Raw genomic sequence first — 105,676 nt, forward strand, 5'->3', positions numbered from 1 at the left:
TTTCCTATAGGAGAAGGCCAAACAATATCTCAACCCTATACGGTAGCATTTCAAAGTGAGAAGTTAGAAATTCGACCTCAAGATAAAATACTGGAAATTGGTACAGGAAGTGGCTATCAGGCCTGCGTATTAGTGGAAATGGGCGCTACCGTTTATACCATTGAATATAATAAAGTCCTATACGAAAGAACCCGTAAGTTTCTTCCAAAGATGGGCTACAAACCCAAATTTTTCTGTGGTGATGGCTCCAAGGGATTACCCAGATATGCCCCTTATGATAAGATAATTGTAACTGCCGGAGCGCCATCAGTACCTTCCAGCCTGATCAAACAATTAGCCGTGGGAGGAATTCTGATTATCCCCGTAGGTGATAATGAAAAACAAAAGATGCTCAAAATCACCAAAGTAGAAGATAAAAAATTAAAGAAAGAGGAGTTCGATTATTTTAGCTTTGTACCTTTGCTAGGTGATGAGGGCTGGGGCAAATAGGCTATCTATTGTACCCAAGCAAAACATCAGATTTAGATTTTATTCAAAGAATGTCAAAAAAACAAAAGAAGTTTGTTCGTGAGTCCTATGTGACCATGACAGAACTGGTTCTTCCTAATGATACCAATACCCTGAATAACCTCATGGGTGGAAGACTCATGCACTGGATGGATATTGTGTCTGCAATAGCAGCTCAAAAACACTCCAACAGAATTGTAGTTACAGCATCTGTTGATAATGTTTCTTTCGGAAAACCAATTCAGCTTGGTAATGTAGTCACTCTCAAAGCGAAAGTAACCAGAGCATTTAACTCTTCTATGGAGGTGCACATTCAGGTAGAAGCCGAAGATATTCCTAGCGGCAAAAAATTCGCCAGTAACAGCGCATTTTTCACCTTTGTAGCCGTAGATCAATCAGGTAGACCTATTGACATACCCGAAGCCATCCCAGAAACCGATGAGGAAAGAGACCTTTATGATGGTGCATTAAGAAGACGCCAGTTAAGATTGGTTTTAGCAGGTAGAATGGATCCTGATGAAGCCGTAGAGTTAAAGTCAATATTTAATTTAAACAAGGAATAATGTCTGATAACGCTTTCTTGAAATTTTTCATTACTGAACCTGTCTATAAAATAGCAGGTGAAGAGATCATTACTAATACACCGAGCCAAGAGCCCAAGGAAGATATAATTCCTGAACCACAAGCTGCGGAGAAAACCGAAAAACCTCAAGAAAAGCAGGAACAGCCCATTTCAATAAAAGGCACTAATTCTCTGGGGGTATTTGTTATCGTTAACGAACCCTCAGCTGAATTTATAACTGATCAGGATGAAGCCTTCTTAGGCAAAATCCTGAAAGCAGTAAAGCTAGATATCAGCGAGGCAGGAATTATCAATGCTCATAATAATCCAGGGCTTAACCAGCACACATCAATGGATCTTCAAGCTACAAAATTCCTACTTTTTGGTGTAGATGCTGCCAGTATTTTCAAAAGCGACTTTCCTCATTACCAAATTATAGAAGCAGATAATAAGGTATTTCTTAATAATCACTCCCTTTCTGAAATTGCAAAGGATTCAGAATTGAAAAAATTACTGTGGAGTGCCCTTCAAAAAATGTTTTTATAGACTATAAGTATCTTTTTTTTCATTTCATTATAAGGTTTGTTATTTTATATTTGTTAAGGCGACAAGGCAGCAAAAACTACCATAATTGCCTGTACACGCAAATTCACTAAACCTACTTTGCAATGAATAAGATCCTCTATCTTGTTCCACTTCTAGGATTGTTGGGACTCATCATCATGGCATTTAAATCTTCCTGGGTAAAAAAACAGCCAGCAGGAACGGATAAAATGCAAACACTGGCTAATCACATACGCGAAGGAGCACTTGCATTTTTAAATGCCGAATATAAGGTGCTCGCAATTTTTGTAGTTATAGCAGGCATTCTATTATCAATTATAGCATCACTAGTAGAAACCACTCATTGGTTTATTATCATTTCATTTGTAATAGGGGCATTTTTCTCAGCCGTAGCAGGCAACATAGGCATGAGAATAGCCACTGCAGCTAATGTAAGAACAACTGAAGCCGCCCGAACCAGCTTACCTCAGGCTTTAAAAATATCTTTCACGGGAGGCACAGTAATGGGACTCGGGGTTGCCGGCCTGGCCGTATTTGGACTAAGCCTGCTTTTCTCTCTCCTATTTATTTGGTTCATGGATGGACAATGGACTACAAACGGCGTTCATGACATGACAATGGTATTAGAAGCACTAGCTGGCTTCTCCTTAGGCGCAGAATCAATAGCCCTATTCGCTAGAGTAGGTGGCGGCATCTATACTAAAGCAGCCGATGTGGGTGCAGATCTGGTGGGTAAAGTAGAAGCAGGAATACCTGAAGATGACCCAAGAAACCCCGCCACCATAGCCGATAACGTAGGTGATAATGTAGGCGACGTAGCAGGCATGGGTGCTGACCTATTTGGCTCATACGTAGCCACCGTACTCGCTTCTATGGTATTAGGCAACTATGTAATCAGAGACATGGGCGGCTCTATTAATGATGAATTTAATGGTATCGGGCCTATTCTTTTACCACTAGTAATAGCAGGATTAGGAATCATATTCTCCATTATAGGAACCTTCTTCATTAAAATAAAGGACAATACAGCAAAAGAGAACCAAGTACAAAGTGCCCTTAACCTAGGAAACTGGAGCTCCATTATTCTTACCGCTGTAGCTTCTCTTTTTCTCATCCCCTGGATGCTTCCTGAAACTATGCAAATGAACTTCTTTGGCATCGGGCTTAAAGATGTAAGTTCTATGAATGTTTTCTACGCTGTGTTAGTAGGGCTTGCCGTAGGGGGACTCATATCCTTTTTCACAGAATATTACACAGGGCTAGGTAAAAAACCCGTACTAGACATCGTTCAAAAATCCGCTACAGGAGCTGCCACCAATATTATCGCCGGGCTCGCTACGGGTATGATTTCCACTTTTGCTCCAGTACTCCTTTTTGCTGGTGCTATTTGGGGTGCTTATGCGTTGGCAGGATTCTATGGAGTGGCCATTGCCGCCTCAGCCATGATGGCCACTACTGCTATGCAGCTGGCTATCGATGCCTTTGGCCCTATTGCTGATAACGCCGGGGGAATTGCTGAAATGAGTGAACTTCCCGATGAAGTAAGGGAAAGAACAGATATTTTGGATTCAGTTGGAAATACCACCGCTGCCATCGGTAAAGGATTTGCTATCGCCTCTGCCGCACTCACTGCCTTAGCACTGTTCGCTGCCTATGTCACGTTTACAGGCATAGATGGTATTAATATTTTTAAAGCAGAAGTACTTGCTGCACTTTTTATTGGAGGAATGATTCCGGTAGTATTTTCAGCATTAGCGATGAACTCGGTAGGTAAGGCCGCTATGGAAATGGTGAAAGAAGTAAGAAGGCAGTTTAAAGAAATACCCGGCATTATGGAAGGCACAAGCAAGCCGGAATATGGTAAGTGCGTTGATATTTCAACCAAAGCAGCCATCAGAGAAATGATGCTCCCTGGAGCTATTACCATAATTTCCCCTGTTATTATAGGTTTTGTTATGGGACCAGAATGCCTGGGTAGCTATATGGCAGGCGTAGCTGTTTCAGGGGTACTATGGGCTATATTTCAAAACAACGCAGGTGGAGCATGGGATAACGCCAAAAAATCTTTCGAAGCTGGAGTAGAAATAGACGGCCAAATGACTTTCAAAGGCTCTGAAGCTCATAAAGCAGCCGTTACTGGTGACACCGTAGGAGACCCATTCAAAGACACCTCTGGCCCCTCTATGAATATCCTCATTAAACTCACTTGTCTGGTAGGCTTAGTAATCGCTCCAATTTTAGGTAAAATATATCAAAACGATTCATCCCATCAACCACATCTTAACAAAGCAAAAACAGAAATAAACCTTGAAACAAAACACATAGGATATTCAATTACTACAATAAAAAAATAGTTTTAACATTAAAAGACAAGAAAGAGCCATTTTACATAGCTCTTTTTTGTTTTTATTCTTCTAATAAAACTAATTCGTTTAGATTTACATTTGTGACTACAGTTTAAGGACCGAAGCCCTTTATAATCAACTTATCAAGTTGTTAATATTTATTTTGTAATATCCTTTAGCAAATATTACTATGATCAAAAAAATCTTGCTATTATTACTTAGCATAGCTCCTTTCCTGTGCCAGAGCCAGGATATTTTAGGTAAATGGAAAACAATAGATTCAGACTCAGGAGAGGCTCAATCCATTGTGGAACTATATAAAAGAGATGGTAAAGTCTACGGTAAAATAGTAAAGCTATTCAGAAAAGAAGGTCAGGACCCTGACCCTATTTGTGATGACTGCCCAAAAGACGATCCTCGCTATGGCAAAAAAATCATAGGTATGGAAATCATAAAGGATTTAGAAAAAGATGGCTCTGAGTACGTTGATGGCACAGTATTAAAACCTGATGAAGGAAGAATTTATAAGTGTAAAATATGGCTTGATAATGGTAAACTAAACATTCGAGGATACTGGGGGTTTCTATATAAAACCCAGGAGTGGACCAGAGCCGAATAAAGAAATATATAGTAAACTAACCTCATTTTATGTACTTGATAGAATTTTTTTATAATAGTCTCATAAAGCAAAGGTTACCAGAGTATATTTATATGTATAAAACAGCAGAGCTCAAATGAAGGACAACGAGGTTTTCGAACGGATATGCCGTGGTGACGAGACTGCCTTGGAGTATCTTTACAAAAAGTATTACCGGATGATGACCAAATTGGTTATCTCCAATAGTGGATCAGAACAAGAAGCAAAAGATATTTACCAAGATGCTCTTGTTGTTTTTTGGCAAAAGGCTACCAGTGGTAATTTGGTCCTTACGTCAAAAATAAGCACCTATCTCTATAGTATTTGCCAAAACCTATGGAGAAAGGAATTAGATAGAAAACGACGCCTCTCTCATGAAGAGAAAGATGGAGAGGAGTACATTGATATCGATACAAAAGAAAGATCTAAGATCATTACAGACTGTATTGGACAACTTGGTGAGACATGTAAAAAAGTGCTAATGTTTTACTATTTTGACGGGTTATCCATGCAAGACATAGCTGATAAGCTAGGCTTTGCTAATACTAACACCGCCAAAACGAAAAAATACAAATGTAAAAAGAAATTAGATGAACTAGTCAAATCTCAGTACTCTGAGAGCGACTTCCTTGATTAATTAAATATGAGCGAAGTAGAAAAAATCGATGCTTATTTCGGGAACGAAATGACAGAAGCAGAACAGATAGACTTTGAAAACTCAGTTCAAAATGACCCTACTCTAAAAAAGGAATTTGAGTTTCAAAATGATATCGTTAATGCTTTACGAGAAACCCGAAAAGCTGAACTAAAAGCAATGCTCAACAAAGTTCCTGTATCAGGATCTATGTCGACCAGCAGCTCATTTAGTGTAGGAAAAATTGCTTCATTAATAGTGGGTGCCGCTATAATGGGTGTAAGCGTATATTTCCTTACTAATTCAGATGCCGCCGGAAGTTTAGCCACTGAAAGCACAACCGAAACCCAACCTGTAAAACCTGAAACCTTACTTGAGTCTGCAGTTCCCTCTGAAAAATCAAATTCTCAACAAGATTTGATCGCAACAGAGAGCACTCAATTATCAAGTTCAGAAAGTAATGACGCGACAGTGCAGAGTTTCTCTGGTGTAGAATCTTCACCTAAGAATTCTGAAAACAAAATGAATACTACGACCTCTTCTACTGTTGAGAGTGAAGAGCAAAAAGTAGTTGTTAGCAAACCTGAGATAAACAAACCTGTTATTTCTAATTTTAACGATGCTACAAACAACACTGATAGCCTTGAGGCTCCTGGTGGTAGCCTTGTAAACAAAACTTACAAGGAACAGCGTAGCATGGAAGTAGAAATAGAAGAAGGAAGTAAAAAGCACAACTTCCATTATCACTTTGTAAATGGTAAGCTTTTCTTACTTGGTGACTTTGATAAGAATCTATATGAAATCTTGGAAATTAACACCACAACTGACAAAGCTATATTCCTATATTATAAAGGTCTATACTACAACTTAGATAAGAATCAGGAAAAAATATCAGCTCTTACTCCTATCAAGGATAATAGCTTAGTAGAAAAGCTTGAAAGAATTCGTTCTGAAGAGTAAACATCTGAAAAGATTTAAACAAAGAAGCCTCGGATTATGTCTGAGGCTTTTTTATTTGATATACTTGGCTTTATTTTGCCACAGGTTTAATAACTTGGCTAACAATTATTAAATTTGAAACAATCAAATCAACTGCGTGGAAAAAGATCAAAGAAGCAAAAAGAAGAAAAAACTAGGTAGCTATCCATATACCAGTGTGATATTTAGTATAACGCTGGCACTTTTTGTAATCGGTTTATTTGGACTTCTTCTTCTGCACACGAATAGACTTACCGAACTTATTAAGGACAACATAGAGCTTCAGGTTTACCTTGATAAAGATGTTACCGATAATCAGCGTATTCAGATACAAAAGACGCTTTCCTCTAAAGATTATGCTGCAGAAAAAGATGATGAAGTACAAATCAGTTTTGTTTCTAAAGAAGATGCTGCTGAAGAGTTTATCAAAGAAACAGGAGAAGACTTCAGTAGCTTCCTTGGAGAAAACCCTCTTAGAGATGCATATGTATTAAAAATAGCATCAGAGTTTCAAAAAACGGAAAAATTAGATTCTATTAAACAAGATATAGAAGGAGTAAGTGGCGTATTTGAGGTTGAGTATGAAAAAAACATGGTAGAATCCATAAATGAGAACCTTGCCACCATAAGTCTCTTGCTAATTGGTTTTTCACTTATTCTTCTTATTGCAGTGGTTATATTGATTAACAACACGATTAAACTAGCTCTTTTCTCTCAAAGATTTTTGATTAGAAGCATGCAGCTGGTAGGTGCAAAATCTTCGTTTATTCAAAAACCTTTTCTATGGAGAGCTACTCTGCATGGAATCATTAGTGGTGTATTTGCCAGTGCACTGCTATATTTATTAATAAATTTCGCTTATAGCAAAATCAATAATTTACAAAAACTTTATGAGCCGGATAAGCTCTTGATATTATTTTTAGCCTTGTTTATTTTGGGTGCCCTCATAGGTTTTATGAGCACCTACAGAGCTATCAAAAAGTATCTTAAAATGTCACTAGACGAATTATATTAAAACATGGAGAATAAAAGCAAGCTTCCTTTCGGTAAAAAAAATTACACCTTAATGCTAATAGGGTTGGCTGTTCTAGTTGTAGGTTTTGTCATTATGAGCATAGACTCAGAGCCTTTTGGTTTTGGCTTCATGGGATTAACCCTTGGACCGTTAGTAGTAATGGCTGGCTTTTTAATTGAAATTGTAGCAATCCTTCACAATCCTAAAGAGCAAAATGAGTCTAATTGAAGCTATCATCCTTGGTATAATTCAAGGGTTAACAGAATTTTTACCTGTCAGCAGTAGTGGTCATATAGAATTAGGAGCCTATTTACTGAATATCCATACTAGTGACAACCTTCTATTTACGATTATAGTGCATGCAGCTACTGCGCTGAGCACCATAGTCATTTTCAGAAAAGACATTCTGGAGATAATAAAAGACTTATTTAAGTTCCAATGGAATGAGTCTACTCAATTTGCAGCCAAAATAGCGCTCAGCATGATTCCTGTTGGAGTTATAGGTGTGCTCTTCGAAGATAAAATTGAAGCGTTATTTGCTGGCAATGTCACTTTCGTGGCTTTTATGCTTTTGATTACAGGTTTTTTGCTTACGGTTACTTATTATACCAGCGATGGCACTAAGAAAGTAACTTTTGGTCGAGCCATAATAATCGGTCTGGCACAGTCGATAGCCATTTTACCTGGTATTTCAAGATCTGGAACCACTATAGCTACCTCTTTATATTTAGGTGTGGAAAAATCAAGAGCGACCCGTTTTTCATTCTTGATGGTACTACCTCCTATTTTGGGCGCTGCCCTATTGAAAACTATTGATTTCATTAAAGCACCAGAAGTAGCAGCAGACAGCATCTCAGGCATTACATTATTAGCAGGCTTTATTGCCGCCTTTGTTTCAGGCTTACTTGCTTGCCAATGGATGATTAAAATTGTAAGACAAGGAAAACTAATTTACTTCGCCGTATACTGTATTATAGTAGCGATAGTTGTATTATCAGTAGTATATTTCTAATGAATAACACACCTCCAGAAGGCTCAGTACTGCTTATAGACAAGCCCTATCAATGGACTTCTTTTGATGTAGTAAAAAAGCTACGCTATGCCCTCAAAGTAAAAAAAATTGGTCATGCTGGTACATTGGATCCTCTTGCTACGGGTCTGCTAATATTGTGTACTGGTAAAATGACCAAGCAGATAGAAACATTTCAAGCTCAGGAAAAGGAGTACACAGGCAAATTTTACCTGGGAAAAACCACTCCTTCTTACGACTTAGAAACGGAAGTGGATAGTGAAACCTCTATTGATCATTTGCATGAGCAGGAAATACATGAAGCCACTATCCCTTTTACTGGTATTATAGAACAAACTCCTCCCATTTTTTCAGCCATTAAGGTAAATGGGAAAAGGGCATATGAAGGAGCCAGAAAAGGAGAAGATGTAAAATTAAAGTCTCGAAAAGTAGAAATAAAAGCCTTTGAAATTACTTCTATTGATTTGCCAGAAGTAAGCTTTAGAATTGTTTGTTCTAAAGGTACTTATATAAGAAGCATTGCGCATGATTTTGGTCAGGCGCTTGGCGTAGGAGCTCATTTATCAGAGCTACGACGAACCCGAATAGGCGATTTTTCCGTTGATGATGCTAAAACAATAGAAGAAGCTATCAGCTAATGAAAATCTACCATGGCATAGATGATTTTAAAAAGCTCGATTTTGCAGTAGTTACCAGCGGTACGTTTGATGGTGTACATATTGGGCATCAAAAAATACTTGAAAGGCTTAATGAAATAGCCAAGAAATGTAACGGAGAAACTGTTTTAATCACTTTTTGGCCTCACCCCAGGCTGGTCTTATATCCAGATGACAGCAATTTGAAACTACTCAATACTTTCGAAGAAAAGGCTGAGTTACTTAAAAATCAAGGCATTGACCATCTTATTAGAATACCATTTACCAAAGAATTTTCTAACCTTACTTCGGAAGAATTTATAAGGCAAATATTAGTAGATACTATAGGTACAAAAAAGCTGGTTATAGGTTACGATCATCGTTTTGGAAAGAACAGAGAAGGTGGTTTTGAATATCTCAAGGCTCACTCAGCAGAATATGGTTTTGAAGTGGAAGAAATTTCCAGGCAAGATATCGACAACGTAGGTGTTAGTTCCACCAAAATAAGAAAAGCCTTACTAGAAGGTGATGCGACTACTGCCACGGAACTCTTAGGCAGACCCTATAGTATTAATGGCAGAGTAGTAAAAGGTGAAAAACTAGGTCGAATTATAGGTTTTCCTACTGCTAACATAGAACTTGACTTTCGTCATAAACTCATTCCCGCTGACGGTTCTTATGCTGTTAAAGTTATGTGTAATCATAATTTTTACAACGGAATGCTAAACATTGGCTATCGTCCTACGGTTTCAGGTACAAGACGGACCATAGAAGTAAATATTTTTGACTTTAACCAAGATATTTATGGAGAAAACGTTTTAATTAACTTTATTGGCCGCATAAGAGATGAAATAAAATTTGAGGACATTGAAGCCCTAAAGGCTCAGCTCAAAGAAGATAAATTAACAGCCCAAAAAATATTGTACAAGTGATATAAATTGAGTTATTATGAATCCGCAGGACACCCCAAAGCAACTATGGTCACCCAGTAATGATTTCATTAACCAGACCAACCTGTCGGATTATCTCAAATGGCTAAAGTCCTACAAAGAACTATCCTTCAGCAATTATCACGAACTCTGGAAATGGTCTACTGATCATATAGATCAATTTTGGGAAACCGTGTGGCAATATTTTAACATACAAGGAGGTGAGTACTCTTCCGTAGTATCTGGAGCAAAAATGCCTAGCTATAAATGGTTTGAGGGGGCCCAAGTTAATTATGCTGAGCATATTTTCCTATCCTATTCGGAGGATATACCGGCGATCATATCAAAAAAGGAAGGCCAGCCAGCCGAAGAAACTTCTTGGAGCGAATTAAAAATAAAAGTAACTCAAGTACAACAGCTACTCAAACAGTGGGGAGTGCAGGCAGGAGACAGAGTAGTGGCCTATGTACCCAACTGCTTAGAAGCTACTGTAGCTTTTCTGGCCGTGAACAGCTTAGGGGCTATCTGGTCTAGCTGCTCTCCTGACTTTGGACTTAGCTCTATTATAGATCGATTTGAACAAGTAAAACCAAAAGTACTGATAGGAGTAGATGGCTATAGTTATGGAGGAAAAAAATTTGATAAGACTTCTATCATCACCTCTATACAAAAAGCCCTCCCCTCTTTGGAGCATACTTTACTTATACCATATATCAACGCTGACATTTCTTCTTTAGATAACTATTATTCATGGAACGATCTTCCCTCAGCCGACAATAAAACGCTTGATTTCCATAGAGTTCCTTTCAATGACTCTATCTGGATTTTATATTCTTCGGGCACTACAGGAGCGCCTAAAGCCATCACACATAGCCAGGGAGGCATATTACTTGAGCATTATAAATATGTAAGCTTTCATCAGAATGTAAGACCAGGAGACCGATGCTTTTGGTACACTACTACAGGTTGGATGATGTGGAACTATATACAGAGTGCCTTATTATGCCGAGGAACCATAGTGCTTTATGATGGTAGCCCTGCTTGGCCTACAGTAGATGCCCTATGGCAAATGGCCGATGAGTTAAGAATAAATCATTTCGGCACCAGTGCCGGCTATATAGTTGCAAATATGAAAGAAGGGAAAAAGCCAGGAATAGAGCATAACCTTTCATCATTGATATCTATAGGATCTACTGGCTCTCCCCTACCTCCTGAGGGCTTTGACTATGTCTATGAACATATAAAACACGACGTGTGGCTAACTTCTATGAGCGGAGGCACAGATGTATGCAGTGCCTTTGTTGGAGGTGTACCTACTTTGCCTGTTTATGAAGGTGAGATTCAAGCCAGAGCACTAGGCTGTCATTTATTAGCCTATAATGAAAATGGTGAGCCTGTCACTAATGAAGAGGGGGAGATGGTTATAACCCAGCCTATGCCCTCAATGCCTATTTTTTTCTGGAATGATGAGCAGCATGAACGGTACAAAGCCAGTTATTTTGAAATGTATTCAGATGTTTGGAGGCACGGCGATTGGATTAAGATCACCCCTAGACATGGAATTATTATATATGGTAGGTCTGATGCTACCCTCAATAGAGGCGGTGTCAGAATCGGGACAAGCGAAATTTACAGGGCCGTAGACCAAATTACTGAAATACAGGATAGCCTGGTAGTTTGTATTGAAACCAAGTCCGGGGACTTTTACATGCCACTTTTTGTAAAGATGCAAAAAGATCAACCACTTACCCCTGAGCTTATATCTAAAGTAAAAAAGACAATTAGAGAGAGTTACTCCCCAAGACACGTGCCTGATGAGGTCATCGCCATAAATGAGATCCCTTACACCATCAGCGGAAAAAAGACAGAGACCCCTGTGAAAAAAGTACTTATGGGTAAGGATATTAAGCAAGCTATGAACAAAGATGCCTTGAAAAACCCAGATGCTATGAACTTTTTTATTAATCTCGCCAAAGAATTAGAGGTTGGTTAACCAAATCAATATACCTTTGCCTGTTCAAAAAAGAATGAGATAATGAGGAAATCAGAAATTAATTTCACTGTAGAATTAGATAAAGATAATATACCTGAAAAAATCAGTTGGGATGCCACTGAAAAGCCCGAAGGTGAACTTTCAGAAACGAAAAGCATTAGTGTATCTCTTTGGGATGATATTCAAAAGAACACTATGCGTATAGACTTGTGGACTAAAGACATGCCTGTAGACGAGATGAAAAGGTTTTATGTAGACTGCCTAGGGGGCATAGCACAAACGCTTCTTAACAGCACAGGAGATGAATTTATGGCATCGGAGATCAACAATCTGTGCGAGAAACTAGCTGAACATATTAGAAAAGAGACTGAGGGTTAATCTTGGGCTTCTATAAATCTTCGTAAACGATTCCGAAAAACTGATTAATACACTTAATTTTTAGAAGAATTTCTTGTACATTGAGTTAAAGACTGCCTTGCGCATGCTTGGCAACATTCTCATGATAACTTATTCGTTAACTCAATGACTATGAAAAAAACCTTTTATCAGGGAGTACTTCTTATTTTATTTTTCGTTGGAAGTATTCACTTAAGCCTAGCTCAAACCACACTATCCGGTACTGTAAAAGATGCTGAGACAGGCGGCCCTTTGGCAGGCGTAAACATAATAGTTAAAGGAAAAGTAATAGGTACCATCTCAGCACCAGATGGCACCTATTCCTTAACAGTACAAGAGGCCCCTCCTTTCACCTTAGTATTCTCCTTCATTGGCTACACCCCTCAGGAGAAGGAAGTTACAGGTGGTATTTCAAAGATTGACGTTTCTTTAGCCGCTGAAACCATGCTAGGCCAGGAAGTTGTAGTATCTGCTTCACGTGTAGAAGAAAACATCCTCCAATCTCCCGTTTCCATTGAAAAGATGGACATCAGGGCCATACAAGAAACCGCCTCCCCTAGTTTCTATGATGCTATTGCTAATCTGAAAGGAATAGATGTAAGTGCCCAAAGTATGACTTTCAAGTCTATCAATCCCAGAGGTTTTGGCGCTAATGGAAACAACCGAATAGTTCAGCTTATTGATGGCATTGATAATCAGGCCCCTGGTCTTAATTTCCCTGTAGGAAATATTGTAGGTATCAGTGACCTGGACCTGGAGAGCGTAGAAATATTGCCTGGAGCCGCATCTGCATTATATGGCCCTAACGCTATTCAAGGTATAATTCTCATGAATAGTAAAAGTCCTTTCGAATATCAAGGACTAAGTGCCTCAGTAAAGGTGGGTGTTAACCATGTAGATGAAGAAGATGATGACATGTCTGCCTATACTGACTATTCCATTCGCTATGCAAAAGCTTTTAACAACAAATTTGCTTTTAAAGTAACCGCTTCTTATCTCAAAGCGAATGACTTCAGAGGTGTTGACTATAGAGATCAAAGTAATCTGGTGGAAACGAGCCCAGAATATGACCCTAAACAGCCTGGGTATAGGGATAGCAATAGGACTTATGACGGTGTGAATGTTTATGGAGAACCATTAGTTAATCTAGGACAAATTGCCGATGGTGTTATTGAAGGTGGTGGAGCCTCTGGTGCTCAGATTGCAGCCATCAGACCTCTTATTCCGAATGGAGAAGCTGGCAATTTCACTCCCCTTGGTTTCTCCGAAAGAGAATTTGTAGATAACACTACAGAAAGCTTAAAAATGGGTACTGCACTACACTACAGAATTACTGATGAATTAGAGCTTATAGGTCAGTACAATCTGGGTTTTGGTAGCACTGTTTACACTGCTAATGACAGGTTTGTGCTAGATGACTTTTCCATCTGGACAGGAAAACTAGAACTCAAAGGATCTAACTTTTTCATAAGAGCATATACTACTCAGGAGGATGCTGGTGATAGCTATGCCGCTAATACCCTGGCTTCTCTTATGAATGCGAATTCATATATACCTGCCTATTTTCAAAACTGGGTGGGAGCTAGAACTAGTGGCCAGTCAGTAGAGGCCGCTCATCAATTTGCCAGAGACAACACTTCTCGCTTAGAAGTTGGATCTGCTGAATATAACGCATCATTTGATGAATTAAGAAGTACCCCTATTTCTGAAGGAGGAGCAAAGTTTTTAGATGAAACCAGTCTTTATCATGTAGAGGGTATGTATAACCTTTCAGAACATATCAATTTTGCAGAGGTCATTGTAGGAGCGAATTTTAGAAGGTATAATCTAAGCTCAGGCGGAACCCTATTTGCCTTGGAAAACATAGATACAGGCGATGAGTTCGATATCGATGAGTTTGGAGGCTACCTGGAAGTGAAAAAATCTGTAGCTGATGAAAAACTGGATTTAACTGGTTCCATCCGTTATGACAAAAATGAATACTTCAAAGGACAATTTTCTCCAAGACTATCTGCCGTATATTCTATGGGCGAAAACAAAATGCATAACATCAGGGCGTCTTACCAAAGAGGCTTCCGAATACCTACCACTCAGGATCAGTTTATCAATTTAGATGTAGTAAGCAGAAGGTTAGTAGGTAGTAATGAAGCGCTGGTTGATCAATTTAATTTCAGAACCAATGCGGTATACAATTTAACAGACCTGCAAGCAGTAAGAAATGGCGAAATGTCTATTGACGACCTTAAGCCATGGACAGATTTTGAGTTCGAAACAGAAAAAGTAAGCACTTATGAAATTGGCTATAAAAGTGTAATTAGTAACAAGCTAATGATTGACGCTTACTACTACTATAGCAGTTACACTGATTTTATTTCTGAAGTAGATTTAATACAAACGGCAACAGGCAACAACAACGCAGGACCTACTCCTCTTTACGCAGGTCCTGCAGCATCTAAGCAAGAGCTCGTGAACGGTACTGTTGATGTGGCGAGGTACGGATTTGATATTAACTCAGATGAAACTGTTAACGCCCACGGATTTGCGGTAGGTGTTGATTACACACTCCCTAAAGGCTTTCAGGTGGGTGGTAATGTGGCTTACAATGAGCTGATCAATGAAGATGATCTGAAAGAAAAAGGCTTCAATTCATTCTTCAATACTCCAAAATGGAGATATAACCTGAAGTTTTCTAACCGAAAACTGACTGATCATCTGGGGTTTTCCATTAATTACAGATGGCAGGATGCGTTCTTCTGGGAATCATCATTTGGAGAAGGAGTAATACCTGCTTTCGGCACAGTAGATGCGCAAGTAAGCTACAAGTTACCTAGCTTAAAATCCACACTCAAATTAGGAGGATCAAACATTTTAAACGAAAGGTATACCACCTCATTCGGCAACCCAAGAATTGGTGCTATCTATTACTTAAGCCTCACGTTTGATCAATTTTTCAACTAATAATATTTAGAAAATGAAAAACCTTAAAAATATTACTTTTCTAATGATCATCTCAGGAGCCATATTTAGCTGCGACACAGAAGATGAACTTATAGAAGAACGCATAAAGGACAACACTACAGAAATACCTTATACCCAGGGAGAAGCAGATTTCAGCAATTATGTAGCTATTGGCAACTCACTAACCGCAGGCCTTATGGATGCTGCACTTTATACCGATGGACAAAATAGTGCATTTCCAAACCTGATTGGAAAGCAATTAGTGGAAGCGGGCTTCACCTCATCATTTAACCAGCCAGATATTAACGCTGTCAATGGGTATAATATAAGCCTCAATAGTAATCCGGCTGAGGCCACCTATGGCAAGTACATTTTGGACACCTCCATCCCCGGGCCTGTACCAACTACTCCCGGAGATGTGATTACGCCCTATAGCGGTGACAAATCTGAACTTAACAATTTTGGCGTACCTGGCTTGAAAATAGCAGAAATAAACACGCCTGCCCTAGCTAACAATGGCTTTTACGCTCGCTTCGCTTCTAACCCAGGTACTTCTACCCTTATTGCCGACATACTAAGCTCTGACCCTACTTTCTTTACTTTATGGTTAGGTAATAATGAAATATTAAATTATGCTAATGCTGGAGGAACAGGAGATGATCCTCTCACCACCTATAGCCAAGCTCAGTTTACTACTGACTATTCTACTGTACTTGGTCAGCTGACAAAAAAAGAAGCTAAGGGAGTAGTGCTCAATATACCGCCAGTATTATTAGTACCATATTTTAGAGCTGTACCTTACAACCCTGTACCGTTAGATGCCACTTCTGCGGCTCAGCTTAACGCTGGTTACTCAACCTATAATAATGGCCTACAAGCAGCTCTGATGAATAATTTAATAGATAAAGAAGAGGCTGATCGTAGAACTATCAAATTCTCTGAAGGTCAAAATGCTTTTGTAATGGTAGATGAATACCTTACAGACCTAAGTGCATTTGGCCTTCCTAATTACAGACAAACAGAAGCTACTGACCTTATTCCTTTACCTACTTCCAATGCGCTTAGCACTGGCGTAGGCACCTCCTCTGCTGCAGAAGACAAATATGTACTCTCTCTGGAAGAACAAACTGCTGTTATCACTGCACAGGCTACTTATAATGCGGTGATCAGTGGTATTGCTACAGCTACTCCTGGAGTAGATATGTTTGATGTACAACCATTATTTGCTGACTTAGCTGGGCTTACTCCGGAACAGGCTAAAATGTTAGCACTCACAGATAAAGCTCAGGAAGCAGCTGACGGAGAAAAAGGATTAACTTATGAAAGTGTGAATATTGCCCCGGATTTTAGCCCTTCCGGATTATTTTCCACTGACGGAATACACCCGAATCCTAGAGGACATGCCATTATTGCTAATGAACTCATAAATTTTATTAATGACAAGTACAATGCTAACATACCTTTGCTAAACACGACTACTTATAGAACTGTATTATTGAAAAATTAGAATTTCTTGCTCTTAACAAGGCTCTCTTTGCTTAAAGAGAGCTTTTTTTTCGCCCTACCTAAAGCAAACGCCTTCATAGAGCGTCAATATATGTCAATTTACTTATTTAATTGATTTATTTAAGGTTAAATATTACATAACTAACTATCTAAACCTTCAATTCTATATATTAACAGTAATGTCTGAGCGAACAAAAATACCCTCCTCTACTTCAAATTTTGAAGAAATTGTTGAATCGCTAGAGGATATGATCTATGAGTTGGATAACCATGGCTGTTTTAAATATGCTAACGCCAGCCTGGTAAAATATTCAGGTTACTCTAAAGAAGAGCTTCAGCAGATACCTTATTTTAAAATAGTTAAACCAGAACAGAGAGATGAGCTTGTCAATTTTTATAAAAACCAGCGAGACAAAAAACAAGCAGATACTTACTTCGAATTTATTTTAGTCGCTAAAAATGGCGATGAAATATGGGTTGGTCAAAATGTGCATATGTCCTTTCAGGATGAAATAGTGACTTCCATAAGAGCGGTAGCAAGAAACATCAATCATTTAAAAGCTTCAACAGAGATCATTCTCAACAATGAATCGCAACTCAATGAATTAATTGCACATATAGACCTGTTTAACCAAATGACCCTTTCACTACACTTAAGTGAACAGGAGCAGATACACCAGGCCATTGAAATCCTCTCTACTTACTTTGAACTGCCAGTGGGCATTATCTGTAAAATTGAAAATGATCATTTCCATATAATAGATTTCTATACGAGTGATTCAGGGGTGAAATTAAACGCAGAGATAGGTCTTAAAAACACCTACTGTGCTCTTCCATATGAAGAAAAGAAAATTATTTCAATTGAAAACACATCCCATTCTACCTATGAAAAACGCGAGAGCATAGCCAACTTCAACGTAAAAACATTTATCGGTGTACCTATTTGGGTTAATGGAAAATGCTATGGCTCGTTTAATCTGTTATCCCCCACTCCAAAAGCGAGTTCTTTCAGCAAAAGGGAAATTGAGTTCATTTGGCTAGTATGTAATTGGTTAAGCAATGTAATAGAAAAAAGAGACTATGAACTGCTGCTTAAGCGACAGTCTCAGCTACTCAAAGACACCCAAAACATGGCTAACATTGGGCATTGGGAAGTAGACCTATTACAACAGAGCATCTTTTGGTCAGACATTACAAAAAGAATTCATGAAGTGGAGCCGGATTTCGTTCCTACAATGGAGGCCGCGTTTCAGTTTTATGATGAAAGTTCAAAGCCAGTAATAAGTGAGTTAATTAATCATGCTGTAACTAATGGAGAAGGATGGGAATGCAAACTGGGCATTATTTCTGCAAAAGGAAACCATAAATGGGTACGAACTATCGGCAGTGTAGAATGGCAAAATGAAAAAGTGAGCAAGCTGATAGGAGTATTTCAGGATTTCACTCATGAAAAAAAGCAAGAGGAAGAGCTTATAAGGGCCAAAGAAGAAGCTGAAAATGCATCTCAGGCTAAAGCTGATTTTTTATCGGTAATGAGTCATGAAATACGCACACCTCTTAATGCTGTGATTGGGCTTGCCCATATCTTGTTAGAAGAAAAGCCTCAAGATCATCAGCTTGAAAACCTAAACACATTAAAATTTTCTGCCGAAAATCTACTTTCACTTATTAATGACATCTTAGATTTTAATAAACTAGAAGCGGGAAGAGTGGATATAGAGGCCATTGATTTTAACCTTTTAGATACCATCAAAGGCATAAAACAATCTTTGGTACTACGGGCAAAAAAGCAACCTATAGATATTCAAACGAGAATAGACATTAAAGTACCCGAATACGTCAAGGGGGATTCCACACGACTAAGTCAAATACTTAATAACCTAACCGGAAACGCGCTAAAATTCACCAGCGAGGGTCATATCATTATATCTGCCCATGTTACTGAGGAAACCCAAGATACTATATCCATACAGTTCTCTGTAAAAGATAGTGGAATAGGTATAGCGAATGACAAACATGAACAGATATTCAACAAGTTTAGCCAAGCCGAAATAGAGACCACCCGAAAATTTGGAGGTACCGGCCTGGGCCTTGCTATAACCAAAAAGCTGATCAATATTATGGGCGGAGAAATTCGCGTGGAAAGCATTTTGGGAGAAGGGGCTAACTTTTTCTTCACTCTTACCTTTGAAAAAAGTAATAAAAAGGCCGTTGAAGAAACTAAATCTAACATTTCAGATATTAGTAATGAAAGCCTCAAAGGAGTATCGATTCTTTTGGTAGAAGATAATATAGTAAATCAGATGGTTGCTACAAAATTCCTTGACATGTGGGAGATTCAGGTAGACACGGCTGAAAACGGACTTGAAGCACTCTCAAAAGTCTCTGAAGGCACATATGACCTTATTTTGATGGATTTGCAAATGCCTGAAATGGATGGATATACTGCCAGTAGAGAAATAAGAGCTATGGGTGGTGATTTTAATAAGATACCCATTATAGCACTTACTGCATCCGCTCTGTCTGATATAAGATCTAATGTACTAGAAGCAGGCATGAATGATTTTGTATCTAAGCCGTTCAACCCTAAAGATCTATTTGAAAAAATAAGTCAAAACCTCAATAAAGAGCTATCTAAGACCAATTCTGCCTCTCCAAAACCAAAACCAAAGCCTCAGTTTATTAACCTTGCTAAGCTAGAGGCACTGGCAGATAAGAATATCCCGCTTATGATTAAGCTACTACAAACCTTTACACAGGAGATGATGAAATTTAAAGACAGGTATATTGAAGCTATGAAGCAAAAAGATATAGATGCTCTTAAATCAGCGCATCACAAAATTTCACCAACCTTGAAAATGCTGGAAATCCGTCTCTTAGAAACACAAATAGCAAAAGGTGAAGACTTGCTAAGCACTGAAGATTATGACCAAAGAGCAATGACTAATAATGTAATGAACGTAAAACAGCTCACAAATACCATCATTGATCTTTGTCATAAAAAACTAAATACGCTCTAGTTCAAGATTTTCTTCAGTATAGCAGAAGTAATCAAATAAGTGGGCTTCACTCCTTCCAGCCCCAGACTACCTGATGCCAGCGTACTGCCTGTAACCAGAGGGTTATCTGAAGCATAATAAGCATACCTTACTTTAATATCTTCTTTGATACTTTTCCTTATTTTAGCTGCTGATTGAATTGCTTTTTGATAATGAGCCCCTTCCATTTCCAGACCTACAGCATTCCAGGTGGAAGTAAGGAAGTGATTGAGTACGTCTCTGTTTTGCAATGAAGTCCCCATAACGGTAATCATAGTTCCTTCATAAGTAGATATTTTACCTTTAAACTCAGCCGGATCAAGGTCATTATCAATAGGGTAATTGTCTGCAGTACCTTCAAAAACATGTGCAGTAGGTAGCATAATATCACTCTTATTCCCTGTAAGAATTCCTGCTTTACCCATAATTGAAACCGATTGAATATTCATATCAAAAATATTCTTACTCGCCTCATAAGGCTTTAGCAGCTCATCCATACACTCAAAAGCTTGCTCTCCAAAGGCATAGTCCATAACTATGAGCACCGGTGGCTCCAATTTCTGAGCAGGTTTGAACTCCTCTGGTAAGCTATTAAAATCCACATGCGCCAAATCAAAAATCTGAACGGATAAATTGGTACCCGACTGATCTTGAATTTCATGCAGCCCATGCTCTAGCGCATACTCTTTAATTTGATTGCGCATTTCACTATTCTCTTCTTTATTAGTTAAAGAAGCCAGTTCTTCCAGAGAAGAGAACTTTTCGCCCTTTAAAGCTACTGAGCCATATATAGCATTAAGAAAACTATGTAAGTTAGCACTTATGATATGAATAGGCCGCTGATGCAATTCCTTTCCATAAATGTATGATTTTATCTTTCGAGCCCATTTCTCACCATATATGTGATGGCCAATTATCTCTCTCAATTTAGATGAAAAAGTAATTTCTCTATCTGTTGCTTCCAGCGCTTCATTAATGGCAGTTTGCCCCAGCCAATACACCAAATGATAGAGACTGTTACTATTTTTTCCTATGCGGAATTTCTCTATGGCCACCTGCGTCTCCTTAATCGTTCTACCCAAGAAGTTACTTAAATAAACCGCTGCTTTTTTCTCATCAAAACTCTTTCCTTCTTCTTCGAGCTTCACAATCTCTTCCAGCCTATACCAATCGTCGATGATTCTCCCTTTTTGATCCAAGCAGTGATTTTTAATTTTTTCGCCTTCTATGAACAGAAAAGTGAGGTGAGTAAGAATATCATAAATATCACTTCTACCACGAGTCATCTCTATGTACATACGGTCCTCATCTATCCGGTAGCAATTTCTTCTTCTCTTCACTGGTACCATGGCTACATGCCCCGCTTCTTCATAACCTTCCCTAGCTACTAATTTTATGAATCGACACTCTTCTATACCTAAGGGTAGTCTCTCTATTACATATAAAAGTCCGTCTAACTCCACCTTGCTAGGATCAGCTACCGTACCGTAAATTTCGGGCTTAAGGGTAAGCAATGCCTCTATCAATGATTTACCAGACACCCCTAAAGGCTTATAACTACCTCTAATGAATAAGTGTCTCATAGTTATGTACAAGCGCTCAATAGCAGCCCTTGATTCTCTCGTTCTCTCTTTCGATCCTGTCATTGTTATTTATAATATTCTGTAACTAAACTACTGAAATTTTTATCTTTAAAAGAACGAAAATTCCCGTATAGCCTACAAAGCTAGCAAGCTCAATAATTTTTGGCATTATTTTTCCAATTATTAATGATATGGAAACAATAATAACACACCCTTCAAGCACTAAAAATGATTTTGAACATATTGAAAAAATCTCAAATCTACTAGATAGTAAATTCACAATTCCAGGCACCAAGATCAGGTTCGGATTAGATCCTATCTTCAGCCTGATCCCAGTACTGGGAGACGCTGCTACATTTTTCATCAGTAGCCTATTGGTTTGGCATATGTCTAATCATGGCGCAAGCCAAAAAGTAGTTGTAAAAATGATGGGAAACGTAGCTATAGACACTCTCATCGGTTCTATTCCTCTAATAGGGACTGTATTTGATGTGTTTTTCAGATGCAATAATCGAAATGTAAAGCTCTTAAAAGAACACTATCAGGAAGGCAAACATCAAGGTTCTGGTAAAGGCATTATTGTCTGCTGGATGATTATTGGCGGTGCAATCATTCTAATTTTGTGTTATGCTATATTAAAATTATTGGTAGAATTTTTTCAATGGCTATTTTAGAATCTAGCTACACCAAAGCTTTATTTTTCAAGTGCTGAATAGCGTCGAATGAATGATTCATCACTAAAAAATCTGCAGATACCTTCTGCCCCATAGCACTAATTTCTTTTAGACGGGCCTCGTCTCTAACATGCCGAATGTAAATGGCCTTGACTTGATTAGGGTATTTTTCACACAGACTTGTGTAAATTTCGGGATCTTTCTGACCACTGTCTCCAATAAGAATAAACTCTAATTCTGGGTACATCTGAAAAATCTCTTCTACGTAGGATTTTTTATATTTATCAGTATTCTGCTTAAACCACTTGTCATTTTCTAAACCCAAATTTCTAAGTAAAAAAGGCGCTTTAGGTATGTTATGGTGCTTACAAAATTTAATAAGTAAGTCATAAAGGTTAAAAGAACTTCCGGATACGAAAAACAGCGGATTTTTGTTTTTATTCACTAGCAAATGATATAGCTCCTCCACCCCTTCAAAAGGAGTTCTGCTTTCCGAATTTTGAGTAAGCAGTGTATAAAGCTTTTTCACAGGGTTTGTGGCAAAACTCTGAATAATAGTATCATCAACATCAGATATAACCCCAAAATCAGCAGACTGATCACATACTAAAATTTCTCCCTCTGCATATGAAATACACTCCACATCATAAGGAATAGATTCAATTTCGATGGCTACTTTGTGCCAACCATTACTTAACTCTCCGGGTTGGTGGTAAAACTCAAATTCAAAATATCCCTCCTCATTGGCATACGCATTTACCTTCTTACCCGCCAAGGTAGCACTGAGTTGCACAAAAGGAATTTCATCACTTTCATATCTCTTGAATACTTTCTTAATATTTGCCCAAATAGTACTACCATTATTGCCAGAAGTATGCACCTCAGCTTCCTGCTCTAGTATTCTACCTGATATTACACTTCTAATACTATTACTATACCCTAAAAAAGGATATATGATCACTGTATCAAAAAGATTCAACTTCTCCTTGAGCTTTAATTTGAGATGATCTAAAGACGCCTCAACCCGACTTGCTTTTTCTTTTTGACTCATATTAGAAAAACACTATAGCACATAAGATGTTTTTAAATTCACCTATGTAAAAAAAGGGAACAATAAGTAAAAAAAGAGAAGTAAGAATTTTTATTTCATGGAATTCCCATAAAGAGAGTAAAAATAATATAAACTAAAATAATTAAAATACTTTCTAATAAAGTCTCACTCGTGCGCAATAAAACATAAACAATTGAATTACAGCAATATAGATTAATAAAAGAAATACCTTATAGGTAAAAACCCCTATTTAATTAGGGGTTTTTGCCTACTAAATATCTGCCCACCTTATTGAAATAATAACTAAATTGCTATTAGATAAGGAAAAAGTGCTCTATGTATGGTCCATATAAATCAATTAAATTTCTTGAAGACGAAAAAGAGTCTCCTCGATCCAACTGTATGCAAACAAACATTGTTACGGATAAAGTCATTTACATTTTAGAGAATACACTTCAAAGAGAAGCTTACAAAAGGCTAAAAACTCAGGAGAAGAGATTGCTTTTTTTTAAAGATCATTTCATTATTCGTGATCATGAATCCAGGAACCTATTGAGTTACCTTAATTGCGACAATGTGGAGGATTTCGAAGAAAAAATCAATTATCTGATCACTAAGATTGAACATCAAACTGCTTAGCCACAATTTGGGGAAAGTAGATATTTAAAGGCACAAAAAAACCACTTCAGTTTGATAGCATAATTATGCTAAGCTCTAAAGTGGTTAATTAAAATGTGTAATTATTTCTATTTTATGATATGAGTACCATCACTGATGTTCACATCATAAAAGTCAAGATCAATATCAAATTTAGCTTTATACTGAGATGCCAACTCTTCCTTAAAGGTAGGGATATACTCATTCTTCACCAGATTGATAGTACAACCTCCGAAACCTCCTCCCATCATTCTAGCACCTTTTACTTCCTCTTTTGAGTTAGCAAAATCTGCCATAAAATCAATTTCAGGGCAAGTAATCTCATACTCATTTTTCATGGCATCCTGAGCACTTGCTAGAATGGAAGAAACCTCATCAAAGTCGTGTCTTTTTAAAGCATCACAAAAACGTTCTACTCTTTCATTTTCTTCCACTACATATTTACATCTTAAATAAACCACAGCATCAAACTCATCTTTGTGAGTTTGCAACATTTCCATGGTTACATCTCTTAATGATTCTACCTGAGGATAATGAGACTTAAGCAATGCTACACCTTCTTCACACTGAGTTCTTCTCACATTGTACTCAGAGCTGGCTAGGTTATGACTTACATGACTATTGCATAACAACAAGCTATATTCCTTAAGCTCCAATGGAAAATAATTATACTCTAAAGATCTACAATCAAGTAAAATAACTTGATCTTCTTTACCCATAACACTGGCAAACTGATCCATAATACCGCACATTACACCCACATAATTATGCTCAGCTTTTTGAGAGGCTTTTATTATCTGCTCTTTTTCCAGACCCAAGCCAAAAAGTTCGTTAAGACCAAGTGCAGTACCGCACTCTAAAGCAGCTGATGATGACATACCTGCTCCTTGTGGTACATCTCCACTAAATACTACATTAAATCCGTCAAGCTCTTTTCCTATGCTTAACAGCTCACAAGCTGCTCCTAACACATAATTATACCATTTTTGTTCTACCTTAAAAGTAGGTTGGCTAATATCAAAAGAGAAATCCTCATCTTGATCTACAGATACTAATCTGGATTTTTTACTTCCGCTTTTACCTAAGGCCATATATATGCTCTTATCTACAGCAGCGGGCAGTACAAAGCCTAAATTGTAATCTGTATGCTCTCCTATCAAATTTATCCTTCCCGGAGATCTAACAATAATTTCTGGAGCACCACCAAACTCCTCCGAATAAGTAGATTTTATCTTTTCTAATATGGTTGTATTCATGAGTTTTACTTTAGAATGCAAATATATTCAATATTAACATTTTTAGAGTTAAATACAATTATTTTAAACGTATGTTATACGTTTATTTCTAAAAATCCGTTTACAATTGTAGTTTAAAGAATAATCAAAATTTACTAATATGTATAAAGCTGACCAGATGTGGGTAGCAATCGACTGCCTTGTATTTGGATATGATGTTCAGGAAGAAAAGCTAAAGGTTCTTTTATTTAAAAGGAAAGTTGATCCATTCTCAGGGCAGTGGTCTCTGATAGGAGGTTTGGTGAATTACAATGAAGATATATATGCCTCTGCAGAGCGTGTTTTAAAAGAGTTTACAGGTTTAGAAGGCGTGTTTCTGGAACAGCTACATACCTACGGCAAGGCAGATAGAGACCCTGGTGGACGTGTCATTTCCATACTTTTCTGGAGTCTCATCAAATTAGACCAGCTTTTTAAAGACACCGCCAACGCGCACGGTGCGAAGTGGTTTGACATAGACGAATTACCTCAAATGGTGCTAGATCATTGTCAGATGATAGAGAATGGCAAGGAAAAATTACGTTTCCAGGCTAAAAATGCACCTTTAGGATTTGAGCTTTTGCCTGAAAACTTTACCATGCCTCAGCTCCTTAGATTATACCAAGCCATTTATGATCAGCAATTGGATGACAGAAATTTTAGAAAAAAAATACTATCTACCAAGCTACTTGTAAAGCAAGATTTTAAAGATAAGTCCTCCTCGAAGAAAGGCGCTTATTTTTACCAGTTTGATAAAGAAAAATACCAGGAGTTAAAGAAAAAAGGCTACCATATAGAGTTTGTGCTAAAATAAGTAAACTTACTTTAGCACTTTTTCATCATAATCTATCTTGCTTAAAGCAATGGCATATGCACCTAAGGCTATGGCTTGGCTAGTGCCCAGTCTGGATAAACCCATGGGCAATCGCTTATCTGCTATGTAAGACACCTTTCTATCAGAAAATGGTACAGCTACCTCCTTAATATCATGGTTAAGAAAGTTCTGCATATCTTTTTCATCATCTATATTGTAAACCTTCGAAGCTAAACGAGGCAATTTTTCACCCTCAAAGTTTTCTATAGTTCCGTTTAGATGTTCGATAATTTTTGAAGCAATTAAACTATAGGCTCCTGCTATGCCTCCACCAATTACTATCACACCATCAAGCAGTGTGGCGGCATTAGCTAAAGACTCAGCTATGCCCAAGGCCATTTCATCATAGGCATATAATGCCGCGTCCCTATTCCCTGCGACTTTACCTATGGCTATGTCATAAATGTCCTTTGGGGTTAATAATTTCTCTATTCCGGCCTTCTGCGAATAGCTACGCTGCACCGCTCTAATACTCACCCCTTCCTCTGCTGTTAATCGGGTATCCATAAAATTACGCATGGCCCAAATTTCTCCACCTGCGGCGTTATCTCCCTCACAGAGTTGGTTATTAATTACTATTCCTCCTCCAAAGCCAGTGCCTAAAGTTATTCCGAGCAGGTTGTTATATCTTTTGTCTATACCCGCTTTCTCCAACCTCTTGTTCACTTCAGGCAGAAGCCCCATCATAGCCTCTCCGTAGGCAAAAAGATCGCCATCATTACCAATAAATACCGGAATTTGAAAGTGATCTTCTAACATAGGCCCCAAAGCTACTCCCCCTCTAAAAGCCGGTAAATTGGCCAAATCACCGATAATACCTGTGCGATAATCCGCTGGCCCCGGAAAGGCAAAACTTATCGCTGATGGCGCCATTGGTATCTGAGCCTTAACAGCTTCAAACCCTTCTAATATGGTATTTAAACAGGTATTTAGATCATGAGCACCAGAAGGCAATATTATGTCACCTATAATCTGACGTTTGTGCTGTATAGCTGAAAAAACAAAATTAGTTCCTCCCGCATCAAGCGTCATAACAATTCTGTCATCATCAGATATATTCATATATTTATATTAAATTATAATCACTTAAGCAATATTACCTTTCAAATTTAATTAAAAAATCGATTTAGCAATATAAAAATTAGATAATAAATAGGCAACTAAAATCAATGAAGTAAATTGATTTTAATAATAGTATATTTGAATTACATTAATACTAACATGAAAAAGCAGAAATTCTCAATTAAGGACATTGCTACCAGCCTCAATATTTCGAAAACTACGGTTTCTTTTATATTAAATGGCAAGGCTAAAGAGAAACGCATCAGCCAGCCCCTGGTGGACAAAGTACTTAAATTTGTAGAAGAAGTAGGCTATACTCCTAACCAATTTGCTCAAAGCCTTAGAACGGGTAAGACTAAAATATTAGGGTTGATGGTTGAAGATATTAGCAACCCATTTTTCGCTCAGATAGCTCGTAATATAGAAGACCGTGCTTATGAGGCAGGGTACAAAATCATCTACTGCAGCACTGAAAACGATAAAGAAAAGTCTAAGGAGTTTTTGCAAATGTTTCAAAGACTTGGGGTAGATGGCTACATCATCACTCCTACGCCAGAATTAGAAGAAGACATAAGGCCATTGGTAGATAGTAAGGCAAACCTCATACTCCTAGACAGAAACCTAAACAGCCTTGAGACCGACTACGTGATGGTAAATAATGCAGAAAGTGCATATGAAGGCACTAAGCATTTGATAAGAAATGGATTTAGAAAAATATCTTTCATCACTATTTCATCAAATCAAACTCAAATGACCGAGAGGAAAAGAGGCTACGAAGAAGCTATGAACGACCACGCTCTTCAACCTCTTGTACATGAAGTTTCCTTCAAGAAAAACTATACAGATTCTGTAGCTGAACTAAAAGCTATATTAAACACAGCGCCGGAGATAGATGCTATTCTTTTTGGGGCTAACTACCTTGGAGTGGCAGGCCTGGAAGCCATTTCTGAATTAAATATGAAAATACCAGAAGACCTTGGCGTTGTATCTTTTGATGACAATGACCTTTTCAGAATAAATAAGCCTTCCATCACAGCCATAGCTCAGCCCATTGAACAAATCTCAGAAACAGCAATTAATCGATTAATTGATCAGATAAATAGTGATCAGCAAGATAAAAACAAGAATGGCCTATTTCTATCTACGACACTAATCCCCAGGGAGTCCTCTCAAAAGTGAATAATAATAGAATAAAAGAAGTTACACCTTTCCAACGTTGTAACAAAGAAGAGTGTCTAATAAATAAACGCTAAAATCAACCAATAGAATGAACACAATAAGACCCTTTAAAACACTATTTTATTTAACCATCTTTTTATTCGGTACATTTTCACTAACGAGCTGCCTTGATTCTGATGATCCTACTGCAGAGTATACACCGATAAGCTTAATTGCCATATATCAGGGAGTACCTGATTTGGAAGTGGAGATTGAATTAGATAGTCAAACTATAACTACAAAGGCACTTGAATTTGAAGATTACACCAAATATCACTCTTACCCTGTAGGACAAAGAAACTTTAAATTTGAATCTAAAAGCGGAGATTCACTAGCTTCTGTATCTTTTAGATTTGAAGAAAATTATTATTATTCCATATTCCTATCAGGCACAGATACTACAGTACGTCCAATATTAACCAAGGACACTCCCATTAGCGGAGGTTTAGAAGATGAGGCTGCAGTAAGGTTTATCAACCTATCACCAGACTCTGATCTACTCGCTTTACGAGTGAAAGACTCTGAAACTAATTTATTTACTTACAGCCCTTTTAGAGCTGTCAGCAGTTTTTCAAAGCTCAATTCCGCTCCTACAGTATTTGAAATTGTAAATCCTGATGGAGATGTACTAGCATCTAGCACTAGCTACAGGCTTAACATGCGCAGCTACCACACGGTAATAGCACAAGGGTACGTAGAACCAAAAGACGGACTACCACGCTTGAAGATTAAAATATTATCTAATTCCAACTAAATATGATTGAAAAAGGGGTAGCCAATGTTTTACCCCTTTTTTATTGACCTGAATCATTACCATACATTTTTGAAGGCAAAACATTCTTTTTTTGCAGCTTAGCACACAATGATTCTAATCAATTATACTTATATCACCTCTCCTATCAGTGAGGAAATATATGCAAAATATAAGCACTTACTCTGTACATATGATCAGCGAAGAATAGAAGGTTTTATTCGCAAGCAAAGTGCTGATGCCACACTAGCCGGACGATTATTATTATTAGAAGCGGCTAAAGCCCTCAAATACTCCATCAACCTCAATCAAATTCAAATCTCCTCGAAGGGTAAGCCTTACCTAACCAATGGGCCATTTTTCAGCATATCGCATTCTTCTGATTATGTCATTTGCGCTACATCTACCAATGAGGAAATAGGTATAGATATAGAAAGAAAGAGGCCTTTATCAATAGAGGCCTTTCAAAGGCAGTTTTCTGAAACAGAGTGGAAAAGAATAATGTCATCAAAACACAAAAATGATGAGTTATTAAAGTATTGGTGTACCAAAGAGGCTTTTCTAAAAAAGATTGGTCAAGGACTAGAAGTAGATATGAAGGAAGTACAAATAGAAAAAGACAAGGTCTTGTATAATAATACAAGCTACTATCCTACTCTTATTCCATTTCATCAAGATTATGCCGGGGTTTTAGTTACTAATAATAAGCCCGAATATAAAATACAAAGTTTTAACTTATAGGGTACGTATTTCTGTGGTAGGCGAAAGCTTTCCAGAAAAAAATTGTATCAAAAGGAGATTACTGACTGGCAAATCAACTGAGACACTTAAAATCAATCTCTCCCCTCCTGATACAATTATATTTTTACGACTTAAGCCGTAGCCTTAGCGTAGTTTTCTTCCACTGCTTTCCAGTCTAGCACATTCCAGAATGCGTTGATATAATCAGGTCTCTTATTTTGATATTTCAAATAATAAGCATGTTCCCACACATCTAACCCCAAAACAGGAGTACCTTGCTGCTCAGCCACGTCCATTAAAGGATTGTCCTGATTAGGAGTAGAAGTAATTTCTACTTCACCATCAGCTGTAACATAAAGCCATGCCCATCCTGAACCAAATCGGGTGGCAGCAGCCTGATCAAACGCTTCTTTGAAAGCATCAAGGCTACCCCATTTTTTATCTATGGCCGCTTTTAAGTCTCCTGAAGGAGCAGTAGCCGGTGACGGAGAAAGAATGCTCCAAAATAATGAGTGGTTATAATGTCCACCTCCATTATTTCTAACACCTGCACCATATTTACTCACGCTTTTCAAAAGATCCTCTAAAGATTTTCCTTCTGCATCAGTTCCTTCTACTGCAGCATTTAATTTAGTCACATACCCACCATGGTGTTTTGAGTGGTGGATTTCCATTGTTTGCGCATCTATATTTGCATCTAAAGCATCGTAGGCATAAGGTAATGCCGGTAATTCGAAAGCCATAATTGTAATTATTTTATGTTGAACATTGTTTCATTAAACATTAGTAAGCATTTTTTGCTATTGCTTTTGCTTACATGAGACAAAATTATTTAATTTGAATAATTAAACAAGAAATCACTTGGAAAAATATTTAAGTTTAAACAATTACCCTTTAAATCAGGCTCAAAGACAGATTCTAATCTATCTCAAGCTAAACGGAGCTCAACCTTCAACCGTGATGGCCAAGCACCTTAAAATCACCAATGAAGGCACGCGTCTTCATTTGGTAAAGCTGATAGAACAAGGCTTGGTAAAATCTGAGCAACCAACAAAAGGCGTAGGACGTCCTACCTCCATCTATGACATAACTGCGCAAGGGTCCGCTCTATTTCCTGACACCCATGCAGATCTGACCACTCAACTATTACAAACCATAAAAGAGGAACTGGGAGATGAAGCCTTAAAAAAGCTAATTGCAGCACGCGAAAAAGATTTTTCAGCCAAATACAACAATGCCATCAAGGAAAATGACTCTTTAGAAAATAAGCTTGAAGCCTTGGTAAACATGCGAACAGAAGAAGGCTATATGGCTACCTGGGATAAAGAAGACGATGAGTATATTTTAGCAGAAAACCATTGCCCTATTTGCTCCGCAGCTAAAGAATGCCAAGGATTTTGCAGTGCTGAGCTCAACAATTTCAAAAAAGTATTTGGCTCTGATGTAGAAGTAGAACGATCTGAACACATTGTAAAAGGAGATCGCAGGTGCGCCTATAAAATTAAATCAAAGCATAAAGTCAAAACTGATTGATTTTTACCATATCTACTTTGCATTCTACTACCCTTTAAAAGGCCTCCACTCTTAGCTTTGTCTCAGTATTTAAAACAAAAACAATTACTATGACAAAAATAGCATTAGTAACAGGAGGTAGCCGAGGCTTAGGCAGAGATATGTCTATTAACCTGGCAAAAAAGGGTATTAATGTAATACTCACCTATAATAATAACGAAGACAAAGCCAATGAAGTGGTAGCTAAAATAGAGGCCTTAGGTCAAAAAGCAATAGCCTATCAATTAGATACCAGTGATGTTTCTCAGTTTGATACATTTCTTAAAAAAGCCACTGATCATTTACAGGAAAAGGAAGGCCAACCTAATTTTGATTTCCTCATTAACAATGCCGGAATAGGAATACATGCTTCCTTCGCTGAAACTTCCCAAGATCAGTTTGATCAGCTCATGAACATCCACCTTAAAGGCGTATTTTTCCTCACACAAAAGGCCTTACCGTTTATGAATGACGGTGGAGCCATTATTAACATCTCCAGTGGCCTGGCGAGATTCTCTACTCCCGGATATTCAGCCTACGCTTCTATGAAAGCAGCCATTGAAGTACTCTCCAGATACCAGGCTCAAGAACTGGGTAGCAGAGGCATTCGCTCCAATGTAGTAGCACCTGGTGCCATAGAAACAGACTTTGGCGGCGGCATGGTGAGAGACAATGAAGCTGTTAACAAAATGGTTTCCTCTTCGATAGCACTAGGAAGAGCCGGCTTACCTGAAGATATTGGCGCTGTAGTAGCCTTTTTATGTACTGATGAAGCCAAATGGATTAATGCACAACGTATTGAAGTTTCTGGCGGACAAAATATTTAAAGCAAAAACTTGGTTCTATTAAGTATATTTAATTACTCAATAGAACCAATTATCTTTACCAAATATGGAAGAAACGTTGACTTTTGAAGAGTTTTACCGAAAAAAACAAGGTTTATCACCAGATTCATCGATACCAAAATTACTGCCCTTTAACATATACAGGCTTAGTGAAGTATCCAAAGATAAGCCCATGCCCTACAGCAGAAAAGACTACTACAAAATCAGCCTGATCAGCGGAAAAAACAGGGTACATTATGCCGATAAAGTTCTGGAAGTAGAAGATAACATGCTGCTCTTTGCTAACCCTCAAATACCTTATAATTGGGATCCGCTCAGCGAAGACAAACACGGTGCATTTTGTGTCTTTACAAAAGATTTCTTCAATGGATATGCGCATATTAAAGATTATCCGCCGTTTAAACCCGGCGGCAATCCTATCTTATCCATCACTAATTCTGAAATGACCAGTCTTTACACTATTTATGAAAAAATGTTTAAAGAAATAGCCTCTGACTACAAGTATAAATACGATGTTTTAAGAAATCTCACCTCAGAGCTGATACATACAGCCATGAAGCTAAGACCTGCGAAGTTCGAAGCTACTCACACTACGGAGAGTAATGCATCAGAAAGAATTACTAATTTTTTCCTTGAGTTATTAGAAAGGCAATTTCCAATAGAATCTACCCAGCAGCGCATAGAATTAAAATCACCTGCCGAATTTGCCGATAAGCTCAACGTCCATATCAATCACCTCAACAAGGTGCTGAAGGAAAGTACAGGAAAAACCACTTCTCAAATTATCTCAGATAGGCTAGCCATGGAAGCTCGAGCTATGCTAAAACACACCCATTGGAATATCTCAGAAATAGGCTGGTGCCTGGGTTTTGATGATAGCTCTCATTTTATAAAATTCTTCAAAAAGAACACGCAAACTACGCCTAACTCCTACAGAGGATAATGTTTTAAAACTTAGAAGAGCCAGTTTCCGAAGAAATTACATGACAAGGTAATGTCACATTGAGTCAATTGAAATATCTGTCTGCTAGAAAACTAACATTTGGCACCCTAGCGCTCAAAAAATATGACATATCATTGGTTCGAAAGTATACATCAAGCTATTCCTATTCTTTTAAGTTAGACTATTCAAATAACAGTCAACTTGAATAATCTAATCTTTATATTATACCTATACTTTCACACAGCTATCATTGGACTTCGAACCACAATTCTTCTAACTTAAAAGCTACTTTAGAGACAGCCCCTAAGTCTTTTTCCACAAATCACAATCAACCTCCAGACTTTTTAGCTCCGTAGCCAGCAGATTTTAATATCTCCATCACTTTATCTCTAAAATCGCCTTGAATAAGAATCTCCCCATCTTTGGCTGATCCCCCTACTCCACATTTCGATTTGAGCAATTTTCCTAAGTCTTTTAAATCATCTTGAGAGCCAATAAAACCAGTAATTAGCGTCACCTGCTTGCCGGCCCTGGCTTTTTTATCTAGTTGTACTTTTAAATTTTGCTGTGATGGCTCCATAGTTTCCTCTTCATTATCTCCTTCATACTCGTATTCAAAATCATTGCTAGTGCTATACACTACGCCATCTCTATTCTTCCAATTATTTTTCTTAGCCATTTTGTATTGTTTTTAAAAGTCAGGACACGGTATCTGCATCACATTCTTCGGTGGTTTTCGTGGATCGCGATTAGACCATGAGTATGAAATAGACACTTCATGAGCTCCTCCACTACCTGCTCCTAATTTAGATATTGTATAATCGTAACTGTATCCAATATTGAATAATTCTCCATTGCCTCCTTTTTTCGTAAAACCTACTAAAAGTACAATAGACTCATTATTATTAAACCCTTCTAATGATTTAAAAGGCAGCCCTCTATACCATGTTCCTATTATGATAGGTTCCAGGGTGAGGTACAACCCCATATCCAACTGATCAAACTCTCCTTGCTTTTTATATTGAAAGGTAGGTGTTAAGCTTCTTTCTTGAGGTCTGGAATACAAACCACTACCCATGGTTCCAGATTTAAAAGGTATTTTAACCCCACCATGAAATGAAAACTTCATAGGTAATTCATTAGGATCTGCATCTTCTTCAAACGACTGGCTGGGAGTATTAAGATGATGTGCCGCCACACCTAACCAAGCATTTTTAGTATACAAAACACCACCTGCTGATAGGTCCACAAAGTTTTTACTCAGATCTCCAAAGTTTTCTCCTGAATCTCCACCTAAATACTCTCCGGTATCAGGATCGTATTGGCTACCAAAGGTAAGATCACTGAAATTAACATTCCTATTATAAAAAGCAGCCTGAAAACCTGGGCGAAAAGTAAGCCAATCTGTTAAGTATAGCTGATAAGCATATTGCAACCCCACCATGGTAGAATTCAAACCTGCTGTACCTTCCGTATCTCGCATCAGCAAAAGGCCTACCCCACTATTTTTACTTTCTATAAAACCATCTACATAAGCAGAAATAGTCTGAAAATTAGCTTCTATGGCTGGCCATTGATTTCTATAATTAATACCCACTCTCATCTGCTGGGTAGCACCTGCAAAAGCAGGGTTTAAGTAAAGCGGTGCCGCATAAAATTGAGAAAACTGAGGGTCCTGAGCGTTTCCTACCAGCGGAGCCAACAGCATCAACAAGATAAAAAATAGTAAATTTCTGCGCATGTAATATCTACCTATGATTGCTTTAAGCAGTAAAGTAATAAATAAATCCTAAATTAATTGAAGAATCAAAAATAAAGAAAGTTAAGTTCTTAGCATAACGCCATTTTATCGTTATTTGTATAAATTAGTATTGTGTATTATAATATTTTTCCCTTATTATACGCAATTAGGATTCACTTTTTGAAGTTAACAGTTAAACTAAATACACCAGGAATGTTGCACTCTCCTATTCGCAGTGTTTGTCTTTTTTTATTTTTATTAATCAGTAGTAGCTTTAATGCATTCTCTCAAAGTTACTCAGAGCTTAATTGGTATTTTGGCAACAATAACAATAGTTTTCGTTTCACAAGACCTAATTTCACTCCCGAACGTCTTTCCAGCGTACAACCTTTAGGCTTAGGAATGTCAGCCGTAGCCACTGACCCCGTAACAGGCTCTGTACTTTTCTATACTGATGGTCTTACTGTTTACGAACCTACAGGCACGGTAATGTTCAATGGCTCTATAGCTTCCGGAACAGCCCTTAGCCAGGGTATAGCCACCTGCGCCGTTCCTGGAAACGCAGGACAATATTACATCTTCACACAAGACCCTGCTGGCAACTTAATAGCAACCACAGTAGACATGAATGCAACAGGTAATGCTCTTTTCCCGGAGCCTCCAAAAGGAGAAGTCACCACTTCTTTTTCTCCGGCAGGGCTAACCAACCTTTCGCAAGGAATGATCATAATCCCGAACGACACTAAAGATGCATTCTGGCTTATTACTCAGGTAGCTGGGTCTGATACTTATAATGTATCAGAAATAACAAGTGCCGGGCTTCAACCTGCCACAGGTTATAACATTGGATCTGCCATTTCAGCTGGTAACTTATCTTTCAACCAGGCCACCAATTCTATTGCTGTGGCATCACCTGCTACTGAAGTTCAGATTATTAATATTGACAGAGCTACCGGAGCACTTACTGCAGGTGCTACTATAAGCGGATTCAATGGAACTTATGACACAGAATGGTCTAACAACGGCCAATTTCTATATGTATCAGGTAATTTTGGTGGCAACGAGGAACTAGTACAAGTAGACCTCAGCGCAACCCCAACCCCTACGACAGAATTAGTAAACACATCCAACACACTTACCACCAGTTACGGACTTCAAATAGCCCCTGACAGCGCTATTTATCACATATATGAAAATGCATCTGGCAATTTTCTCGTAGGAAGAATCAATGAGCCGGACACCATCGCCAGCCAGGTTCTATATGAAGACAGAGCATTTCAAAACACAAATTTCAATGGCCGCCAGTTCCCTACTTTTTTAGCGGAAATCAACCCAACATTCAGCGCTGACTTTACTTACTCTGGCACATGCCAAAATGAAGAAACCTTCTTCTACCCTACTATAGACCCTAGAGCTGATAGTGTTAGCTGGAGTTTTGGTGATGATGGAAGCTCATCTCAATTAGCTCCTACGCACACTTATCAAGAGGCCAATACATTTGATGTAACTCTTACCGCCTATCTTAATGGTGACTCTACATCCGCCACGCACCCGATAACCATCAATACCTTTGAGATACAGATAACACTAAGGTCTGATACTACATTTTGCCTTGTAGATTATCCTGCCAGTAGTTACTCTCCTAATGGCACCGGATCAGCGTCTGTAATAGCCCAAATCAGCGGCTCGCCCTCTTCTATAGTTTGGTCTAACGGAGATACTGGCAATACTTTAACCCCCGACTCCAGTGGCTATTATTATGTAATAGCTACGGACGGCTCAGGCTGCTCTACTCATGCAGGCATTACGGTAAATACTTATGGGGAACAAAAGCAGCGCTCCAATGTATGGTACTTTGGCAACCATGCTGGCATAGACTTTAACAGCGGTACTGCCGAGCCTATCCCATTTGGTGATATTGATGTTTTTGATGGCGGCAATCAGCTCACTACCCCTGAAGGCTGCACCATATACTGTGATAGAAATGGTGAACCCCTGTTTTATACTGATGGTGTAGATGTTTATGACCAGGAAGGCAACCTACTCACTCCTACTGACAAGCTGGGTGGCGACCAAGGAAGTACACAATCTGTACTTATAGTACCTTTCCCTGATGACGAGACGCTATTTTATATCTTCACTACTCAAGAAGTGTACGGAGACGGTACTTATGATCTTCAATATGCCGTATACGATCGAAAAGATGAAAGTAATAGCACCCTGGGAGCTATGGTATATAATGCCAATGGAGAAATGATAACTACCCTGGCTACTCGTGTAACCGAAAGGCTTACTGGTACCGAAAACTGGGTTATAGTACATGAATATGGCAATAATAACTTTAAAGCCTTCCCCATTGGAGCTGATGGAATCGGCAGCCCTGTTATCTCTAATGTAGGGCCAGTGCATGACTCTGAAAGAGAGTCTAGAGGCTACATGACCTTAAGTGGCTCCGGACTACTTGCCGTTGCTTACTCTGAAGATGATAATAATAATTTTGTAGATCTACTCCAATTCACTGACAGCACAGGGACAATAGAAGAACGCATTCTTCTTGAGATTAACAATCCTAAAGACGCACTTAATCCATCTTCTCCAAATGCCAGCGGACAAGTCTATGGCGTTTCCTTTAGCCCTGATGGTTCAAATCTTTTTGCCACAGTACAAGGCAGTCCTAGTCACATCTTCAGATGGAAAGTAGATACTACGACCTTAGTAAACACTACTACCCCGATAGAGTATATCCGTGATTCAGTAAGGCATGACATTGATGACGCAGCCACTACGCTAGGGGCGCTTCAGGTAGGCCCTGACGGAATGTTATATGTAGCGGTGCAAGGCCAGCAAGTGATATCCAGAATTACCAATCCTAACATAGATTGGGATCAAGAAATTAACATTGAAGATTTTGGCCTCTCTGCCGGTACATCAAGCGAACAAGGTATGCCTAACTTCATACAAAACATTAGCTCTCCTAGCCCGGGAGCTAGCATTTCTGTAACAGGCGGTTGTTTTGGAGAATCAGTTGTAATCAGCGTGAGCAACCCTCTTTACCTAGAACATTATCTGGTTAATATTTTTGATGACGAAGGTAACAAATTAAGAGGCCCTGTAGAATTAAACCAAAGCACTACGGAATTTTCATTTACTCCTCCTGCACCAGGCATCTATGAAGTAAGCACCACTATCACTAATGACTGTGATAATAATGAAGTGAATATGACTCCTCAAAACTTCATTATTAATCCTCTGCCTTCGTTTACCTTAGCTGTACAAAATCAACCATCTTTGTGTGGGCTTGCTGATGGTAGCGTACTGGCTAACTTCCCTAGCTTTAACGCGGCTACCAATCCATTAAGCTATACAGTAAATGGCCCTGTGTCTTATCCTGCTACAGAAGTTACCTCTAACACCATGGTTATTGAAAATCTTTCAGCTGGATTCTACACCGTTACCACTACCAATACTTTAACCGGATGTAGCGATACCAGAACCATTAGACTCAACGACCCTACAGGGTACACTCCTGATGACCTTAACATCAATACAGGCTGTAGTAATAATCAGGGAGTAATCAATGGCTTCACTTTTAATCCTGTCTCAGCCGCACCCGCCACGTACAGTTGGCAAATATTTACTCAAGGCTCTAATAGACTAGTAGCTTCCGGCACAGAAAGTTCTAATCTACCTTATCAGCCTCTTTCTACTGGTGAATATTACGTAGAAATCAGGGATGCCGGAGGCTGTCTCACCACAGCATCTGTCTCAGGTACTCCACCACCTGCTATAAACCTGAACTTACCTTTAGAATTTGTAAGTTGCGGAGAAACGGTAGCTCGCGTACCTTATTCTACTGCGAGCACTTCTACTCCTATTATTACTCCTCCTATGTCAGTAGAAGGCGATAGCATTATATTAATAACTGAGCCTGGAACTTACCAGGTCACCGCAGCTGGAGATGGCATCAATACTTGTGACACTACACTAAGCGTTACGGTGTTATTCCCTCAGCCAAATGAAAATCCATATAAAAGCAGATATGCTATTTGTCCTTTCGAAAATTCTTTAGCCAGAAAGTATCTTATGCTTGAAAACCTCCCTGGTGGCTTTATATCAATGAAATGGTATGACGAAGATGGTGTAGAAATAGCTCCGGGAGGCGCGAGCGGGGCCTCTACTGTAGATGGTTATCGTTTTTCCGCTGCAGGTGATAGCCTTATCGCTGAAGTAACTGGCCGCATTAACTTTGAAGCTACTAATGCAGAAGGTTGTGTTACAGAAGGCGTAATTGAAGTAGTAGAAGACTGTGAAGGCAGAATCAATGCCCCTAACGCCTTTAACCCTAACAGTGGCAACCCGGCTAATCAGTCATGGAAGATATTTCCATTTTTAGTAGATCCTACCGATTTCCAAATATTTATCTTTAACCGATGGGGAGAAATGATCTTTCAATCTGGCAGCTTATCAGAAATGCAAAACGACGGATGGAATGGCGGATATGACAATGATCCCGGCAGGCCTGTGCCTGGAGGAACATACGCTTATAAAGTGGAATTCCGTAGTGAGCATGAACCTGAAAAAGGTATTTTAGAACAACGTGGAGGAATAACATTAATTCGATAATTTTGTTGAGCAAGATAAAAACAGAAATTAAAATATGAAAAGGATAAACATCGCACTCTTTGCTATAGTAATCATAGGACTTTGTTCTTTCTCATCTGCCGATGTATTAAGAACTTCACTTAAACTAAAAGTACTCAATGAGCTTGGTAACATAGAGGAAGGTGCCTCAGTACAGCTGTATAGCTCTGAAGAAGATTACAGGGCTGAGACCAACCCGGTAACGGAAGTTCAGTATACTGACAAAAAAGGTGAAGTAAAATTCAAGGATCTTGAGCCTAAAACCTATTTCATTAATGCTGAAAAAGGTGATAAGAACAATATTGGCGCAGGCGTACAAACTGATGTATTGGAAGAAGGAAAGATGAATAAAATAACCATTGTTATAGAATAGTGCACCGACAAGATCTAATTAATAAATTAAACGCCTATCGCCCTGAATTTGAAGAAGAAGCCAAATTCAGGGCTTTGTTTTTAAGCTTCGTTCAAGCTAACATAGACTGCTTTGAAAGGTCATTACAGATAGGCCATGTTACCGGATCGGCCTGGATTCTTGATCTGAAAAGAGAAAAGACCTTGCTTACCCACCATGCCAAACTAGACCGCTGGCTGCAACTGGGAGGCCACGCAGATGGAGATCCTGATGTGGAAGCGGTAGCTATGAAAGAAGCCTTGGAAGAATCAGGACTCACGGACATCAAGCTGGTTAGCCCAGAAATTTTTGACATCGATATCCATACTATACCAGCCAGAAAGCAAGATCCAGAACATTTACATTATGATATCCGGTTCTTATTTGAAGCAGACAGCAGTAAGCCACTACAGATCAATCATGAATCTAATGACTTACAATGGGTGCCGATTTCTGACCTTCATCAATACACCACAGAAAGAAGTGTATTGAGAATGGCCGAGAAAACAATTGCTTTATCTGGCAGCGATAAATAGCAGAATAAAACTTAATACCACTATCCAGAATAAGTAAGGCTGTAGCATAGGTATTATAATGTAAGACTGGGCCATCAATATCCACATTACAAATAAAACTACTGACAATACTTTCAGTGTTGATCTTGTTTTTGAGCTCATGTTTTTTGTTTTGATTGCTAGCTTAAAGATAAAATATTTTTTAAAGGCTCATACTATTGAAAAGCAATAGCCTGATAAACCTGTACAACTGAACAGATGTTATTACAGGCTAAACTTCATGCAATGAGGGCATTAATTAAAGTTTATATAATAGCTTTGTCTATTATATAATTTTCACAAGTGAATGGCAGAAATAGGAAAAGATATTGATTATGCTCAAAGTCTGCTAGAGCGTGGAGCTTTAGTAGCTATTCCTACGGAAACTGTATACGGATTGGCAGGCAATGCTTTTAATCCCAAAGCCGTAGCACATATTTTTGAAGTGAAGCAGCGCCCTGCTTTTGACCCATTGATAGCCCATACCCATTCTTTAGAAGCCCTTACAGAGCTGGTTACTCATATACCGGAAGCCGCACAAAAACTGGCCGACGCCTGCTGGCCAGGCCCTCTAACGCTGCTGCTGCCACGTAAATCTATCATACCGGACTTGGTCACTTCCGGACTTGAGACGGTAGCTGTTAGAATTCCAAAGCAAGAACTTACCCTTGAACTTCTTCGGCAGCTAAGCTTTCCATTGGTAGCTCCAAGCGCCAACCCGTTTGGATACGTAAGCCCTACTACCGCTGAGCATGTAAATGATCAACTAGGACATAAAATTGATTATATTCTGAATGGTGGAGCCTGCCAGATCGGCATTGAGTCTACCATTGTAGGTTTTAATGACGCCGAACAGCCAACTATTTATCGACTAGGAGGAACCAGCAAAGAAAGTATAGAAAAAGTAATTGGCCCAGTACATGTCAACGATCATTCCTCCTCTAACCCTAAGGCACCTGGAATGCTCGCTTCGCACTACTCTCCCGGAAAGAAAATTATCCTTGGCAGTTTTGAGGAGCTGCAAGCATATCCTAAAAATAAAAGCACTGCAGCCATTACCTTTAGTAGGCCTTTAGCTGACATAAACGAGGATTACGCGATCATTTTAGCAAAAGATGGTGAGGTAACTACCGCAGCACAGCACCTTTTTGCTGCCTTGCGCGCACTAGATAGGCCAGAGGTTGAAGTGATTCTGGCAGAAAAAGCTCCGGAGCACGGCTTAGGCCTCGCTATTAACGATAGACTGAAAAGAGCTGCGGTAAAATAACAAAACAGCATATTTTCACTTATCATTTGAGCTTTTCCTTGATTCTAATCAAGTATTCTTTCGGATTGTCATTAAATGACATATATCCTTAAAAAACTGACCAGCAACCATGCAGTTTAATATATAATTACAGATATTTAGAGCATCAAAAAAATCAGCTATATGAGAACAATAGACGATATTAATTTTAAAGGAAAAAAAGCCTTAATAAGAGTGGACTTCAACGTTCCTCTAAATGAAAAATATGAAATAACTGATGATACCCGTATAAAAGCAGCGGTACCTACCATCAAAAAAATACTTGATGACGGTGGCTCTGCTATACTTATGTCTCACTTGGGCAGACCAAAAGGAGGCCCTGAAGAGAAGTTCTCATTGAAACACTTAGTGAAAGAGCTTTCTGATAGATTCGGTAAAGAGGTGAAATTTGCTTCTGACTGTGTTGGTTCTGAAGCAGAATCTAAAGCAGCAGAACTTAAAGAAGGCGAAATTTTATTATTAGAAAACCTTCGTTTCCATAATGAAGAAACTAAAGGTGATGAAGCATTTGCCAAGAAACTATCTGTATTAGGAGATATCTACGTTAACGATGCCTTCGGAACAGCCCACCGTGCGCATGCTTCTACTAGCATTGTAGCTCAGTTTTTCGAAGAAAAAGTAAGTGGATATGTAATGTCTGCAGAATTAGAAAATGCTGAAAAAGTATTAAATAATCCTGAAAGACCTTTCACCGCTATTATGGGAGGAGCCAAAATCTCAGATAAAATCCTTATCATAGAAAAACTTCTTGATAAAGTAGACAACCTGATAATTGGAGGCGGTATGTCATACACTTTTTCTAAAGCAAAAGGCGGCAAAATTGGTAATTCTCTATTGGAAGAAGATAAAATGGATTTATCGCTGGAGTTAGTAGAAAAAGCTAAGGCCAAAGGCGTTAATCTTATTTTACCTTTAGACACAGTAGAAGCCGATGATTTCAGCAACGACGCTAACAAAAAAGTAGTAAAATCTGGCGAAATAGATGACAACTGGGAGGGTTTAGATATTGGACCTGATACCATTAAGCTTTTTGCTGAAACTGTAGCTAAGTCTAAAACTGTTCTTTGGAACGGCCCTATGGGAGTATTTGAATTCCCTGCTTTTGCAGTAGGTACAGAAGGAATAGCTGAAGCTGTGGTTCAAGCTACTGAAAATGGTGGTTTCTCATTAATTGGTGGTGGCGATTCAGCTTCTGCTATTAACAACCTGGGCTACGGAGACAAAGTTTCTTACGTATCTACTGGTGGTGGTGCTCTTCTAGAATATATGGAAGGAAAAGAACTACCTGGCGTAAAAGCTCTAGAGAATTAATTTTTAAGATTAAGATAACTATTTACAAAGCTATCCTGCATACCCAAAACAGGATAGCTTATTTTTTAACTGTATATGTCACTTTCAAAAGAAGAAAAACTCAGCCATTTATTTGATTTAATGAACATGGCGAAAGCAGATGATGCTATTCAAAAAATCGAATCAGTTTACATTTATAAGGTAGCCGAACGAATGGGCATAGACCAGCTAGAACTAGTAAAGCTGGAAACCTTAGGTGTAGAAAAAAGATCCTTTCCTAAAACTGAGCACCAGATCATCCCTCTTTTTCACAGGCTACTCATACTTATGTGTATAGATGCCAGCATAGATGACTTAGAAATTTCCTTCTGTAAAGACCTTGGCTTAAAGATGGGACTTAATCCCTTTGCTGTAAATGAAATTGTTACTCTAGCTTGCCAAAAGCAACCCGAGCATCTCAGCCCAGATGAAATCAATACTATATTCAGAAGATTCTACAACTAATCTAACTGAAGTTTTTGAGCCAAAAGAGCAGATGTTTTATATACCTGCTCTGCCGGCACAAGCAGCTGATCATGATTATTGATCTTTTCCCGCTGGCTAGCCACGAAGTCAGTTACATCTTCAATACTTATAATAAAGTCTTCATTAAACTTCTTTAAAATATCGCCCTTCATGCCCAGCTGAATGGCACGCCTTTCCAGCTTTTCTCCATTTGGTCCATGATCAGGATCCCACTGCAAGCGAACCTCAGTCTGCTCTAATGCAGCTTTCCATGCTTCGTGACTTTCATAAACCTTTCCATTGAAAGATGAATAAGTAGCCTCTTCCAATATATTTTCAAAGCCTCCATGGCTGATCTTAATAGCCAAAATTCTCTCCTGACCTGCCTTAGTAGCCCAACCTGCCCGATACATCATCCATAGAAAATTAGGTTTTATCCAGCTCATTCTGTCAAAACTATAATCAGTGCCACCAAACCTCTGGTGCTCCACCGCATACGCCGCTATTGAAGGCCTGAAAGCCTGATAAACAATAATGCCCTCATCATCATAACTAGCAATAATATGCTGACCCTGCTTAGGGATTCTCTCTTTATATAATTGATATTTTTCTGTTTTCATTCTTCATTGCGATAAATGCAACCTTCTCTGCTCATCGTACATTAAGTCACCTACATCTATCATTTCTCTTATCATTTCTAATATTACATCTTTACTAGCAGGAGGCATTTTAAAGATCAATTCATCCAGCGTATGGGGTTCACTGGTCAACATCTTTATCACCTCCTCCTCATATTGTCTTGCCGCAGCTCCTCCTCCCTCATTCTTATTCGCAACGCAAACATCGCACACACCGCATTGATCATAATCCATTTCACCGAAGTATTCTAAAAGCAATCGTGTTCTACACTCATCTGTGTTCTGCACATAATTGATCATAGCTTTCATCTTGCTTATAGCATTATCTTCACGCTCCTGAAGACGCTTTTGGTTTAACTTGAGGTTAGTAGCATCTTTACGCGGAGTACTAAAAAAGACTTGTGGCTTATCTTTTCTCTCATCATAATCCAGAATACCCAACTCCGCCAGCTTCTGCAGCATTTTCACTACTTCCTTATCAGAAACGCCTAGTAGCTTAGCTATTTGCACTTCAGATATTTTCATGAAATTATTAAAAAGCTCTCCTCCATATATTCTCAACAGAACCTTAATAAAGACATCATATTTAGCATTAGCTATCTGAAACTCATAAAGGCTACGGTTATCAACGGCGATGTGAATTAATGAAGGATTATAAAAGCTCTCATTAAACTGTATCAGCTCTTCCTCTTCCAGCTTCTTCAAAGCATAGTACACCTCCATGTGATTGAGCTGATACATATCAGAAAACTCCTGAATATCAAAGTTAAAACTCTGTCCCAATCCGCTGCCTACAGCCAGTTTATAATAATTAGCGAGACATTGATATACCTTTTTCATAAACTCAACCGATGGGTACTGCTGCCTTATTTTTTGCGCCAGATCCTCTAGATCAGATTGATTATGAATAATTACAGCATAGGCCTTTTTCTCATCTCTACCTGCTCTGCCTGCTTCCTGATAGTAAGATTCTATATCTTGTGGTAGCTCCATATGTACCACTACGCGCACATCAGGCTTATCGATACCCATACCAAAGGCATTGGTAGCTACCATCACTCTCCTTTTATCATTAATCCACTCATCTTGCTTTCTTACACGTTCTTCGTGCGTGAGGCCTGCATTATAAAAATCTGCTGATATGCCGTTTTTATACAAAAACTGAGCTATTTCTTTGGTTCCCTTTCTGCTTCTGGCATATACTATAGCTGTGCCTTTCACATTTCTAAGCACCTCTAGCAGTTTTCTTTCTTTATCCTCTACCTCTCTTACAGAATAAGATAAGTTACTTCTTGAAAAGCTCTTCTGAAATACTTGACCATTTTTAAACTGAAGTTTATCCTGAATATCAGCTTTCACTTCAGGGGTAGCAGTAGCCGTAAGTGCAATAACATTGACCTGAGGTATAAGCTCTCTTATTTCTGCTATATGTAGATAGGCAGGCCTAAAATCATAACCCCATTGAGAGATACAATGCGACTCATCCACTGCCAACAGCCCAACCTTCATTTTTTGCACTCTCTCCTGAAAAAGATCTGTTTGCAACCGCTCTGGCGAGAGGTATAAAAATTTAACAGCTCCATAAACACAGTTATCCAGCTTAATATCAATTTCTCTTTTACCCATGCCTGAATAAATGGCTTCAGCCTTAATCCCTCTTTTTTTGAGCTGCTCTACCTGATCTTTCATAAGAGCGATGAGTGGTGTTATTACTATGCATACACCTTCTTTCAGCATGGCTGGCACCTGAAAGCACACAGACTTCCCTCCTCCTGTAGGCAATAACGCCAGGGTATCATGCCCAGCCAGCACGGAATCTACGATTTCTTCCTGCACCTCCCTGAAGCTATCATAGCCCCAGTATTTCTTTAGCACCTCCAAAGTTGGTTTCATAGGCGCAAAATATACATATAGATTACAAAACAACCACCCTAATTAGCACAAAAAAAGAGGTAGCCGTTGTTTCAGCTACCTCTTAATTGTTTGTTTTGTTTAGGTAATGTAATTTTTATTGTACTGCCGCCAAAAGCTTTACTCCTGTATCTCCTAAATGTTTGGTGAGAATCTTTTTATAGGAAACAGTATTAGTATAGCCTCCGTTAGCCGCGAAAAATTCTTCCATTAATGGGCTCCAATCACTATTCTTTGGCATAATAAAGCCAAATCGTTCTGAAGACTTATCCCCAACAGGGTGCCTTTTTAAAGGTTTTCCTTGAGCTAGTGCATCCAAATAAAATGCTAAGTCAAGGTACGAAAAAGATTTGGGATCTGACAAAACTTTTTCTTCAGCTTCACGGCTAGATGACACATAAGCTATTTTCATAGCAGGAAAATAATTTTTCTTAATATCTAACAGCCTTTGCTCATTAAGTGTTCCTTTAGCCGCATAAGCAGTTAAACCAGCAAAGGTACTTTCTATATTACTCAAATCATTAAGGGTAGATACGCCTGGCTGAGTAATAAGAATAGCATTATTAGTAATAAATGGAGGACTAAATTTCAAAATTTTCTTTCTGGCATCAGTAATGGTGATATTACCAAGGCCAAAAACACCTGCATTACTAGCTTTCACTTTTTCAAACATACCGCTAAAACTAGAGCCATCTCCCACAAACTTAGTAGACAAGGAAACACCTTTAGTTCTATTCACATATTCAACAAAATCATTCATGATATCTATGCAGATGCCCGTTAATTGACCTGACTGATCTTTATAGACAAAGCCTGGCGTCTCTACATAGGCAAGAGAAATAGTGCCCTCTCCGGAAGACTGCACTTGCTTCCAGGTATCTCCACGGTACTGTGCATAGCCTGAGCTGCACACTAAAACAATTAAGGTTGACAAACAAATTTTACGTAGGTTCAAGAATACTTTCATAGGTTAATTAGTATTAAAGTAAGCTACTATGTTACCAAATAAACATCACTAATCCTATATTAACAAGCCGAAAACGATCCCAGAAAATTCATATAAATTCACCAATTAACCGATACCTTATTAAGAAATGAATTGATTCCCTTTCTACAATCATCAGTAGCTCTCGCCTCTGCATTTTTTCTAGCGGCATAGTCCAAACCCTCTTCCAATGACATTTCAGGCACCTTTGCAATCATCTTCTTAGTGAATTCCATTGACTGACCACTGTTATTCTTGATTAGCATTTCTGCGAAAACCTTCACTTCTTCTTTCAATTGCGTCACATTGACAATTTTATTAATTAATCCACAATTACTTGCATCAGAAGCAGTAATCAATTCACCTGTTAAAAGCAGCTCTTTACTCTTCATCTCCCCAATTTTTCTAAGTAAAAACACCTTAACTATTGCGGGAATAAAGCCAATTCTCACTTCAGTATATCCGAATTTGGCTTCAGGGACAGAAAATACAAAATCACAAACTGTAGCCAAGCCACAGCCACCAGCAATGGCATGTCCCTGCACCTGCGCTATAACCACCTTATTTAGTGTATATATCTGATAAAAGAGTTCTTTAAGGTGATTGGAATCCTCTAGGTTTTCTTCAAAGGTATTGCTCTGCAGCTGCTGAATATAAGCTAAATCTGCCCCTGCACAGAAGGCTTTCCCCTCAGCCGCAAGCACTACCACCTTCACTTGCTCATCTTCCGAAGCTCTGCTAAACGCCTCTTTTAATTCCGTGACCACTTCATAACTGAGTGCATTCCTTTTTTCAGGACGATTTAAGGTGATATACCCTATTCTATCTTCAATTTCGTATTTTACAAATTGCATATTTCTTCATTAGTTAAATATCTATAATAACGGCACCATCGTTTACCGATTTACATTCTACTTGTAATTTTTGAGCTTCCTTTTCAAGGTTTACACGCCTCCAATGATTAACAGCGCTATCAATAATGAGTTGATCATAATCAAAATTATCATTCACCCAAGTTAAAGACTTTTGAAAGCCCTTGCTTATCACCAACACGTCTGCCCTCCCAGGCTTGGCAAGTTTTAGCTGATCTGGAATGGAATCAGAAAGAATAACGAAAAGGGTCTCTTTCCATAAAATAAACTCCAGGCCATACTGTTTTCTATAACCAGAATAATTGAAACAAAGTATTTTTGAGTCCAAATGCCTACTTAGCCGGTTGCCACTCACATGAAAATCTATGGATGAATCACCCTCCTCAGGCTCATAAGCTACCAAATGGTGATCAGCAAAAAAATCAATTACGCTCTGACCTTGAATATCATAAAAGACCACCTTACTTTCTGCACTTTCGATCATATCCCAGACTCTCACCACACTAAAAAGTGAGGCCAATACTAATGAAAAATAAGCTAATCGAACTTTCTTCACTTGGAATAGCAATAAAAAAGTAACAATGGCCGCAATAATGAACACAGTCTCGACAGCGGAAAAATGGATGTCAGTAATTTGGGAAAAAGGCAATTCTTTTAGGTAAAACAGGGAGGTGTTAATCAACCAAACAATGCCCTGTACCAGCAACCCTAAATAATAAGCACCCAGCTCCCATGCCCCGATAAAAATCACACCTAAGCCTCCACACAGCACTATCAGAGCTCCAGGTATCACAATAATATTTGACAAGAAAAAATAGGTGGGAAACTGATGAAAGTAATAAATACCCAAAGGAAAAGTAGCCAACTGAGCGGCCAGTGAAACCGTGGTAATTCCCCAAGCCCAATCTGCTAATTTACTATCAAAAACATAAAGACCATAAAGCTTAGGCTGCACGTACACAATGCCCAGCACAGCCAAGTAAGACAGCTGAAACCCTACTGACATGATCAAATAAGGGTCAAATAACAATAATACAAAAGCCGATACAGACAGGGTATTATAAATATTGGTTTGCCTGCCTGTAGCCTGTGCAATTATTATAGCTGTAAACATGGTAGTAGCTCGTAATACTGACGCTGAAAAGCCTGTAAGCATAGCGTAAGCCCAAAGTAGTAGCAGAGAAATAAATGCTAGCAGCCAGGGACCATATTTTATATATTTAAGACTACCAAGAGCTACTGTAATTAAAAGGTATATTATACCTACATGCAGCCCTGACACCGCCAATACATGCATAGCACCGGAAGCAGCATAGGCTTGCTGTACTTCATCATCTACATCATCTTTTAGCCCCAATACCAGCGCCTTTACAATACCCAATTCTCGCTGACTTCTAATATTTTTTTCCAGCTGCTGAACTGCCCATAGTCTTAGCTGATAAGACCGTTTGAAAAATGCATTGGCATCATGCCCCACCAGGAAATAATCGCCTTGCCTAACAAAGCTCTGATGATAAATATTCTTATAGCTTAGAAATTGCTTATAATCAAACTCATATGGATTCTTGGGAGGTTCTATCTCATTTGGCTGTCCGTGTATGAGAAGCTCATCTCCATAGGCAAAGAGCGTATCCTTACGAAGATAAATGTACATTCTGGCCTTGGCGGAACACCACTTGCCCGAAGTCTGATATTGCATCAGCTCCGCCTCATACTGGTATGTGTTTTCTTTTTCAACGGGAGGCTTACTTATAAAAACGGTGTAATAATCTATCTCACCTGAGCCATTCAATAAATGATCATTATCAAGAGCCTGATTATGCCATAATACACATGCATAACCCAAAAAGAAAGTGGTAACAAAGCCCGCTACCGCCAGCCAATAATGAAAGTAAAAGAGCTTCTTCCTTAAAAGAACAAAAAGCACTAAATAGCCTCCACAACAGACTATAGCTATAATAATCGCAGCTTCTCTATCTAATAATGGATAGTAAATAGCCAGCAACACACCCGCTATAAAGCTGATAGCGATTCGTACAAAGGCATAAGGTATCCACTGAAGCATACCTTAATTTAATAAAAAACTAGCAGTAGTCTTTTATCAACCTCTTATGTAATACAGCTAAGAAAGGTTTAGCAATGTATTATGAAGTGAAATGTGATGACTTTCATGCTACCTGACCATTTTTTGATGTTCAATATCGCATTCCATAAACCGTTCGCCTTCCGGGTTAAAATCAAATTTGGCATAAAGTGGCATAGCAGAAACCTGTGCATTGAGATATAGTTTTTTACCTTCTGTATCTGGCAATGATGCAACATGCTCCAGCACTGCTTTCACCAAAGCACTTCCCACCCCTTTTCCTCGGCGGGACTTGATTACAGCAAATCTCTCCAGTTTTATACCATCAGCGGTTTCTCTCCATCTGGCGGCTCCGCAAGGCACCTGATCATCCCATGCTACAAAGTGATAGCTACTATCTTCATATTGATCATACTCCTCTTCTTCAGGCACATTTTGTTCATCTATGAAAACCTCCCTTCTTATATCATATACCTTCTTAAGCACTTCCTTGTCTGAGGTCTGTTCAGCTCTTATCATTCTCCTCTTTCTTTTCGTAATCATCATATGCCGAAATAATGCTCTTCACTATTTTGTGTCTAACCACATCTTTACCGGTAAGCTCCACAAAGCCTATTCCTTTCACATCTTTCAATATTCTTACCGACTCTATCAACCCAGATTTTTGCTTTTTAGGCAAATCTATCTGAGAGCTATCTCCTGTAATGATCACCTTCGAGTTAGGCCCCATTCTAGTAAGGAACATTTTGATTTGCATAGGAGTGGTATTCTGCGCTTCATCTAACAAGATAAAGGCATTATTCAAAGTTCTACCACGCATATATGCCAAAGGAGCTATTTCTATTACATTATTTTCCATGTAATACTTTAACTTCTCTGAAGGCACCATGTCAAACAAGGCATCATAAATAGGCCTCAAATATGGGTCTAATTTCTCTTTCAGGTCACCCGGCAAAAACCCAAGTGTTTCTCCCGCTTCTACAGCAGGCCTGGTAATGATGATTTTCTTTACCTCTTTGTTTTTCAGTGCCTTCACCGCCAATGCTACAGATATATATGTTTTACCCGTACCGGCAGGCCCCAAAGCAAATACCAAGTCGTTATTTCTCACCGCATATACCAGCTTCTGCTGATTTAATGTTTTGGGCTTAATAACAAAACCTCTGGTACCGTATATCAATACCTCATCCTCATCCGGCAGCTTATCTTCCGCCTCTTTAGTAAGGTAATTTTGAACATTTTCTTCTGTTACCTTTCCATACTTGTGATAGTGTGCTATAAGTGAGTTGAGGATATCATTGATCTTAAGAATTTCGGTAGTACTACCTTTAATTCTTATCTCATTGCCTCTTGAAACAATCTTGCTTTTAGGAAAAGCTGAAGCTACTTCTGATATGTTTCTATTTTGCACTCCCAGGAAATCAATAAGGGAGATGTTTTCCAGCGTAATGACTTTTTCTACCAAATGCTAATTAATTTTAAATCGGATTTTTAATGGTTAATTTTTGGTTAATTTTGCCTTATACAAAAATAGGCAATAACAATTTGCGTTCAAAACGGGTAGTTTACTATTAACAATTGTTATAAAAATAAATTTAAACCCTTCACTACTAAAATCCTTTATGCTTATATGGCCATAATCACCTTTTTGTCTGACTTCGGGGAAAGTGATCACTATGTGTCAGCCGTTAAAGCGAAAATATTATCTGCTAATTCCGGGATCAATATAGTAGACATCAGCCACAAAATTAGTACCTGTGACATTGCTCATGCAGCCTATGTTACAAAAGCAGTATTTCACGATTTCCCTAAGGGAACTATTCATATTATTGCTGTAAATTCTATTGGCCAGATAGGAGATAAATATATTGCTGCGGAGTTAGATGGTCATTATTTCATTACTACTGACAATGGCCTACTTGGACTTATTAGCGACCAGGAACCTCGAGAGCAGGTAGAGCTTACTCTTGAAGATACTACCACTACCTTCCCCGCCAAGCAAGTATTTGCACCTGCCGCGGCTAAGCTGGCAAGTGGCAGCAAACTGAAGAGCCTCGGTACTCCGCTCTCTAGGATTAAAAGAATGCTAGGCAGACACCTGAAGGCTAACAAACGCCAGATTAGTGGTAACATCATCAGGGTTGACCATTATGGTAACCTAATAACCAATATAGACAAGACCACTTTTGATATACTAAGCAAAGATAAAAAGTTTACAATCCATTTTAGCAGAGAAACTGTTAACAGAGTAAACAATAGCCTGAATCAGGTAGATGCAGGAGATGTGTTCTCAATATTTAATGATCAGGGATTGCTGGAGATAGGCATCAACCAGGGCATTGCTTCCGAGCTGTTAGGCTTGGAATATGACAGCCCTGTCATTATTAACTTTGAAGAATAAATCATGTTGATAAGAATAGTAAGAATGACATTTAAACCAGAAGCAGTAGACACTTTTCTTTCTGTATTTAATGAACATAAAGATCAGATAAGATCCTTCCCGGGATGCAGCCATCTGGAACTACAACAAGACTACCACCAACCTCATGTATTTGCTACCTATAGTTATTGGGAAGATGATAGTGCTTTAGATAAATACAGGCATTCGGATTTATTTAAAGGTGTGTGGGCAAAGACCAAAATTCATTTCAGTGACAAGCCTATAGCTTTCTCTCACAGAAGATTACAAACTCTCTGAGCAATAAATTATTCTCTATTTTCTGGACGATTACTATCTTCCCTGGGAAAGAACTTAATAAAAAGAATAATGCCAATTGTGGATGATATAATGCCAATAAGCACAAGCTCCACCGGGCTAAAATGAAAACCCATGATAACTACTGTTCCAACGACAATGATGGAAGCCAGTAAAATCGATATTATACTTAGTGCACCCTTCACTTTGGTTATTAACAGACATCACTAATATTTGTTAAGTAATTTTCACTTAAATATTGGGAAATATAAAATCTTTAAACATCTTTGCATCCCGATTCCGAAAGCCGTTCTAGAATAGCTTTTACAAAAAATGCCCAGATGGCGGAATTGGTAGACGCGTTGGTCTCAAACACCAATGTCTTCGGACGTGCCGGTTCGACTCCGGCTCTGGGTACTGAATCAGACCTGTTAGTATTTCGCTGACAGGTCTTTTCATTTTCAGAAGCATAACCATCAGATAAATAAGGAATTACACAAAAAAGAGAATTCACTCTTATGGTTCGATAATGGTCATTTTCAAAGTCAAACGCCACTCCCCCCGGAAACACCATGTTTTGCAAACTTCTTTTAACCTCTAGAGAACCGGTTTAGGCGTTTTTGAGCGCAGTGGTAATGCGTCCGTTTTAGTTTTTACTATCTTTCAACTTTATTAAAAACAGCACAAATCAAATAACATCATTAAACATAACACCTTCGAATTACTAATAGCAGTCGATTCTTATTTGATTTTTGTTTTGATAATAACTTAAAGGCTTATTGTTTTCGCCCATACTAATTTGCTCCAATCGATTAGTCACTTCTCTTTGCATAGCTATAGAACCACAGATCATGATCACCCCTTTATTTTTTAGCACCCGAGCTATGAGCTCGGTATCCTGCTCTATGAGATCCTGCACATATACCCGATCTCCCTCCCTAGAATAAGCAGGCAAAAACCTGGTCAACGAATTATTATCAAGGCATTTTTGAATATTCTCAGCATATAGCTGATAAGATTGGGGTGTTCTTGCTCCCCAATACAGGTGAGTTTCTACCTTATTCTTATTCTGAGCCAGCATACCTAAAAAAGGCGCTATACCAGTTCCTGTGCCTATCATTATAACCGGCTTTCTTTTAGAAGGAAAATGGAAATTTTTGTTCTTCACCAAGCTACCTTGCAAAGTATCTCCTGATGAAAGTTGATTAAGATAATTAGAGCAAACCCCTAAATCATGCCTTTTTACACTGAGCAAAATCTGGCCTTCTTCCATAATGGCCATAGAATATAATCGCTCATGCTCATCGGGTGGATAAATGCCTATAAGATCTCCTGATTTTACTTTGCCAGAATTCCTTTCCAACTCAATAAGAAAAGTATCATCAATGCTGTCTTCAGCATTGGTTTTGCTCAATACCATGAATGATCTTACCTTTTTCGGCTTCAGCTCTACCGGATTTTTAGCGGGCAGCTCTATGGCTAATGAGATTTTATTTCCTAACAACCTGGCCCACTGCCTGTATGCCTCCCAAGACCGGTTATTAATTGTATGGATAGCCATCAGCTCACTAGCGTATTCATTTTGACTCAGCATATCATTTACATCAATAGCATATTGACAGTAATCTTCATAAGCAAGCGATCCAAAGCCCACCACAGCATAGCTAAATTCTTGCTCAGGTGGTTGTTCTTCAAATTTCTGCATAAACTTAGTAGCATTAGCCGGGGCCTCGCCCTTGCCATAAGTAGAAGTGATTATGACTAGTTTTTCCATGCTTGGAAAGCGCTCATAACGGTTCATCTCTGTGATGTAGCTAGACTCACCATTTTCTAAAAGCTGCTGATGGAGCTGCATAGCAAAAGGAATGGTAGAACCTGTTTCTGATCCTATGAGGATAATATATTTACAATCGTCTTTCTTAAGATTGTTCTTTATTTTGGCAGCCTTACGCTTAAAAGTAAGCGCAAAACCTGAGTATATAAAAAAGAGTATACTGCAAGAAGATAGCCCTAGCACTATCGCCCACCACACATTACCACGACCTGTGTGCAACAACAGACTCAGCTCCGAAAGCACAGTAACCATAGGGTAAACGTGCTCTCCTAATACCTCTCCTGTAAACTGATTTACCAGCACTTCCTTATCTTTTAGCTGCAGCGTATAATAATCTTCTACGTCTGGTGAAAACGGGAACTGAAGACTTCTCACTTCTGATAGGGATGTATTTTTGAATATTGGAAACTCATTGGCTTTTAATGCGGGCTCTTCACTTAAATTTTCATAATCAATATCATAGGTAGGTCTGGCCACTTCTGGCAATAGAGAGAATTTCTCCATAGATAAATAAGTACCTGTAATAGTGATAATGGTAATGGGAATTAGCGCCAGCCTGCCCAAATAAGTATGATAGTATTGAAAGAAGTTCTCTTTTATAATTCTGGAAAAGAGTTTTTTGATGCCTTGCTGCCTTTTGAGCACCAAAATAAAACCGGTAATGGCTATTAAAAACAACAAAAAAGAGGTCAGCCCTATAATAAACCGGCCTGTACTTTTTAGAAACAGAGACCTGTGAAGCGAAGTGGTGAACTCAAAAAAAGGAGATTTCTCCAAAAGATCGCCTATTTTTTCGCCTGTAAAAGGATCAATATAAAAATCGCCCATTTCACCTTCATTATCTATTACAGAAGCTGAAACAAAGCCATTGTGATCTACTTTAAGCTCCAGCACCTCAAGGTAGTCGGCTTTTAAAGTAGTTACTGTTTCGCCCAAGCTTAAGTCGTCAGAATGCGCTATTTTGTAGCCACTAGCTTGCTCTGAGATAGGCTCAAATGATAGAATAATGCCCGTTATGGAGGCTAAAGCGATAAAAACAAAAGAAGATATAGCCAAAATAAGATGGCTATATCTCCATACAGAAATTATCATATTGATCTGCGAAAGGAATTAATATTGAGTTTTAAGATTAACCTGGAATCATCCTGATGTATCGGATATATCCCTTGCCTTCAAATTTGCCTTTTACATTTTCAGAAGTTAAAAGTATTTCGGCATCTTGCTCATAATATTTTTGTTCTTCTACTGATGTTTCGAAACGTATTTTATAACCAGTATCCAGCTTATCGTTATCAATATTCAGTACAAATATTCTTCTTTCTCCTCCGGCTATGCTTGCTCCGCTTGTACCATCTATTTCTTTATTATTTTCAAAAAAAGGCCACCATGAGGTAAGATCAGGGTACCAACGCTCATCTTTACCCATTACATGCAGCGTTTCTTCATACTCGCCTTCAGGGTTAATTAAAGACACCGCTATATAAGCGGCTTCACCTTCATAATTTACCAGCTGAACCATGCACTTATAAGAGTCTTTAATGGCTACTGATGACCAACTAACCAATGCTAATGTGAACAATAGCATAACCAATATCTTTACTGTATTTCTCATTCTGTTTATTTTAAAAATTCAATATCTGCCTTATTCTCAGCTAAAATCTCATTTTCTGAAGCTAAATCATGAACAGTCTCCTCAAAGTCCGTTACTACACTTTTATCTGCGCCATTTTCCACGAGATACTTTAAAATACTAGTATCAGTAGCTTTCATGGCTGCTATTTGTAAAGGTGTAGTGCCTTCATCATTAGCCTTATTAATATCCACGCCCATAGCTTCTACTTTTTGGATTAATGAAAGATTGTTCTTTTCTACAGCCAAGTGATATAAAGTGTTACCATTAGCCTGCTCCGCTTTAGGGTTAAACCCTTTCTTTTTAAGGATTTCATACTTCTCAGCAATAGGATCTCCTTTTTGCATAAATCCGCCTCTGGTTCTAAAAGAGCTGATTAAGTAATAGCCTACATTGTTACCCGCAACATCTTTCACTTTTACTTTAGCACCCTTATCTATTAAATATTTTACAACCTCCGGTGAATTACCTGCTACAGCTTTAGTTAGAGCAGTTTCACCAGCCTTATTAGCTGAATTAATGTCTTTTGATTTCTCCACTAACAACTTCACTATAGCTAAATCATTACCTGCAGCAGCATTCATTAGCGGAGTATTTCCTTGAGCATCTTTAGCATTTACATCTACTCCTTTGCTTATGAAATAGTTTATCACTTCGGGATCTTTAGATCTTGCCGCCGTTAGATGCAATGGCGTAACTCCCTCTTTAGTAGCAACATTTGGCTGAACGCCTTTTTCTTCCAGGTATTTAAAAACAGATAGGTCATTAGTTCCTCTTCTGGCACCCTGGCTAGCGGCAATCATTGCATTCGCTCCTTCGTTATTTTTGCCTTTATAATCTACTTCCTTTTCTATAAGCAGATCCATCATTTTTGTATTTCCTGTTTTAGCTGTGTAAAAGAAAACACCACTTCCATCTTTATCTTTAGTATGCAGATCTAACCCTTTAGAAGTGAAATAATCTACCATGTTGAAATCTGAAAGGTGAGGCACCAGCAGCAGTAAAGCCGTAGCACCATTATGGTTAGTTTCTGTAACCTTAGAGCCATTTGCCAGCAGCTGATCATAGATCTCAGGATTAGTTTGCCCGGTGGTGGCAGCAAAAGCCAACACGGTATAACCATGATCATCCTGCATATCAGTTTTCACTCCTTTGTCTATCAGGTATTTTACTACTTCAAGGTTTCCACCCATAGCCGCCCAGTGCAGGTAATTTCTACCATCATGAGTAGCTTCGTTAATATTGTCAGTTTTGGTTAATAAAAACTTAATAGTTTCTGTAGGCACCTTGTTAAGTATAGCGAACATGATACCGTTAAACTTAGCTCCATTAAACTCAGCTGGGTCGTTACCTCCAGCTATTTTCTGCTTCACCTCTTCTACAGAAGGCTTTGAAGCCCAATAGCTACGATCAAGAAAAACGTTCTTATCCTGAGCACCAGCTATAAAAGGCAGCATTAGAATGGCTATGAAAAATGTATAAAAATTGATTTTCATGGTTATGTTTTTTCTTTCTAAAACAATAGCAGATAAGGTTTACACCTACTAAAGAGACATTTAACGTCTATTTTAGTGAAGATGTAAACCTCACTTAATACATAATTATTTCCTTAAGATACCTACTGAACTTACTCCAGTAGCTTGTACTGTAATACCAGCTGTAGCTTTAGCCGTAGCCGGATCAATTACATAAACTACAGGATACTCTGAATCAACTGTTACAGGGAAGTACATTTTACCATCATGCGCCATAGGTAAACCAGTAGCATCTATCTGATCATAAGCAGGGAAATCACCACCTATCCAGTTAAAGGTTTGGTCTTCCATTTTTACAATTCCATATTGAGAAGCAGCTCCTCTGGAAGTAGGCTCCACATCATTATAGATCTCTAAAAAGAAGTAATCTTCAGTAATGTGCCATACTCTTCTGAATTTATATCCATCAGTAAGTGCTTCTATATTGAAGAAATAATTATCATCAAAATCATTGGCCCCATTGTTAATTCTTAATGCTCCTGCAGGGTGTGTAGTAGTTTCTTCATATGCACCAGAGAATACATATACATTATTGTCATCATCTTTTGCTATTTGAGAATAATATTGAGATCTGAATCTCCCTGAAGAATAACTCAATCTATCATCATGAAATTTTTGAACAATATTAAGGTCTTTATCAAAAGCGGCAACCCAGCATTCGTTAGGGTAAACCACTTCTCCTGTGCTACTACCACCCGTAGCATCAGGATCTCTGGGTGAAGATACGACTGCTCCTGAAAGGAAAGTGCCGTCACCACGATCTACAATACCTGAAAAAGTAGCTTGTTGTCCTTCATGAAAGACATCAAAAGTAGGAATGCTCTTAGTTTCCATACTCATAGTATTTACATCTATGAAGTTAAACACTGAACCATCTTGTCTCGGATTTCCTTCACCGTCTACTAGAGTGTTTCCTTCATCATCAACTAAAGTCTGACCACCTACTGAAGTGATGGCATAGTTTTCAAAAAAGCCATACGAAGTAAAGCGAGAAGATATCTGAAACTGCCCAATGTTAGATAATTCACGTTTGTCATTATAGTTATAACCAAGGCCAATCCCTGGGTCACCTTTTGCATAAACAAGACCTATAGCTACAGAAGGATCATCATTAAAAATCCAGCTATAACCTGTCATAGCCAGCTCGGTGCCGTTACCTACTATAGAAACCTCGCCAGACTCTAGGTCATCTGCGGTGACAATATATTCTGAATCTTCACTTGAAGCTGAAATGAAAAAAGTATAATCCTGATCACTGTCTACGGGATCAACAGAATCTGAATCATCATCACTACATCCAAATGATGAGATTAATAGAGCCCCCATTAATCCATATGAAAATAGCTTTTTATAAAAGTTAGTCATTATGATTGATAGTTTATTAATTAATTGATTTCGTTATTTATGATCTACTCTTAGAGAAGAAGTACCTGAGCTTTACAGAGAAGCTTCTGCCCGGCTTTTGCAGGCTATAATTATCATACAGAATAGTATCAGTAAAATTGTTAGCTTCTAAGGTGATATTATACTTGCCGCGCTTCATAGAGTAGTTTACACTCATGTCATGCGAAAGCTGTTCTGGAATTTCTATTTTTTTACTACCTAAACTGGGCCAATCTCTGTAGAAGGCATGAACATAATTTAGGAAGTAGGTTACGGTAAGCTTATCTCCTTTACCAAAAAGGTTATTTTTCATATAGCTCATTTCACCGTTTCCGAATAGGTACGGCACGTTTCTCATGCGATCATTATAGTGCAGAGATGGGCGACCGTTCTGATCATTCCCAACCTTATCTCTCATGTTCTGGTAAGTAAAAGTACCGCCTATAGCAAATGATCTCTTATAGAAATATCTTACTTCCAGGTCTACGCCTACATTCTGCACCTTACCATGATTTACATATGATGCCAAACCATTACTCTGACTTACATCTCTTCTGATATAATCTTCTGTATCTCTATAAATAAAGCCTGCATCTATGTATAGTGACTGCTTTTGAGCCACTCCCCAAGAAGGTGCATAAGTGACATTAAAATTAACATTTCGGCTGTTTTCTGCTTCCAGATCAGTGGTACCGGTTTCCAATACTTCATCTCCAAAAAGCTCGGTAGAAGTAGGCAGACGAACAGATCTTTCAAAAGACATTTTTAGTAACAAATCATTTTTCAAACGGTAATTAGTAACTAGGCCAAAACCATTTACAGAATACCTTCTGTTCTGCTGCTGATAGTAAGGTGTGTTGCCTACGGTTGTAGTATCCATGGGACCGGTAGTTACTACATGATAATTTTTCCCGAAGAGCGAGGCATTCCATTTGTCAGTAAGTTGATAATCGTAGGAAATACCCAGCACATTTTTAGTGTTAGACCTTTTCATAAAATCAGCATCAGAACTATTTTGGTCATTAGCTACCGGATCAGAATTTTTCCTTTCGAAAGTACTCCACAGGTTGTTAACTACTATCTGTTGCTTCTCTCCTATTTTATATTTTAGATTGGCTGTAAACATGCCTGTATTGTTTCTGAACTCACCCATAGAATAGTCACCCTCTCCTCTTGATCCTTTAGGCCTGTAATCTCCAGCCCAGTTATACTGGCGAGCCATAGTATCTATATTGGTCTGTTTTACTCGGCTATAATTGGCTGATACGGCAAGGGATAAATTCTTTATAAATAGATCGCTCTTGTAATATTCCAGAGAAGGAATTACTGAATGCGACTCTGTAGCCCTACCTCCGTAGGCTATCTGCATGATATTGGCATTTTGTATGTCCGATTCTTCCTGAGCCAAGGTGGCTCCTATTAAAAACCTATCGGCCCAGGGCTTCTTCACAAAACCAACCTTAGCAATTACCGTCTCATTATGATAGGTATCATGAAACCTTTCAAACCACTGCTCCTCATTAGAATACCTACTAGAATATGAGCCATCAGCATTTTCGGTAAACTCCAGCAGCTGGGTTTTTACATCATAATTATTATCTGAGTAGTTCTGAAAAGCATTTACATTAAAAGTAAAGCCAGATTTAGAGGTGGAACCAAAGTTTATATTAGTCTTATGGGTATTGAAAGAACCATAAGAATAAGAAGCATCCAAATAGGTATTAGCAGATTTCTTAGTAATAATATTAATAGCTCCCCCCAGCGCATCAGCTCCAAGTTCAATAGGCACTACACCTTTATACACTTCTATTCTCTCTGCCAGGTTTACGGGTATGTTATTGATTTGAAAAGCCGAACCGTAAGACTGCATAGGCAAACCATCCATAAATATTTTTACATGCCTACCGGTAAAGCCGTTAAGCATTACAGACGTTCTGGAACCTTGCCCTCCTGATCTTCTGATTCTCACCCCAGAAGATCTTTCTAAGGCCTGCGAAAGGTCTTTAGAGCTGTTTTCCAGCTTTTTGGTATCTATGGCCACCACATTATACGGAGATTCCTTCACCTCCTGAATAATAGACTTGCCGGTGATTTCCACCTCATCTAAAACCTGGTCTTTCTCCGTAAGGGTAAAGTCATAAATTAAAGTAGTTCCTGCCTCCACATCTACTTGAGCAACCTCTCTTTCAAAACCTAAAACAGTACATACCAAGAGGTACTTGCCTGCCGGCACTTTCAGCTCATAATTACCTTTAGCATCGCTTATAGCATTAAAATTAGTCTTGTCTATAAATAGGTAAGCATCAGGAATTATCTCTCCTTCTGAAGATTTAACCACTCCACTAATAGTAGCTTTCTCCTGGGCGAAAGAAGGAAAAATGCTTAAAACGGCAAGAAGAGTACTGAGTAAAACTGTTTTCACAAGGATAAAAATTTATTATATTAGTAGTGTTTTTATTTAGACTAATTTCAAATAACATTGCAAATGTATTATCTTGATCGATCAGAATAGATTCGGAATCAGAAATAAAACTTTCGAAAAAAGTATATAATGCGAATAACATCTTACCTTAAGAATGAGCAGTTGAACCTTTTTGATGTGGATCTGGATTCGCTAAAAACGAAAGGTAAATTATACACTAAGAATCTTCACTTTAAAGAAAAGGGACTGACTATCGATAGTCAGCTAGCCTACAGTGACCAGCTTTGCCTTATAAACACCAGCTTTTATAATCATCAAGAGATAGAAGATGTGTTCACTATAGAAGGCGAGTATATAAGAATTGGGTGTATTACCCGAGGGAGCAATCCTTTAATTACAGATTTGTCGGCCATAGACACGGTAGAATCATACCCTGGTTTTCTTAATTTAGTATATGGTAAGAATTCACGTTTGAGCATTACCATGCCCAAGAGTAATCAAACGCATTATATCACCATGGTCATTTCTATTAAATATCTGGAAGAGCGATTTGCTCATGAAAAGTGGCCTAAAAAAAGCCGTTTTTTCAAAGCCATTACCAGCCGGCATAAACCTGAAGGCGAAGTCAATTTCAAGGTGATATTCCCTCTGCATCAAATTCTTTTAGACATGGTAAGCAAGGCATGGAAAATAGAAGAACGGCTGGATTTTCTAGAGTTAAAAATCAGAGAATTTCTACTTACACTCTATTGCTATGAGCAGGAAAACCAACTGGCCTACAGTGAACTAAATCCGGAAGTACTTGATAAAATAAAAAAAGCACATTATTACCTTGAAACCAACTTCAGAAAAACGCCTACTATTAAAGAAATCTCCAGACATGTGCTCTTAAACGAATTACAACTCAAGCAAAACTTCAAAAATGTGTATGGCACTACCATCAGAAGCTTTATCATCGATTTAAAGATGAAAGAAGCACTTCACCTTCTTAAGGAACACAAAACCAATGAAATAGCTTCTATGCTGGGGTATAAAAGCTTATCTCACTTTATTACTTCCTTTAAAAAACATTACGGATCCTCCCCTAAGCAAATTTCAAAGCGCCAGTTAAATGTGTAAAGTGCTACTAGTAATTAAGTACTCATTGAAAACCTCGCTCAACTTGGAGTGCTAAACCGGACGTAAGCTCGCTACGATCAAAGGCGACAATAATTCTATTAAAAATATCTCAATACTCCCTACAGCAACAAAGCTATAATTATATTTATTTCAATTAAAAAGTAATTACATTAAAAATAACGTAATAATAAACTCCATTTATTAAAATTATTTGACAATAAAAGCTATTTAGTTAACTTTGAAATATCAATTAACGACTTGATCTACACTGTAGGGTGATGAAACTGGCAGACATGCCCTCCGGTCTCGGGGGTGGAGGTCACGGGATAAATTCTTTCAGGTATCCAATAACACTTAAAGCACTAACCGCTCCGTGGAGGTTCGAATCCTCCCTCTACAGCAATTAAAGGCAGCCTTAACAGCTGCCTTTTTTTATTGATAGTCTTATTAACTTATCCACTAAGAGTATAAAAGACCATATCCTTTCAAAACCTAAAGTTCTAAGTTTGTTTATATTGGAAAGTTTACAATAACTTAACAAAACAAGTAAATTATGAATCCTTTAAACTTTTTATATGTTAATAACAAACGATTGTAATCGTAGCAGATTAGCAATAAATTAATTAGTTTCGTAGAAATTACTCTAGATGAAAGTTCTATTCGCAATAATAATTTCAACACTTTCACTAACTGGGACAAGCTACTGCCAACAAATAGGCTTTAAAGATATTGATGAAAGCCAGCTTAGTCCCTGGACACCTCATATTGACCTGGAATATCAGGGCACCTATCATTTTGGAGATTCAGAACTGGAGTCTAGTCTGGTTATAGTGATCACCACAGAGGGAAGCTACGCTCAGATAAGATCGAAAACCTGGTCTTTAACAACCAACGACTGGTATTACGAATTTAGAAATCTGGACAGTGTCCAGATTATTGACAATCGATTTTTCTCCAGCCAAACCAATGGTGCATTCATGATTTACAGCCAGAATAATCAGATGATACGAACCTTAAAGATTGACTCTCCTTGGAGCGAAGTTATAGAGCCGGGGCATTATGAGTTAGGCTATAGATATGGATCCCTAAAAAGGTATTATAGTGGTGATTACATCGAAGGCTCCACCCAAATACTCACCACAAGGGAGCTAGAAAAACTATCTTTCAATGAGCTCACCCTATTAAAAAACGAAATCTACGCTCGTTATGGTCTGGTGTTTCATGATAGATCTTTGCGCAAGCACTTCAGACAAAAGGGATGGTATAAAGAGAAATACAAAAGTGTCGACAAATTCCTCACTCAACTCGAAAAAAACAATATTATTAATATTGAGATTGTGGAGAGCCAGACTTCTAGAAGTAATTAACACCTACCCCTCCACCTCTTCATCTGCCGTTTTAGTGAGGCAGCTTATCTCTTAAAATACCATAGACAAACGTGCCCAGAATAGCACTTAGCATTACTACTATAAAAACCGTAAGTCCATTCCCTATCAATATATACATAGGCCCAGGGCAAGCTCCTGTAAGTGCCCAGCCTAAACCAAAAACTATCCCTCCGAAAAGGTAACGCTTCCACCCTTTATCCTTAGGTGGTACATTAATCACTTCACCATTCATATCTTTACCTTTAAACCTTTTTACCAAAGCCAGCATAATAATACCTGTAACCACGGCTGAACCTATAACTCCGTACATATGAAAAGACCCGAACTTGAACATTTCATAAATACGATACCACGAAATCACCTGTGCTTTGGTTAATAATACCCCAAAGACTAACCCGAGAAAAAGATATTTTAAATACTTCATTATAAATCAAGAAAATAAGGAATGAGAAAATATGTACTAACAAGGCCTCCTATAAAAAAGCCTATCACTGCAATTAAAGAAGGCAGCTGCAGGTTACTAAGGCCTGAAATAGCATGCCCTGAAGTACAGCCTCCCGCATACCTGGCCCCAAACCCCACTAAAAACCCTCCCAGTACCATAAATAGAATACCTTCTAAAGACATCAGTTGATCCCAAGCGAATATCTCGCCAGGCGCCAGCTCCTTACCCGGGCTGTTAATACCCATCACCTCCAGCTCCTGCACCACCTTCTCATTGAGTTGCATAGGTTCTTCACTCTGAAGCCATAATACAGAAACCACACCTCCGAGAAAAGTACCTGCCACAAAAACCAGATTCCATACCTGCCCCCTCCAGTTAAACCTAAAAAAATCAGCGTATTTACCTCCGCCTCCTATACTACACATTGTTCTAAAGGTAGATGATATTCCAAATGCCTTCCCTGAGTAAATCATCAGGTACATCACTACAGCTATTAAAGGGCCAACCACATACCATGGCCATGGCGCTCTTAACATTTCAATCATAAAATAAATATTAGCTTAAAAGAGTAATTCACTTATTAATATATACACGCCCATCACCAGCACAAACCATCCAAAAATAGATTTGAGGTGATGAGCAGCAATTTTTCGAGACCAATACATGCCTATAAATATGCCTACGATAGCCAGTAATGAGAACTCAATAAGAAAAAGCCAGTCTATGCTTTGCTCTGTAGCATCTCCTATAAAACCTATAAGAGACTGGCTAGAGATGATAAGTAATGAAGTGCCTACTGCAGGCTTCATAGGCATGCCGGCGAGCAACACTAAGGCAGGAATAATCAAAAAGCCTCCTCCTGCTCCCACTAAGCCTGCTACAAAACCTACTACCGCACCCACAATCATGAGCACCAAAGGTTTAGTAGCTCTAGCCGAAGGCACATCATAACTCTTGGCTGATCGGATCATGGATATAGAGGCGGCTATCATTAATATAGCAAACAACACCATTATGGCTAGGTCTTTACTAATTGCTATATGAAACACTTGCCCTAGCTCATGAGGAATAGCAGGAATTAAAAATTTACGAGTAAAAAACACGGCAATGATGGAAGGCACGGCAAACAATATTGCAGGTTTATATTCAAGCACCTTTTTTCTAATAGCACTTATTGCTCCTACTCCGGCGGTAACACCTACCACAAAAAGAGAATAACCAGTAGCCAATGTGGGGTTTACGCCTAATATGTAAACTAACATTGGCACGGTTAAAATAGAGCCTCCGCCTCCGGTTAAACCAAGACTGAGACCTATTAACACTGCCGCCATATACCCTAAGAATATTTCCATATCTAAATTAATCTTCTCAAAGGTAATATGGTCACAGACAAAGTTTAGTAACCAAAATCACACATGCTTTTAATAGCTGCTTTCATTGATTTTAGTTACACCACGGTATGTCCAATAAATGATAGAAGTATAGCCTAATACAAACGGCAAACCTATACATGCTAAAATAAACATGGTTCTCAATGTATATTCTGATGAGGCAGAATTATAAATATCCAGATTATAATCTGGTGAAAGGTTAGATACCATCATATTAGGAAATAAGCCCAGAGCAAAAAACAGTATAATGGCCATCATCATCAGTGCCGACGAAATAAACCCCTGCAAAGGCTTATCTTTCACTAACGACCTATGGATATTTAAAATAGCCAGAAAATTCAATACCACCACTATCCAGGCAACTACAGAAACTACTATATGATTTTGCTCTATTAAAGGATGATGCTGATCTATAGGTTCTATAAAACCAAAAGAAAAGTTAGCCAGCATCTCAGGCCTTTTGAACATAGTAAAAAAAGTGGTGACGGCATATAATGGCACAAAAATGTAGTATGCTTTAAAGGCCCACCTTCTTACACGCTCCTTTAGCTCTCCTTCTGTTTTTAAATTAAGGTAAATAGCTCCATGCATGCTAAACATGATCAGATTAAAAACACCGGTAAGCAAAGTGTAAGGACTTATCAAATCAAGAAATGACCCCTGAAACTCCATGTCACTACCTATTTGAAAGCCCATGATTACATTACCAATGGCCACTCCAAATAAAATGGCGGCTAAAATAGAGCCTACAGAAAAGGCTACATCCCAAAATTTACGCCAGCCACGCATATCCTCTTTACTCCTAAACTCTATAGATACAGCTCTGAAAATAAGCGCAAAAAGCAAGATCATAAAAGGTAAATAAAAACCTGAAAAAGCTGTAGCATAAACATGCGGAAAGGCGGCAAAAAGCGCCCCTCCTGCCGTAACTAACCACACTTCGTTACCATCCCACACAGGACCTATAGAGTTCAGCAAAATACGCCTATCATGATCGCCTCTAGAAAAAAGGTGTAATGCACCCACTCCCAAATCAAAACCATCTAAAATAGCATAACCGGTAAGCAAAAATCCTACTATAATGAACCAAATAACCTGATAATCCATATCTATTTAAGGCTTTTATTAAATGAATCAAATTGTTCGTGTCTCTCTCTATAATCCGTTTCCATCTCTGAGTGTGATTCCGGCCCATGTTTTATCTCTTTATTGAGCACATACAACCAGGAGAAAAGTAACAGCATATACACCAGCCCAAATAAAATGAGAGATGTATACACTTCAGGAGCAGAAACAGCTTTTGAAATACCATCTTCAGTTTTTAACAGGCCATACACCAACCAGGGCTGCCTGCCTCGTTCTGCAGAGTACCACCCTGCTTGGTTAGCAATTACAGGCAGCACTACAGCAGCCACAAATATTTTCAACAACCACCTTTGATCAAACAGCTTTTTTCTCCACCATAAAAACAACGCTAAAAGGGTTATGCCAATAAAAAACATACCCAAAGCCACCATGAGGTGATAACTTTGAAACACACTATTCACCGGAGGGTGCTCTTCTTTAGGAAACTGATCCAAACCTTTTACCTCATAATCAGTATCCCAATCTAAAAGAAAACTTAGCGCTCCGGGCACTGCTATTCCTTTAGTTGTTTCTGTCTCTTCATCTACATAACCAAAGAGGTACATAGGTGCATTTTTTTGAGTTTCATAAAGTCCTTCAAAAGCAGCCATTTTAGCAGGCTGATGTTCATAAGCTACATGAGCACTTTCATGACCAATAAGCGGCTGAAGTAATGAAGCAATAGAAGCCACTACAAGCGCTATCACAAAAGAACGCTTGGCAAATTCCAGATGCTTTTCCTTTAGAAGGAAGTAAGCGGATACGCTTAATACTAAAAATGCTCCTTGCACATAAGCACCTACTATAGCATGACTAAACCGAGACATAGAAGAAGGATTAAACACCATCTGCCAAAAATCTGTGATCACCGCCCTCATAAAACCATTAGAATCCTGCACCAGTTCATAGGCCACTGGCGTTTGTTGCCAAGAGTTAGCCACTATAATCCAGAAGCCAGAGAGAACAGAGCCAAGAGCTACCATAGCGGTAGCAAATAAATGAAAGCCTGGCTTCACCTTATTCCACCCAAATAACAGCACTGCCAGAAACCCAGACTCTAAAAAGAAGGCAAATATACCTTCAGCTGCCAGCGGAGAACCAAAAACATCTCCCACAAACCGGGAATAAGTGGCCCAGTTAGTTCCAAACTCAAACTCCAAAACAATACCTGTTGCCACCCCTACAGAAAAATTAGCTGCAAACACCTTAATCCAAAATCGGGTGATAACCTCGTACACTTTTTTGCGTGTGAAGTAATACATAGACTCGAAAATCACCAGTAATAATCCCATACCTATGCTAAAAGGCGGGAAAATATAGTGAAACATAGCGGTGAAGGCGAATTGCAGCCTTGAAAGATCTTCAACTGTCATTCTTAGATTTTTTGAAGTAAATAAAAAAGGCTCCTATCCCAAATAGCAGCCCAATAATACCTTTTAATATTTTCTTAACAGGAACCTCCCCTATCACCTCAGGAAACAAGGGTAAACGTAATAGCAAATAATACAATGCTATCATTATAAAAACATAGATGAATAATACTTTATGCTTTTCCACGGTAACTGACAGACTAATTTATTGCGCTAAATTAGATGTCAACCATTAAAACTCCTTGCTAATTCCTGATTATTATTGAAGTGTGTAACATTCATCACTTAGTAACTATACGGCCCTGTAAATAAACACCTTACAGCCATTTTCCACCTCGCATCACACCTACTCACCCATCGCCTTCATTAATTTAAATACTCACACATAACAGATAACGATAAAATAAAAACTTAATCCTATTTTGAATATTTCTAAGAGATTATTTTACCATTCACGCATTTGAAATATAACAAATAATACTTATCATGTGTTAATAACATGTGAACTGATTAATCACTAAACCTATACCACTATGCTTTTTGACACCTATCACTGTAGTGGAAACTACGATGAAATGTTCACTCCAGATGGTGAATGCAGAGACCATTATGCTCCCTTCAAAGCCACCCTGGAGCATATGCCTAAGAAGAAACTTTATCGCCTACAACACTCCACGGGTAAAGCTCAAATGGCCATGGGAATGACCTTTAATGTATATCATGATAATGAAGGACTAGAAAAAATATTACATCTGGATATTGTACCTCGCATTATTAGCGGTGCAGAATGGAATAGATTAGAAAAAGGGTTGGAGCAACGCATATGTGCACTAAACCTTTTCTTACAAGACATTTACAATGACAGAAAAATACTTAAAGACGGCATAGTACCCAAAGAGTTAATACTCTCCAGCCGAGATTATTTGGAGCCTTGCGTAGGCCTTACTCCTCCTAAGTCTATATGGTGCCATATCACCGGCACAGATTTGGTAAGAGATGAAAAGGGCAAATTTTATGTACTGGAAGATAATCTGCGTTGCCCTTCAGGCGTATCTTATTTACTGGAGAGTCGTGAAATTGTAAAAAGGGCATTCCCTGAGCTATTTAATAAGCTAGGGGTAAGACCAGTATCCGACTACCCCATTAAGTTGCTTAATATGCTACAGTCTCTCACAGGAAAAGAACGCCCCACTGTAGGCCTACTCACCCCTGGAGTTTACAATTCAGCTTATTTCGAGCACAGCTATCTCGCTCAGCAAATGGGTGTAGAACTGGTAACGGGAGCTGACCTGATGGTGCAAAACCAAAGGGTATATATGCAAACCACCAAAGGTCTCGAACAGATAGATGTTTTATACCGAAGAATAGACGACACATTTTTAGATCCCCTCACTTTTAATCCTAACTCACTTCTAGGCATACCAGGAATATTTGATGCTTACAGAGCAGGAAATATTGCTTTTGCCAATGCTCCTGGCACTGGCGTAGCTGATGACAAAGCCGTTTATGCCTACGTACCGGATATCATTAAATACTATCTGGATCAAGATCCTATTTTAGAAAACGTACCTACCTACTTATGCGAAAAACAAGATGACAGACAATATGTGCTGGACAACATCCATAATCTGGTAGTAAAAGAAACCAATGCCGCTGGTGGTTATGGCATGCTCATAGGCCCCAAAGCAACCGTGGCTGATCACGAAAAATTTAGGGCTCTTATAAAATCGAACCCTAGAAACTATATCGCACAACCTACTCTATCGCTATCTACTGTACCAACCATTTCTAAAGAAAATATAGAGCCTCGCCACGTAGACCTTCGTCCGTATATTTTATATGGAGACAAAATAGAGGTACTACCGGGCGCCCTCACTAGGGTGGCCTTGGTAAAAGGCTCTTTAGTTGTTAATTCCTCTCAGGGAGGGGGCAGTAAAGATACTTGGGTACTATATGAATAATATGTTAAGCAGAGTCGCAGATTCCATTTATTGGCTAGGTAGATATTTGGAAAGAGCAGAAAATTATGCTCGTTTTATTGATGTTAATTACAATCTGATGCTAGACCTGCCACCCGGCATGGATGAGCAATGGGAACCGCTCATAGCCGTAACAGGAGATTTAGAAGATTATAAAAAAAGGCACCCTACCTCAGACCGAAAAAGTGCTATTTTCTTTTTGGCCTTTGATGAGGAAAACCCTAACTCTTTGCTTTCCAGCATATCACGAGCCCGTGAAAATGCCCGAGTAGTAAGAGAGAATCTCAACAAAGAAACATGGGAAAAGCTCAATGAAGTCTACCTCCAGGCTAAACAAGGCTACAAAGCCAAAATATGGCAAATGGATGACCCCAGAGGATTCTTTATACACATAAAATATGCTATTCAGCTGCTTTATGGTATTGCAGACACCACTGTAGCCAGAACAGAAGCCTGGTATTTTAACAGGCTAGGCCAGTATTTAGAACGTGCAGACAAAACCTCTCGCGTGCTAGACGTGAAGTACCACATTCTACTTCCAGCCCCTGAAGAAGTAGGCTCTCCATTGGACTACCTCCACTGGATGGCACTATTAAAATCGGTGAGCGGCTTTAATACTTACAGAAGGGCCTATGGCAAAATAGTACCTCATGGAGTAGTCGAATTTTTAATGCTTGATAAGTTCTTCCCCAGGTCTACCTTCTTTTGCCTTACAGAAGCCGAAGAGTGCCTTTACAAGATATCTGGCTACTCCGGAAAAGGCTTTAGCAACAGCACTGAAAAATATATGGGCGAACTAAGATCAAAATTAGAATTTGCAGATATAAATGATGTAATAAACAAAGGATTACACGAGTATATTGACGATATACAAATAAAAATTAATATAATTTCAAACACTATCCATGAAAATTTCTTTATGACTAGAGATAATCTTGTAGAACAAAAACAGGTAAACGAATGACTTACTGCTTAGGCATAAAAAACAGAGAGGGAATAATAGGTCTGGCTGATACCAGAATCACCTCTGGTACTGAAACTACGACTTCAAAAAAGGTATTTACAGTAAATAAAAAAAAGCACTCCTTTTTCATTATGACTTCCGGCCTACGCTCCGTAAGAGACAAAGCCATCACCTATTTTAAAGAGGTAATTGAAGAACAGGACGAATCCTTCACCAAACTATACAAAACGGTAAACAAATTTGCCGATCAAATTAAACGAGTAGCCACAGAAGATCGCGAGTCTTTAGAAAGGGCCGGCATGTCTTTCAACCTGTTCTCCATAGTAGGTGGACAGTTAGAAAAAGATACTGAACCCAAACTGTACCTCCTCTACCCTCAGGGAAACTGGATAGAAATAGGAGAAGGCACCCCCTTTGTTATTATTGGTAATACGGGTTTTGGTAATCCTATTCTTAAAAGAGCCTTACATTTTGATGACGACATGAAATTTGCACTTAAAGTAGCTTTTCTTTCTTTTGATGCTACACGCATAAGTGCTAATGATGTAGACTTCCCTATTGATACGGTTATTTTAAAAAATAACAGCTTTGATATGATAGAACACCGTTTTGATGGTAAAGAACTAAGTGAGCTCTCTGATTACTGGAATTCTAACCTTAAAGATGGTATTAACGGACTTTCGGCAGATATACTCAATGAAGCCTTCAAAGCAAAACATGAGAAAACCATGAAGATGTTATAAAAGCATGACACTTAAGGTTCATCATCGTACCAGCTATCATTATGAGGATGCAGTGTTTCTGGATCCTCATTATTTTTATCTAAAACCGCAGGTAAGAGCTTATTTAGATTTGAAAGATTTTCAGATAGAAGTATCTCCTACTCCTAAAGGAATAACAGAAAGAATAGATATTGAAAATAACGAATATTTTCAGGTGTGGAATCACAACAAAACCAATCACCTCGAAGTAATTGTAAATTCGACTATTTCTCTAAAAGAGTTAAACCTCTTTAATTTCCTCATAGATCCTCCTATGCAACTCAACAAAGGCAATATTTATAACAGTAGCGACATTGTCTTTCTAAAGCCTTACCTTACGCAAAGCATTCCTGCACATATAAAAAAGTTTACCACCAACCTGGCTGAGCAAACCAATTATGATCCTATATCTTTTCTAAATGCTTTGCTAGCAGAAATAAGCCAAAACTGGGACCACACCATAAGGATGGAACAAAACATATTACCGGTAGATCAATGTTTTTCCTCGAAAGAGGGCTCTTGCAGAGACTTAACAGCCATGCTCATGGATATGCTCAGAGCAATAGGACTGGCAACTAGATTTGTAAGTGGTTATGCCTATAACCCTGAGCTTGCCGAAGGCCATGAGTTACATGCCTGGGCTGAAGTACTACTTCCCGGCGCCGGCTGGATAGGCATTGACCCAAGTCTGGGTTTATTTACTAATGAGATGTACATTCCTCTCGCCACGAGCTATACCCCAGCCAACACTATGACAGTAAAAGGGCACTACAGGGGGCAGGTGAAAGCTATTTTAGACACTGAGGTAACGATCACTGAACAAAATTAAAATACAACCTAGAGGCTTTTAGTAACACTTCTTTCATGTATTTAGAAGAAGATCAAAGAGTAACATCATAAGGATTGTTTATATTTATTAACCAATATTATAAGATCAGTTTCACCTCATTACGTCCCAGCTTCACCTTACCTTGCCTTTCCAGCTGCTTTAGTAAGCGGGAAATCACCTCTCGGGTAGAGTTAAGCTCATGAGCTATTTGCTGATGAGTAACCTCTAACTTATGCGTATTTCTGGCGGATGATTTATCAATAAGGTATGTCCAAAGACGCTCATCCATTTTATGAAAAGCAACACTATCAATGGTAGAGAGCAATTCTTCAAATCTCTCCCTATAGGTGTTCATCACAAAATTCTTCCAGCTCTTATATTTAGTCATCCATTCATCCATAAGGTGAACGGGTAGCTGTATCATATAAGAATCTTCTTCAGCAATGGCCCTTATCTGACTTTTCTCCTGCGCCAAACAGCATGTAAGCGCTATAGCACAAGTCTGGCCTGGCTGCAGGTAATATAAAAATAACTCATGACCATCCTCGTCTTGCCTCAGCACTTTTATAGCCCCTTCATAAAGCAAAGGCATATTTTTAATAAGCTGACCGAAGTCCATAATTTTATTTTCAGACTTTACATGAACTATAGTTCCTTTACCCTTTATTTCTTCAACCAACCCGTCCTCATACAATTCCGGAAAATATTCTGATAATATTTCAGCTATCTGCATATATTGTTATTCTAAAGTAAACTCAATCTTTCACCCAAAATTTATGAACTAAATTAAGGCTTTTACATTTTTTTAAACACTTTTGTACAACCAACAAATCTAAACTGCGTTACGAACATACATGCCAAAGAGAAGACACCTTACTCTACGCTTAGTTGCTTTTATTATTTCATTACAAATGTATAATATAAGCGTAAACGTAAATACCCCCGTAGCCGGTAAGGATTCTGCAAGCATCACCACTTTCAAGGAAATTGAAACCATGGTAGAGCTAATATCAGAAGTTGTTTTCCATAAGCATAATGCTATACCTGACTCTCAAAATACAAGCAGCAATATAAACTTTGAAGAAGAAGAGCAAGATCAGATCTCTCATGGATCAGAATATCTTGTCCCTCACCCCACTTATTACCCTCAGGGTATTATTTACAAAAAAGGTTTGTACAAGGAAAATCTAAGCTTAAAGACATTTTTTCCCGAAGTAACCACACCTCCTCCTGAAGCATAACCTACTGCATCAGATTCAATACAATTACTTAATAATCAAATATTAAACCTTCATAGAATATTATCGGCACTCTGAATTTCTTCAGAGGCGATACTTCTATGTCTCTAAAATATATTTATATTCATTCAACCATGAAGAATAACCTATTTTCAAATATTAAAAGCGATTTACCAGCTGGACTGGTAGTGTTTTTAGTAGCTCTTCCTTTATGCCTTGGTATAGCATTAGCCTCTGGTGCTCCACTTTTTTCAGGGCTTATCAGTGGTATTATAGGAGGTATAGTAGTAGGAGCCCTCAGCGGTTCTCACATTAGTGTATCTGGTCCGGCCGCAGGCTTAACAGTAATCATTCTCACTGCTATTGATAGCTTAGGGTCTTTCCAGGCCTTATTAGCAGCAGTAGTTATCGCAGGTATTATCCAGCTTATATTAGGCTTATTAAAAGCCGGTATAGTGAGCCACTTCTTCCCTTCATCCGTAATTAAGGGTATGCTTGCCGCCATAGGTATAATACTTATTTTAAAGCAAATACCTCATGCCGTTGGTTATGACGCTGATTTTGAAGGAGATTTTTCCTTTTTTCAATTCGATGGAGAAAATACTTTTTCAGAATTAACTAAAGCATTGGAGAGACTAGAAATGGGGGCCGTATTAATTTCAACCATTTGCCTGGCCATATTTATACTATGGGAACAGCCCTTTACTCGCAAATACTCCTTCTTTAAAATTGTGCCTGGCGGGCTAGCAACAGTAGCTGCAGGCCTAATTATCAATCAGGCTCTTATTAATACTGGCTCGGACCTGGCTATTACAAGAGAACACCTGGTAAATTTACCTGTAGCCACTGATTTTGATGAATTTTTAGGCTTATTTATTCTACCTGACTGGACTATACTATCTAACTCAAAGCTATATTTGGTGGCAGTTACAATAGCCATAGTAGCCAGCTTGGAAACATTACTTTGCATAGAAGCGACTGACAAACTAGACCCTTACAAGAGAATTACATCTACTAACAGGGAGCTGAAAGCTCAGGGTATAGGCAATATTGCCGCCGGACTTATAGGAGGACTCCCTATGACATCAGTAATAGTTAGGAGCTCGGCCAACTTAGATAGTGGTGCTAAAACTAAGTTATCGGCGATTATACACGGAATTTTACTTTTTGTTACGGTAATTTTCATTCCGAATATTCTAAATATGATACCTTTGGCAGCTCTTGCAGCTATACTGCTGGTAGTAGGTTATAAGCTTGCGAGAATTTCGCTCTTTAAAAATATGTATTCATTAGGCTGGGATCAGTTCCTCCCTTTCTTAATTACGGTAGTAGCTATTCTGTTTACAGATTTGCTCAGAGGAATAGGAATAGGAATGGCGATATCTATTTTCTTTATACTTAGAAATAATTATCGTTCTTCATTCAAATTCGATAGTGCTTCCAAAGAAAGTGGAGATGGTAAAACCATTAACATTGCTCTGGCCGAAGAAATGACCTTTTTAAATAAAGGTAGCATGCTGGTAACATTAAGAGAAATACCTGAAAACTCTCATGTGGTGATTGATGGCACTAAAAGTAAAATTATTGATCATGATGTAAAGGAAGTTATTCAAAATTTCCAAGAAACAGCAAAACACAAAAACATAAACGTAGAATTAAAAGGTAGTGAAACATGGAAAAAACATATAATAAACTTATAGAAGGCAATAAAAAGTGGGCAGACGAAAAGCTGGGAATTGATAAGGAATTCTTTAAGAACCTTTCAAAAGGACAATCACCAGAATTTCTATGGATCGGCTGTTCTGACAGCAGGGTTCCCGCTAATGAAATTACTAATACTAACTCAGGAGAAATCTTTGTCCACAGAAATGTGGCCAACTTAGTAGTACACACTGATATGAACTTTCTAAGTGTATTGCAATATTCTGTAGAGGTATTAAAAGTAAAACACATTATTGTTTGTGGCCATTATGGTTGTGGAGGGGTACAAACCGCTATGACTAACAAAGATGCCGGGCTGGTAAATAACTGGCTAAGAAATATCAAAGATGTGTATGACAAATACCAAGATGAACTGGATGCCATAGAAGATGAAACTGCTAAGAATAACCGATTAGTAGAACTCAACTCTATAGAGCAGGCATACAACTTGGCCAGAACATCTATCGTTCAGAACGCATGGAGAGAACGCGATCTGCATGTACATGCATGGGTTTATGGGCTAAGCACTGGGCTCATTACAGAGCTAGGGGTAACTATAAAAGGACCTCAGGATATGCCTTCTATTTATCAATTCAAATACTAAATAGAAATCAAAAAAAGGGGTGGTAATTACCATCCCTTTTTTAATACTACATTTTCTCCACCCTCTCTAATTCACATTTTCTTTTCATTTAGAATTTTATGAAGAGTCACTGTAGTGCTTTCCACACTCACCACTATTATATAGTCTTCAATAGCTTAAGAAAATGACTAACCACACCTCCCTCTGATAGAAGATTTTCGTTTTTTATTAATAACTAAGAACATTTCTCTTAGCTTTATACGTTACTATATTTGAACATGCAGCCATATAATATGAAAGGAAAGAAACTCATTTTCTCGTCCGTTTTACTTATCACAATCTTTAGCATTTTTGCCTTCTCCTCTCCCGGCCAGCGCTATTTTGAGATTGCTAAAAACCTCGAAATTTTTGCTACTCTTTTCAAAGAGGTAAATGCTATGTATGTAGATGAGGTAAATCCTAATGAAACTATTAAAGTGGGTATTGATGCCATGCTAGCTTCTTTAGACCCTTATACCAACTACATTCCTGAAGACCAGATAGAAGATTACCGTACCATGAGCACAGGCCAGTATGCAGGTATTGGCGCTGTAACCGGCCGTATGAATGGGAAAATAAAAATCATGATGCTGGTAGAAGGGCATGCGGCTCAAAACAACGGACTGCGCATAGGTGACGAAGTGATTAAAATTGATGGCATAGATGTTACCAATATGAATAATGAGGAAATAGGCGAACTAATGAAAGGCCAGGCAAACACCTCAGTATCATTAACAGTGCTAAGATACGGACATGAAGACCCGCTTACGCTTGATTTTAAAAGAGAAAAAGTAAAAATCAAAAACGTACCTTATCATGGTATGGTAAGCAATGATATTGGTTACATAAAACAAACTCAGTTTACCATGCAAGCAGGCAAAGAGGTAAGTGATGCACTTAATGAGCTAAAAGAAAAAGGGGCTAAAAAAATCATTCTCGACCTCAGAGGCAACCCTGGCGGCCTATTAATGGAGGCTGTAAATATCACCAACGTATTTATCCCTAAAGGAAAAGAAGTAGTGAGTACCAAAGGGAAGCTGGAAGAGCACAACTCTACTTACAAAACGCTAAACTCGCCAGACGATACTGAAATACCTATAGCTGTATTGATCAATAGTGGGAGTGCTTCTGCCTCTGAAATAGTAGCAGGAACCATACAAGATTATGATAGAGGAGTAATTATTGGAGAGAAATCTTTTGGTAAAGGATTGGTACAGCAGACCAGGCCTCTTTCTTATAATGCTCAACTAAAAGTGACTACAGCTAAATATTACACCCCTAGTGGCCGCTGTATACAAGCCCTGGATTATAGCCACAGAAATAATGACGGCAGTGTAGGTAAAGTTCCGGATTCATTAAAAGTTGAATTTTTCACTCAAAATCATAGATCTGTGTATGATGGCGGCGGCATAGACCCGGATATAGAAGTGGAACACCAGAAAATAGCTCCTATCTCTCTCTCTTTATATAGCAACGGACTTATTTTTGATTATGCCTCTAAATACCATGCCGAGCATGATAAAATAGCACCTGCAAAAGATTTTGAACTATCAGATGCAGAATATGAAGAATTCACACAATGGCTAAAAGGTAAAGACTATGGCTACACTACTGACGCCGAGAAGACATTAAAAGATCTGACTGAATATGCTCACGAAGAAAAATATTATTCAGAAATTGAAGGTCAGCTCAAAGCTTTAAAATCAACACTTATGAGTAGTAAGTCTAATGACTTATATGATTTTAAAAATCAGCTAAAAACCATTTTAGAAGAAGAAATCACTTCTCGTTATTATTTAGAGAATGGCTCTATAGAATCTACCTTTGATCATGATACAGACATTAAAACAGCTAAAACGATCTTAAACGATTCAGAGAAATATAACAAGATTCTGAAATTGAATTAATCATCATGCAGCACTCTGCGCGCTCCCATGTAGCGTGCATTGTAGTGCCTGTGAGACAAACTGTCTATCACTACTCCACGACTGGTAGAGCTATGGATAAAGCTTATCTTACCATTATTATTAGATATGGCAATACCTACATGCCCTACCCTGTTTACTCCTTTTGAAGGACTTTTAAAAATTAAGATATCTCCTTTTCTAACCTCATTAGTATCTATCTCTTCACCAAACTCAGATTGCAACTGAGATGAGGCAGGTAAAGAAATATTGAAATTCTTAAATACATAACAAGTAAATCCCGAACAATCAAAAGCAGATGGCCCTTTAGCGGCATATCTGTAAGGCACTCCTTTTAATCGTAAAGCGTAATTAATAATACTATCTCTTCGATTTTTAGCATAGCCCTCTTCTACTTCTATACCATTAGTAGTATCCCTAACCATTGATGTAGGGTGATAATAATCATTCAGAAGATCAGCATTTTGCGATTTATTTATATTCATAGCGCTGTTAATCAGGAAGATGATCACTAGCACCACATAAAATAACTTCTCACGTAAAAGCTTCTTAATAATTTCCATATACAAGTAAACTCATTATTTCTGGTATATAAACAAAAAGCAGGCGAAATAATTCCCGCCTGCTTTTTTGGTATTTTTAATTAGATGATTATCTAAGGAATAACATCTCTCTATATTTCACTAAAGGCCAATCTTCATCATCAACCAGCATTTCCAGTTTATCTACTGCATAACGGATGGTATCAAAGTACTTTGCTTTAACATCATCACAATAACCGATAGCACGCTCACGAAGATCTTCCTCTTTATTTAACCTTCTTCTCTCATCAATCATGTTATATACTTCTTTTCTCAAAGTTTCGATATAACCAGAAACAGATTCTATAATAGAGATCACTTCTTTATTATTGATGCCAAGCGTTTTCAAACCTTCAGCATTCTTAATCAACTTATTTTGATAAGCAATGGCTGTAGGTATGATATGATTAAGTACTAAATCACCCATTACTCTAGATTCGATCTGAATCTTCATGATGTAACTTTCCCACCTAATTTCATTTCTGGCTTCCAGCTCCACATCATTAAGCACTTTGTGGCGATTAAACATTTTTCTAGACTTATCTGTAAGGTAAGCATCCAGCGCTCTAGGAGTATCTTTGATATTAGACAATCCTCTCTTTTCTGCCTCCTCAACCCATTCGTCAGAATAACCATCTCCTTCGAAACGGATAGCCTTAGATTCTTTAATATACTTTCTAAGCGTACTTACAATGGCCATTCTCTTCTCTGTACCACCTTTCATTTCTTTCTGCACATTTTCATAGAAGGCAGTAAGCTGCTCAGCTAAGATCAGGTTAAGGACAGTCATCGGAGATGATGAATTTTCATTTCCTCCTACTGCTCTAAACTCAAATTTATTACCAGTAAAGGCAAAAGGAGAAGTTCTGTTTCTATCAGTATTATCAAGAATGATCCTTGGTATTTTGTCAATACCCAGTTTCATATACATGTTTTCGCCTTTCTCTACTTTAATGTTACCTTTTTTCTCTAACTCATCGAGTACGTTAGTAAGCTGAGAACCGATAAACACTGACATAATAGCCGGAGGAGCTTCATTAGCTCCAAGCCTATGATCATTACCCGCAGAAGCTATACTAGCTCTAAGAAGGTCTGCATGTTCATAAACAGCTTTGATAGTGTTAACGAAAAACACCAAGAACAATAAGTTATCACGTGCACTTGAGCTAGGCTGAAACAAGTTCACACCTGTGTTAGTAATTAACGACCAGTTATTATGTTTACCCGTACCGTTAAGGCCTGCAAAAGGCTTTTCGTGAAATAATACTTTCAAGTTATGTCTTTCGGCAGCTCTAGACATAACGTCCATTAATAATTGATTATGATCTGTAGCTACGTTGATATCTTCAAACAATGGAGCGACTTCAAACTGACTTGGCGCCACCTCATTATGTCTGGTACTTACAGGTATACCTAGTCTATGAGATTCCTCTTCAAAGTCACGCATGAAATCATAAATACGAGTAGGAATAGATCCAAAGTAATGATCATCTAGCTGCTGACCACGAGCAGGGTTATGACCAAAAACGGTTCTACCTGCCATTACAAGGTCTGGACGACTGGCATATAGAGCCTTATCTATTATAAAATACTCTTGCTCTACACCCAAAGATGCTTTTACTCGAGTCACTTTTTTGTCAAACATCTGACAAACCTTTGTTGCCGCTTTATCTACTGCCTCTATTGCCTTTAACATAGGAGCTTTATTATCTAGCGCCTCTCCTGTATAAGAAACAAATATAGTAGGGATACAAAGTGTGGCTCCATAAATGAACATAGGTGAGCTAGGATCCCAGGCAGTGTAACCACGAGCCTCAAAAGTACTCCTTATACCTCCATTAGGAAATGAAGAAGCATCTGGTTCTTGCTGAACTAATGCGCTTCCTTTAAACCTTTCAATTCCTGATCCTGCATCAAAAAAAGTATCATGCTTCTCTGCTGTAGAGCCAGTAAGCGGCTGAAACCAGTGAGTATAATGTGTAACCCCCTTAGAAAGAGCCCATGACTTAACAGCCGAAGCCACAACATCGGCAGTATCAGCATCTATTTTTGTTCCATCCTCAATCACTTTTTTCACCTTTTTGAATATATCAGGAGAAAGAAGTGTTTGCATCTGTTTCAATCCAAATACATCCTGAGCGTAAAAATCTGAAATCTTGCCTTTCGACTCGAAATTTATCTTAGGTCGGTTATTTGCTAAATCTAATGCTTTAAAGCGTAAGTGTGCCATATTGGTTTTTTAGATTATTTTTTATGTTAGGTAAAACTATTAAATATTTTGTTTGAAATCTTAAAAGTTATCCAATTTTACACAACAAAGCCATTTTTTTAACATATTCACCCAAAAAAGATATTAAAAACTTAAAATCTCCTTCAAAAAAATGGCACTCCAGCTCTGCAAACGTTATAATTAAGTTTATAAAGTTATATAGATGCTAATCTTTTAATTAAATACAAAAAGAACTTGCCCATACTTCATGAGCCCCATCGATATAAAAAACTCTATTTATTCAATTATGCCTTTAAATAAAATCATAATATTCATTATTTATTTAACTGATATAGATTATTTTCACCGCCTATTTAATAATTAAGTTACTGTTGCAATCAATCAGCTTTTATTCACTCTCATTTATCTATGGCACATTTTAATTCCAAATGTATTGAGCTGGCCGGTTTTACTTTTAGAATATTTCTGCTTATTTGAGTTATAGATACATGTCTAAAAGTACAGGTCGAAATCTGATATCTTGGATATCGCAATTGAAAAGCTGGAAGGTGCCCCCTTCTATAAAACTGTTTCTTAAAATCTCAATAAGCGGGTTAGCCATATACCTCACCGCAAAAAAAATAGATGTAAAAGAGGCCATACACATAATCACTGAGTGTAATATTTATTGGCTAATACTGGGAGTATTTACGTTCAACTTATCTCAATGGATAAGTGCCGTTAGATTAAAAAATTTATTAGAAGAACTTGGTATTCAGGCCTCCTACTGGTTTCATATCAAGCTATTTTATTTTGGCATGCTTTATAATATCATACTGCCCGGTGGCATAGGTGGTGATGCTTATAAAGTGATTTTACTCAAAAACCAATTTAATAAAAGAGCAAGGGACATATTAAAAGCCTTATTTTTAGATAGACTCAGTGGCCTGGCTGGGCTAATCTTTTTAGCTCTGATACTGGCCCTGATAATAGACATGCCTTGGAATCCTCATCTCAACACACTTACTCTGGCACTATCTATATTAATTTATCCAGGCTATTTTTTAGCCAATAAGTTGATCTTCCCTTCCTTTACAAAGAGTTTTCTATTTGTAAACATTCTTGGAATACTTATGCAAGGCACTCAAATCATCTGTGCTTACTGCATATTACTGAGCCTTGGAGCTGAGAATAACTACCTGAGTTATTTACTAGTATTCCTACTCTCTTCAATAGCTACTATTATTCCGCTCACCTTAGGCGGATTAGGCATGAGAGAACTTGTTTTTATCTATGCAGCTGATTTTTTGATTTTTGACAAAGAAATAGCCATTGCCTTGTCTCTATTATTCTTTCTTATAACGGCGGCCTCCTCACTGTTGGGAATTTTTGTTAACCCAAAAACAAAAGAAAACACAGCTCATGAATTGCATACTTCTCAACAACAGCACTAGTTAGGCTTCTTGACAGCTAAGCATGCATTTCACAATCAATCTGGCAAGAATGAGTGTGAGCCAAGGGATAAGTATAATAACTGCTCATGGTGCACAGATACTTTCTGCAATCATTCTCCCTGTACTTAAAGCTAGAAGAAAACCCAGACTTCTGACCTGCTTAATTATTATTTAACAACTACAACCCTTTACTCAAAGCTTCATATCAGAAATAAGATCAAACACCCCATTATTTCAAGTAAAATAAATTACAATTATTATCTTTGACCGACTTTTTAAACTAATCCAAAATGAGGATGATTTTATTTTTAATTATTGCTTTAATGGCACTCCCATTTTCCTTTTTCACTAGGCTAAGTTCAAAAATGAAGCAGGTTTAAATATAACCGCTAACGATCATATAGACACGAATCCATAGAGGCCAAGGGTACAGGGCCCACTATTATTATAGATTACATACTTAATTAATATCAACACCATATTTTATGAAACAATTTTTAATAATTGCTGCTTTAGTATTACCATTTTGCACTTCATTGCAGGCGCAAAACTATTATCCGGACGAGGAAGTAGCCAATGAAGCTTTAAATAGAACCCTCGCCATACAAACATTTAACAGTGACGGCGAATACGGGGAAAGCCTTTCAAAGGCATTTAAAGATATTTTCACTAAAGAATGGAAACTTTCTGATGTAGAATTTATGACGGCAAAGGAAATGGAAGCCGCTAAGACCAATAAATCTTCCGACTACGTTTTTCTCAGTCATAGTGCTATGTCATTAGAGATCATTGAAAGAAACCTAAAAGCTCTTGATCGCACTGTATTTACCTTCTCCTTTTTCAACTTTTCTTTAGATTTATATGATACTAAAAGACCTACAAACGTTACGGAGATAGGGTTTGCTAATGAAGAGCTTACGAAAATAGATTTCTTATACCTATGTCAGCAACTACACCTTTTATTAAAAAACTCAGCTGACGGTGTAGCCTCATCAGATTTTTATAATATAGATGAGAACATTGAAGACCTACAAAAATCGACATTACTTATGCCTGAGCAGTTTTTCAGAGAAAAGGATATAGCGAAAATGGATTCTTATTATGAAAATAAATATGAAATATTAAATCCAGAAAAATTTGAAGAAGCTGTATTAAACAAAGCTGATGATACCTGCTACATCAAAATAATATGGTCTAATCAGCACAATGCATATACTTGGATAACCGTAGATGCAGCTGATGGAAGTATTAGATCGCTTATGTCTTTTGGAGGTGTGAAATTTGGAAGAAACCATGATGCTAATGACATAATAAAAGCAAAGCAGCTATCTAATATCCTAAAAAAATTCCCTCAAAAGGTTAATAGTAAATATTAATACTTTGAAGAGACCTTTGCAATAGGACATTCTTAACTCAAGCAATGTCCTATTGCTACTCTAACGCAAATTTAAAAAAAAAATACACTTAGCCCTTAATCTAAGAAAACACGGCACGTAGGAACGTGCGGGATAGCAGTACATCTATCAATCGAGCTTTTTTAATATTTGCATCCCTTCATCCCAATATGTATGCCTAGATGAAACATTTATATGTCCTGCCTTGTCAATATTCACAAACTCACTACCCCAACTGTCTGCGAAAAATTTATGTGGCTTACAAAAGCATCGCAATAGAAGCAACTTTATTTTTTTATACAAGGCCGAATTTAAATAGTTTACGTAAAACTTATGATGAATAACCAGCAGCGTTTATAGAGCTTTCAAACAGTCAAACATAGCATTAAGCCCAGCATGGCATAGGCAAAAGTTTAGCTTTCATTACCGTTATGAAAGCTTATTCTTTAAAGCCTCCACATTCTTTTTAGAGTTCCCAATAAAAATCTCTTGATCTATCAAAAAAACCGGTCTTTTAAGAAAAGTATATTCTTCCAAAATATAATTTTTATAATCATCTTCAGTTAATTGCTTTTCTTTCAAGCCTAATTCTTTATATTTTCTAGCCACTCTGCTAAACAATGCCTCATAACTTCCTGCAAGGTTTTGCATACCTTCCAGCTGCTCTGATGTAATCTTCTCTGTCTTTATATCTTGATAATCAAACTCTTCTCCGATCCCCAGCTCTTTAATAATACGCTTGCAGGTGTCGCAAGTAGAAAGATAATATACTTTTTTCATAAGATTTTTTGAAACCAAAGCTAAAACCTCAGGACCTACACTGCAAATTCTTATTTGTTTTTAATCCCTCCTATAATTATTTTTAGCCCAATGACTAAGGTAATATCATTTGTAAGTAGAAAAGGAGGTACTGGTAAAACTACCAATGCCATCAACCTGGCTACCATGCTCAATAATCTGGGACACAGTGTAGCTCTTATTGAAACAGACACCAACTACACGCTTAGCACGCTAAGAAAGATGGAGGTATACAAGTCTGGTGCTAATGCCAAATCCATTTTTGAAATATTGGGTTCTAAAGATGATAAAATTTCTGATGAGATTATTGCGCTCAAAGACAAGAGCAGGTATGACTTTATTATAGTAGACAGTGCTGGAAAGCCTACAGATGAAGGCATTAAAAAACTATGCCTGCAATGCGATGCTGTAATAGTGCCTACGAGCCTTACTCAAAATGACTTACTGGTAACTTACCAGACTATCACGGACCTGTCTCCGGCCAAAGACCTGAACGATAATTTAAAAATCATGGTTTTACCGAATAGAATCCATAGCATGACTAAAAGTAAAACTATTCAGGAAGCAATGGGTAACCTTGATGCCACTATTCTGGATGTATCAGTACCTCAAAAGAATTTATATGTAAATTTCAGCACCATATTAGCTGAAAAGGAATATTTACACATTGCTCAGGCAATTATAAAAGAACTATAAGTATGGCTAAAAGAAAAAATCCGCTTTCAGACTTAGACGCTTTTTTAAAGCAAGAAGCCTCCTCTTTGGTGAACCCTGAAGCCATTAAGAATGAGGACGAAAATAATGCGACTCCAGCAGCTGAGGCTAAAGCACCTGAAAAACCCAGCAAAGAGTTGATTATTAAGCTACTTCTGCTTTTGGCCGAAGAAGAAGGGGCGGCTTTTCAAGATTCTTTCTATGAAATCATTAAATCTACTCAGGAAACGCTGGGCTTACACTCTTCTGAAGACAAAATGTTAATGAATACAATATTGTATTTAAAAAACAAACCTAACTGGAAAGAAAGCATTGCAGACTACTGGGGCAAGCTGGGCGTTTAAGTTTATTAAAGAAGAGCTAATTATTATTTTCTCTATAGCGAAAATCCTAGCTTTGCAATCTATCATTTAATAGAAGTTAATAGATTATGAAATTTGGAACTAAAGCTATACATGCAGGCGTAGAGCCGGACCCTTCTACAGGGGCTATCATGACGCCTATATATCAAACATCAACTTATGTACAGGCCTCTCCCGGAGACCATAAAGGTTATGAGTATTCAAGAACTCACAACCCTACGCGAGATGCACTACAAAAGAGCATTGCGGCACTGGAAAACGGAAACCACGGCTTGTGTTTCTCCTCTGGCTTGGCGGCCATTGATGCGGTAATAAAACTTTTATCTCCTGGAGATGAGGTAATTGCGGCCAATGACCTTTACGGAGGTACCTACCGTATGTTCACTAAAGTATTTGCTAAATATGGCATTAAATTTCACTTCGTTAGCCTAGAGAAAGCAGATTCCATTTCTGAGCTAATCAATAAAAATACTAAGCTAATATGGTTAGAAACGCCTACTAACCCTATGATGAATATCATAGACATAGCCGCGGTTTCTGAAATAGCCAAAAAACACAATCTACTATTGGCTGTAGATAACACTTTTGCTACCCCTTACTTGCAAAACCCAATGGACATGGGAGCCGACATTGTAATGCACTCTGTGACCAAGTATTTAGGTGGCCACTCAGACGTAGTAATGGGTGCTCTAGTAGTAAATGACGAAAAATTAAAAGATGACTTGGCTTTTATTCAAAATAGCTGTGGTGCTACGCCTGGTCCTCAAGATTGCTTTTTGGTACTTAGAGGAATAAAAACACTACATATAAGAATGGATCGTCATTGTGAAAATGGCAGAAAGGTGGCCGAATTCCTAAAAGATCATCCTAAAGTAGAAAATGTATACTGGCCCGGACTGGAATCTCACCCAAATCACGAAGTTGCTAAAAAGCAAATGAAGGATTTTGGAGGTATGATTTCCTTTACCCTGAAAGGAGATAGCAAAGCTGAAGCCTTTAGAATAATGGAAAGCTTTAGATTTTTCTCTTTGGCTGAATCTTTAGGAGGTATTGAATCTATGGTTAACCATCCAGCCACCATGACTCATGCTAGCATCCCTAGAGAAGAAAGACTTAAAATAGGTCTTTTAGATTCTTTAATTAGACTTAGCGTGGGTATAGAAGATGCTGATGATCTTATTGCTGATCTAAAAGCTGCTTTAGCTTAAGAGGAAGTAGAATCGTCATTTGAGAAGTAAAAGGCAGTGGGGAATTTTAAAATAAACTCACTGCCTTTTCTATATTCAGAAATCAGCGTAATGGAGCCTCCGAGCTTCTCAACCAGGTTTTTCACAATTGCTAACCCCAAACCATTGGAGCTTTCACCTGCGGTAGGCCGAGCGCTAAGCCTCATAAACTTTTTGTATAAATTTTTCTTATCTGCTTCACTAAACCCTTGACCAAAATCTTTAACAGATAGTGAAAAATGGTCTACTTCTTTCACAGCTCTTAATATCACTACACCCTCAGGCTTAGAAAACTTAATGGCATTCGAAAGTAAATTATCCAAAATACGTGATAGGTATAGCTTACCAGTTTCCACTATTATTTCCTCCCTTGCCTCATAAATCTCTAATCCTACTTTTTTAGCTTCTGCATCTGCCAAAAAACTATGATACTTTTCTCTTAAAAAAGCGTTTACGTCTATCCTGGTAAGTTCTTCCTGCTCTCCATCTTGTTCAAACGCATTTAATTCCAGTAGATGGCTGATTAACTCCAATCCTGATTCTGCCACACCTTTTTGTAGCTCTAGCAAATGCCTCTGCTCTTCTTCCATCGAACTTCTGCTCAGGACTTGCGCTAATCCTTTTATTCTGCTAAAAGGAGATTTAAGATCATGAGCCACTATGCTCATCAAAGTATCTTTTTCATTGTTCAATTCAAGTAATGACTTATTCTGCTGGGTGAGCTTTTTATTTTGCAAACCTATATGCTCATTTTGTTGCTTTATCTGCACTTGGTTTTTTCTGATTTCTTCATTCTTAGCCAGTAGCCTTTTATTAATCTTTCTTAGTTTTCTGCCAGAATACCACAACATCAACAGCAAAAAAAGTGATGCTCCTATTACTATTATTAGCGCGATATTGGCAAATCTATGCCTCTCTAAGAGCGCTTCGTCTCGTATTTGCTTTGATTTCAATAATTCATTCTCAGCATCCCTTTTCCCTAGTTCCAGCCTGGATTCGATTCGCTCAATCTTAGCATTTAAAGCCGCATCATTCAATCTCTCCTTTATTTTATGATATTGCTGAAAATGATTAAAAGCACAGTTCACATCTCTCTGCCTTTTACATATTTCGGACAAGTAATATTGAATTTGCCATTCCAGATTAATATCTCTGGTTTTAGTGAGTAAGGCTTCCAACAGGTCTTTAGCAAGATTAAATTTATTTTTTTCATAATAGATCTTCCCCAATAGTAGGTCTAGCTGCATTCGCAAACTTTCATTACCAGACTCACCTAAATTATCTAAGGCTTCATTAGTATATATCAAAGCGCTATCATAGACCTGTTGATTAAAGTATAGGTTAGCCATTCCTAAATTGATATTCACCAAATTGATGTAATCATGTGATTTATGAGCCTCATACCGAGCTTTCGCATAATACTCAAAAGCGGTATCATACCTTGTCATTTCTTGATTGATAGAGGCCAATTCAAGCAAAATAGATATACGCCCACCAGTATTACCTTGGTGATTTCTTATATCTAGAGCTTTTAAAGATGTATGAAGGGCCTTTTTATAATTACCTTGCTGCAGGTATAGCTCTGAAAGACTTTTATAGACATAGCTCAACCCCTGTCTATCTTTATGTCTTAGAAATATATTTAAAGCCTCAAAATAATAATCATATGCTCTTGAATGATCTCCTCGGGTCATAAAAAGACGCCCCAAGCTATTTAACGAATGAGCATATTGAACAGAGTCCTGATGAACCAAAGCCTCTTCTGCTGCCAGGGTATAATAATCAAAAGCCTTAAGACCATCACCTTTATATGTATATGCAAGCCCCATATAATTATAGGTATTAGCCAAGCTCGGCGCCTCGTTTGAATGAATGGACTTTGCAATATTTACGGAAAGAGTACAGTAATACACAGAACTATCCGGATAAGACATTCTATACTCCCAAGCCAAGCCATTATAAATCCGAATCTTAGATGCTGGATCTAACTCTTTAGAAAAAGTAGTACGTAGACTATCTATAACTTCAATATCTTGCGCACTTATAGAACAGATAATAAAAAAAAGGAAATAAAATACAATTAGAAATCCTCTCATCTAAATAACCTCTTACTGCTTATTATAAGTTACATTAAATTTTACTTTTAAATTCAAAGATGTAAGTTAAAGCCATGTTTAAAATGTTTTTTCAAAGCCAAAAAACCTTACTAAAAAAAATAAACAAAAAACTGATTATCAATTAGTTAATTTATTAAAAATAGACTTGGCATTATCATTGTTTAATTATCAGTAAATCAAACAAAAATGCCATGAAGAAATTATTACTTATAGCTGTGGTAATGACGGGAGTTTCATTACATAGTAGTCAGGCTCAACAATTTATAGCATCTTTTGGAGCACAACATAGCTGGGGCGTTCCTTCTGTGGTTACTCATGTAGTTTACGATAATTATCACGGCTATGAATGGGTGCACACCAAAAGACATTACCTTCATGGCCAGCTCTTTTTTGATGTAGTCCTTCAGCAAAGTAACTATTTTATTGAATTAAGAGTAGATAATTTCGGGCATGTAGTTCGTAGAGAATATGTAGATTACTATCCTTTGCATGATCATATCTGCAGTAGTCACTGTGGCTATTACAGTAATTATTATAATAGTCACTATACTGCCTGCCATGATCACCACCACCACGGACACAACCATGTGGTGTATGTAAACCCTGCTCCTCGTCGTGTAGTGTATGTGCAGCCAAAAACTACCATAGTTTATAAAAACAGTCCGTCATACCATCACAATAGAGGCCGGTCAGTAGCTTCACACAGAAGTCATGTGTCTAATAGTAGAAGTGAACCGAATAGAGGTGGAAGACACTATAGCGTCAACAAGCATGAGTCTAATAGCAGATCAAGAGGATCTACAACTTATCAAAGTTCTATTTCAAGAAGCAGAGGAGCCAGAAGTACCACTGTAAATAATAGAAGTAGAGGAAATTAAAAAATCTCAATTAGTCCTTAAAAAGGCCACTCAGTATTTGAGTGGCCTTTTTAATGATTATTTACACTTAAAATCAACAGTATTTCTCTACCCACCCCTGTTTATATTCTACAAATTCTTTATAGGTGTTGTTTCCGTTTCTGTTATCCAACAATGATGCATAATGCAATGCCATTTCCTCAAACCACTGTTGTAACTTTTCACTATAGTATTCACCTTCATTGCCAGTTTGCAAATGCTCTAGCGGCAATGCTCCATTGATAGCCAGTTTTACTGTAGGCTTATCTTTGCGAGCCATGCATTTAAACATAATACCTGAGTACATGTAAAAGTAAACCAGCATAAAATCAGACTTACGCACCTTTAAAGATGGGAACTGAGCTTCAAAAATTTTTCTTGCTGTTACAAAGTCTCCTTTTACAGAAAGATAAGGTAATAACTGACAATAGCCTTCTACCTCCTCTGTAGCGCTATTAAGCTCCTTTAATGCTTTGTATGCCATATCCTCCGCCAGTTCCTCCTCTCCCATTTCCATGGCAGGAATTATCAACTTCGGATAGGTAATCATAGGGACTTCAGCACAAGTAAGTTCACCATTAAGTATTGGCTGAGCCATTTTCAGAGCTGTTTTATAATCTTTGTTATCAATATAGATATCCAAGATACTATTGAGCTCGCAGGCAGAGCAATCCATCAAGCGCTCCCATTTATTAGGCGCTCTTTTATAGGCTTCATAAGCTTCCCTGGCTTTTTCATTCTCTCCTATCAAAGAATATACTTTTAAAAAACTGTATTGAATAACTCTATCGGTAGCTCCAAACTCCCGGTAACGCCTTTCAAATTCGGTGAGTAAAGCATTAATTCTCTCTAATGGCACGTTATGAAAAGCAGGCAGTATATTGAGAACCCACTTAAAAGCCCATAATACTGAACTATATCTAAATCTGCCCGGATTATCATCACAGATTTTAAGGAACCACGGATATTGGGCTATCATTTCTTCCTGATAATTAAGAAAACAGCATTGTTGCAAAAATTCATACCTTGCCTCAAACTCTAAATCCAGATCTTTGAAAAACATGGCCTTTCTGATGCATTTAAAGGCCAAATCCTTATTATCAAGAGTAGTTTTTGCTCCTGCCAAATAGTTGACAGCATTTTGTACATCTTCTATAGTCTCTAAATTATTATAAGCTGCCATATCAATAGGTTTTATTTAAAATATAAATCAGATTATTGTTCATCCCTTCCAGCTCTTGCTGATTTAAAGGATAGTGCCCCATAAGCATGGCATTAAAATATAAAGACTGAATAAGAGCCTCTTCCATGCCCTCATGAGCCTTTTCTAAAAGCTTTTTTACAATCGGATTATTATAATTAAGGTAAAGTTTAGAGTTAAAAGAAGCTGACGGTTCATAAATAGCACCTGTAATTCCTGCCCACAGATCATTACTTTCATCCTGTATTCTCCCCACATCCCTATCCATAAGCTTTTTATTAGAAAGATTATATATAGCTGGTATATTCCCTGGTTCGAACTGCTTTATTTCTAGCTCACAGTCATAATTAAGAAGATAATCCTGTAGCTTCATCAACCGCTCCTGAGCCTTATCGTACACATCAATATCCAGTGGCTTAAGAATATTACCGAAATGCTCAGCATCTATTCTCTGATAAACATGATCTCTATCCTGCCCACTGGCTAGATGAAGAATATCTGCGTCATAAATATAGCCGGCATTGATTATCAACCTATTTTGAGCACGGGCGATAGGCACTATCTGCCTGAAATCATCAATATCAGGTACATAAGCAATTGTTTTTCCCCTTTTCTTAATCTTCTCTAAGCTAAGAGGTCCTTCTGAAGTAGGAAAAATAAACCAGTCTGATATGAAATTAAAGAAATCCAAATTACCTAATGCAGTACTCTTCAACGCCTGATTATGGATAGAAATAATATTTTCCAGTGACTTTGGAGAGCTTTGACTAAGCCCAATCAGATACTCTATAATAGATGCTCCCAGCTCCTCTCTTACCTCATAAAAAGCTTTATCCTTATACAAATCTTCTCTTGAGGCAGTGGGAGCCAGGTTAGAAGAATTAACCACGGCCCTCACAAAAAAGGCCCATTCTGGCAGCAGATCTTTATTATTTGTAGCAATGAGCATGTTTTTTATATACACATGGTTATGCTGAGATGTAGCTACGCCCGTAGGTCTGGGAAAAATATAACCAATGCCCTTGGTCTTACCTGTAGAATCAGTTAAAGGAATGTAATTAGAAAAGTGTTCATTAAAAGCCTCTCTACCAAAATTCAGGACGTTATCACCTTGAGGACCACCATTATTCCATGGAAAAGAGTTGAAGATGGTTTCTCTCCTCTCTCCGTTAATAAACACTTCAATAGGTATTCCTAAAAATTCACCATACAACTTCAATAGTCCTACCAGCTGATCTGGGGTCATTCTCAGATCATCCTTCATCTTTAAAGTAACCGTAGTACCTACCTCTTGTGGTATTTCTTCACTTACTTCAGTGCTGTAAGTACCATCTACCCGACCATTCCAAATGACCACCTCTTCAGCTTTTAAAGATTTAGTAATTACATTAATCTCATCTGTAACCATAAAGCAGGAGAGTAAACCTATACCAAACTGCCCTATGTAATCTTCTGATCTTCTTCTTAAAGCATCCTGACTTTTAGAGCTGGAGCCTATCCGTGACAAAAATTCTGTTACTTCCTCCTGATTAAGACCGATGCCATTATCTCTTACTTTCAGAACTTGATCATCCCCTCTATCAAATAGCTCTACTTCTATAAATTCTTTAAAAGTTCCTTCCTTTTTTCTGGCGCTAATAGCATCGACTGCATTTTGGAGCAGTTCACGAATAAAAACCTCCTTATGAGAGTATAGGTTATCAGAGAGCACCTTGAGCAACCCTGACAAATTCACTTGAAATATAGATTCCATCCTTCCCAATTTTTAAAATTGCTAGCTTATTTTATCCCTCTGCTTCATACACTCATGATTAATTTCATGGAAATCAATCAGAATATTTAACCATTGGGTGAAGCCCAAAACTATGTAATTAGATTCAAAATGAAACAATGATGTCTTATTACTAAGCTATTAGGCTGGGTATTTAATAGATTTAGGGCTCAGTTTAAAAAATATATAATATTTTTGCGTTGGAAATTTAACTAATCATGCGGGCAATTAGGGTTCTATTCATATTTCTTCTTTTCATCACCTTTCAAACAAAGAGTCAGGACCAAGATCCGCAAAAATATATCATCTTCAAGGCCTTTAGTCAGCTACCTACTGAAGTAGACCATTCCCTTTATCAGTCCCTAGAACAGGCTAGGCTACCTATGGAAAAACTGGCATACTTGGATACCATAGGAATAATCTTCCTGCGTACTGACTTGGTTGATTCTGTCATTTATTATGGCAGACAAATGAATCAGCTAATCAGTGATCTCGACCCTGAAGATGAGAATGTTAACTATTATCAACAGAGAGCTTATTTCTACGAAGGGGAAGGTAAACGTGACATCGGCCTTTTAGAGGATGCTATTGCCACTTTTATAAAAGGCATAGAATTGTCGGTATCAGAAGATAACACCATGCAGAAATTTCTGAAGTTAGGCCTCGCCAAGACCTACCTAACAAAAAGAGAAGATGCAAAGGCCAATGCTATTATTCAAAAACTCAGCACTAATAATGAAGAGCTTAGCCTTACTTTATCTATTCTGATCACCAAAGCTGATTACTATTTTAGCAGAAACCACCTAGATTCTGCTATGCTCATGTATAATAAAGTACTTGAAGAAGAGAAGATAGATAACTACCCTAAACTAAAACTACATGCTCAAGTGTATAGAGGCATCATTCAATCTGAAAAAGGCTATAAAGAAGAGGCGTTAACGATTTTTTTTGAATCCAAAGAAATAGCTCTGGAAAAAGGCTTTTATGATTTATACATCAAGTCAATACTCAATGAAGGAAATATTTACAGAGAAAAAAAAGAATATGATATAGCAGAAGCAGCCTTGAGTATGGCCTATATTAATTCTGTTTCTTGGAATAGAATGATTCTTCAACGAAGAGTAATAAGAGCTCTGGTGGATCTGTATGTTGAAAAAGAAGATTTTAAAAATGCCTTTAGTCTCATGACTCAGGATTCGTACATAACTAGACAAATATCATCACAACAAAACCAACTACAGCTAAGAGATATAGAGTTAAAATATGAAACATTGCAGAAGGAACGCAAAATTGATAATCTACAAAAAGAACAAATCAAAAAAGAAGCAGAAATAAGTAGACAAAAAACCATAAAAAATGCCATCCTCATTGGCTTTTGCATTATCCTCGCCCCTATCATTCTTTTACTTGTAGTATACTATCAAAAGTTACTAGCACAAAGCATGCTTAATAAGCAACAGGAAGAGCTCAATAAGCAAGAAGTACAATCATTATTACAATCTCAAGAGCTACAATTAGCAAAAACCTCTATAGTAGCACAAAATGAAGAACGTAGCAGAATAGCCCGTGAGCTACATGATAGTATAGGTGGCAACTTAGCCGGTATTAAGTTACAGATGAATAATATTACTCATCAGGATGCCTACATAAAACAACTGATGCAGCAGCTAGACGCCACCTATGAGCAAGTGAGAGAAATATCTCATAGCCTTATACCCAAGGCTTTCAAAGATCAGGCATTCACACAGTTAGTATCTTCTTACATTACTAATTTATCCAACGCTCAGGATATACAACTTCATTTTAGTGCCTACCCAGAATCAGAGATTGATCAGCTAGAACAAAAATTACAGGTAATGCTCTTTAACCTAATTAAAGAACTGGTTACTAATGCCTTCAAACATGCTCAGGCCTCTGTAATCAACCTTCAATTAAGTATTTTTACAGATGAAGGCACCATAGACCTACTTTATGAAGATAATGGAGTTGGCTTCGATCTTAACAAAACAGGTAAAGGTATTGGTCTAAAAAATATGGAACATCGGGTAGAAACCTTCAATGGAACGATGGCTATTGATAGTGCAGAAAAAAGAGGAACAGTGATAAGTATAAGTATCCCAAAAGCATAAAAAATGGAAAAGATGTATACGGTAATAATTGCAGATGATCATGCCATGTTCACAGATGGCCTTAAAAGTATTTTATCTAACGAAGCGGATATACAAATAAAGCTGACAGCATCTGATGGGCAGCAAGTGATCAACTACCTTAGAAGTCATAATTCAGACATTGACCTAGTTATTACTGACATCAACATGCCTGACATGAACGGAGTAGCTCTAAACGGCCTCATAAAAGATGAGTTCCCGCATATAAAAACGCTAGTGGTAAGTATGCTGGAAGATACCAAAAAAATAAAAACACTAACAGACTCTCAAGTTAATGGATACCTCTCTAAAAATTCAGAAAAGCATGAACTGCTCACAGCAATAAGAACCATCCTGAATGGCAGCAACTACTTCTCTGAGCGCATAAAAGAAGCTATGATGAAGGCCATGTTTGAGGCTAAGAACACCCCTGAGATCATCCTAACAGAACGAGAAAAAGAAGTAATCAGGCTCATAGCAAAAGAATATACCACTCAGGAAATAGCAGACACCCTATTTCTTAGTAAACACACCATAGAAAGCTATCGAAAAAGCCTAATCTCTAAGCTTCAGGTAAGAAATTTAGCAGGACTAACTCGCTATGCACTAGAAAATGGGCTAGTAGACTAATAAAGCATCCCTGAATATGGGGTAGATTAATTCACTATTTATGGTCTACTCCACATGACATTATATTCTCACATTTGCATCATAGTAATCCACAAAAAAACATTAAATACTATGATTTACGGAATCACATTAATTTTACTTAGCATCATCGCAGTACCATCTTTAATTCTTGCCAAAAAACCAAATGCTAAAGAATTATTAGCTAAAGTTGAACCTTACCAAGGATGGATAGGCCTTGTGTTCTGTTTCTGGGGAGTATGGGGTATCATCTCCGCCGTACTAAATATAGGCTGGCTTACTACTGCACCTATATGGTGGATCACCCTATTAGCTGGTAGCGTAGTTGAGGCAGGTTTAGGTTTTATGCTAGGCTTCGCTCTTATGAATAAATTATTTCTTGGAAGCAACCCTTCGGCTAAAGAAAAAGCAGCTAACCTGCGAGAAAAAATTGCTCCTAAGCAAGGTAAACTAGGTGTATTAGGAATAATAGTAGGATGCTGGATGATCGCAGCGTCATTCCTATTCACTGTATAATTAAAAACACTCTAAATGCTCTATCTCCTATACTTTCCTGAACAAGTATAATGGTAGAGCTGCAAGGCTGCCCCCACACAGGCAGCCTTGCGTTAAATAAAATCATCATAAACTGGTGACTTTCATTGATCTAAGGTGTATATAGGTCATAGAAAACATAACACTTACAATACATTAATTCTAAAAGTCAGGAACTGACATCAAACCTTATTATCAATGCAAAACATTTCATATCCGGTCAATTTCAAATTTAAAGTTTCAACTTTTGCCAATGACTTTATAGCCAAAGATGCTAATGAACAAACAATTGCCTATGTAAGGCAAAAAATGTTTAAGCTAAAGGAAGACATTCAAATTTTTGATGATGAGAGTAGATCTAAAGTAAACTACAGCATAAAAGCAGACAGGTGGCTTGACTTCTCAGCGGCATACTCTTTTAAGGATAGCAATGGCAACGAATTTGGCAAAATAGTGCGTAAGGGATGGAGATCAATCTGGAAAGCACGATATGAAATCATCAATAAAGAAGAGCAACATCAGTTTTCTATCAATGAAGAAAACGGCTGGATAAAAGTTCTTGACTCTATGATGGGAGAAGTACCTGTAGTAGGCATATTTACCGGATATATGTTCAACCCTTCTTACATAGTTACTGATAAGGCAGGGCAGCCTATAGTAAGACTAAAGAAGAAAGCATCTTTCTTTGGAAGGAAATTTGAATTAACCAAAGTTGGTGAAGTGAAGCCAGAAGACTCAGAAAAAATAATGCTAGGCCTTATGATGATGATCCTTCTTGAGCGTCGCAGAGGTTAAAAGATAAATTTAAGTTTTGAGAAAGCACCTTAAACATTTTTAAGGTGCTTTTTTGTTTTAAGCAAGTCATCATAACGTTCATCAGATTTCCCAATGACTGAGCAACGTTGATCAATCTTTTTGATAACTTTAATATCTAACAAAAAACTACACGCTATGACTGGAATGCTTAAACCTGAATCATTAAAAGACAAAACAATAATAATTACCGGTGGCGGCACCGGATTAGGAAGGTCTATGGGCAAATATTTTTTAGAGCTGGGTGCTAACCTGGTTATCACTAGCCGCAAACAAGAGGTTTTAGACCAAACCGCTCAAGAGCTAGAGCAAGAAACAGGGGGAAAAGTCCTTCCGATAGCCTGTGATGTGCGTAAATACGAAGAAATTGAAGCCGTTATACAAGCTAGTGAGGATAAATTCGGACAGGTTCATGGTGTTTTAAACAATGCCGCAGGTAATTTTATAAGTCCTACCGAAAGACTTTCTAATCGCGCTTTTGATATAGTGGTAGACATTGTTTTAAAAGGCACTTATAACTTTACCCTAGCAGCCGGTAAAAACTGGATTAACAAAAAGCAACCTGGTACTTTTCTAAATATTGTAACCACGTATGCCTGGACAGGATCTGGCTATGTGGTTCCATCGGCTTGCGCAAAGGCTGGAGTACTGTCTTTGACGCGTTCATTAGCCGCAGAATGGGCCAAGTATAACATCCGGTCAAATGCTATTGCACCTGGTCCCTTTCCTACTGAAGGCGCATGGAAAAGGCTATTTCCTGGTGACTTAGCAGAAAAAATAGATCCGTTAAAGCGTATTCCTCTAAAAAGATTCGGTGATCATCAGGAATTAGCCAACCTGGCAGCCTACCTAATGAGTGAATTCTCGGCCTATGTTAACGGCGAGGTAATTACCATTGATGGCGGAGAGTGGCTCAATGGGGCAGGAGAGTTTAACAACCTAGAAGCCGTACCTCAAGAAATGTGGGATCAGATGGAAAAAATGAGAAATAAAAAGTAGCAACTTCACCTTCTGTTTTCTACTCACAATGCTTTATACTATATCTTTGTCTGTTTATACAGAAAAAAGATTTTCAATGAAGCCTAGCGTCGGCTAAATGTGAATATGAAACTAGAGGAGCAATTAAACCAAAAACTGAGAGCCAGGCATGAGCAAAATTCACTCAGAAGCCTGGTTACTTCAGATCAACTCATAGACTTCAGCTCTAATGACTATTTAGGGCTAGCTCAATCAGAAGAGTTATACAAGCTCATTAAAAATAAATCTGACATCATAAAAAAAAATGGAGCCACAGGCTCAAGACTTTTAGCGGGTAATTATGACTATATAGAATATGTAGAAAGTAGATTATCTGAAATATTTCAATCCGAAAAGTCGCTTATTTTTAATTCTGGCTATAATGCTAACCTAGCCGTACTCTCCTCTATCCCTCAAAAAGGAGATACAATTTTATATGATGAAATGTCTCATGCCTGCATTAAAGATGGAGCCCGACTAAGCCTGGCCAACCGCTATAGTTTTAAACATAATGACCTTGATGACCTTCGAAAAAAAATAACGAAGGCCAGCGGGCAAATATTTATTGTAGTTGAATCTATCTACTCCATGGATGGTGACCAATGTCCTTTACCAGAACTCATTGAGGTCGCGAGAGAATATCAAGCGGAAATAATATTGGATGAAGCCCACAGTACTGGCGTAATGGGCCCTTTGGGCAGTGGACTCAGCGGATCACTTCAGGCTCAAGGTAATATTTTCGCAAGAATATATACCTTCGGGAAAGGAATGGGAATACACGGCGCTGCTGTAGCAGGTTCTGCAACACTTATTAAATATTTGATCAACTTCGCTCGTCCTTTCATTTACACTACGGCACCAGCCCCCCATCAGGTGGCTTCCATCGCAGGAGCTTTTGAGTTTTTATCAAACAACATCCACCTACAAACTACTTTAACAGCCAATGTTCAGTATTTTAAAAAATGTATTGCTCAACTCAATGGTAAATTTTCACTTACTCCTAGTAACCATGCTGTGCAGGGCATAATTATTCCTGGCAATGACACCGCCAGGCAAGCAGCTATATCACTTCAAAATGAGGGCTTAGACGTAAGAGCTATTTTAGCCCCTACCGTAAAAAAAGGAACGGAGAGATTAAGAGTTTGCCTGCATTCATTTAATACCCATGATGAAATTTACCATTTGATTGATAGCTTAGCAGCTTTATAATGAATTACTTTATATCAGCAATAGGAACAGATAGTGGAAAAACGCTGGCTTCGGCAATAATTACCAAAGCGTTAGGAGCAGATTACTGGAAGCCTGTGCAAGCAGGAGAACCCACTGATAGCAGTGCCATCAGACAGTGGATCGGCGATGAGCAAATTATTCACCCTGAAGCATTCTACTTAAAAACTCCGGCATCACCACATTATGCTGCAGAGTTAGAAAACATTGAATTAAAAATTGATCAGATTCAGGCACCTATAACGAAAAACCATCTGGTAATAGAGGGTGCTGGTGGATTAATGGTTCCCTTGAACCACTCAGAATTTATGATTGACCTCATTCCTCATTTCAATGCCGAATTAATTCTTATTTGTAATGTATATCTGGGCAGCATCAATCATACCATTTTATCATTAGAAGCAGTGGCCAGAAGAGGATATGCTATTAAAGGAATCATATTCAATGGTCCTGACATTAAATCCACCAAGGAAATTATACTAAATCACTGCCCCGCACCTTGTCTTTTGCATATTGCTGAAGAGGAAAAAATTGACATCGCTGTTATCGAAAAATACTCTGAACAGCTAAAGAATAATTGGAATGAACTGGATCGAAAGAGATAAACAAAGTATTTGGCACCCGTTTACACCATTATTAGGCGTAGATGACCCTTTATATATTAAATCAGCAGAAGGAGTTTATTTAATAACCGAAGACGGCAGAAAAATTCTTGACGCAGTATCTTCATGGTGGGTAAACCTACACGGCCATGCTCATCCTGCCATAGCCAAAGCAGTAGCAGAACAGGCTGCATCATTGGAACATGTTATTTTTGCAGGCTTTACTCATAAGCCAGCCATTACGTTGGCAGAAAATCTATTATCCATCCTCCCTGATAATCAGGATAAAATATTTTATTCTGATAATGGAAGTACCGCGGTAGAAGTAGCTCTAAAAATGGCTTTCCAATACTGGTTTAACAAAGGTGATGTGAGAAAAAAAGTAATTGCCATTGACGGTGCTTATCATGGAGACACATTTGGAGCAATGTCTGTTGGAGAGAGAGGAGATTTTACGAAGCCATTTAACGAACACCTTTTTGAAGTTGAATTTATCGATTTCCCAACCCCTGAAAATGAGAGTAAGGTGTTCGAGCATTTCAAAAATATAATTGAAACTGAAGAAGTGGCCTCTTTTATTTTTGAACCAATAGTACAGGGAGCTTCTGGCATGCGCATGTACAACGAGCAGTTTCTTGATAAGCTAATAAGCTACGCCCAGGATCATAACATTCTTTGCATAGCAGATGAAGTGATGACCGGATTTGGAAGAATCGGAAAACTTTTTGCTTGTGACTATATCTCAAGTAATCCTGATATTTTCTGTCTTTCTAAAGGCCTTACAGGAGGCGCCATGGCTTTAGGCGTGACATCATGCACAAAAGAAGTAATCGAAGCCTTTACATCGCAAGATTTACACAAAACCTTTCTACATGGTCATTCATTCACAGCCAATCCTATAGCTTGTGCAGCCGCTGTAGCAAGCTTTGAGCTGCTTACTTCACCGACCTGCAGGGTTAACCTTAGTAGAATAGAGCAAAAACACAAAGTATTTCACGCTAAGATAAAAGGACACCCCCGAATTAAAGATATTAGATATAAAGGAACCATATTAGCGCTAGAGTTTTTCACCGACAAGGACAGCTCCTACTTTAGTGAAATGAGGAATCAACTGTACCCATTTTTCCTCAAAAAAAATATCCTTTTAAGGCCTCTAGGCAACCTCATATATCTCATCCCTCCATATATAATTACTGATAAAGAGCTAGATAAGATATACGATGCCATAGAAGAGTTTTTAGCTCTCTAAAAGGTTAGTTATTGCTTTTCTTTAAATAATCCTCCAGCTTAGTCTTAAGCTCGGAAGATGCATTCGTATATTCAGGTGAATTACCTTTTTTCTCAGGAAACGTCTCAACATGCAAGGTTTGAGTAGGAAACGCGAAATTCACTCCTAAAGCTTCTGCTAGCCTTACTATTTCTAGTAAGACCTCATGTCTCGCCCTAAGCTCATCTGACCAGCTAGGTACTTTAAAAAAGATATAGAACATGATATTCAAAGAAGAATCAGCCATATCATTAAAGTGAATTTCAAAATAGTCCTTTCTCGTTTCAGGATGTTTCTTCACAATCTCCTTTAATCCTTCTACAAATACTTCTATTAGCTCTGGAGGGGTATCATAGGTAAGTGCAATATTAGTATTAAACCTTCTATATACTCGCAACCCATGATTGTCAATCATTTGATTAGTAATAATGCCATTAGGAATATACATCACAGAATTTCTGAATGTCCTAATTCTGGTCGAACGAAAACCAACCTCTTCAACTGTACCATCTACATTACCTGAAGTGATCCAGTCTCCTACCTGAAATGGTCTGTCTACAAAAATCAATAAAGAGCCAAAAAAGTTTTTAATAGTATCCTGTGCTGCTAAAGCAAAGGCCAAACCTCCAATTGATAATCCTGCAATAAGTCCTGTAATATCAAACTCAAGATTATCTAATATAAAAAGTGCACCCACTATAACCACAAAAGTCTTTAGTACTTTTCGTAATAATGGAACCAACTGATCATCTAAAGTACTCTCTGTTTTATCTGCCAACTTACCTAGGTAGATGCATATAATATCCACCATCTTATATAAAAATACTATAGCAAAAATCGGCCAGATGGCTCTTAAAGCAAGTATAACATATTTACTCATTGCTATAGGCAACTGAAGAACAGGTACAAGTAAAATGAGTAATGGAAATATAACTAAGAAACTTATTGGCTTGGCAACCGGTATAACAACTTCATCTGCAAGCTTTTTATAACCAAATTTAAATAAGAGCTGAAGAATCAATTTTTCAATAAGAAAGGTAAATAGCTTATGTAACACAAAAGCCATAAAAATCAATATCAAAATACCCAACATCTGCCAGATATAAAGTCCAAGTATTTTTTTGGTTCCTAATGACGGCAACAACTCCAATAATTTATCTGTCCCAAAAGGGTAGACCTCATCATGCCATTTGGAAATATTCCGAACAGCTTTTTTTGAAAAATACCAATTATCGCCCTCCTTCTCCACATATAACTCAGGGTATTTCTTAGTTAAGTAGTACCTATGCTTATTAGTTAAACTGTCCGTATAATTCGCTTTATGAGGCACTTCATCTAGATCAATAAAAATAGCATTGCCATCAAGTACTTGCTTTAATTTTATGGCAAGGCTTTCTGCCTCCTTTGAATCTACGAACTGGGGGTTAAACGTCTTTGCAGCTATATCAGGATGATAATTATCGTCCTGCAAGTAGCTTAAATGAGTATAAATAGTACTATATGGCGTCGATAAGCTATATTCCAGCGGGTCAGACTCCGCAGCTTCTTGCGCTAATGAAAAAAAGGACCAAAATATCAGACTAAAAAATATCAAAAACCTTCTCATGAATGAATATTGAAAGTTAAAACTCGGTTATTATAAATGAATTATCAGAAATACTATAAACCTGGTACTTGTTATTATTTTCAAAAAATAGCGTAGCTATTTCATACTCACTATCCAGTGGCTGAGCATTTACTAACTCACCTTTCTGATCATATATATAAGTAAAACCTTGCTGCTGATCAGTAATAGCATAGATTTTATTATCAGGGCTGAAATTATAAAATTGAACTTTAAGCTCTCCTGAACTCAGATAATCTTTTGACAAGATCTCTTCTCCATCAGCATTAATCAGCACCACTCGTCCTAAATCCTGCCTAACGATTAAGTAAGTTTTACTTAAAGCATCCTGAACAAGTTGAAAAGAAGTTTGCTTCGTAGGCTGGTATAATTGATCAGATTTAAGCACTTTACCCTCCAAATTTATTTGAATCAGCTTACCTTCTCTTGATAATAAAGTTAATACTGTTTTTGAAAAATCAGACCCATATTGCAAAAATGGTTTTGTATCAAACCTCACTCCCAGTTTCAAAGGGAATCCCTTCATCATTTCCCCTCTTCTGTTCATCACATTCACATTGCCATCTTGCTGAATAGCTACAATGCAATCTCTACCTCTTACCCTTACATGAAAGGGAGCCGTAGCAAGCTTTCCGGTGGTCTCTCTAGGAGTCCAGCCCTCTAACGCGACACCTTCCTTGTTATACAAATAAAGATTACCTCTCTCAGTACCTATCAGAAAACGGTATCTCTTAGACTTATCATAATCAACCACAGAGGCAAATTGGATCCTATCAGCTTCAACCTTTAGAGGATATCCATCAATGTAATTACCTAGCCTATCTATAATATGTAATCGATTGGGAGTAGCAAAGAAATACTGTAGTTTTCCATTTTTATAAAAATCAACTTGCTCCACATCCGAAATGATTGGCTGCCCCATAGAATCCGTCCATAACAATTCTCCCTCAGAGGAAATTAGTGAAACATTATAAGCCGAATCCTGAACAAATGTTTCCAGTGAATTATCTACATGATTCTTTACTACAAAAGGTTTAGTAATAAGCGGAAAATTACTCTGATAGCTAACCAGTGGTTTAAAATATTGATTCTTAACAATATATTGCTGCTTTTCAAAGGCCAAAGCAAGACTAGTATAAAAACTATCATCTAACCTACTAAACTGTAGCGATCCTAGTCTAAACCCTTTGAATATTGCGCCATACTTCTGAGCATATTCTCTCCACGAGGGATCAAAATCACCAAGTATTCCACTCCATGCACTTTGAGTATTGAATATCAAATTTACATTTGCCTCTTCCAGATTACTATCAAGAAACTTATTAAAAGCGACTGATCGCCCCCAAGTATTTTCACCTTCAATATCAGTAATCAACTGCTTTAAAGCCTGAATGCTATTACCAAATACAATATAATCACCGAGAACGGCATAGTAACACTCATCGAAACCTGAAAATAAGGGACCAAAAGCGTATTTTGGAAAATCTTCTATTTTAAGTTCTCTAATATCCAGATTCGAAAATTTCTCTACGTATACAGAATCACCTTCTACCTTTGCTAAACTCTCAGAGAACGTATTCAATTGATTCAGGGCCTGATTAATGTCTTTAGCACTTACATATACTAGCTTAGCTTCCTTGGCTGCACCAAACGTTTCTACAGTAGCAAGCGCCACCTCATTACCTAGCCAGGCAAATAAGTCATTAAATTTGAATTCATTAGTATCCTCAAAATGATTTCGCTCCGTCAAATATTCCTTGGAGTAGTGCTTCCAATATTCCTTCACTTCCTTCTGCCATGCTAAAGCATTAGAAAAACTGTATCTATACAATGTGGCTGTCAAATTAGGAATGAAATATTTAAGGTTGGAGGATGAAGGATCTTGATTTTTAAATGTATTTAAGAAATCAGACTTTTCCGTGGTTGTGAAACCATTAAAAAGAATTTTATCCTCATTTATTGATAAATCCAAAAATATTGATTTACCAAAATTTGATACTTTTCTACTATCCTTCCTTAAATCAGATTTTTGAAAAGCACCTATAAACTGTGAAAAGTTGCTTATATTAATGTAGAGATTTCCATCATCCTCAGTCAATTTTGGCATTTGAAAGACATCATTATTCACATCAATAAACTTCTGCGATACGCCTCCGTCCATTAACCTTACTACATCCTCTACAAGAAAAGGTGTAAAACTCCCAATAAAAACATTCTTATCTATCAAATAGGTGAACGTTCTCCCTTTAGAACTAATTTCCTGCAACTCATAACCTTGATATATTCTTTTATCAAAGGAACCACCATCTTTAAATGCCTCTAAAATACCTGTGGCTATCTTTTGACTTTCGACCGCTGACAAATCAATAAAATAGGTGAAATCAAACTTATTCTTCCCAATAACCTGCATAGAAATAAGGGTACTGCTCGATTTAATCAACCTATCTATATGTCCCTGACTACCCCCTATACTATCTAATAATTCGAGGTTGCTTTTGATCCTAGAAAAATCCTCAGCCTCAGCTAATGACTTCCAAATTGGAGTCTCTAAGAAATGATTCCAGCGTTCAACCAAATCCTTCGATTCATATACCAATATGGTATTAGAAGGTACGCGATCCCAAAGGTTAACTTTCTCAGAAAAAAGGGATTTTTCAAAATAAAAATAGCCATTGAGTGCTACTACAAAGAGGATGGTTATTATTAGAGCTATTCGCTTCACAGATTCTATTGATTTTAACACAAATTAAACTAAAAACAGTGACACCGAATAAAAAAACTCTATAAAACAAAAAAACCCTTTACTATAAAAGTAAAGGGTTTTGATAAAATCTGGCAACGACCTACTCTC

The 105,676-nt window shown here is 37.9% G+C and carries 92 protein-coding genes and 1 tRNA gene (1 of these 93 running past the window's edge); 59 read left to right on the plus strand and 34 right to left on the minus strand.

From position 1 onward, the window contains the following. The 17 genes from JL102_RS20140 to JL102_RS20220 form a co-directional block, all read left to right on the plus strand. Nucleotides 1-489, plus strand: partial view of a protein-L-isoaspartate(D-aspartate) O-methyltransferase gene (locus JL102_RS20140; RefSeq protein ID WP_202246269.1) — the 3' portion only. It extends 162 nt beyond the left edge of the window; 489 of the gene's 651 nt are visible here — the last part of the coding sequence; the start codon falls outside the window, past its left edge; the stop codon is at nt 487-489. A gap of 50 nt (nt 490-539) precedes the next feature. Beyond that, nucleotides 540-1,070 carry an acyl-CoA thioesterase gene (locus JL102_RS20145; protein WP_202246270.1) on the plus strand — a complete coding sequence of 177 codons (531 nt, stop codon included), beginning with the start codon at nt 540-542 and terminating at the stop codon, nt 1,068-1,070. Continuing rightward, a complete protein-coding gene (locus tag JL102_RS20150; protein WP_202246271.1) occupies nt 1,070-1,615 on the plus strand; it encodes a hypothetical protein in 546 nt (181 codons plus the stop codon). Before JL102_RS20145 ends, JL102_RS20150 begins: the two co-directional genes overlap by 1 nt. A 122-nt stretch (nt 1,616-1,737) precedes the next feature. Beyond that, nucleotides 1,738-3,987 (plus strand): sodium-translocating pyrophosphatase, encoded by a 2,250-nt coding sequence (locus JL102_RS20155; RefSeq protein ID WP_202246272.1) that lies wholly within the window; start codon nt 1,738-1,740, stop codon nt 3,985-3,987. Nucleotides 3,988-4,168: 181 nt separating this feature from the next. Beyond that, the gene (locus tag JL102_RS20160) at nt 4,169-4,597 is read left to right on the plus strand and encodes a DUF2147 domain-containing protein (protein WP_202246273.1); all 429 of its coding nucleotides are present in this window, start codon (nt 4,169-4,171) and stop codon (nt 4,595-4,597) included. 115 nt (nt 4,598-4,712) lie between these two features. After that, the gene (locus tag JL102_RS20165; protein ID WP_202246274.1) at nt 4,713-5,252 is read left to right on the plus strand and encodes an RNA polymerase sigma factor; all 540 of its coding nucleotides are present in this window, start codon (nt 4,713-4,715) and stop codon (nt 5,250-5,252) included. A gap of 6 nt (nt 5,253-5,258) precedes the next feature. Beyond that, nucleotides 5,259-6,209 carry a hypothetical protein gene (locus JL102_RS20170; protein ID WP_202246275.1) on the plus strand — a complete coding sequence of 317 codons (951 nt, stop codon included), beginning with the start codon at nt 5,259-5,261 and terminating at the stop codon, nt 6,207-6,209. 136 nt (nt 6,210-6,345) lie between these two features. Continuing rightward, entirely contained in the window at nt 6,346-7,242 is an 897-nt protein-coding gene (locus JL102_RS20175) for a cell division protein FtsX (RefSeq protein WP_202246276.1), read from the plus strand. Nucleotides 7,243-7,245: 3 nt separating this feature from the next. Then, nucleotides 7,246-7,470, plus strand: a complete 225-nt coding sequence (locus JL102_RS20180) for a DUF3098 domain-containing protein (protein ID WP_202246277.1) — start codon at nt 7,246-7,248, stop codon at nt 7,468-7,470. Continuing rightward, nucleotides 7,457-8,254: an undecaprenyl-diphosphate phosphatase gene (locus JL102_RS20185; protein WP_202246278.1), complete on the plus strand. Its 798-nt coding sequence runs from the start codon at nt 7,457-7,459 to the stop codon at nt 8,252-8,254. The genes JL102_RS20180 and JL102_RS20185 overlap by 14 nt, the downstream gene beginning before the upstream one ends. Then, nucleotides 8,254-8,910 carry a tRNA pseudouridine(55) synthase TruB gene (gene truB, locus JL102_RS20190; protein WP_202246279.1) on the plus strand — a complete coding sequence of 219 codons (657 nt, stop codon included), beginning with the start codon at nt 8,254-8,256 and terminating at the stop codon, nt 8,908-8,910. The genes JL102_RS20185 and truB overlap by 1 nt, the downstream gene beginning before the upstream one ends. Beyond that, on the plus strand, nt 8,910-9,839 hold the full coding sequence (locus JL102_RS20195) for a bifunctional riboflavin kinase/FAD synthetase (RefSeq protein ID WP_202246280.1): 930 nt from the start codon (nt 8,910-8,912) through the stop codon (nt 9,837-9,839). Before truB ends, JL102_RS20195 begins: the two co-directional genes overlap by 1 nt. 16 nt (nt 9,840-9,855) lie before the next feature. Then, nucleotides 9,856-11,829 (plus strand): acetoacetate--CoA ligase, encoded by a 1,974-nt coding sequence (locus JL102_RS20200; protein ID WP_202246281.1) that lies wholly within the window; start codon nt 9,856-9,858, stop codon nt 11,827-11,829. 42 nt (nt 11,830-11,871) lie between these two features. Then, complete coding sequence (gene gldC, locus JL102_RS20205) at nt 11,872-12,207, plus strand: gliding motility protein GldC (RefSeq protein ID WP_202246282.1); 336 nt, start codon at nt 11,872-11,874, stop codon at nt 12,205-12,207. A gap of 150 nt (nt 12,208-12,357) precedes the next feature. Next, complete coding sequence (locus tag JL102_RS20210) at nt 12,358-15,183, plus strand: TonB-dependent receptor (RefSeq protein ID WP_202246283.1); 2,826 nt, start codon at nt 12,358-12,360, stop codon at nt 15,181-15,183. Nucleotides 15,184-15,196: 13 nt separating this feature from the next. Next, complete coding sequence (locus tag JL102_RS20215) at nt 15,197-16,690, plus strand: SGNH/GDSL hydrolase family protein (RefSeq protein WP_202246284.1); 1,494 nt, start codon at nt 15,197-15,199, stop codon at nt 16,688-16,690. A gap of 178 nt (nt 16,691-16,868) precedes the next feature. After that, nucleotides 16,869-19,709, plus strand: a complete 2,841-nt coding sequence (locus JL102_RS20220) for a response regulator (protein ID WP_202246285.1) — start codon at nt 16,869-16,871, stop codon at nt 19,707-19,709. Here JL102_RS20220 and JL102_RS20225 read toward each other — a convergent pair. Further along, nucleotides 19,706-21,373 (minus strand): DUF6909 family protein, encoded by a 1,668-nt coding sequence (locus JL102_RS20225; RefSeq protein WP_202246286.1) that lies wholly within the window; start codon nt 21,371-21,373, stop codon nt 19,706-19,708. The genes JL102_RS20220 and JL102_RS20225 overlap by 4 nt on opposite strands. Before the next feature lie 128 nt (nt 21,374-21,501). Between JL102_RS20225 and JL102_RS20230 the strand changes: the two genes are divergently transcribed. Beyond that, nucleotides 21,502-21,984 carry a DUF4112 domain-containing protein gene (locus tag JL102_RS20230; RefSeq protein WP_202246287.1) on the plus strand — a complete coding sequence of 161 codons (483 nt, stop codon included), beginning with the start codon at nt 21,502-21,504 and terminating at the stop codon, nt 21,982-21,984. Nucleotides 21,985-21,991: 7 nt separating this feature from the next. Here JL102_RS20230 and JL102_RS20235 read toward each other — a convergent pair whose 3' ends face one another. Further along, a complete protein-coding gene (locus JL102_RS20235; RefSeq protein WP_202246288.1) occupies nt 21,992-23,035 on the minus strand; it encodes an App1 family protein in 1,044 nt (347 codons plus the stop codon). Nucleotides 23,036-23,437: 402 nt separating this feature from the next. On the opposite strand from JL102_RS20235, the gene JL102_RS20240 reads away from it, so the two are divergent. Further along, nucleotides 23,438-23,674 (plus strand): hypothetical protein, encoded by a 237-nt coding sequence (locus JL102_RS20240; RefSeq protein WP_202246289.1) that lies wholly within the window; start codon nt 23,438-23,440, stop codon nt 23,672-23,674. A gap of 107 nt (nt 23,675-23,781) precedes the next feature. Here the strand turns inward: JL102_RS20240 and galK are convergent, their stop codons facing one another. Continuing rightward, a complete protein-coding gene (gene galK / locus JL102_RS20245) occupies nt 23,782-24,948 on the minus strand; it encodes a galactokinase (protein ID WP_202246290.1) in 1,167 nt (388 codons plus the stop codon). A 139-nt stretch (nt 24,949-25,087) separates the two neighbouring features. On the opposite strand from galK, the gene JL102_RS20250 reads away from it, so the two are divergent. Further along, entirely contained in the window at nt 25,088-25,780 is a 693-nt protein-coding gene (locus JL102_RS20250; protein WP_202246291.1) for an NUDIX hydrolase, read from the plus strand. 6 nt (nt 25,781-25,786) lie between these two features. On the opposite strand, the gene JL102_RS20255 is transcribed toward JL102_RS20250, so the two are convergent. Continuing rightward, nucleotides 25,787-26,902 (minus strand): ROK family protein, encoded by a 1,116-nt coding sequence (locus JL102_RS20255; RefSeq protein ID WP_202246292.1) that lies wholly within the window; start codon nt 26,900-26,902, stop codon nt 25,787-25,789. Between the two features lie 159 nt (nt 26,903-27,061). Here JL102_RS20255 and JL102_RS20260 point away from each other — a divergent pair, with 159 nt between their 5' ends. The 3 genes from JL102_RS20260 (at nt 27,062) to JL102_RS20270 (ending at nt 29,612) form a co-directional block, all read left to right on the plus strand. Further along, a complete protein-coding gene (locus JL102_RS20260) occupies nt 27,062-28,081 on the plus strand; it encodes a LacI family DNA-binding transcriptional regulator (protein WP_202246293.1) in 1,020 nt (339 codons plus the stop codon). Between the two features lie 88 nt (nt 28,082-28,169). Further along, complete coding sequence (locus JL102_RS20265) at nt 28,170-28,874, plus strand: DUF4397 domain-containing protein (protein ID WP_202246294.1); 705 nt, start codon at nt 28,170-28,172, stop codon at nt 28,872-28,874. 108 nt (nt 28,875-28,982) lie between these two features. Continuing rightward, complete coding sequence (locus tag JL102_RS20270; RefSeq protein WP_202246295.1) at nt 28,983-29,612, plus strand: 4'-phosphopantetheinyl transferase family protein; 630 nt, start codon at nt 28,983-28,985, stop codon at nt 29,610-29,612. 131 nt (nt 29,613-29,743) lie between these two features. Here JL102_RS20270 and JL102_RS20275 read toward each other — a convergent pair whose 3' ends face one another. Next, complete coding sequence (locus tag JL102_RS20275) at nt 29,744-30,355, minus strand: superoxide dismutase (protein ID WP_237390681.1); 612 nt, start codon at nt 30,353-30,355, stop codon at nt 29,744-29,746. A 118-nt stretch (nt 30,356-30,473) separates the two neighbouring features. Here JL102_RS20275 and JL102_RS20280 point away from each other — a divergent pair, with 118 nt between their 5' ends. From JL102_RS20280 to JL102_RS20290, 3 genes are all read left to right on the plus strand, one after another. Continuing rightward, complete coding sequence (locus tag JL102_RS20280; protein ID WP_202246296.1) at nt 30,474-31,145, plus strand: helix-turn-helix transcriptional regulator; 672 nt, start codon at nt 30,474-30,476, stop codon at nt 31,143-31,145. A gap of 89 nt (nt 31,146-31,234) precedes the next feature. Beyond that, the gene (locus JL102_RS20285; protein WP_202246297.1) at nt 31,235-31,990 is read left to right on the plus strand and encodes an SDR family NAD(P)-dependent oxidoreductase; all 756 of its coding nucleotides are present in this window, start codon (nt 31,235-31,237) and stop codon (nt 31,988-31,990) included. Between the two features lie 64 nt (nt 31,991-32,054). Next, nucleotides 32,055-32,951, plus strand: a complete 897-nt coding sequence (locus JL102_RS20290; RefSeq protein WP_202246298.1) for a helix-turn-helix domain-containing protein — start codon at nt 32,055-32,057, stop codon at nt 32,949-32,951. 328 nt (nt 32,952-33,279) lie between these two features. Here the strand turns inward: JL102_RS20290 and JL102_RS20295 are convergent, their stop codons facing one another. Both JL102_RS20295 and JL102_RS20300 read right to left on the minus strand, forming a co-directional pair. Continuing rightward, the gene (locus tag JL102_RS20295) at nt 33,280-33,630 is read right to left on the minus strand and encodes a translation initiation factor (protein ID WP_202246299.1); all 351 of its coding nucleotides are present in this window, start codon (nt 33,628-33,630) and stop codon (nt 33,280-33,282) included. A gap of 12 nt (nt 33,631-33,642) precedes the next feature. Continuing rightward, entirely contained in the window at nt 33,643-34,692 is a 1,050-nt protein-coding gene (locus JL102_RS20300) for a PorP/SprF family type IX secretion system membrane protein (RefSeq protein ID WP_202246300.1), read from the minus strand. A gap of 213 nt (nt 34,693-34,905) precedes the next feature. Between JL102_RS20300 and JL102_RS20305 the strand changes: the two genes are divergently transcribed. From JL102_RS20305 to JL102_RS20330, 6 genes are all read left to right on the plus strand, one after another. Then, entirely contained in the window at nt 34,906-39,315 is a 4,410-nt protein-coding gene (locus tag JL102_RS20305) for a T9SS type B sorting domain-containing protein (protein WP_202246301.1), read from the plus strand. 34 nt (nt 39,316-39,349) lie between these two features. Then, nucleotides 39,350-39,706, plus strand: coding sequence for a carboxypeptidase regulatory-like domain-containing protein (locus JL102_RS20310; protein ID WP_202246302.1), 357 nt, complete (start codon nt 39,350-39,352; stop codon nt 39,704-39,706). Next, on the plus strand, nt 39,706-40,260 hold the full coding sequence (locus JL102_RS20315; protein ID WP_202246303.1) for an NUDIX hydrolase: 555 nt from the start codon (nt 39,706-39,708) through the stop codon (nt 40,258-40,260). Before JL102_RS20310 ends, JL102_RS20315 begins: the two co-directional genes overlap by 1 nt. Nucleotides 40,261-40,585: 325 nt before the next feature. Beyond that, nucleotides 40,586-41,545, plus strand: coding sequence for an L-threonylcarbamoyladenylate synthase (locus tag JL102_RS20320; protein WP_202246304.1), 960 nt, complete (start codon nt 40,586-40,588; stop codon nt 41,543-41,545). Between the two features lie 162 nt (nt 41,546-41,707). Continuing rightward, nucleotides 41,708-42,895, plus strand: coding sequence for a phosphoglycerate kinase (locus JL102_RS20325; RefSeq protein ID WP_202246305.1), 1,188 nt, complete (start codon nt 41,708-41,710; stop codon nt 42,893-42,895). Nucleotides 42,896-42,970: 75 nt separating this feature from the next. Continuing rightward, on the plus strand, nt 42,971-43,378 hold the full coding sequence (locus JL102_RS20330) for a hypothetical protein (protein WP_202246306.1): 408 nt from the start codon (nt 42,971-42,973) through the stop codon (nt 43,376-43,378). Here the strand turns inward: JL102_RS20330 and JL102_RS20335 are convergent. The 7 genes from JL102_RS20335 to JL102_RS20365 all read right to left on the minus strand — a co-directional run bounded on the left by JL102_RS20335 (nt 43,375) and on the right by JL102_RS20365 (nt 51,332). Beyond that, complete coding sequence (locus JL102_RS20335) at nt 43,375-43,998, minus strand: DUF4291 domain-containing protein (protein WP_202246307.1); 624 nt, start codon at nt 43,996-43,998, stop codon at nt 43,375-43,377. The genes JL102_RS20330 and JL102_RS20335 overlap by 4 nt on opposite strands. 3 nt (nt 43,999-44,001) lie before the next feature. Beyond that, a complete protein-coding gene (locus JL102_RS20340) occupies nt 44,002-45,909 on the minus strand; it encodes a RecQ family ATP-dependent DNA helicase (RefSeq protein ID WP_202246308.1) in 1,908 nt (635 codons plus the stop codon). Nucleotides 45,910-46,024: 115 nt separating this feature from the next. Beyond that, nucleotides 46,025-46,894 (minus strand): substrate-binding periplasmic protein, encoded by an 870-nt coding sequence (locus JL102_RS20345; RefSeq protein WP_202246309.1) that lies wholly within the window; start codon nt 46,892-46,894, stop codon nt 46,025-46,027. 98 nt (nt 46,895-46,992) lie between these two features. Then, on the minus strand, nt 46,993-47,766 hold the full coding sequence (locus JL102_RS20350) for an enoyl-CoA hydratase/isomerase family protein (protein WP_202246310.1): 774 nt from the start codon (nt 47,764-47,766) through the stop codon (nt 46,993-46,995). 13 nt (nt 47,767-47,779) lie between these two features. Beyond that, entirely contained in the window at nt 47,780-49,849 is a 2,070-nt protein-coding gene (locus tag JL102_RS20355; RefSeq protein ID WP_202246311.1) for a ComEC/Rec2 family competence protein, read from the minus strand. Between the two features lie 108 nt (nt 49,850-49,957). Continuing rightward, nucleotides 49,958-50,386 (minus strand): GNAT family N-acetyltransferase, encoded by a 429-nt coding sequence (locus JL102_RS20360; RefSeq protein ID WP_202246312.1) that lies wholly within the window; start codon nt 50,384-50,386, stop codon nt 49,958-49,960. Beyond that, a complete protein-coding gene (locus JL102_RS20365; RefSeq protein ID WP_202246313.1) occupies nt 50,373-51,332 on the minus strand; it encodes a PhoH family protein in 960 nt (319 codons plus the stop codon). Before JL102_RS20365 ends, JL102_RS20360 begins: the two co-directional genes overlap by 14 nt. Before the next feature lie 165 nt (nt 51,333-51,497). On the opposite strand from JL102_RS20365, the gene JL102_RS20370 reads away from it, so the two are divergent. From JL102_RS20370 to JL102_RS20380, 3 genes are all read left to right on the plus strand, one after another. Then, nucleotides 51,498-52,268, plus strand: a complete 771-nt coding sequence (locus tag JL102_RS20370) for an SAM hydrolase/SAM-dependent halogenase family protein (protein WP_202246314.1) — start codon at nt 51,498-51,500, stop codon at nt 52,266-52,268. Between the two features lie 3 nt (nt 52,269-52,271). Next, nucleotides 52,272-52,565, plus strand: a complete 294-nt coding sequence (locus JL102_RS20375) for a putative quinol monooxygenase (RefSeq protein WP_202246315.1) — start codon at nt 52,272-52,274, stop codon at nt 52,563-52,565. 332 nt (nt 52,566-52,897) lie between these two features. Next, a tRNA-Leu gene (locus tag JL102_RS20380) sits at nt 52,898-52,979 on the plus strand. 307 nt (nt 52,980-53,286) lie between these two features. Here JL102_RS20380 and JL102_RS20385 read toward each other — a convergent pair. The 5 genes from JL102_RS20385 to JL102_RS20405 all read right to left on the minus strand — a co-directional run bounded on the left by JL102_RS20385 (nt 53,287) and on the right by JL102_RS20405 (nt 61,366). After that, the gene (locus JL102_RS20385) at nt 53,287-55,488 is read right to left on the minus strand and encodes a PepSY domain-containing protein (protein ID WP_202246316.1); all 2,202 of its coding nucleotides are present in this window, start codon (nt 55,486-55,488) and stop codon (nt 53,287-53,289) included. Between the two features lie 37 nt (nt 55,489-55,525). Continuing rightward, a complete protein-coding gene (locus JL102_RS20390) occupies nt 55,526-56,008 on the minus strand; it encodes a DUF2271 domain-containing protein (protein WP_202246317.1) in 483 nt (160 codons plus the stop codon). A gap of 5 nt (nt 56,009-56,013) precedes the next feature. Beyond that, entirely contained in the window at nt 56,014-57,522 is a 1,509-nt protein-coding gene (locus JL102_RS20395; RefSeq protein ID WP_202246318.1) for an ankyrin repeat domain-containing protein, read from the minus strand. Nucleotides 57,523-57,627: 105 nt separating this feature from the next. Further along, the gene (locus JL102_RS20400) at nt 57,628-58,926 is read right to left on the minus strand and encodes a DUF4374 domain-containing protein (RefSeq protein ID WP_202246319.1); all 1,299 of its coding nucleotides are present in this window, start codon (nt 58,924-58,926) and stop codon (nt 57,628-57,630) included. A 37-nt stretch (nt 58,927-58,963) separates the two neighbouring features. After that, the gene (locus JL102_RS20405) at nt 58,964-61,366 is read right to left on the minus strand and encodes a TonB-dependent receptor (protein WP_202246320.1); all 2,403 of its coding nucleotides are present in this window, start codon (nt 61,364-61,366) and stop codon (nt 58,964-58,966) included. A 129-nt stretch (nt 61,367-61,495) separates the two neighbouring features. Between JL102_RS20405 and JL102_RS20410 the strand changes: the two genes are divergently transcribed. Together JL102_RS20410 and JL102_RS20415 are read left to right on the plus strand one after the other, a co-directional pair. Next, nucleotides 61,496-62,485 (plus strand): helix-turn-helix transcriptional regulator, encoded by a 990-nt coding sequence (locus JL102_RS20410; protein ID WP_202246321.1) that lies wholly within the window; start codon nt 61,496-61,498, stop codon nt 62,483-62,485. Nucleotides 62,486-63,132: 647 nt separating this feature from the next. Continuing rightward, on the plus strand, nt 63,133-63,852 hold the full coding sequence (locus JL102_RS20415) for a YARHG domain-containing protein (protein WP_202246322.1): 720 nt from the start codon (nt 63,133-63,135) through the stop codon (nt 63,850-63,852). 31 nt (nt 63,853-63,883) lie between these two features. Here the strand turns inward: JL102_RS20415 and JL102_RS20420 are convergent, their stop codons facing one another. From JL102_RS20420 to JL102_RS20440, 5 genes are all read right to left on the minus strand, one after another. Next, nucleotides 63,884-64,297: a DUF6691 family protein gene (locus JL102_RS20420; RefSeq protein ID WP_202246323.1), complete on the minus strand. Its 414-nt coding sequence runs from the start codon at nt 64,295-64,297 to the stop codon at nt 63,884-63,886. Next, nucleotides 64,297-64,863: a YeeE/YedE family protein gene (locus JL102_RS20425; RefSeq protein ID WP_202246324.1), complete on the minus strand. Its 567-nt coding sequence runs from the start codon at nt 64,861-64,863 to the stop codon at nt 64,297-64,299. The genes JL102_RS20420 and JL102_RS20425 overlap by 1 nt, the downstream gene beginning before the upstream one ends. Before the next feature lie 15 nt (nt 64,864-64,878). Next, complete coding sequence (locus JL102_RS20430) at nt 64,879-65,670, minus strand: sulfite exporter TauE/SafE family protein (protein ID WP_202246325.1); 792 nt, start codon at nt 65,668-65,670, stop codon at nt 64,879-64,881. A 69-nt stretch (nt 65,671-65,739) separates the two neighbouring features. Continuing rightward, nucleotides 65,740-66,816 carry a cytochrome d ubiquinol oxidase subunit II gene (gene cydB, locus JL102_RS20435; protein ID WP_202246326.1) on the minus strand — a complete coding sequence of 359 codons (1,077 nt, stop codon included), beginning with the start codon at nt 66,814-66,816 and terminating at the stop codon, nt 65,740-65,742. Between the two features lie 2 nt (nt 66,817-66,818). Continuing rightward, entirely contained in the window at nt 66,819-68,207 is a 1,389-nt protein-coding gene (locus JL102_RS20440) for a cytochrome ubiquinol oxidase subunit I (RefSeq protein WP_202246327.1), read from the minus strand. A 530-nt stretch (nt 68,208-68,737) separates the two neighbouring features. On the opposite strand from JL102_RS20440, the gene JL102_RS20445 reads away from it, so the two are divergent. Genes JL102_RS20445 through JL102_RS20460 form a run of 4 tightly spaced genes read left to right on the plus strand, consistent with a single transcriptional unit; the run spans nt 68,738 to nt 72,737 of the window. Further along, nucleotides 68,738-70,165 (plus strand): circularly permuted type 2 ATP-grasp protein, encoded by a 1,428-nt coding sequence (locus tag JL102_RS20445; RefSeq protein WP_202246328.1) that lies wholly within the window; start codon nt 68,738-68,740, stop codon nt 70,163-70,165. A gap of 1 nt (nt 70,166) precedes the next feature. Continuing rightward, nucleotides 70,167-71,147, plus strand: coding sequence for an alpha-E domain-containing protein (locus tag JL102_RS20450; protein WP_202246361.1), 981 nt, complete (start codon nt 70,167-70,169; stop codon nt 71,145-71,147). Then, complete coding sequence (locus JL102_RS20455; RefSeq protein WP_202246329.1) at nt 71,144-71,890, plus strand: peptidase; 747 nt, start codon at nt 71,144-71,146, stop codon at nt 71,888-71,890. The genes JL102_RS20450 and JL102_RS20455 overlap by 4 nt, the downstream gene beginning before the upstream one ends. A gap of 4 nt (nt 71,891-71,894) precedes the next feature. After that, nucleotides 71,895-72,737 (plus strand): transglutaminase family protein, encoded by an 843-nt coding sequence (locus tag JL102_RS20460; protein WP_202246330.1) that lies wholly within the window; start codon nt 71,895-71,897, stop codon nt 72,735-72,737. A gap of 97 nt (nt 72,738-72,834) precedes the next feature. Here the strand turns inward: JL102_RS20460 and JL102_RS20465 are convergent, their stop codons facing one another. Further along, the gene (locus tag JL102_RS20465; protein ID WP_202246331.1) at nt 72,835-73,470 is read right to left on the minus strand and encodes a Crp/Fnr family transcriptional regulator; all 636 of its coding nucleotides are present in this window, start codon (nt 73,468-73,470) and stop codon (nt 72,835-72,837) included. Between the two features lie 121 nt (nt 73,471-73,591). Between JL102_RS20465 and JL102_RS20470 the strand changes: the two genes are divergently transcribed. The 4 genes from JL102_RS20470 to JL102_RS20485 all read left to right on the plus strand — a co-directional run bounded on the left by JL102_RS20470 (nt 73,592) and on the right by JL102_RS20485 (nt 78,205). Then, nucleotides 73,592-73,978, plus strand: a complete 387-nt coding sequence (locus JL102_RS20470; protein WP_202246332.1) for a hypothetical protein — start codon at nt 73,592-73,594, stop codon at nt 73,976-73,978. A 131-nt stretch (nt 73,979-74,109) separates the two neighbouring features. Then, nucleotides 74,110-75,675 carry a SulP family inorganic anion transporter gene (locus JL102_RS20475; RefSeq protein WP_202246333.1) on the plus strand — a complete coding sequence of 522 codons (1,566 nt, stop codon included), beginning with the start codon at nt 74,110-74,112 and terminating at the stop codon, nt 75,673-75,675. Continuing rightward, complete coding sequence (locus JL102_RS20480; protein ID WP_202246334.1) at nt 75,648-76,280, plus strand: carbonic anhydrase; 633 nt, start codon at nt 75,648-75,650, stop codon at nt 76,278-76,280. Before JL102_RS20475 ends, JL102_RS20480 begins: the two co-directional genes overlap by 28 nt. Before the next feature lie 272 nt (nt 76,281-76,552). Continuing rightward, nucleotides 76,553-78,205 (plus strand): S41 family peptidase, encoded by a 1,653-nt coding sequence (locus tag JL102_RS20485; protein ID WP_202246335.1) that lies wholly within the window; start codon nt 76,553-76,555, stop codon nt 78,203-78,205. Here the strand turns inward: JL102_RS20485 and JL102_RS20490 are convergent. Then, nucleotides 78,202-78,786: a C40 family peptidase gene (locus tag JL102_RS20490; RefSeq protein ID WP_202246336.1), complete on the minus strand. Its 585-nt coding sequence runs from the start codon at nt 78,784-78,786 to the stop codon at nt 78,202-78,204. The two genes, JL102_RS20485 and JL102_RS20490, sit on opposite strands and share 4 nt — an antisense overlap. 88 nt (nt 78,787-78,874) lie before the next feature. Further along, complete coding sequence (locus tag JL102_RS20495; RefSeq protein WP_202246337.1) at nt 78,875-81,034, minus strand: glutamine synthetase III family protein; 2,160 nt, start codon at nt 81,032-81,034, stop codon at nt 78,875-78,877. Nucleotides 81,035-81,522: 488 nt separating this feature from the next. Between JL102_RS20495 and JL102_RS20500 the strand changes: the two genes are divergently transcribed. Then, nucleotides 81,523-82,467, plus strand: a complete 945-nt coding sequence (locus JL102_RS20500) for a lysylphosphatidylglycerol synthase transmembrane domain-containing protein (protein WP_202246338.1) — start codon at nt 81,523-81,525, stop codon at nt 82,465-82,467. Nucleotides 82,468-82,952: 485 nt separating this feature from the next. Then, on the plus strand, nt 82,953-83,843 hold the full coding sequence (locus JL102_RS20505; RefSeq protein ID WP_202246339.1) for a hypothetical protein: 891 nt from the start codon (nt 82,953-82,955) through the stop codon (nt 83,841-83,843). 147 nt (nt 83,844-83,990) lie between these two features. Here JL102_RS20505 and JL102_RS24170 read toward each other — a convergent pair whose 3' ends face one another. Together JL102_RS24170 and JL102_RS20515 are read right to left on the minus strand one after the other, a co-directional pair. Further along, nucleotides 83,991-84,164, minus strand: coding sequence for an alpha/beta hydrolase (locus tag JL102_RS24170; RefSeq protein ID WP_394369247.1), 174 nt, complete (start codon nt 84,162-84,164; stop codon nt 83,991-83,993). A 126-nt stretch (nt 84,165-84,290) separates the two neighbouring features. Next, on the minus strand, nt 84,291-84,641 hold the full coding sequence (locus tag JL102_RS20515) for an arsenate reductase family protein (RefSeq protein WP_202246341.1): 351 nt from the start codon (nt 84,639-84,641) through the stop codon (nt 84,291-84,293). A gap of 90 nt (nt 84,642-84,731) precedes the next feature. On the opposite strand from JL102_RS20515, the gene JL102_RS20520 reads away from it, so the two are divergent. From JL102_RS20520 to JL102_RS20530, 3 genes are all read left to right on the plus strand, one after another. Continuing rightward, the gene (locus JL102_RS20520) at nt 84,732-85,355 is read left to right on the plus strand and encodes a ParA family protein (protein ID WP_202246342.1); all 624 of its coding nucleotides are present in this window, start codon (nt 84,732-84,734) and stop codon (nt 85,353-85,355) included. A 2-nt stretch (nt 85,356-85,357) separates the two neighbouring features. Then, nucleotides 85,358-85,717, plus strand: coding sequence for a hypothetical protein (locus JL102_RS20525; RefSeq protein WP_202246343.1), 360 nt, complete (start codon nt 85,358-85,360; stop codon nt 85,715-85,717). Nucleotides 85,718-85,803: 86 nt separating this feature from the next. Further along, on the plus strand, nt 85,804-86,943 hold the full coding sequence (locus tag JL102_RS20530; protein WP_202246344.1) for a cystathionine gamma-synthase: 1,140 nt from the start codon (nt 85,804-85,806) through the stop codon (nt 86,941-86,943). Here the strand turns inward: JL102_RS20530 and JL102_RS20535 are convergent. After that, nucleotides 86,940-89,057, minus strand: coding sequence for a tetratricopeptide repeat-containing sensor histidine kinase (locus JL102_RS20535; protein WP_202246345.1), 2,118 nt, complete (start codon nt 89,055-89,057; stop codon nt 86,940-86,942). The two genes, JL102_RS20530 and JL102_RS20535, sit on opposite strands and share 4 nt — an antisense overlap. A gap of 212 nt (nt 89,058-89,269) precedes the next feature. Here JL102_RS20535 and JL102_RS20540 point away from each other — a divergent pair, with 212 nt between their 5' ends. Continuing rightward, on the plus strand, nt 89,270-89,956 hold the full coding sequence (locus JL102_RS20540) for a hypothetical protein (RefSeq protein WP_202246346.1): 687 nt from the start codon (nt 89,270-89,272) through the stop codon (nt 89,954-89,956). 73 nt (nt 89,957-90,029) lie between these two features. On the opposite strand, the gene JL102_RS20545 is transcribed toward JL102_RS20540, so the two are convergent. Together JL102_RS20545 and JL102_RS20550 are read right to left on the minus strand one after the other, a co-directional pair. Further along, complete coding sequence (locus JL102_RS20545; RefSeq protein ID WP_202246347.1) at nt 90,030-91,157, minus strand: hypothetical protein; 1,128 nt, start codon at nt 91,155-91,157, stop codon at nt 90,030-90,032. Nucleotide 91,158: 1 nt separating this feature from the next. Further along, nucleotides 91,159-92,928 carry an HSP90 family protein gene (locus JL102_RS20550; protein WP_202246348.1) on the minus strand — a complete coding sequence of 590 codons (1,770 nt, stop codon included), beginning with the start codon at nt 92,926-92,928 and terminating at the stop codon, nt 91,159-91,161. Between the two features lie 236 nt (nt 92,929-93,164). Between JL102_RS20550 and JL102_RS20555 the strand changes: the two genes are divergently transcribed. The 8 genes from JL102_RS20555 (at nt 93,165) to bioA (ending at nt 101,183) form a co-directional block, all read left to right on the plus strand. After that, nucleotides 93,165-95,075, plus strand: a complete 1,911-nt coding sequence (locus JL102_RS20555) for a tetratricopeptide repeat-containing sensor histidine kinase (protein ID WP_202246349.1) — start codon at nt 93,165-93,167, stop codon at nt 95,073-95,075. 3 nt (nt 95,076-95,078) lie between these two features. Next, nucleotides 95,079-95,723, plus strand: coding sequence for a response regulator transcription factor (locus JL102_RS20560; RefSeq protein WP_202246350.1), 645 nt, complete (start codon nt 95,079-95,081; stop codon nt 95,721-95,723). Nucleotides 95,724-95,834: 111 nt separating this feature from the next. Then, nucleotides 95,835-96,257, plus strand: coding sequence for a hypothetical protein (locus tag JL102_RS20565; RefSeq protein WP_202246351.1), 423 nt, complete (start codon nt 95,835-95,837; stop codon nt 96,255-96,257). Nucleotides 96,258-96,473: 216 nt separating this feature from the next. Beyond that, nucleotides 96,474-97,070, plus strand: coding sequence for a hypothetical protein (locus JL102_RS20570; protein WP_202246352.1), 597 nt, complete (start codon nt 96,474-96,476; stop codon nt 97,068-97,070). A gap of 156 nt (nt 97,071-97,226) precedes the next feature. After that, entirely contained in the window at nt 97,227-98,087 is an 861-nt protein-coding gene (locus tag JL102_RS20575; RefSeq protein ID WP_202246353.1) for an SDR family oxidoreductase, read from the plus strand. Between the two features lie 105 nt (nt 98,088-98,192). Further along, complete coding sequence (locus tag JL102_RS20580; RefSeq protein WP_202246354.1) at nt 98,193-99,314, plus strand: aminotransferase class I/II-fold pyridoxal phosphate-dependent enzyme; 1,122 nt, start codon at nt 98,193-98,195, stop codon at nt 99,312-99,314. Continuing rightward, on the plus strand, nt 99,314-99,937 hold the full coding sequence (bioD, locus tag JL102_RS20585; protein WP_202246355.1) for a dethiobiotin synthase: 624 nt from the start codon (nt 99,314-99,316) through the stop codon (nt 99,935-99,937). The genes JL102_RS20580 and bioD overlap by 1 nt, the downstream gene beginning before the upstream one ends. Next, nucleotides 99,915-101,183: an adenosylmethionine--8-amino-7-oxononanoate transaminase gene (gene bioA / locus JL102_RS20590; protein WP_202246356.1), complete on the plus strand. Its 1,269-nt coding sequence runs from the start codon at nt 99,915-99,917 to the stop codon at nt 101,181-101,183. Before bioD ends, bioA begins: the two co-directional genes overlap by 23 nt. A gap of 4 nt (nt 101,184-101,187) precedes the next feature. Here bioA and JL102_RS20595 read toward each other — a convergent pair whose 3' ends face one another. Both JL102_RS20595 and JL102_RS20600 read right to left on the minus strand, forming a co-directional pair. Further along, a complete protein-coding gene (locus tag JL102_RS20595) occupies nt 101,188-102,807 on the minus strand; it encodes a mechanosensitive ion channel family protein (protein ID WP_202246357.1) in 1,620 nt (539 codons plus the stop codon). 16 nt (nt 102,808-102,823) lie between these two features. Then, nucleotides 102,824-105,547 (minus strand): DUF3352 domain-containing protein, encoded by a 2,724-nt coding sequence (locus JL102_RS20600; RefSeq protein WP_202246358.1) that lies wholly within the window; start codon nt 105,545-105,547, stop codon nt 102,824-102,826. Nucleotides 105,548-105,676 lie beyond the last annotated feature (129 nt).

Origin of the sequence: Fulvivirga sediminis (assembly GCF_016757215.1) — a bacterium.
Taxonomy (GTDB): Bacteria; Bacteroidota; Bacteroidia; order Cytophagales; family Cyclobacteriaceae; genus Fulvivirga; species Fulvivirga sediminis.

What these genes read in the sequence shown, in the direction of transcription:
- JL102_RS20145 (WP_202246270.1), top strand. Translation starts at nt 540, where the DNA reads ATGTCAAAAAAACAAAAGAAGTTTGTTCGTGAGTCCTATGTGACCATG.
- JL102_RS20150 (WP_202246271.1), top strand. Translation starts at nt 1,070, where the DNA reads ATGTCTGATAACGCTTTCTTGAAATTTTTCATTACTGAACCTGTCTAT.
- JL102_RS20155 (WP_202246272.1), top strand. Translation starts at nt 1,738, where the DNA reads ATGAATAAGATCCTCTATCTTGTTCCACTTCTAGGATTGTTGGGACTC.
- JL102_RS20160 (WP_202246273.1), top strand. Translation starts at nt 4,169, where the DNA reads ATGATCAAAAAAATCTTGCTATTATTACTTAGCATAGCTCCTTTCCTG.
- JL102_RS20165 (WP_202246274.1), top strand. Translation starts at nt 4,713, where the DNA reads ATGAAGGACAACGAGGTTTTCGAACGGATATGCCGTGGTGACGAGACT.
- JL102_RS20170 (WP_202246275.1), top strand. Translation starts at nt 5,259, where the DNA reads ATGAGCGAAGTAGAAAAAATCGATGCTTATTTCGGGAACGAAATGACA.
- JL102_RS20180 (WP_202246277.1), top strand. Translation starts at nt 7,246, where the DNA reads ATGGAGAATAAAAGCAAGCTTCCTTTCGGTAAAAAAAATTACACCTTA.
- JL102_RS20185 (WP_202246278.1), top strand. Translation starts at nt 7,457, where the DNA reads ATGAGTCTAATTGAAGCTATCATCCTTGGTATAATTCAAGGGTTAACA.
- truB (WP_202246279.1), top strand. Translation starts at nt 8,254, where the DNA reads ATGAATAACACACCTCCAGAAGGCTCAGTACTGCTTATAGACAAGCCC.
- JL102_RS20195 (WP_202246280.1), top strand. Translation starts at nt 8,910, where the DNA reads ATGAAAATCTACCATGGCATAGATGATTTTAAAAAGCTCGATTTTGCA.
- JL102_RS20200 (WP_202246281.1), top strand. Translation starts at nt 9,856, where the DNA reads ATGAATCCGCAGGACACCCCAAAGCAACTATGGTCACCCAGTAATGAT.
- gldC (WP_202246282.1), top strand. Translation starts at nt 11,872, where the DNA reads ATGAGGAAATCAGAAATTAATTTCACTGTAGAATTAGATAAAGATAAT.
- JL102_RS20210 (WP_202246283.1), top strand. Translation starts at nt 12,358, where the DNA reads ATGAAAAAAACCTTTTATCAGGGAGTACTTCTTATTTTATTTTTCGTT.
- JL102_RS20215 (WP_202246284.1), top strand. Translation starts at nt 15,197, where the DNA reads ATGAAAAACCTTAAAAATATTACTTTTCTAATGATCATCTCAGGAGCC.
- JL102_RS20220 (WP_202246285.1), top strand. Translation starts at nt 16,869, where the DNA reads ATGTCTGAGCGAACAAAAATACCCTCCTCTACTTCAAATTTTGAAGAA.
- JL102_RS20225 (WP_202246286.1), bottom strand. Translation starts at nt 21,373, where the DNA reads ATGACAGGATCGAAAGAGAGAACGAGAGAATCAAGGGCTGCTATTGAG.
- JL102_RS20230 (WP_202246287.1), top strand. Translation starts at nt 21,502, where the DNA reads ATGGAAACAATAATAACACACCCTTCAAGCACTAAAAATGATTTTGAA.
- JL102_RS20235 (WP_202246288.1), bottom strand. Translation starts at nt 23,035, where the DNA reads ATGAGTCAAAAAGAAAAAGCAAGTCGGGTTGAGGCGTCTTTAGATCAT.
- JL102_RS20240 (WP_202246289.1), top strand. Translation starts at nt 23,438, where the DNA reads ATGCAAACAAACATTGTTACGGATAAAGTCATTTACATTTTAGAGAAT.
- galK (WP_202246290.1), bottom strand. Translation starts at nt 24,948, where the DNA reads ATGAATACAACCATATTAGAAAAGATAAAATCTACTTATTCGGAGGAG.
- JL102_RS20250 (WP_202246291.1), top strand. Translation starts at nt 25,088, where the DNA reads ATGTATAAAGCTGACCAGATGTGGGTAGCAATCGACTGCCTTGTATTT.
- JL102_RS20255 (WP_202246292.1), bottom strand. Translation starts at nt 26,902, where the DNA reads ATGAATATATCTGATGATGACAGAATTGTTATGACGCTTGATGCGGGA.
- JL102_RS20260 (WP_202246293.1), top strand. Translation starts at nt 27,062, where the DNA reads ATGAAAAAGCAGAAATTCTCAATTAAGGACATTGCTACCAGCCTCAAT.
- JL102_RS20265 (WP_202246294.1), top strand. Translation starts at nt 28,170, where the DNA reads ATGAACACAATAAGACCCTTTAAAACACTATTTTATTTAACCATCTTT.
- JL102_RS20270 (WP_202246295.1), top strand. Translation starts at nt 28,983, where the DNA reads ATGATTCTAATCAATTATACTTATATCACCTCTCCTATCAGTGAGGAA.
- JL102_RS20275 (WP_237390681.1), bottom strand. Translation starts at nt 30,355, where the DNA reads ATGGCTTTCGAATTACCGGCATTACCTTATGCCTACGATGCTTTAGAT.
- JL102_RS20285 (WP_202246297.1), top strand. Translation starts at nt 31,235, where the DNA reads ATGACAAAAATAGCATTAGTAACAGGAGGTAGCCGAGGCTTAGGCAGA.
- JL102_RS20290 (WP_202246298.1), top strand. Translation starts at nt 32,055, where the DNA reads ATGGAAGAAACGTTGACTTTTGAAGAGTTTTACCGAAAAAAACAAGGT.
- JL102_RS20295 (WP_202246299.1), bottom strand. Translation starts at nt 33,630, where the DNA reads ATGGCTAAGAAAAATAATTGGAAGAATAGAGATGGCGTAGTGTATAGC.
- JL102_RS20300 (WP_202246300.1), bottom strand. Translation starts at nt 34,692, where the DNA reads ATGCGCAGAAATTTACTATTTTTTATCTTGTTGATGCTGTTGGCTCCG.
- JL102_RS20305 (WP_202246301.1), top strand. Translation starts at nt 34,906, where the DNA reads ATGTTGCACTCTCCTATTCGCAGTGTTTGTCTTTTTTTATTTTTATTA.
- JL102_RS20310 (WP_202246302.1), top strand. Translation starts at nt 39,350, where the DNA reads ATGAAAAGGATAAACATCGCACTCTTTGCTATAGTAATCATAGGACTT.
- JL102_RS20320 (WP_202246304.1), top strand. Translation starts at nt 40,586, where the DNA reads ATGGCAGAAATAGGAAAAGATATTGATTATGCTCAAAGTCTGCTAGAG.
- JL102_RS20325 (WP_202246305.1), top strand. Translation starts at nt 41,708, where the DNA reads ATGAGAACAATAGACGATATTAATTTTAAAGGAAAAAAAGCCTTAATA.
- JL102_RS20330 (WP_202246306.1), top strand. Translation starts at nt 42,971, where the DNA reads ATGTCACTTTCAAAAGAAGAAAAACTCAGCCATTTATTTGATTTAATG.
- JL102_RS20335 (WP_202246307.1), bottom strand. Translation starts at nt 43,998, where the DNA reads ATGAAAACAGAAAAATATCAATTATATAAAGAGAGAATCCCTAAGCAG.
- JL102_RS20340 (WP_202246308.1), bottom strand. Translation starts at nt 45,909, where the DNA reads ATGAAACCAACTTTGGAGGTGCTAAAGAAATACTGGGGCTATGATAGC.
- JL102_RS20345 (WP_202246309.1), bottom strand. Translation starts at nt 46,894, where the DNA reads ATGAAAGTATTCTTGAACCTACGTAAAATTTGTTTGTCAACCTTAATT.
- JL102_RS20350 (WP_202246310.1), bottom strand. Translation starts at nt 47,766, where the DNA reads ATGCAATTTGTAAAATACGAAATTGAAGATAGAATAGGGTATATCACC.
- JL102_RS20355 (WP_202246311.1), bottom strand. Translation starts at nt 49,849, where the DNA reads ATGCTTCAGTGGATACCTTATGCCTTTGTACGAATCGCTATCAGCTTT.
- JL102_RS20360 (WP_202246312.1), bottom strand. Translation starts at nt 50,386, where the DNA reads ATGATAAGAGCTGAACAGACCTCAGACAAGGAAGTGCTTAAGAAGGTA.
- JL102_RS20370 (WP_202246314.1), top strand. Translation starts at nt 51,498, where the DNA reads ATGGCCATAATCACCTTTTTGTCTGACTTCGGGGAAAGTGATCACTAT.
- JL102_RS20375 (WP_202246315.1), top strand. Translation starts at nt 52,272, where the DNA reads ATGTTGATAAGAATAGTAAGAATGACATTTAAACCAGAAGCAGTAGAC.
- JL102_RS20385 (WP_202246316.1), bottom strand. Translation starts at nt 55,488, where the DNA reads ATGATAATTTCTGTATGGAGATATAGCCATCTTATTTTGGCTATATCT.
- JL102_RS20390 (WP_202246317.1), bottom strand. Translation starts at nt 56,008, where the DNA reads ATGAGAAATACAGTAAAGATATTGGTTATGCTATTGTTCACATTAGCA.
- JL102_RS20395 (WP_202246318.1), bottom strand. Translation starts at nt 57,522, where the DNA reads ATGAAAATCAATTTTTATACATTTTTCATAGCCATTCTAATGCTGCCT.
- JL102_RS20400 (WP_202246319.1), bottom strand. Translation starts at nt 58,926, where the DNA reads ATGACTAACTTTTATAAAAAGCTATTTTCATATGGATTAATGGGGGCT.
- JL102_RS20410 (WP_202246321.1), top strand. Translation starts at nt 61,496, where the DNA reads ATGCGAATAACATCTTACCTTAAGAATGAGCAGTTGAACCTTTTTGAT.
- JL102_RS20415 (WP_202246322.1), top strand. Translation starts at nt 63,133, where the DNA reads ATGAAAGTTCTATTCGCAATAATAATTTCAACACTTTCACTAACTGGG.
- JL102_RS20420 (WP_202246323.1), bottom strand. Translation starts at nt 64,297, where the DNA reads ATGAAGTATTTAAAATATCTTTTTCTCGGGTTAGTCTTTGGGGTATTA.
- JL102_RS20425 (WP_202246324.1), bottom strand. Translation starts at nt 64,863, where the DNA reads ATGATTGAAATGTTAAGAGCGCCATGGCCATGGTATGTGGTTGGCCCT.
- JL102_RS20430 (WP_202246325.1), bottom strand. Translation starts at nt 65,670, where the DNA reads ATGGAAATATTCTTAGGGTATATGGCGGCAGTGTTAATAGGTCTCAGT.
- cydB (WP_202246326.1), bottom strand. Translation starts at nt 66,816, where the DNA reads ATGGATTATCAGGTTATTTGGTTCATTATAGTAGGATTTTTGCTTACC.
- JL102_RS20440 (WP_202246327.1), bottom strand. Translation starts at nt 68,207, where the DNA reads ATGACAGTTGAAGATCTTTCAAGGCTGCAATTCGCCTTCACCGCTATG.
- JL102_RS20445 (WP_202246328.1), top strand. Translation starts at nt 68,738, where the DNA reads ATGCTTTTTGACACCTATCACTGTAGTGGAAACTACGATGAAATGTTC.
- JL102_RS20450 (WP_202246361.1), top strand. Translation starts at nt 70,167, where the DNA reads ATGTTAAGCAGAGTCGCAGATTCCATTTATTGGCTAGGTAGATATTTG.
- JL102_RS20455 (WP_202246329.1), top strand. Translation starts at nt 71,144, where the DNA reads ATGACTTACTGCTTAGGCATAAAAAACAGAGAGGGAATAATAGGTCTG.
- JL102_RS20460 (WP_202246330.1), top strand. Translation starts at nt 71,895, where the DNA reads ATGACACTTAAGGTTCATCATCGTACCAGCTATCATTATGAGGATGCA.
- JL102_RS20465 (WP_202246331.1), bottom strand. Translation starts at nt 73,470, where the DNA reads ATGCAGATAGCTGAAATATTATCAGAATATTTTCCGGAATTGTATGAG.
- JL102_RS20470 (WP_202246332.1), top strand. Translation starts at nt 73,592, where the DNA reads ATGCCAAAGAGAAGACACCTTACTCTACGCTTAGTTGCTTTTATTATT.
- JL102_RS20475 (WP_202246333.1), top strand. Translation starts at nt 74,110, where the DNA reads ATGAAGAATAACCTATTTTCAAATATTAAAAGCGATTTACCAGCTGGA.
- JL102_RS20480 (WP_202246334.1), top strand. Translation starts at nt 75,648, where the DNA reads ATGGAAAAAACATATAATAAACTTATAGAAGGCAATAAAAAGTGGGCA.
- JL102_RS20485 (WP_202246335.1), top strand. Translation starts at nt 76,553, where the DNA reads ATGAAAGGAAAGAAACTCATTTTCTCGTCCGTTTTACTTATCACAATC.
- JL102_RS20490 (WP_202246336.1), bottom strand. Translation starts at nt 78,786, where the DNA reads ATGGAAATTATTAAGAAGCTTTTACGTGAGAAGTTATTTTATGTGGTG.
- JL102_RS20495 (WP_202246337.1), bottom strand. Translation starts at nt 81,034, where the DNA reads ATGGCACACTTACGCTTTAAAGCATTAGATTTAGCAAATAACCGACCT.
- JL102_RS20500 (WP_202246338.1), top strand. Translation starts at nt 81,523, where the DNA reads ATGTCTAAAAGTACAGGTCGAAATCTGATATCTTGGATATCGCAATTG.
- JL102_RS20505 (WP_202246339.1), top strand. Translation starts at nt 82,953, where the DNA reads ATGAAACAATTTTTAATAATTGCTGCTTTAGTATTACCATTTTGCACT.
- JL102_RS20515 (WP_202246341.1), bottom strand. Translation starts at nt 84,641, where the DNA reads ATGAAAAAAGTATATTATCTTTCTACTTGCGACACCTGCAAGCGTATT.
- JL102_RS20520 (WP_202246342.1), top strand. Translation starts at nt 84,732, where the DNA reads ATGACTAAGGTAATATCATTTGTAAGTAGAAAAGGAGGTACTGGTAAA.
- JL102_RS20525 (WP_202246343.1), top strand. Translation starts at nt 85,358, where the DNA reads ATGGCTAAAAGAAAAAATCCGCTTTCAGACTTAGACGCTTTTTTAAAG.
- JL102_RS20530 (WP_202246344.1), top strand. Translation starts at nt 85,804, where the DNA reads ATGAAATTTGGAACTAAAGCTATACATGCAGGCGTAGAGCCGGACCCT.
- JL102_RS20535 (WP_202246345.1), bottom strand. Translation starts at nt 89,057, where the DNA reads ATGAGAGGATTTCTAATTGTATTTTATTTCCTTTTTTTTATTATCTGT.
- JL102_RS20540 (WP_202246346.1), top strand. Translation starts at nt 89,270, where the DNA reads ATGAAGAAATTATTACTTATAGCTGTGGTAATGACGGGAGTTTCATTA.
- JL102_RS20545 (WP_202246347.1), bottom strand. Translation starts at nt 91,157, where the DNA reads ATGGCAGCTTATAATAATTTAGAGACTATAGAAGATGTACAAAATGCT.
- JL102_RS20550 (WP_202246348.1), bottom strand. Translation starts at nt 92,928, where the DNA reads ATGGAATCTATATTTCAAGTGAATTTGTCAGGGTTGCTCAAGGTGCTC.
- JL102_RS20555 (WP_202246349.1), top strand. Translation starts at nt 93,165, where the DNA reads ATGCGGGCAATTAGGGTTCTATTCATATTTCTTCTTTTCATCACCTTT.
- JL102_RS20560 (WP_202246350.1), top strand. Translation starts at nt 95,079, where the DNA reads ATGGAAAAGATGTATACGGTAATAATTGCAGATGATCATGCCATGTTC.
- JL102_RS20565 (WP_202246351.1), top strand. Translation starts at nt 95,835, where the DNA reads ATGATTTACGGAATCACATTAATTTTACTTAGCATCATCGCAGTACCA.
- JL102_RS20570 (WP_202246352.1), top strand. Translation starts at nt 96,474, where the DNA reads ATGCAAAACATTTCATATCCGGTCAATTTCAAATTTAAAGTTTCAACT.
- JL102_RS20575 (WP_202246353.1), top strand. Translation starts at nt 97,227, where the DNA reads ATGACTGGAATGCTTAAACCTGAATCATTAAAAGACAAAACAATAATA.
- JL102_RS20580 (WP_202246354.1), top strand. Translation starts at nt 98,193, where the DNA reads ATGAAACTAGAGGAGCAATTAAACCAAAAACTGAGAGCCAGGCATGAG.
- bioD (WP_202246355.1), top strand. Translation starts at nt 99,314, where the DNA reads ATGAATTACTTTATATCAGCAATAGGAACAGATAGTGGAAAAACGCTG.
- bioA (WP_202246356.1), top strand. Translation starts at nt 99,915, where the DNA reads ATGAACTGGATCGAAAGAGATAAACAAAGTATTTGGCACCCGTTTACA.
- JL102_RS20595 (WP_202246357.1), bottom strand. Translation starts at nt 102,807, where the DNA reads ATGAGAAGGTTTTTGATATTTTTTAGTCTGATATTTTGGTCCTTTTTT.